Here is a 112,929-nt window from a genome sequence, read left to right as displayed (position 1 = left end):
TCGGTTTCGACCGCCTTTACCCACTCGGCGCTACGGCCCACCAACCCACCAAGCACCGCCCGAGTCTTCCCCGACCGCTCCCGGTAGACCTTCAAACGCTGCCCGAACGTCAACTCCGGCAAGGAATCCACCCGGAACCTCCTCGCGTAGCGCCGGAAGCACCATCGGCCCATCGGGCCGCATTCACGCCCAACGCTACCGATCCGCAGGCTGCCTCATAACCCTCACACGCCGGCCACCTCCGCATCCCGGCAGGCACCCCGACCTCTCGCTTGTAAGTTCTAGGCGCTTCGTCCGGGGGAGTTGGTCGGCAATCCGCAGCCTCGGGCAACTGTCGACGCTCAGCCGTCGACCAACGTCCTTGTCTCTGCTCGTTGCTGTCAGCTACCCGCGCCACGGAGTGCACGTCAGCCAGGGAGCGCCGCCGATCGTGACAGCCACTCCCGGGCCAACATCGCGAACACGAACCGGTCGGCCCACTGACCGCGAAACAAGTAGCTCTCGACATGCCGCGCCTCGCACCGCATACCCAGCCTGGTCATCAACCGGGCCGACGCCTCGTTGCCGGCGTGGCACCGACCGTAGACGCGGTGCAGGCCGAACTCCTCAAAACCCCATCCCAGCAGCGTCCCCACCGCCTCGGTGGCCAGCCCTCGACCTGAAAACTCCGGATTGAAGACGTACCCAATCTCAGCGGTCCGGTCGGCCCGGCTCCGCCAGACCAGCTCAACAGTGCCAGTCACTCGTCCGTTCGCCTCGGCAGCCAAGGTCAGTACGTCACCCTCGACACGCAGCCCGTCCTCACCGGTCATCGCCGCCACCGACTTCTGCGACTGCTCACGGCTGCGCGGCTCGCTGCCGAGCATCCAGCGGCACACGTCGGGCCGGCGCTGGTACGCATACACGTCCTCCAGGTCAGCCATCGTGACCGGCCGGAGGGTAAGCCGGCGGGCGCGAATTGGGGTGAACACGGCCGCAGCGTACGGGATCCGGCCCGCGGCAACTGAATAGCTGGTCAGACGTTGAAGCGGACTCAAGAGCCCCGGCGCACCCTGTTCGTGACCGCCGCGGTGGTGCAGCCTACTGGTACGTCAGCGGCAGATACCGCTCCCGGCCGCTCTGCTCAGTCGTCTGCGTGAACCCGGCCGCCTCCAAGATCGCAGCGAACTTAGCCCGTCTGCGTCGACGAATGGAGACCAAAAATAGGGTGACAGACATCAGCGCCGCCCAGGTGACGGCAGCGACGCCCGCAGCGGTGGTGGGGGACGTCCCTCCTAGCCCGAGCCACACACCGAGGATCGCGCACAGCACGGTGAGGACGACATAGAGGAACCACGTTCGCTGCTTGTCGTCGTTCCAGCCCTCGAGGTCGTAGCTGATACGGGCCTTGAACAGATCCAGCACGTCGGCAGGCACGGGGGGCAGCGCGCCCCCGGTGGAAGCATCCGGGTACTGCACTCGGTTCCGCGCGGCCCTTTCGCGGGCCTGCGGACGGGGATCGGGTACGAAGAACAGCTGCGGTCCGTTGCGGTGTCGCTGCCGTGTGTCCGTGTACGCGTAACCAAATTGCTCGGCAACAGCGGCCATATGGGCGAGTGAGCGCAACGTGGCCACCCGCTCCACCTCCACCGGCTGCCCGCCGGCCATCTTCCGCAACATTTTCCGCACGTGCCGCTGTCCCACCAGCGATCCCCCATCACATCGTTGATCAGACTTGCACAGCCTCTCGCCCGGGAAAGGCCGGAGGTCCATCCACCAGTGCCACGGTCCCGGTTGGGCTAAGCCACCGTAGCGGGTTCGAGAGGTGCGGAAGTTCCTGGAGTCCGCACGTGCCGACGAGGATCCCCTCTAGGCCGCGTACGCCCTGGTCCTCGTCACCGGCCTGCGTAAAGGTGAAGCGCTCGGCCTCACCTGGGCCGACATCGACCTCGACGCCGGGGAGCTGACCATCGGCCGGCAACTGCAACGCGTACGCGGGCAGCGCCTGCACCGCGACACCAAGACCCAGGCGTCCGACGCCACCCTGCCCCTGCCCGACGTCTGCCTGGCCGCACTGCGACTGCGCAAACACCAGCGCGACGAAGCACGAGCAGTCGCCGGCAAGGCATGGCACGAGACCGGACTCGTCTTCACCACCCGCTACGGCACGCCCATCGAGCCGCGCAACTTCCAACGCTCCTGGCAGACCCGCTGCGACAAGGCGGCAGTCACACCGATCACCGTCCACGACGCCCGCCGGACCTGCGCCACCCTCCTGGCCGACCTCGACGTCCACCCGCGAGTCGCCATGCAGATCCTCCGGCACGCCCGCTTCTCGGTAACGATGGAGATCTACACCCAGGTGTCATCGAAGGCAACGAGAGACGCGCTCAAGCGCCTCGGCGAATCGCTCGGCCAATGAGCGGGCTGCTGTACTTCGCTGCTGTACGGGCAGCAGAAAGGCCACCTCCCGAACCCCGGGAAGTGGCCTGAGCTGCGTGGGCGATACTGGGATCGAACCAGTGACCTCTTCGGTGTGAAGCGGGACGCTGCACCCACTCTGACCTGCAGAAAAAGAAGCCGCAGGTCGTGGTGGGTGCAGTTGAGTGCCATTCGACGCCGCTGGGCGCGGTTCAGAGCCGTTCAGCGCGCCCGACTGCTCCCACGTTGCTCCCCGATCCCCGGTGGTCGACCGCGTCGTCGGCCGGCCCGTCTTTACGCGTCGCTTCGGCGCGTCTCCCAAGGAACAACGCCGAGACTGACGGGTACTCAACGTGACCGGCGCGCTGAGGTACCACGCGCACCGTCGGTGGCAGAGGTGCTCACCATGGGGCGGTCGTTCGGTCACGGTTCTCGGGCGGGTAGTGCTTGCGGAGGTCGGAGGTCGTCATCCGGTCGAGCATCCGGTCGGGAAGGATGCGGGAGGCCCGGATGAGGAAGGCAGCCGTCGCGCCGATGGTGTAACGGGTGCGGGGCCTGGCGTCGGTCACCGCTTTGGCGATCCTCTTCGCGGCGACGTTGGAGGTCACGCCGGCCTTGGTGAACGCCGCCACGTGGGAGGGTATTGCCTGCATCAGAGTGCCGTAGCGCGCCTTCTGCTCGGGCGTCATCCCGTCGTCGAGGCGGCTGAGGGCGGCCAGGCCGACGCGGGACATCTCGGTTTTGACGCCGCCCGGTTCGACCACCACCACCTGCACACCGTGGGGGGCCAGTTCGTTGCGCAGCGCGTCGCTCATCGCCTCCATCGCGAACTTGCTGGCGGCGTACGGCCCGTAGCCGGCCATCGAGATCTTGCCGTTGAGGGAACTGATGTTGACGACGCGTCCCTTGCCACGTAGGAGCGCGGGAAGCAGGGCCTGGGTGACGGCGACGTGGCCGAAGAGGTTCACCTCGAAGATGCGCCGCCATTGGCTGAGCGGCATCACTTCGACCGGGCCGGCGCCAGGGACGCCGGCGTTGTTGACCAGCGCCCGCAGCGGCTGCGGACCCCGCTCGACACGTGCGGCGAGCGCGGCGACGTGGTCGGGGTCGGTGATGTCGAGGGTCACCGGCTCGATGCGGTCGGCCCGCAGGGGTGTCCGGTCGCTGTCGCGCCGTACGCCGGCGAGGACATGGAAGCCGTGCCGAGCCAGTTCCTGCGCGGTGGCCGCGCCAATGCCGGTCGACGCCCCGGTCACGACCACGAGTTCCCGAGTTTCAGTTGACGATGTCATCTCTTGAGTGTGCAGTAATGAGATGACAGTGTCAACTGGTTCAAGTGACTTAGTCATCACAGGTGGGCTAGAATCCTCCGCGTGATCAGCCGGGCCGAATCAGCTGCTGCCACCCGCCGCGCCCTCCTCGACGCGGCCGCTGAGCTGCTCGATTCCGGTGGCCTCGACGCCGTGACGTTGCGCGCGGTGGGGGCGCGCGCCGGAGTGACCCGCGGAGCGCCCTACCGGCACTTCCTCGACAAGGAGAGCCTGCTGATCGCCGTCGGGACCCGGGCATGGGACACGCTCGGAGACCGCATGCAAGCCCTTCGCGCGGAACCGGGCCTGTCGGCCGCCGAAAAGATCCGCGGCGGCCTCCTTGCGTTCATCGACGTCGGCCGCTTTCAGCCACACCTCTACAAGCTCATGTTCAGCAACCCGCCCGGCGATCCCACCGCACTCGCCCGGGCCGCCCAGCGAAGCCAGACCGAGTTCCTGGCCGTCGTCGCCGACCTGGTGGGCGAGCAGGACGCCCGACGGTACGCGGCCCTGCTCATCAGCAGCGCGAACGGGATCGCCGGCCTGCAGGCCAGCGGCCAGCTCGCCGACCCGAAGTGGGGAGGCGTCTCCGCCGAAGACCTAACCGACACCCTCGTCGACATGATCGCCGGCAAGGGCCGGCACGCATGACCGGCGACCAGCGGGCTCATGACCATTGCCAGAAAGTGGTAGAAACCGCCCGGACGTCATCGGCTCGCCATCGCCGAGTTCATCCCTCAACCGAACTTAACGACCTGCCGCACGGCATGCGCTGATCCGCCAGCGGCATCCACACGCCACGGCCTCCTGCAAGCCGAGTGCAGCAAGTGATTACACCTGCTCATCGGAACGATCCAGGGCACTGACATCGGGCTACTTGTTTCATTGACCTACGACCGTTGCCCGGCGTGAGCTGCGAACCACTGCCCCAACCAGGCGATGAATTCAGCGGAGGCCCGCAGCCTCGTCCGTGATCGGGCACCGTTGCAGGACCTGACGCCGTCGCGACAGCCGGCACGGACTGCCGCCAACGTCACTTCCCTGCGCAAGGCGGCGGGCCTGGGCAAGTCTCCGCTAGATCCAGGCAGGTGACGGGGTCGGAATCGTGGTACAGCCGCCGTGGGTGACCGCCTCACCGTCGAGGAATCGCGATGCCGGCAGCGCGCAGCCGCGCTTCGATGAGTGCGGTCAACCGAGCTGTGGTCGGCGCCTCGTCAGCCCGGTGTTCGTTGACCACGTCGTAGCGGGTGGCGGCGTCGGGGCTGGAGAAGAAACCGTCCATGTGTGTCTGCATCACCGCCCGTTCAGTCAGCAGGTTGTCGGCCATCTCAGCTGCGAGCTCGTCGAGGCGCGGGTCGTCGGGCTCCCAGGACAACGCGTCCCAGGTTCGCTTCCACAGCCTCACATACTCGGGATCGTCGAGCCGGCGCTCGAGCTGGGTCACGAAACCGTCGAAGAACGCTGGGGCCAGCGCGCGAGCCAGGACCAGGGCCTCCCGTTGCGAGGCCACGATGTCGGGACCGAAACCCAGCGCGGTCAACCGGTCCAAAAGGGTGCAGGCGCGGTCGGGAAGCAGCGCCCGGTCGCTGTCAGCGAGTCGACGCAGTGTGTCGCGGCGGGCGATAAGCTCCGAGATCCGGTCGGTGAGCCGTCGCTCGACGTCAACCACGGCGGCGGCGAAGCGCTTCGGATCAGCGTCGAGCAGTTCACCGATCTCGGCGAGCGGCACGCCCGCCTCGGCCAAAGTACGGACCTGGACCAACCGGAGCAGGTCGGTGGAGGTGTAGCGGCGGTAACCTGAGGAGTCGCGGCGGGGCTCGTCGAGCAGGCCGAGACGGTGGTAATGCCGCACCGTCTTGACCGTGACACCGGCGAACGCGGCCGCCTTCCCGATCGTGAGCCCTCCGCCCATGGGCTCAGTCCGTCGTGCGGGTGCCGGTAGGCGCGAGTTCACGCACCGCCCTGGCGACGGCAGGAAAGTCCTTGCGCAGGATCGTGCTGTGGTTGCTCGCGACCTTCGCGCTGATCGCGAGATTCGGGTTGCGGGCGAGAATCGGATCGAGTGCGGCGCGTCCCTGTTCCATCTCGTCGCCCTCGTTGCCAAGGCTGGCTCCGGTCGCCAGGACGAACCGCAGCGGGCAAGCGATGCGTTCCAGGACCGGCACGCTGGCGGCGGCGATCTCGTTGAGTTCGATGTTGACCTCGGCGTGCTGGTCCGCGCTCATCCGAGCGCCCATGCCGAACCGACTGGTGATCGGCAACAGCAACCGCACCCGGCGAAACTCCTTGCGGATGCGTTCCCGGCCGGCGACGCCGGTGAGGCCAACAGGGAAGGCGTCCACGGTAACGACGCCGAGAACACGATCCGGGTTCCGGTCGGCCCAGTGCCACGACAGGATTCCGCCGTAGGACCAACCCACCAGCAGCGGCCGGTCGACTCCCCGGGATGCAAGGACGGCGTCCAGATCTCGCAGGCAAGCCTCGAAGGAGTAGTCGGCGGAACGCTTCGACCGGCCGCGGGCGCGCTCGTCGTAGGTGATGTGGCGGTATTCACCACCGAGCTCGGCGATGACCCGCCGCCAATGCGACTGGTCGGCGTAGGCGCCGTTCAGGTACACGATGGGCGTGCCCGAGCCGCCGGTGTCGGTGACCGCGAGGGCTGTGTCGTCAACGGGAAGCATGCCCGTCCAGGGCGAACTGGCCATGCGTTGAGCCTATGGATTGACCTTAGGTCAAGGTCAACCGTTGTACGAGGGAGCCGATGCCACATCGACTCTGGCCGCTGGAACGTCGATGAACGTGAGGTGCCGCGACTCACCTCGGTAGTTGCGTCGACGGTTCCCAAGCCTGCGTCGTCGACTGATAGCGGTCGGAAGGACCCCCCTCCTCCTGGTCGCCGCAGCCGAACAGCCGAACCCCCATGATCAACGGTGTTCGTAGACGTCCCCGGCGGAGACGTCTACCACCGTGCAGGGCTGCGGGGCGCCACCAGTGCAGAGCTGAATCAGCCGCTCCACGAGCGGCACCTACATCTTCTGACCGAGAAGAACGCCGGGATGTCGCCTACCACCTGCCAAGCCGACTCGGAGACCTGCTGTTCAACCAATTCGACTGAGCTGCCCTCCGCGCTCACCGTGCGGCAGAAAAGGGCGGCGAAATCCGGTAGCCACGGCGCGGGAAGGCTGTCGGCGGCCAGTGAATACTCCCCGTAGGCGGCCAAATGTCGCCCCGCTGGTGGCCAGGGATCTCCCGTGGATGGCCAGATACCTCCCCGCTGACCAGGTCAGAGTGCCGGTCGGCGAGGGTCGACGGCGTGAAGAGCGGCAGGGAGATCGTGGAAATCTTGGAGGCATACGACCTCACGGGTAGTTACCGTGCGGCGGCTGAGTTGGCTGGGTGTGACCATCACACGGTTGCCCGGTATGTGAAGTTGCGGGAGTCCGGGCAAAGTCCCGAGGCGCGGGCGCACCGGGCCCGGCCGATCGATGAGTACGTGGCGAAGATCGAGGAGTTGGTGGCCCGTTCGGGTGGCCGGGTCCGCGCGGATGTGGTGCACCGGCGGATCACCGCGATGGGCTTCGGCGGAGGTGAGCGCACCACCCGGCGGGCGGTCGCGGAGGTCAAGGCCCGCTTCGCCGCCGGGCAGCGGCGGGTGTTCCGGCCGTGGATCCCGGAGCCGGGCCTGTGGTTGCAGTTCGACTGGGGCGAGGGCCCGCGCATCGGTGGGCGGCGTACCTCGTTGTGGTGCGCGTGGCTGGCCTGGTCGAGGTTCCGGTTGGTGATCCCGACCTTCGACAAGACCCTGCCGACGATCGTGTCCTGTCTGGACACGACGCTGCGAGCACTCGGCGGTGCGTCCCGACCTCCAATGTGGGACAAGGGCGACAGTGCCTGCAGGTCAGTGGCGGGCAGAAGAATCTCCGCGACGCCCACCGGCCCAAGAACCAACCCGTCCGGGCTTCGGGATTCCCGATCCTGCTCTGACGATCTCGACAGCGATCGCGCGGTCGTCGGCCGCCGGAACCGCGGGCGGGGTGGCCCGCTGGTGCCATCGCCAGCCTGCTCCCAAACTGCTCCCAATTCAAAGGGCCACAGCGGAGAAGCTCGTTACCGACCGTTCCGGCAACGAGCTTCTGACCTGCACATATTAATGGTGGGCGATACTGGGATCGAACCAGTGACCTCTTCGGTGTGAACGAAGCGCTCTCCCGCTGAGCTAATCGCCCTCAGCGCGGATGACTCTACCCGATCCGGCGCGCGGACCGCGAACCCGGGGTCAGTGGGTCGCGAGGTAGTGCAGCACCTGGGCGATCACGTCGATGCCGAGGCTGTACTTGATCGACAGCAGGGCGACGGCGCCGACGAAGACGAGGCCGACCGAGCCGATCACCAGGCGTACGGGCAGTGATTGTCTCTTCACCCAGGCGGTCCAGCCGTGGACGTGGCGGCGGGTGAAGGCGAGCAGGCGCTTAGCCCAGTGGAACTCTACGGCCCAGATGCCGAGGCCGGCGATCACCAACAGCCAGCCGGGGCCGGGCAGCGGGATGAGTGCGATGCCGATGGTGACCACGAGGGCGCCGAGCACCCCGAAGATGATCTTCAGTGCGATTCGGCCGGTGGGGTTGGCTCGGACCAGGGCGAGGGTGGTGGTTATCCGTTGCCGCCACGCTGGCGGGTCGCGTCGCTCGGACACGGCGACACCACCCCCCTTGCGCTGCGCACCACCGGCCATCTCCCCACGATGCCCCTTCCCGGTCGATCTATCCCGACTTCCCCCCGGGTAGCCACGTCCGTTGCGCACTCGGACGGCCGCCGGGCCGCGTTCACCTAACCGACCGCGGTCGATCACTGACCGACCGTGCCGGCTTCTCCGCTTCTTCGGCACCCCGTACCCCCGCTGTTCGGCTGTGCGGACCGCGACGTTCGACGGGTCTCGCCGGCTCGGCGCATCCACTGAGGATGGCGTCCGCGACCATTTCACGCCCCAGTGTGGCGCGGGCCCGTCACTGCAACCGCCGACTGGACGTTACCGGAGTAAGTCGACGACTCAACAAACCCGATGCCGGGCAGGATGAACCCACTGGGCAGAATCGGAAATCCTACATGAATTTTCACATTCACGAGGCCCTTCCGACCCCCTTCCCACCACTGGGTGAAGTCAGCGCATGGCGGAGCGTAGCCAGGAGTAGCGGCTGAGTATGGGAAAAGCGGGACACGCGCGTTCCGCAGCGGTGCCGGGGGGAGAACGTTCATGAGTGTCATCCGACCGACGACCGTAGAGGTCGAGACGTCGCTAAGGCTCGTCGCACCTGACGCCACCGCCTTGCCGGTGCGCGCCAGTCTGCGCTACGACCCTGCGGACCCGTATGCGGTCCATGTCCTGTTCCATGCCGAATCGGCTGGCGGCGAGGCGGTGAGTTGGTCCTTCGCCCGCGAACTGCTGGTCACCGGCCTGGACGAGCCGGCGGGCATCGGGGACGTACGGGTCTGGCCCTGGGCCACCCCGCGCGGCGACTTCGTCGCGCTGGCGCTGTCGTCGCCGGACGGCAACGCCCTGTTCGAGGTACCCCGCAGCGTGCTGGTGCGATTCCTGCGGCGGACCTACGTCGTCGTTCCGCGTGGCCGGGAGGCCGAGCACCTGGACGTCGACACCGCGGTGAACCGGCTGCTCGCCGGTCGCTGACAGACCGACAACCGGGGCCGCGCGAATCTGCCGAGTTCGCGCGGCCCCCGCCTACCCAGCCCCACCCCCACACCGCTTCCTCCGCGATCTTGCACTTCTGGTCGATGCATATGCCGCACAAGCCGCATAACAGCGACCGAAAGTGCAAGATCGCGGAACGAAGGGGCGGGAGGGCGAGGAGGCGGGAGCGGTCAGCCGTGGGTGGTCAGGCCGCCGTCTACCGGGATCACCGCGCCGGTGAGGTAGGCGCCGGCTCGGGAGGCGAGGTAGATCGCCGTGCCGGCCATGTCCTCGGGGCGGCCGATGCGACCGAGCGGGACCTGGGCCTCAATGGCGGACCGGGAGCCGGGGTCGTCGAGCGCGAACGCCATCATCTTGCTCTCGAACGGTCCGGGGGCGATCGCGTTGACGGTGATCTGTTCGCCGGCCAGCTGGTGGGCCAGGCTGCGGGTCAGCATGTGCACCGCCGCCTTGGTCGCCGAGTACGCGTACACCTCCATGAGCGGCACCCGGATGCCGTCGATGGAGCCGATGTTGATCACCCGTGCCGGGTCTTCGGGGCCCGCCGCCACGCGCAGGGCCGGCAGCAGCGCGGTGGTCAGCCGGAAGACGGACTTGACGTTCACCGCCCACAGCTTGTCGAACGCGCTCTCCGGGTAGTTCTCCAGCGGTGCGCCCCAGGTGGCGCCGGCGTTGTTGACAAGCACGTCCAGCTTGTCGAACCGGTCCTGGACGGCGGCGGCAAGATGCTGCACGCCCTCGTCGCGGCCCAGGTCGGCGGGGATCGCCTCGCAGCGACCGTGCGTGGACAGCTCCGTGGCCACCGCCTCGCAGACATCGGCCTTGCGGGAGGAGATGATGACGTGCGCCCCCGCGGCGACAAAGCCCCGGGCGATCATCAGGCCGATGCCGCGGGAGCCGCCGGTGACCAGGACGGTCTTGCCCTCGACGGAGAACAGATCCTTCATGCCATCCCCTTGCGTTTCCGGCCTGGGACAGCCGGTGTCGGGGCCGCCGTCACGAACCGCGCGGGCGCCACGACGACCAGGTCACTACCGATCAGTAACCTAACCGTCCCGCCTTGTCGGGACAACCCTGTGCGCCCGGCGGCACCGCGACCCGCGATACCGGGGTGGCGAGGGATGCGTACGAGCCGGGCTCGGGCTAACGTCGCAGGTGATGGTCCCTTCCGGTCACCCAGTCACGGCGCTGTCCGATGCTGCCGCCAGCCCGGCCGAGATCGACACGATCACCCTCGGTGATCTCGCCCCCGACTCCGGGTGGCGACGGCCGGTGCTGCTGGACCGCGAGCTGATCGTGCTGACCACCAGTGGTCACGGGCTCGCCGAGGTGGATTTCCGTGCCCTGCCGTGCCGGCCCGGCACGTTGCTGCGGATCCGTCCCGGCCAGGTACTGCGCTGCGCCCTGCCCCGGCTGGACGCCACGGTGGTCCGCTGGCATCCGGAGGCGCTGCACGGGCTCGACGTCGATGCCGACGAGGTGCCGATCTGGTTTCAGCTCGCCGGTGAGGACGAGGACGCGATCATCAACGAGGTCAGCCAGTTGACCGTGGACGCCAGCCGGCACCGGGACACCCGGTCCGCCCGCAGCCTGTTGCGTCATCAACTGAGCGTGCTGTTGCTGCGGTTGAGCATGTTGCCCTCCGGAGCGGGGCGGACGGCGCGCCCGGAGGAGGAGACCTTCCGGCGGCTGTGCCGCGAGGTGGAGCGGGGTTACCAGGCCAGTCGCCGGGTCGAGGACTACGCCGACCGGCTGGGCTGCTCGGTGCGTACCCTCACCCGGGCCTGCCTGGCGATTACCGGGCGCAGCGCGAAACAGGTGGTGGACGAGCGGGTCGCGCTCCAGGCCAGCCGGCTGCTGGCGGCCACCGACGAGCCGATCGCCCGGATCGGTCGGCAGCTCGGCTTCACCGAGCCGACTAACTTCGGCCGGTTCTTCACCCGCGAGGTCGGCATGAGCCCGGGCGCGTTCCGGGCCGCCCGGGAACGGCCCGCGCCGGCACCGATGGTGCGTCCCCGCCCACCCGTCGACGGCCGAATCGACGTCCACGGGGCAGGACAGCGCACCTGACGCGCCATTGGGCGATCCGGCCGGCTAGGCGCGGCACCGGCCGCCGCGCATTCGGCATGATGGCGGAGTGCAGATCTCCGCGCGTGGCGACTACGCGGTACGGGCGACACTGAGCCTCGCCGCCACGTACCCGGCGTTGCTGTCCACCCAGGTCATCGCCGCGGAGCAGGACATGCCCCGCAAGTTCCTGGAGGCGGTCCTGGCCGACCTGCGCCGGGCCGGCATCGTCCGGGCCCAGCGCGGCGCGGAAGGCGGCTACACCCTGGCCCGGCCGCCCGGCGAGGTCACCGTCGGCGCGGTGTTGCGCGCCGCGGAGGGCCCGTTGGCCGGCGTACGCGGCCGGCGTCCAGAGGAGACACGGTACGAAGGGGTGGCAGCGCACCTGCCCGAGTTCTGGGTCGCGGTCCGGGCGGCACTGCGCCGCGTCGTCGACGAGGTGAGCCTGGCCGACCTGCTCGACGGTCGGCTACCGCCCCACGTCCGCCGCCTGACCACGCAGCCGGACGCCTGGGAACCCCGCTGATGCCCCCCACCCGGGTTGTTCGTCAATCAGTCGAGCGACTGAACTCCACTGCGGATTCGGCCTGGTTTGGCGAATCGACGCAATGGGCATCTTCGAGCCCGTACGGGAAGTCTCGAAGGGAGCCCCACAATGGGTGTGATGTTGCGTAAGCGCAAGAAGTTCGGGCCGCTCATCCTGCACTTCACGCAGAACGGCTTCTCGTCCTGGAGCATCAAGCTCGGTCGCTGGTCCTGGAACTCGCGGGCCAAGGCGCACCGCGTCGACCTGCCGGGGCCGCTGCACTGGAAGCAGGACAAGTCCTGAAGCGCCGACGTTCAGCGGGGCGCCGGCACCCCCGGCGCCCCGACATTGTTTCTGGCCGCACCAACCGTTTCCGCTGACCCGGGCGGGTCGCACCGATGATGCACCGCCGGGCCGGACAATTTCGACATGAAACAGAAAGCGGACCACCGGTTGACGCGTCGGCGAACCTCGCTGGCCTGCGGGCTGCTCTTCGTGACCTACTTCGTCGTGCCGGTGGAGTCCGATCCCGACCCCACCCGGCTCGGCCTGCGTATCGGTCTCACCGTGCTGATTCTCGGCGTGGTGGCCCGGCTGGTCACCGGCCAGGTACGCCGTCAGATCGTCGCCGCCACGCACGAACGCGCGGCACCACCGGTGACGCACCTGGTCCTCGCGCTGATTGCCGGTCTGCTCGCCTTCGCCCTCGCCGACTACGTCATCGCCAGGCTCGCGCCGGCCCAGTTCGTCAATCTGGAGACCCGCGTCGACGCGTTGTACTTCGCGCTGGCCACCCTGACCACCATCGGCTACGGCGACGTGCACGCCAACGGGCAGTTCGCCCGGGTGCTGGTCTGCGCGCAGATGGTGTTCAGCATCGGGGTGATCGCCACCGGCTTCTCACTTGTGGTCAGGCGCCTGACCGCACGGGTGTGACAAGCACGTCGCCGCCGAGCCGGCCGTCCGGCGGGGTCCGGGCCACCTGGCCGGTGTCGAGCAGGTCGTCCAGGGCCCGGACCGCGTCCACCGCCCGGTAGGCGGTCTCCGTCACCGCGTACCGGCGCAGCTCGGTGACCGTGCGCGGGCCGTGCCGGGTCAGCTCGGCCAGCAGGGCACGGCCCAGTGGCGCCGGGTCCACCGGGAGTGCCGGCGACAGCGGCTCGCCGTCCGGGTCGCGGAATCGCAACCCGCTCGCCCACAGGGCTTCCTTCAGCTCCTCCAGGCTGCGATCCGAGCCGGTGCCGAAGCCGAGCCGCCGGTCGGCGTCGACCAGCTCGACCTCGGTGGCCAGCGCGAATCCGGCGTCCATCAGCCCCGCTCGCAGGGCGGCCGTCACCTCCGCGATCACGAACGCCTCGGTGCCCCGCCCGGTCGCGGCGGCGGTGAGCGTCACCGGATCATCCGCCTCCAGGTAGGACAGCACCGGCGCGCCCGCCGCGCCGGCCGCCCGCAGGGCCACCGGCAGCCGGGCCGGCGGGCCGGGCATCAGGTGTACGGCGACCTCGGCCGGCAGTCCGGCCTCGGCGGCACCGAGTCGGGCCGGTAGTTCCTCGGTGCCCTCGGCGAGCACGAGGACGGTCAGCCGGCAGCCGCGCAGCCGCGCGGCGTGCTCGCCGGTCAGGCGTACGGTCTGCTCGGCCAGGCTCGGGTCGCTGCCGTCGTACCCGAGGGCGACGGTGGCCCGCCGGGCGCGGCGCAGCGCGGCCGGCAGCCACCTGTCGAGGTGTCGGAGGAACGGCGCGTGCCCTACGGCTTCGATCGGCATCCTGCCGTTCTACCGCAACCCGTCACGCCGGCCCGCCTGGACGGCGTGTCACACGGGGACCGAGATGCCGACGCCGCCCCGGGTGTCTCCGCCGTAACGCTGGATCTCGGCGGTCAGGTTGAGGCGACCGATCCTGGTCCGGGCGGCGAGGGCGGCCTCGTCGAGCTGGTCGGCGGGGACCAGCCAGACCACCTCGAACTCCAGCCCGTCCGGGTCCTGACCGTAGAGGCTCTTGGTGGTGCCGTGGTCGGAGGTGCCGACCAGCGCGCCCGCCTCGGTCAGCCGCCGAGCGGTGGTGGCCAGCTCGTCGAGGGTGTCCACCTCCCAGGCCAGGTGGTAGAGGCCGACGGTGGCCCGGCCGGCGGTCGACCGACCGGCACCCGCGCCGATCTCGAACAGGCCGAGGTCGTGGTCGTTGGTGGAGCCCGGCGCCTGGAGGAAGGCGGCGCCCCGGAAACCCTCGGGGGTCATCGGTACCCGGCGGAAGCCCAGCACGTCGCGGTAGAAGGCGACGCTGCGGTCGAGGTCGCTGACGTAGAGGACGGCGTGGTTGAGGCGATGGATTCCCATGCGCCAAGGCTAGCCCGCTTTAGTTGAGTGTTCAACTATCACGCTATGATGCTGGTCATGACCCGCTGGCTGGACCCGGACGAACAGCGCACCTGGCGGGCGTTCCTGACCGCCTCCCGGGCGCTCATGGACACGCTCGACCGCGAGTTGCAACGCGACGCCGGGATGCCGCACGCCTACTACGAGATCCTGGTACGGCTCTCCGAGGCACCCGACCGTCGGTTGCGGATGAGCGAGTTGGCCAAGTCCAGCGGCTCCTCGCGCAGTCGTCTGTCGCATGCGGTGGCTCGCCTGGAGGCGGCCGGCTGGGTGCGTCGCGAGGACTGCCCCACCGACCGGCGCGGCCAGATCGCCCACCTCACCGACGAGGGTTTCGCGAAGCTGGCCGCCGCCGCGCCCGGCCACGTCGAGGGGGTACGCCGGCACCTGTTCGACCCCCTCAGCCCGACGCAGGTGGAGCAGTTGCGCCGGATCAGCGAGGTGCTGGCCGAACGTCTGAGGTGAGCGTGACCGGATCCTGACCGAACCACTCCGGCGCGGGTCTTGTACTAAACGTCGCTGAATGAGCACGATGGGGCGTGCCCTCCGGCTTCGGTGAACTGACTGATCAGGCGCACGACCTGGTCTCCGCCGGCGATCTCGCCGGCGCCCAACGGCTGCTCGCCGACGCGCTGACCGGCGCCGACCCGCGCCCGGCCAACGCCACGTCCGAGTTGGCCGAGGCGGCCAGCCTGCACGCGCGGGTGCTGATCGCGCTCGGCGAGCCGCACTCGGCACGGGGTTGGGCCGCCTACGCGTACGCCGCCAGCACCCGGCTCTACGGCCGCTCCGACCCGCGTACGGTGGCCGCCGCGGCCACCCTGGCGGCGGTGCTGCACCGGGTGGGCAGCTGGTCGCGGGCGGCGCGGCTGTACCAGGAAGTGATCATCGAGCTGACCGCGTCGGACGGACCGGAGTCGCTGCGGGTGCTCGCCGCCCACGCCGATCTGGCCACCGTGGAGTACGCCCGGGGTCAGTGCCAGGTCGCCCGCGACCGGCTCCAGGACGCATGGGAGCTGCACCGCGAGGTCTACGGCGACGGGCACCCGAGCGGGATCAAGATGCTGGCCCGGCTCGGCTCGATGCAGCGCGACTGTGGCCAGTTCGCCGACGCGCAGGACAATCTGGCCCTGGCCCGGGAACTGGCCCGCCAGCATCTCCCCGCCGACGATCCGCTGGCCGCCCAGGTGGCCACGCTGGCCCGAGCGGCGGCCAATCCGGACCACGTCTGCGCCGACAACCCACCGGTAAGCGTGGAGGAACCGGTCGTGCCGTCCGCCCGTACCCCGGCGGCCGACGACCTCCCACCCACGCCGACCGACACCTGGCCGCCGACGTGGGCGGCGGCCCCGGAGGAACCGCCGTCGGGCCAGCCGGCCGGGACAGCTGCCGCGACGTCCTGGGCGACGGAGGAGGACGAGCAGCCGTGGCCGGCGGCCCACCACACCGCCCGGGAGGAACACCCGGCGGAGGGTTACCACCCGAGCCACGGGTACCCGTCGACTGATCCTTCGGCGAGCGGCGCCGCCTCCGCCGTACCCACGCCCCGGCAGCCGGTCGACGGCCCGGCCGGGCCACCCGAGGACTGGTGGGTCGGGCCGGCGGTCGAGCAGCCCGGTCCGAACCCGTATCCCGAACCGCCGCCACCCCCGGCGGGCGGTGCGGTACCGCCGAACGTGGTCGGGCTGACCGGTACGCCGCAGGCGCCCGGGGTGTACCGGCTGCGCCGGGTCGAGCCGGAACGCCCCGGGCCTCCGTCGCGCCTGCTGCCGGTGCCGGTACGCCGTACCGCCGTACCGGCGTCGGACGCCCGGCCGAACCGGCTGGTGCTGATCGTCGCGGCCGGGGTCGTGGTGGTGCTGCTCGGTGCCGCGGCGGTCATCGCCGGGGTGTCCCGGGTCGGCGGCGGCGATCCGACGCCACCGGCGGCCAGCGGCGACCCGAGCGGCGCGGCGACCCCGGCGGCCACCGCCACGGCCGGCGATGCTCCCCCCGCCTCCCCCGGTGCCCCGCCGACCGGGCTGTCGCTGCGTGACAACCGGGACAGTGTGACGTTGCGGTGGACCTACCCGGCCGGAGCGGAGGGGCCGGTGATCGTTTCGGGCGGCCGGAACGGCCAGCCGCAGAACCCCTTCGCGGATCTGCCCGCCGGCAGCGACAGCTTCGTGGTCTACGGACTCAACCGCAGTCTCGACTACTGCTTCACGGTCGCGGTCGCCTGGTCCACCGACACCGTGGCCCGCTCCGACGAGGTCTGCACCGAGCGCCGCTGACCGTCGACAGCGCGCTATCTTTGGCAGTTCAGGCATAAAAAATGAACGGCTGCGAAAGCCGTTCTGAATGCGAATTCTAGCTAATCGGGAGACGGATTGTCAAGGCACTCCGGCGGTTCGCCGTCCGACGACGAGATCGGCCGCGAGCAGGAGTACGTCTCGATGCTCTACCAGCGCCTCGACGACCTACGTGACCAGGCGGCGACGCGGTTGACTGAGCAACTGCGGTCCACCGGCGGCACGTTGCAGGCCCGCTCACAGCGCGACAGCTCGGTACGCATGTACGCCGACCAGGTCGAGCAGTTCTCGGCGGTGGAGAATGGCCTCTGTTTCGGCCGGCTGGACACCGACAGCGACCAGCGCCACTACATCGGCCGAATCGGCATCTTTGACACCGAAGGTGACTACGAGCCCCTGCTGATGGACTGGCGCGCCCCGGCCGCCCGCGCGTTCTACCTCGCCACCGCCGCCAACCCGCAGGGCATCCGGCGACGTCGGCACCTGCGTACCCGGCAACGGAAGGTGGTCGGCCTCAACGACGAGGTGCTCGACCTGGCCACCGCCTCTCCCACCGCTCACGAGGAGGTGACCGGTGAGGCGTCGCTGCTGGCGGCGCTGAACGCCGGCCGGACCGGCCGGATGCGGGACATCGTGCAGACCATCCAGGCCGAGCAGGACCGGATCATCCGGGCCGACCTGCCGGGCGTGCTGGTGGTGCAGGGCGGGCCGGGCACCGGCAAGACCGCGGTGGCGCTGCACCGGGCCGCGTACCTGCTCTACACCCACCGGCGGGAACTGTCGACCAGGGGCGTGCTGCTGGTCGGCCCGAACGTGACGTTCCTGCGGTACATCTCGCAGGTGCTGCCGGCGCTGGCCGAGACGGGCGTGCTGCTGCGTACCCAGGGCGATCTTTTTCCGGGCGTGAGCGCCCACCGGGCCGAGCCGGCCACCACCGCCGCCCTGAAGGGCCGCCTGACGATGGTCGAGGTGCTGGCCAACGCCGTACGCGATCGGCAGCGGGTGCCCGACGAGCCGGTGGAGATCGAACTGCCGCAGCGGGAGGTCCTGGTCCTGGACCCGGCCACCGTGCACGCGGCGCGTGACCGGGCCCGGCGCAGCGGCCGACCGCACAACCTGGCCCGCGCGGTCTTCGACATCGAGGTCATCCACGCGCTCGCCGACCAGGTGGCCGAACGCATCGGCGCCGACCCGTTGGGCGGGGAGAACCTGCTCGAAGAGGCCGACCGCGCCGAGATCCGCCGGGAGCTGCGCGAGGAGCCGGAGGTCCGGGCGACCCTGGACGAGCTGTGGCCGGTGCTCACGCCGCAACGCCTGCTCGCCGACCTGTACGCCGCGCCCGAGCGCATCGACACCGCCGCGCCCATGCTCACCGCTGCGGAGCGGGCCGCGTTGCACCGCGAGCCGGGCGGCTGGACACCGGCGGACGTACCCCTGCTGGACGAGGCAGCGGAGCTGCTCGGCGAGGACGACCGGGCCGCCGCCGCCCGCCGGGACCGGATCCGGGCCCTGCAACGCGAGTACGCCGAGGGTGTGCTGGAGATCGCCCGAGGTTCCCGCTCGATCGACGTGGAGGACGAGGCCGAGGGCGGCGAGATCCTCGGCGTGACCGACCTGCTGGACGCCGACCGGCTGCTGGAACGGCAGGAGGAGGCGGACCGGCTCACCACCGCCCAGCGGGCGGCGGCCGACCGGGGCTGGGCGTTCGGCCACGTCATCGTCGACGAGGCGCAGGAGTTGTCCCCGATGGCGTGGCGGCTGCTGATGCGCCGCTGCCCGAGCCGTTCGATGACCATCGTGGGTGACGTGGCGCAGACCGGTGCGCTGGCCGGCACACCGTCGTGGGCGGAGGCGCTGGCCCCGTACGTGGCGGACCGGTGGCGGCTGACCGAGCTGACCGTCAGCTACCGCACCCCGGCCGAGATCATGGAGGTGGCGGCGGGGGTACTGCACGAGATCGATCCGACGCTGCGCCCGCCCCGCGCCGTACGCTCCAGCGGCTTCGCGCCGCAGCAGCGGGCGGTGCCGACGGAGTCGCTCGGCGCGGAGCTGGTGGCGGTCGCCACCGCCGAGGCAGCCGGGCTGACCGACGGGCGGCTCGGGGTGATCGTCCCGGCCGGCCGGCTCGACGACCTCGGTACCGCCCTGACGGCGGCCCTGCCCGAGGCGGCCGTCGGTGAGCAACCGGAGCTGGAGAGCCGGGTGGTGGTGCTGACCGTCGCCGCGGCCAAGGGCCTGGAATTCGACTCGGTCATCGTGGCCGACCCCGACCGCATCATCGCCGAGTCCCCCCGAGGCCCCAGCGACCTCTACGTAGCCCTAACCCGAGCCACCCAACGCCTAACCACCCTCAGCCCCACCCACCCCTAACCCCCACCCCACCCCCACCCGCCCTCCCGCCCTCCCGTGCCCACCCGCCCTCCCGCGCCCACCCGCGTTGATCAAGAAGTTTTGGTCGATGTTGATCTCAAGATCCGACCAAAACTTCTTGATCAACCGGGGCTGGGGTGGGTGGGGCTGGGGTGGGTGGGTGGGTGGGTGGGTGGGTGGTTATTCGAAGTTGCCCTGGTGGGTGGTGGGGGTGGAGTTGTCGCTTGTTGGGCCGGCGGGTGGGGTGGTCAGGCCGCCGGTGGTGGCGTCGCCGGTGGTGGTCGGGGCGACCTTGCCGCGATGGCGCTCCGGTTGGCGGGCCATCCGACGGGCACTGGCCGGGCCGGCGGTGCCGCCGGTCGTGGTGATCGCGCCCTGGCCGCGTGTCGGGCCGCCGTCGCGCAGCACGTTCGGGTCGATCGGCACGTCCGCCGGGTCGTCCGGGTCGTCGCGCTGCAACTGGCTCTCCACATCGGTCGGCGGCACGGTCACCTCGTCCAGGGCACCTTCGCCGTACACGCCGCCGGCGATCCGCTCCTCGGCCCGGCGGGCGGCGTCCTGTCGCATCTCGTCCTCACGCACGATCCATCACCTCGCAGAAGGGTCGGTCTCGGTGCGTGCCCGGTGACCGGCGCGGCAAACCCGCACCGCCGGTTCACCGGGTCGTCGCACGGCGCTTGCCTGCCCGCCGCGCCGGCTGCCGATGCTGTGCATCGGATTCGGCGGGAGATCCCCGCAGGAGGGAGAGGACAGCGTGCGCATCGTACGCCGTACCGCCGTCGTGGCCCTGGCCGCGACGATCGTGACGACCATGCTGGCGGCGCCTGCCGCGGCACATCCGCGACCAGACCGGGACTTCGACCTACAGGCCCACCGGGGCGGACTCGGGCTGCGGGTGGAGAGCAGCCTCGCGTCGTTCGGCAACGCCCTTCAGCTCGGGGTGGGCACCCTCGAACTGGACGTGCAGATCACCGAGGACGGACGGGCCGTGGTCACCCACGACCGGCGGGTCAGCGCCGCGAAGTGCACCGACACCGCCCCGGTCGTACCCGGTGACCCCGAGTTCCCGTACGTCGGGAAGTACGTCAACACGTTGACCCTGGCACAGGTGCGCACCCTCGACTGCGGCTCACGTACGCTGCCCGACCGACCCGGTCAACTCGCCGTGCCGGGCGCTCGGATGCCGCTGCTGAGCGAGGTCTTCGACCTGGTCAAGCGGTACCGGGCGGACGATGTGACGCTCAACATCGAGACCAAGGTGGAGGCGGGAGCGCCGAACGAGACCGCGCCACGGGAACAGTTCGTCCAGGTCACCGCGAAGGAGATCCGGGCCGCGGGGCTGCTGCGGCAGGTGACCATCCAGAGCTTCGACTGGGGCGCGCTCAAGCGGATGCGTCAGGTCGAGCCGCGACTGCCGTTGGTGGCGCTGACCAACTACGACTTCCTCCAGGTCGGGCAGCCGGGCGCCTCGCCGTGGCTGGGTGGGCTGGACATCGACGACTTCGGCGGCGACCCGATACGGGCGATCCGCAGCCTGGGCGTCACCGCGTTCTCACCGGTGCACGGCTTCCCGCAGAACGGCACCGTCACCGACCCCGGCTACCGGCCGTACGTGACCCGGGAACTGGTGACCCACGCGCACCGTAACGGCATCACGGTGATCCCGTGGACGGTGAACGACGTGCCGACCATGGCCAAGCTGATCGACGACGGGGTGGACGGCATCATCACCGACTACCCGGACCGGCTGCGTACGCTGCTCGCCCAGCGCGGCTACCGGCTGCCCCGGGCGTACGCGTCGCCGTTCGACATCCAGGCGCACCGCGGCGGTCGGGCGACCCGGCCCGAGAACACCCTGCCCGCTTTCGCCAACGCGCTGGCCAACCCGGCGATCTCCACCCTGGAACTGGACACCGGCGTGACCTCCGACGGCCGGCTGGTCGTGCTGCACGACCGCACCGTCAACGGCTCGCACTGTCTCGACACCGCACCGGTACGGCCGCGCGACCCGCAGTTCCCGTACGTGGGCAAGCTGGTGCACTCGCTCAGTCTCGCGCAGCTCAAGACCCTCGACTGTGGTACGAAGACCGCTGCCGAACTGCCCGACCAGGTACCCGTCCCGGGTGCCCGGATCCCCACCCTGGAGGAGGTCTTCGCGCTGGTGAAGGCCAGCGGCCGGACGGACATCCGGTTCAACATCGAGACGAAGATCAGCCCGTTGGTGGACGACACCGAGCCGTACCGTAGCTTCACCCGCAAGCTGGTCACCGCCGTGCAGCGCGCCGGCCTCACCAGCCGGGTCACCGTCCAGTCCTTCGACTGGCGCACCATCACCTACGCCCGGCGCCTGGACCGGCGGATCGAGACGGTCGCCCTGGTCTGGCAGTACGGGCCGGCGGAGTGTGCCGGGCTGGCGGATGAGTGCTCGCTGCGGGCGGTGTACGGCGACCCGTCGGTCAAGAGCCCGTGGACCGCCGGGCTGGACTGGTGGAAGTACCGGGACCTGGGCAAGCTCACCCGGGCTGCCGGCGCTGCCACGGTGTCGGCGAACTGGCAGGTGCACGACCCGGCACAGGGTTCCGTCAGCCACCCGGACTGGTACCTGCGGCAGGACCCGACGTACTTCCACGGACCGGACGTACGCACCCTCCAGGCCCGGTACGGCCTCAAGGTGATCCCGTACACCGTGAACGACGCCGCGGTGATGCAGCGGGTGATCGACCTCGGAGTCGACGGCATCATCACCGACGACCCGGACCTGCTGGTCGGCGTGGCCATCCGCAACGGCCTGCGGTGAGCCTGAGCGCGGGCGACGCGGCAGCCCGGCGTCGCCCGCGCGAACGGCGGGAATCGCGGAACCTGCGGGCGTTACTGCCCCCGTCGGCGGGGGTAGACGCGGGGTGCCCCCGCCAAGTGCGCGAACCGTGCCGTGGCCGACACGCGGTAGCGGGGCGAGGGTCGCAGGTTACGACTCATCAATCCTGAGGAGGACAGATGAGCACGCAGGCTGCATCTACCAGGCCGATGAACCGCCCGGCGCAGGACGTGCAGAACCGCGCGGCCATGCAGGAGGCACCGACCCGTCAGATGCCGATGATGCACGACGGGCACCGGGAGCCGATGCCGGCACCGGGTACGGAGACGAAGCAGGCGTTCCTGACCACCGAGTTCTGGATCTACGCCGCTGCCGTAACCACCGTGGTCATCGCCGCCTTCTGGCGTGGCACCAGCGCGTACGGGCTGAACCTGAACAACCCCGGCCAGGCGTGGTTCTTCATCACCCTGCTGACCCTCGGCTACCTGGGCAGCCGTGGTCTGGCCAAGGCCGGTAGCGCGAAGCGTTCCGGTGAGGAGCGCAAGCGGGGGCGGTGACCCCCGCACCGGCGAGGCCGCGACCGGCCCGCGTACGCACGGTGGCCCTTTGGGAGAGATCCCGAAGGGCCACCGTCTCGTCGTGCCTAGAACTCCTCGAAGCCGCCGAAGTCACCGCCACCGAAGTCGCCGCCGAAGTCCCCGGCGGCTTCGGACACCTCGTCCTCGGCGCCCTCGAACGCGTTACCGATCATGTGGCCGGCGAGCATGCCACCGGCGGCACCCAGCGCAGCGCCGGCCACCACCCCGCCCATGCCGACGCCGCCCCGCTGATGCGGGTGGCCGAACTTCTGCGCGCCGCCATAGCCCTGTGGGCCGAACGCCTGGGCGCGCATGGCACCGAAGCGGCCGATGGTCTCCTGCAACCAGCCGTCGACCACCTGCGCCCAGTCGGAGCGGTCCGCGTCGGTGTGGGCCACCTGGTAGCGGCCGAAGACGTCGTGGCCGGGTGCCAGGAAGCCGCCGCGCTTGTCGCACTCCAGCACCACGTCGACGCCGTGCGGGTTGGTCACGAAGGTCAGTTCGAGTTCGTTGATGGTCTGCGCGTACTGCGGCCCGGCGAAGAACTCGATCTCCTGGTAGAACGGCAGGGTCTGCTGCACCCCGTGGATCAGGCCGCGCTCCAGGTCGGCCTTCTTGAACCGGAAGCCGAGCTGGAGGAACGCCTCCAGGATGCGCTCCTGCACCGGCAGCGGGTGCACGTTGATCTCGTCCAGGTCGCCCTTGTCGACCGCGCGGGCGATCGCCAGTTCGGTACGCAGCCCCAGCGACATGCCGTGCAGCCGCTGACCGTAGACCGCGGTGATCGGCGTCTCCCAGGGCAGCGGAAGCTGGAACGGGATGGACAGCGTCTGCTTCGGCGCGAGTTGCAGCGGCCCACTGACCACCTGGCGGTGGAACTCCATCACGCCGGCCTGCTCACCGATCTCGACCCGGGTGACCAGACCGATGGCGATGTGTTCGATGTCCGCCGCGGCGTCCCCACCAAGCAGGTTGACCTGACCGTCGAGTGCCAGTCCGGGCCGGGTGTTCGGGTTGGCCAGGACGGTGTCCACACTGGGACCGCCCACGCCCAACGCGCTCAGCATCTTTTTGAAGACCATCGGTACTCCTGCGGGGTCTGGTGCCCGAACTCCACACTGGGAGCGGACGCGGACCAGCGCACCCTATCGAGCGGGCCTGTGAGGTCGCTGAAAACAAGCCGATGCGGTACGGATTCGTGCCGTCTCGCCGGGGTCGTACGACGCCGGAACCCTGGGGCACCGGCGCACCGTTGACGAGACGGCCCGACAAGCAGAGATGGCCGGGCCCGTGCGGGCCCGGCCATCGACGGTGCGATGTCAGCTTGCGGTGCAGGCCACCGCAGGGGCCGAGTTGGTGCCGTTCCAGCTGCCGAGGAAGCCGAAGGTGGTGCTGGCCCCGGCGCCGAGGCGGCCGTTGTAGGAGACGTTGCGGGCGGTCACGGTGGAACCGCTGCTGGTGACAGTGGCGTTCCAGGACTGGGTCACCGTCTGGCCGTTGGCGTATGTCCAGCGCACCGTCCAGCCGTTGATGGCACTGGTGCCGGCGGTCACCCGCACCTCACCCTGGAAGCCGCCCTGCCACTGTCCGCTGATCGAGTAGGTCGCCGTGCAACCGGCGCTCGGCGGCGGAGTCGACGGGGGCGGCGTCGAGGGCGGCGGAGTCGAGGGCGGTGGGGTGGACGGCGGCGGAGTCGAGGGCGGCGGCGTGGTCGGCGGAGTCGAGTCGTAGACGCTGGCCTGCCGCGCGGTCTGCCGGATGCCGTTGGTGCCGTTGAACAACCGCTCACCCCAGCTGGTCAGCTGGTTCGGGTTGAAGTTGGTGGCCATGTCGAGGTACTCGACGCCACCGCTGTTGCCGCTCCAGGACCAGCCCAGCCAGCCGATGCCGTTGGCCTGGGTGTAGGAGAGGATGGCGTCCTCGTCGGGGTTGCCGTCGGAGTGGTTGTGCCCGAACTCGCCCACCACGATGGGCAGGCCACGGCTGCGGAACCGACCCAGGTAGTCGCTGATCTCCGCGGCGGTGTCGAAGACGCCGTACATGTGGACCGAGAAGACCGTGTTGCCGGCCGGGTCGGCGCTGAAGACCGTGGGGGCGTTGTCCCGCATGGTGAAGGACCAGTCCTGCCCCCAGTTCGGGGCGTCCACCATGATGGTGTGCGTGAGGCCGCCGTCGCGCAGCCGACGGATCGCGTTGGCGGTGTCGGTGGCGTACGACGAGTAGTTCTGGTTGCCGTACGGCTCGTTGCCGATGTTGACGATCACGTACGCTTCCTGGCCGTTCAGCGCGCTGGCGATGCTGAGCCAGTAGTCGACCGCGCGGTCCAGGGTGATCGCGCCGCTCTGCTCGCCGTACCCGGTGGTGTCGTGCACCTCCAGTACGCAGATCAGCCGGTTGGCCTTGCAGAGCTGGATCACGTTGGACACGTCGCTGGCGCTGTTCCGGGTCCACCGGTCGCCGCTGGAGAGCACGACCCGAACCGAGTTGGCGCCGAGAGCCTTGACGTCGGCGAAGGAGCTGGTCTGGTTCGGGTACCAGGTGTGCGCGTGGTTGACCCCACGCATGATGAACTCGTTGCCGTTGGCGTCGTAGAGCCGCCCGTTGCTGACCGTGAAGCCGGCGGCGGCGTGCGCCGAAGGTCCGAAGGCGAAGACTGCGGCGACGGTCGCCAGCAGGACGGCGCCGACGGCCGCGAACAGTTTTCTCATGCATTCCTCGCAGGAGGTGTCTCCCCCGTGCCCAGGGGGTGCGGTGAGTGACAGGTGAGCGGCTGCAGCCCGACAGCCGCGTTCAGACCCGGCGAGGCATCAGCGTATGCCGATGGGTTAGCGAAAGCAACCGGTTCAGTACGCCGGCTGCCCGTGACGACCCAGGAGACACCGAGTCGTCACGGGGGCGGACATCCCCACCACAGGATGCACACCACGCCGGCATCTGAACCGGTTCAGACAACGGTAGGCACGGGCCGGTGCACCGTCAAGCGTCGAGCAGGGTTGACCGATCCGGCCCGGGGTATCCGGAATGACCCGCCCCCGGCTCGAAGGAGACGTCAATGGTCAGCATCGGCTACACCCTGATGTGCGAGCAGGCAGGTCCGAAGGAACTCGTCGACCACGCCGTGCGGGCCGAGGCGGTCGGCTTCGACCACCTCGTCATATCCGACCACTACTACCCCTGGCTGGAGTCGCAGGGTCACTCGCCGTACGCCTGGTCCGTGCTGGGCGCTGTCGCGCACGCCACCTCCCGGGCGGCGCTGATGTCCTTCGTGACCTGCCCGATCCGCCGTTACCACCCGGCCGTGGTGGCACAGAAGGCCTCGACGCTGGGCGTGCTCTCCGACGGCCGGTTCACCCTCGGCCTTGGTGCCGGGGAGAACCTCAACGAGCACGTGGTGGGCGGTTGGCCGCACGTACAGCAGCGGCACGAGATGTTCGAGGAGGCGTTGCAGATCATCCGCCCGCTGCTCAACGGGGAGACGTTGACCTTCTCCGGTAACCACTTCGACGTGCCGGACGCCTACCTCTGGGACCGACCCGACACCCCCGTGCCGATGGCGGTGGCCGCCTCCGGCCGGCAGTCGGCGACCCTGGCCGCCGAGTACGCCGACGGCATGATCGCCACCGATCCGGAGCCACGCCTGGTCGAGATGTACGAGCAGGCCGGCGGGGCCGGACGTCCGCGGTACGGGCAGGTGGCCATCTGCTACGGCCCCGACGAGGCCGAGTGCCGCAAGATCGCCCACGACCAGTTCCGCTGGTTCGGCCTGGGCTGGAAGGTCAACAGCGACCTGCCCGACACCGACTCCTTCGAGGCGGCCACCCGCAGCGTGCGTGAGGAGGACGTGGCGGCCGGGCTCTCCTGCGGCCCCGACGTGGACAAGCACGTGGCGGCGTTCAAGAAGTTCGTCGACGCCGGCTTCACCCACGTGGCACTGGTTCAGGTCGGCGGCGACAGCCAGCCGATGTTCCTGGACTGGGCGCAGGAACAACTGCTGCCCCGACTGCGTGACCTCTGAGCAGGAAGGTGTGACAGTCGATGCGTATCGGCAACACGGAGATCCGCCCCGCCGGCGGCGGCGTCGGCTGCCTCCTGATGATCCTGTTCTCCATCGTCGCCTCGATCGTCCTGACCGTCCTGCTCAACCTGCTCCTGTGACTTCGGACGGGTGTTGACCAAGAGGTTTTGGTCCCGACACGCCGACGTCGGAGACCAGAACCTCTTGATCAACCCGGCAGAGGCGGGGTGAGGGCGAAGTCGGCTAGTAGGGGGTAGTGGTCGGAGGCGTGGTCGGTGTGGGGGGTGCGGAGCACTCCTACGTGGGTGAGGTGGGTGGCCAGGGTGGGAGTCGCGAGCAGGTAGTCCAGACGCATGTCGGCGAACTCGGCACCACCGTGGGCGGTCGGCACAGTCGGTCCAGCGTCCGCTCCGAGATCCACCAGCCCGGCGGCGAGCAGCCGGGCCACCGCTCGGGTCTCCACCGTCCGCCCGTCCCGACGCAGATGCCGGCGACGGTACGCGGGCGGTAGCCGACCAACCTGGTCGGCGTGCCCGGCGTACGGATCGAGGGTGTTCAGATCACCGGCGAGCAGCGCCAGGCCGTCGTGGCGGGGGCGCAGCGCGGCGACCGCCCACCCCGCCTCGACCAGCCGGCGCGTGCCCGAGTACGGGTCGAGGTGGGTGCCGAGCACCGTCAACGGACCGGCGTCGGTGCTCACCACCACGCGTTGGGCCGCGTGGTGGAACGGCCGGCGTACCGGCGCGGCGGCCAGCACCGGCCACCGCGGGGCCACCAGCAGTGCGACCGGCTGCCCCAGCCAGGAACGGGCCACGAACGGGCGGAGCCCGACGCCGCTGGCCAGGCCCGCCACGTCGAGACCACCCAGCTCCTGCAACGCGAGTACGTCCGGCCGCTGCTCGGTGATGACCCGGGCCACCAGCTCGCGCCGGTCCGGACCGTCACGGTCCCGACCGCCGGTGCGGATGTTCCAGGTCATCACCCTCAGCACGGCAGGCTCAGCCCGGCTGGCCGGCCCGAGCAAGCTCGTCATCGAGAGTGTCCACGTCCTCCGACTCGATGGCCGGCTGGTTGCCCTGCCGGACGTCCTCGTTGGGGCGCACCACCCAGTACAACAGCCCGATCCACAGCGAGGTGAGCAGGATCGCGCCCATGAAGTCCGTCGGGTGGTGCATGCCCCGGTACATCCGGGAGATCGCCACCCCGACCGGCATCACCACGGCGAGCGCCACGAAGACCCACCGCCACCACCTGTCGGTCCGGGGGAAGACGATCACGGCGATCGCGACCCAGATGCAGAGGCTCGCCGCGATGTGCCCGGACGGGAACGACGAGGTCGGCATCGGGCCGTCCAGGTTCTCCACCGGCGGGCGCGGCCGGTCCACCGCCGCCGCGCTGGCCAGGAAGAGGGTCAGCTCGCCGAACATGGTCAACGCCACGAACAGCACCGGCCGCCAACGCCGCCAGATCGCCAGCACCAGCGGGCAGAACACCAGCGAGATCGCCAGGATGGCGTGAGTGTCGCCGACCTTGCTCCACCACCAGCTGAAATCGTCGAGCGAGGCGGTACGTTGCTCGGCGAACCAGTTGGGCACCGTCTCATCGAGGCTGGCCAGGAAGGTGTTGTCGGCGTGGTAGCTGACGAACATGCCGAAGCCGTAGAGGGCGCCGAACACCAGCACCCAGCCGACGATGATCTCGGCGATGCCGGCTCGGGCGTGCGGCAGCAGCTTCTCCTCGTCCGGCGCCGGCGCCACCTCGTGCCCGGCCTCCGGCTCCAACCCCTCGGTCAGCGGTGCCGCGGGCCGTCCCCGCTCCAACCGCCACAACCGGAAGGCGTACGCGGTGACGCCCAGCCAGGCCGCGCCGAGCAGCCAGGCACCGATCACGTCGGAGAGGAAGTGCACGCCGAGCGCGACCCGGGTGAACCCGATCAGGAAGACGACGGTGGCGACCAGGGCCATCGCCGGCCGACGCCAGCGGGGTGCCATCGCCGGCAGGAACACCAGCAGCAGCGCGCCATAGGCCACCATCGACCCGAGCGCGTGGCCGCTGGGGAAGCTCTGCCCCGCGTACGCGCCGATCGGCACGTCCACCTCGGGGCGCAACCGGTCGACGAGCGTCTTGAGCGAGGGGTCGAGGACCAGCGCGCCCACGCCCGTGGCGATCAGGAACACCGCGAGGCGACCCTGCCTGCGGATCAGCAACCCGACCACGGCCACGGTCACCAACCAGATGATGACCGTCCGCCCACCGAGGTCGGTGATGGCGTTGAGCACCGTCACCAGCGGCCCGATCGGCGCCACCTGGTCGTTGAGCCACTCGGCGACACCGTGGTCCACGTCGTACAGCGGCGACCACCGCACCCGGACCAGCACCAGCAGCAACCCGAAGCCCACCCCGGCACCGAGCACGAGCGCCAAGCCGGCGAGCGTACGTTCGGTGAAGTGTCCGAGGGGTCGTCGCAGTACGTCCCTGACCGCGCCCACGGCAGCCTCCTTCGCCTCTGGCGTGCCGCAGTACCCGGTACGCCGTCGCGGTACACCCGGCGACACCGTGGGTCAGAGCGCGGTCATCTCACCGGTGTCGTGCACGGGAACCCGCTGCGCCTTCGGCTCCCACAGGTCCGGCCTTGCCGGCTCCTGCACGCCGATGCGTACCGCCTCGAGTTGCGCCGCGAACGAGAGCCCCCCGAACAGCGCCATGCCGGTGAGGTTCGCCCAGAGCAGCAACGCCATGATGCCGGCCAGCGCGCCGTAGGTCTGTCCGAAGTCCTCGCTGAACCGCACGTAGCCGGCGAGCCCCAGGCTGGCCAGCCACCACAGCGCGGTGGCGATGCCGGCACCGAACAGCAACCAGGACAGGCCGGGCTGGTGGCGTCGGGGCGCGTGGCGGAACAGCACCGCGACGGCGAGCACCGTCAGGCCGAGACTGAGCGGCCAACGCACCAGATCCCACACCGTGCTGGCGACGTCACCCCAGGCATAGTGGCGTTCCACCGAGTCGCCCATCGGACCACCGCCGACCAGGATGAGGAACCCGGCGAGGGCCGGGAGACCGGCGCTCACGGCGAGCACGGCCGCCCGCAGGTACTTCCACAGCGCGGGCCGGTCCCGTTCGACGCCGTAGATGCGGTTGGCGCCCCGCTCGATCTGGGCCATCGTGCTGGTCAGCGCGACCAGACCGGTGATCAGACCGAGAGCGAGCGCCACCTCACCGGTCTCCTCGGCCCGCTCGGCGCCCGCGTCGTCGCCCCCGCCGAGCAGCTCGGCGACCATCTGATCACTGGTGCCGGGGGTCAACGCCAGCACCGTGTCGGCGACCACCTCACCCCCCTCGGCCACGCCCAGCTCGGAGATCAGCCCGGTGAGGGCGATCAGGAACGGCACCACCGCGAGACAGAGCTGGAACGCGAAGGCTCGGGAGTGACTGAACCCGTCTCCGTAGCGGAACCGGGTGAAGGCGTCACGCAGCAGGTGCCAGCCGCCCTCCCGGCGCAGCGTCTGCCAGGCATGGTCGGCGCAGAGCTGCTCGTCGGACATCAGCCGGGTCTCCGGCACGATCTTGGTGCTGCTCACCGTGCGGCCCCTTCGTTCGCGACTGCGGGGCTCGCAAGCTCACTCCTCGCGCTCACCGAGCCCACCCTTCGTTCGCAACTGCGGGGCTCGCAAGCTCACTCCTCGCGCTCACCTCGGCCCTCCTCGACGAGGCGTTCGCCCCGCTCGGCGGCGGCCGACGCGTCCTCGGCCAGATCCGGAGCCTGCTCCGGTCGCGGTACGCACAGCCACAACGCCCGCCGCCGAATCTGCACCCGCAGCTCGCGGCCCGGTTCGATCAGGTCGCCGTCCAGCTCCCGGGGCTGGCTCCGGTTGCTGGTTATCTCCACTCGACGGGCGCGGTACACCTCCAACCGCGGCACCCGGTCGCGGCGGAGCAGCACCGCCCAGCCGAGGGAGAGCCAGTGCCGCAGCGTGCGCGGAGTCAGCACGGCGACGTCGAGGTACCCGTCGTCGGGCTCCGCCTCGGTGAGCAGGGTGACCCCGCCCTGGAGCCGGCCGACGTTGGCGACCAGCACCGAACGGGCGCGACGGCGCAGCGGTGCCTGGTCGTCCAACCGGATCCACACCCGCATCGGTCGGTCCCGCAGGTGTCGCGCGGCTCCCACCACGTACGCGGGCCAGCCGATCCGGCGCTTGGTCGTCTCGCTTGTGGCATCGAGCATCTGGGCGTCGAAGCCCATGCCGGCCATCACCGCGAAGTGGTGCCCGTCCACCTCGCCGACGTCGAGCAGGCGCCGACCACGCTCGATGGCCACCGCCAGCCCGGCGGGCAGTTCGTCGGAGAGTCCCAGGTTGGCCGCGAGCAGGTTGCCGGTGCCCTGTGGCAGCACGGCGAGCGCCACCTCGGTGCCGACCAGGGCGTCGACGCAGGCCATCACCGTACCGTCGCCGCCGCAGGCGAAGACCACGTCGACCCCGGCGGCGAGGGCCTTCTCGGTCTGGCCGCGACCGGGATCGTCGGGGGTGGTCTCGAACCACAGCGGTTCCGGCCAGCCGGCCGCGTCGAGCGTGTCGCCGACGGTACGGCGCAACGCGTCGAGATCGGTCACCTTTACCGGATTGACCACCACCGCGCTGCGCAGCGGCCCTTCGTCCCGTCCAGCTTCCACGGCGTCAGTGTGCAGCACCGTGCCGCGTTCAGCGACCCGACACCGATGTGCCTCGCCCCACCCGCCCCCACCACCACCTCCCACCGGCGATCTTGCAGTTTTCATCGGTGCATATGCTGACAAAAACCTCACAACGGCGACCGAAAGTGCAAGATCGCGGAGGTGGGCGCGGGAGGGGGTGGCGACGGTTATGCGCTGGCGCGCAGGGCGAGCTCGACGCGGTGGCGGACGTCGGCCAGGTCGACGCCGGCCTCGGTGAGCGCCAGCGCGGCAAGCCCGTTGCCCTCCCGCAGCAGGCCGAGCAGGAGGTGCTCGGTGCCGATGTGGCGGTGCCGCAGCCGGATCGCCTCGCGCAGCGACAGCTCCAGCACCTTCTTGGCGCGGGCCGAGAACGGACCACCGCTCGGCCGACGTCGGCCCCATCGGCGGCGTGGTGCCGGCACCGCCTCGCGTAGGGCGTCCGGGCCGAACGACTCCTCGATCCGGGCGACGATGGCCGACAGGTCGATGCCGATCTCACGCAGCGCCGCCGCGTCGGCCTCACCCAGGCCACTGCCCCCGGTCTCGGTGTGGTGACGGATCCGCTCGCGCAGGTCGTCGGCGGTGACCCCCGCGTCCCGGAGCACCCGCACGGCCAGGCCGTCACCGTCGGCGAGGATGGCGAGCAGGAGGTGCTCGGTGCCGACGGGCCGCTGCCCCTCGGCGCGGGCCTCCTCGCGCGCCCGCCGCACGGCCGCGCGGGAACGGTCGGTGAATCGTTCGAACATCACGCCTCCCAGGAGGAATCGACCGCCGGTCGCCCGGCGTGCTTCTTGTGCACCGCCTGCCGGCTGACCTCGAGCGCGTCGGCGATCTCCTGCCACGACCAGCCCTGTCGCCGGGCGTTGTCGACCTGGACCACCTCAAGCCGTTCGAGCAGCCGGCGCAGGGCGCGGACGGCACGCAGACCGACCCGGGGGTCGGTGCTGCCGGCCGCCGCCGCGAGTTCCGTCGCCTGACTCATGCTGTCAACCTACATTGACACCAGCCGGGCGTCAACCCCAGTTGACACCCGCCTGGTGCCGCTAGGGTCGTGCCGCGTGGGGTGCCGCGCCAGCCGTCGGTCGGGGGTCCAGTGAACCGAAACGAGAGTCACGAGCCACGCCGCTTCACGCTCACCGACCTGACACTTGAGGTGGCCGGCGGCAGCGTGGTCGGCAACCGGTACCGCGACAACTACGACGTACTGCACGTCGATGCCACGCTTCCCTTCGCCGTGGTGGCCGACGGAATGGGCGATGGTGAGGGCAGCCGTCGCGCCGGTGCCGCCGCCGTACCGACGTTCGCCGCGCTGGTCCGCGAGGCGTGGCCCGAGATCGGGGCAGACCGGCTACGCACCGTTGTCGACGCGGTCCGGAATCTGCTGCGCGCCTCACTGGACGCCGGTGGGATCGACAATGCCAGCGCGATCGTGCTCCGGGCCTCGCCGGCACGGTGACCACCCACCGGGTCGGGCTGCCGTCCGGCGATCACGCCCCGGGACGGCACCGGCGCGACTAGCCTCAGACGCAGGCCAGGTGCCACAGCTGCGGGGGTGATGCGGATGGCCGCCGCCAGCGACGCGCCGGTTCTCGTCGGCGTCGGCCCGGAGGATGCCCTGCCGGTGGCCCGCCTCGCCGCCCGGGTCGCCGCCGCCCACGGACGCGGACTGCACCTGCTGCACGCCTTCAACTGGGCCGCCTTCGACGCGCCGGCGGTTTCCAGCTCCCGGGCAACCGCAGAGCAGTTGCTCGCCGAGGCGACCGCGGCGGCCAACGAGAACGAGCCGGGCGTACCGGTCACCGCCGAGATCGCCGAGGGCTCGGCGGTGGCGAACCTCGTCCGCAGGTCGGAGACCGCCTTCCTGGTGGTGGTCGGCGACGGCGGGATGGCCCACTGCGACCGTTGCATCCCGGCGGACAGCCCCGCCGTGCAGGTGGCCGCCCGCGCCGAGTGCCCGGTGCTGGTCGCCCGGCGGGAACCGCCACCCTCCGGCCCGGTACTGGTCGGCATCGACGGCTCGGCCTCCAGCGAGATCGCCCTGGACTGGGCGCTCACCTGCGCCACCCGGCACGAGGCACGGCTGCTGGCGGTCTGGGTGGTGGACTCCGACGGCATCGTCGAAGAGGCCGCCGAACGGCTCAGCGAGACGGTGTCCCGCCACCGGGTCGACCATCCCGACGCCGCCGTCGAGTGCCACGTCATCCAGGGCGAGCCCGGTGACGTGCTCGTCGACCAGTCCCGCTCGGCACAACTGGTGGTGGTCGCCGCCCGGGGCGAGGAACCGGCGCGCGGGATGCTCGGCGCGGTCAGCCAGTCGCTGCTCTACCACGCCCCGTCCCCGGTGCTGGTGATCCGTGGGGTGACCGGCACACCCGACCCGGACGGGTCGTGAAACCCGGACCGGCGGGACCAACGGCCCTGATCCAGGATCGCCGATTCGGCCAAGCTGACAGAGGAAACCGCGTTGCGGATGCAGGATTCACCGACCCGCGAGAGGCTCAAGCAGTATGGACACCGCCGTAGACCTGCGAAGCCCCCTGACCGATGACGAACTGCGCCGGCTGGACGCCTACTGGCGAGCGGCGAACTACCTCACCGTCGGGCAGATCTACCTGCTGGACAATCCCCTGTTGCGCGAACCGCTGACCCCCGAGCACGTCAAGCCCCGCCTGCTCGGGCACTGGGGCACCTCCCCCGGGCTGAACCTGATCTACGCCCACCTGAACCGGGCCATCGTGGCGCGCGACCTCAGCGCCATCTACATCACCGGGCCCGGGCACGGCGGACCGGCGCTGGTGGCCAACACCTGGCTCGAAGGCACCTACAGCGAGCTGTACCACGACATCGGCCGCGACGAGGCCGGCATGGCCCGACTGTTCCGGCAGTTCTCCTTCCCCGGCGGCATTCCGAGCCACGTCGCGGCGGAGGTGCCGGGTTCGATCCACGAGGGCGGCGAGCTGGGGTACGCGCTCAGTCACGCCTACGGCGCCGCCTTCGACAACCCCGACCTGCTGGTCGCCTGCGTGGTCGGAGACGGCGAGGCGGAGACCGGTCCGCTGGCCGGCAGTTGGCTGTCCAACGTGTTCCTCAACCCTGCCCGCGACGGGGCGGTGCTGCCCATCCTGCACCTCAACGGATACAAGATCGCTAACCCGACGGTGCTGGACCGCATCCCCGAGTCCGACCTGCTCGACCTGATGCGCGGCCAGGGTTACCAGCCGTACGTGGTGGCCGGCGACGATCCGGCCAAGGTGCACCAGAGCCTGGCCGCCACCCTTGACCGGGCGCTGGACGAGATCGCGGAGATCCAGCGCCGTGCCCGTTCCGGCGCAACCGTCGAACGCCCGCGCTGGCCGATGATCGTCCTGCGTACCCCGAAGGGCTGGACCGGGCCACGCGACGTCGACGGCAAGCATGTGGAGGGCACCTACCGCGCCCACCAGGTGCCGCTCTCCGCGGTCCGTTCCAACCCGGAACACCTGGCCGAACTGGAGCGGTGGCTGCGCAGCTACCGACCGCAGGAGCTGTTCGACGCGACCGGCGCGCCGGTGGCCGAGGTGGCCGATCTGCCGCCCCGGGGGCCACGGCGGATGAGCGCCAATCCGGTCGCCAACGGCGGCTCCCTGCTGCGCGATCTGGTCCTGCCCGACTTCCGCGACTACGCCGTCGAGGTACCCCGCCCCGGTGCGACGATCACCAGCGCCACCGGTGAACTCGGCAAGTGGATCCGCGACGTGATCACCGCCAACCCGCAGACGTTCCGCCTGTTCGGCCCGGACGAGGTCGCCTCCAACCGGCTACAGGCGGCCTTCGAGGTCACCGGCCGGGCCTGGATGGCCGGCACGGTCGACGGCGACGATCACCTCTCCCCCGACGGGCGGGTGATGGAGGTCCTCTCCGAGCACCTGTGCCAGGGTTGGCTGGAGGGCTACCTGCTCACCGGCCGGCACGGCATCTTCACCAGCTACGAGGCGTTCATCCACATCGTCGACTCGATGGTCAACCAGCACGCCAAGTGGCTCAAGGTCACCCGTGGCATTCCGTGGCGGCAGCCGGTGGCGTCGCTGAACTACCTGCTCTCCAGCCATGTCTGGCGGCAGGACCACAACGGTTTCTCCCACCAGGACCCGGGCTTCATCGACCATGTGATGAACAAGAAGGCCGAGGTCGTGCGGGTCTACCTGCCGCCGGACGCCAACACGCTGCTCTCCACCATGGATCACTGCCTGCGCAGCCGTCATTACATAAACGTGGTGGTGGCCGGCAAGCAGCCCGCGCCCAGCTGGCTCACCATGGACGAGGCCATCGCGCACTGCCGGCGCGGCGTGGGCATCTGGGACTGGGCCAGCACCGACGACGGCAGCGAGCCGGACGTCGTGCTCGCCTGCGCCGGTGACGTGCCGACGCTGGAGACCCTGGCCGCAGCCGATCTGCTGCGCCAGCACCTGCCCGAACTCAAGGTCCGGGTGATCAACGTCGTCGACCTGATGCGGCTCCAGCCGGCCGCCGAGCACCCGCACGGCCTGCCGGATTCCGAGTTCGACACGTTGTTCACCCGCGACAAGCCGATCATCTTCGCGTACCACGGCTACCCGTGGCTGATCCACCGGCTCACCTACCGCCGGGCCAACCACGACAACCTCCACGTACGCGGGTACAAGGAGGAGGGCACCACCACCACGCCGTTCGACATGGTGATGCTCAACGACCTGGACCGCTTCCACCTCGTGATCGACGTTATCGACCGGGTACCGGGGCTGGCCGCCCGCGCCGCGCATCTGCGGCAGGAGATGACCGACGCCCGCCAGTCCGCCCGCGACTACACCCGCCGGTTCGGCGAGGACGACCCGAAGGTGGCCGAGTGGCGCTGGGTCCGCGAGACCGACCCGACCAACCCGTGAGGAGATGCCCATCATGAGCGAGCACGGCGCAGGCGCGGAAATCCTGGTGGGCTACGACGGCTCACCGGACGCCGCGGCGGCCCTGGAGTGGGCGCTGGATCAGGCCCGCCGCGACGGCCGGCCGGTCCGGTTGGCGTACGTCTTCGAATGGCTGACCGTGGCCGGCTGGGTGGGTCCGGGCGTGACGCCGGGGATGTGGCCCGACGAGCAAGCCCGCCGGCAGGTCGAGGAACTGGTCGGCAAGGCCGCAGCGGACGCCGCCGCCACCCATCCGGGCCTGGACGTACGCGGCGAGGTGCTGGACGGTCCGCCCGCCCTGATCCTGGAGGAGGCTTCGACGCAGGCCGGCCTGTTGGTGCTGGGCAGCCGTGGGCACGGCGGTTTCGCCGGTCTGCTCGCCGGCTCGACCGCGGTCAACGTCACCGCGCACGCGCACTGCCCGGTGGTGGTGGTCCGTCGCCGGCCGGCCGAGAGTGACCGGGCCGGGCACGTCGCCGTCGGGGTGGACGGCTCGGAGCATTCGCTGCTGGCCCTCGGCTTCGCCTTCGAACAGGCGGCCCTGCGTCGGGTGCCGCTGCACGTGGTGCGGGCCTGGCAGCCGCGACGCGAACAGTGGAGCCTGCGCGGCGAGCAGGCCCGCGACGCGGCGCTGGCCGACCAACGGGCCGAGGTGGACGAGGCGTTGCGTCGCGGGCAGGAGAGTTTCCCCGACGTCGAGGTGACCGTCGAGACGGCCGCCGCCGCGCCGGCCGGTCTGCTGATCGACGCCAGCCGCAACGCGCAACTGGTCGTCGTCGGCAGCCGGGGACGCGGTGGGCTGCGGGGGATGCTGCTCGGCTCGGTCAGCCAGCAACTCCTCCAGCACGCCCACTGTCCGGTCGCGGTGGTCCGGGAACGGTGAGGCGCGCCGTGGGCCGGGAACGCTGAGGCACGCCGGGGGCCGGCCGCTGTCAGGCCGGCCCACGGCGCCCACCTCGGAGCGCGCGCAGCGCGTTGAGGATCACCAGCACGTCGATGCCCTCCTGAAGGAACGCGCCCGCCACCGGTGGCAGCCGACCGGCCGCCGCGAATCCCATCGCGAGCAGCGCCAGCCCCATCCCGACCGTGGCGCTCTGCACCGCGATCCGGCGGGCGTACCGGGCCACCTCGACCGCGTCGGCCAACGGATCAAGGCGGTCGAGACTCAGCACGGCGTCGGCGACATCGGCCGAGGCGGTCGCCCCGGTGGCCCCCATTGCCACGCCGACATGCGCCTCCGCCAGCGCCGGAGCGTCGTTCACCCCGTCACCGACCATCACGGTCACCGCCCGGTCGGCCTCGGCTCGAACCCGGCTCACCTTCTCCTGCGGGGTGCACCGGGCCAGCACGGCGTCGACACCCACCACGTCGGCGACCCGGCGGGCATCCTCCGGCCGGTCCCCGGTGACCATCACGATCCGGGTGAGCCCGGCGGCACGCAGCCGAGCCACGGTCCGGCGGGCGTCGGGGCGTACCGGATCCTCCAGCAGGACCGCGCCGAGCGGCCCGGCCTCGTCGGCCACCCAGACCAGCGAGTGTCCCGTCCCGCCGGCCCGCCGGCTGGCCAGCTCGGCCCACTGCGGCAACGTCCCGGGGAACTGGCCGACCCGGATCCGCCGCCCGTCGACCCACCCGCTCACCCCCCGGCCCGGCTCCTCGGTCACCTCAGCCGGGGTGACCAGCCGTAGGCCGCGCTCACCGGCGGCGCGCACCAGTGCCGCCGCCAGCACGTGCGAGGACAACTGCTCCACCGAGGCGGCCACCCGCAGCACCTCGTCGGGGTCACCGCCGGGAGCCACGACGGTATCGGCGACCCGGGGACGGCCGGCGGTGAGCGTTCCGGTCTTGTCGACCAGCAGGGTGCGCGCCCGACCAAGGACCTCCAGCGAGCCGCCGTCGCGAACCAGCACCCCGTGCCGGGCCACCCGGGACAGTCCCGAGACGATGGCGATCGGGGTGGCCAGCAGCAACGGACACGGTGTCGCCACCACCAGCACCGCCACCGCCCGGAGGAACTCGCCGGAGAGCACCCAGCCCAGCCCGGCCAGCACCAGTGTGAACGGCACGAAGGCGGCGGCGTACCGGTCGGCGAGCCGCACCGTCGGTGCCTTGCGAGCGGTCGCCTCCTCGGCCAGCCGGACGATCCCGGCGTACGTGCTGCGCTCGGCGCTCTCCGTGGCCCGCAGGCCGAACGCGGCCCCGGCGTTGACCACACCGCTGGACACCCGGGCCCCGGCCGCCCGCTCGACGAGCCGGGACTCCCCGGTCACCACCGACTCGTCCAACGTCGCAGCGGTCTCGGCGACACCGTCGACGGCGACCACGTCACCCGGGCCGACAAGTAACCGGTCACCGACCGCCACCCGGTCCGCCGGCACCACCTCGACGCCGCCTTCGGCGGTACGACGGCGCGCGGTACGCGGTGCCCGCTCCAGCAGCGCCCGCAGGTCCCGGGTCGCCCGGCGCTGCGCGTACGCCTCCAGGGTCCGCCCGGTGGCCAGCATCACCGCGACCACCGCACCGGCCAGGTACTCGCCGACGACGAGTGCTCCGCCCAGCGCCAGCACGGCGATCACGTCCACACCGAACCGCCGCCGCAGCAGTTCCCGCAGCACCGACGCGGCAGCCGGCAGCAGCGCGACCAGGGTGGCCGCCGCCCACCACACGTCGGCGGCGCCCGGCTGCCCGGCCAGCCGCACCGCCGCACCGGCCAGCACCAGCAGCGTGAGTCCGGCCAGCGGGACCCACAGCCACCAGTTCCGGCGACCCGAGCCGGAACGCTCCGGTCCGGGTCGCGCCGGCCGGTCCGGCAGGCACTCGCCCCGGTCATCCGCCGACCGTCGCTTCCCCACCTGCGGATCGTCTCAACCGGGTCGGGCGGAGCGGAGCGGAACACGGGTCACAGGTCCCGCCCGGTCGGGCCGTGCGGATCCTGCGCGCCGCCGACCGATGTCGCACGATGAACCGGACCGCACCCACAGCCGTACGGAGGTGCGGCACGATGGGCAGAGACGGAAAGGTCGTGAGGATGAGCCACCAGACGCCGGCTACCCACCGCCCGCTGACCACCGCCCTCGCGGAGGCCGCCGCGATGGCCGGTCACGCGCCGTCGGTGCACAACAGCCAGCCGTGGCGCTGGCGGGTGCTACCCGACGCGTTGGAGCTGCGGATGGTGCGCGACAGCAGGTTGGCCGCCACCGATCCGCAGGGCGAGCTGGTCACCCTCAGCTGCGGTGCGGCGCTGCACCATGCCCGGCTGGCCCTGGCCGCCGAGGGGTGGGCGACAAGCGTGCAGCGGATGCCCGAGCCGGGCGACCCCGACCTGCTCGCCCGCCTCACCGAGCCCCGGGCCACCGGCGCCGACCCGGACGCGATGCGGTCGGTGCAGTGCATGCAGGTGCGGCACACCGACCGGCGTCCGGTCAGCGACGAGCCGGTCTCCGACGACTCGTTGAGCGCCATCGCGTCGGCCGCCGGCCGGGAGGGTGCCCGGTTGGAGATCCTCGATCGCGACCAGGTGCTGCAACTGGCCGCGTCCGCCTCACACGCTGCCACGGTCGAGGCGGAGGATTCCCGGCTGCGGGAGGAACTGGAGTACTGGACTAGCCGCGCGGGCGGCACCGGGCTCACCCCGGAGGTGCTGCCGGAGCAGCCCGCGCAGACCACCGTGCCGGGCCGGGACTTCGGTCGCCCGGGCACCCTGCCGGTCGGGCCGGGGCACGATCGGGCAGCGTCCTACGCGGTGCTCTACGGCGACCAGGACGAGCCGGTCGACTGGCTCCGTGCGGGCGAGGCGCTGTCGGCCGCCTGGCTGGCCGCCACCCGACTGGGTGTTTCGATGGTGCCGCTCAGCGGCGTGGTCGAGGTGCCGGCCACCCGGCAGACCCTGCGCCAGCTGCTCTCCGGGCTCGGCCACCCGTACCTCGGCCTGCGCCTGGGGGTGGCCGACCCGGCCCACGCCGGCCCACCGCACACCCCGCGACTGCCCCGCGAGCAGGTGGTGGACACCTCGGCGGTGTCCGGCGACGCCGCCTAGCGCGGCATCCGGGCACCACGCCCGGCCGGCCGCGGGCGTTTCCGCGCCGCCGGTCGCCGGATAGCATCGCCGGGTGACTGTCGGCGCACCCAATCCCCGTCACGAGCCACCGTCGCTCGGCCTGAGCCCGCTCTCCCGGGTCCGCCTGGACGAGCTGCTCCAGGAGATGCTCGATCGTGTCGGCGAGGTGGTGACCAGCCGGGAACGCCTACGGGCGCTGCTCGACGCGGTCGTCGGCATCGGCACCGACCTGGATCTGCGCAGCACCCTGCGGCGCATCGTGCAGGCGGCCTGTGACCTGGCCGGGGCCCGCTACGGCGCGCTCGGGGTGATCGGCCCCGACCGGATGCTGCACGACTTCATCACCCACGGCATCTCCCCCGAGCTGCACGCGAAGATCGGTGACCTGCCGCACGGCCGGGGGGTGCTCGGCCTGCTCATCGACGAACCGAAACCGGTGCGGATGCCGGACATCACCCAGCATCCGAACTCGTACGGCTTTCCGCCGCACCATCCGCCGATGCACACCTTCCTCGGCGTGCCGGTCCGCATCCGCGATCAGGTGTTCGGCAACCTCTACCTCGCCGAGAAGCAGGGCGGCGCCGAGTTCACCGAGGACGACGAGGAGATCGTCGTCGCGCTCGCCGGAGCGGCCGGCGTGGCGATCGAGAACGCCCGGCTGTACGCGCTGGCCAACCGCCGGGAACGCTGGCTCGCCGCCACCGCCGAGATCACCTCGCTGCTGCTCGGCGAGGTGCGCCGCACCGACGCACTGACCCTGGTGGCGCGGCGCGCCCGCGAGGTCGCCGAGGCCGAGCTGGCCCTGGTGCTGCTCTACGACGAGGAGGCGGACCACTTCACCGTCGAGGTCGTCGACGGCGTCGGCGCCCAGGCCCGCGCGCTTGTCGGCACGGTGCTGCCGGCCGCCGACACCAGCTTCGCCGGTCCGGTGACCCAGGGTCGGCACGACTCGGTGGAGGATCTGGCCCACGCCGCGCCGTGGCCGGCGGTGCTGCACACCGGGCCGGCGGTGATCTCTCCGCTGGCCACCGCCGACACCCTGCACGGTGTGCTGGTGATCGCGCACAGCGCCGACCACGGCGGCGCCACCGACGACGACGTGGCCCTGCTGGGCAGCTTCGCCGGTCAGGCGGCGCTGGCCATGGAACGCGCCCGTGGCCAGGAGGAACGCGAGCAGCTGGTGGTGCTGGAGGACCGCGAGCGGATCGCCCGGGACCTGCACGACGTGGTGATCCAGCGGTTGTTCGCCACCGGCCTGCAACTACAGAGCGCGGTGCCGTTGACCGCGCGGCCGGAGGTCGCCAGGCGGATCAACGCCGCGGTCGACGACCTGGACACCACCATCAAGGACATCCGCCGCACCATCTTCGAGCTGCGTACCCCGATGAGCGCGGCGCTGCGCACCGAGATCCGCGAGGCGGTGGAAGCCGCCGCCGAGTCGCTCGGTTTCCGGCCGAGGCTGGAGCTGACCGGGCCGATCGACAGCGCCGTGCCGGACGAGGTCCGCCCCGAGCTCGCCGCCGTGCTCCGCGAGGCGCTGTCCAACGCCGTACGCCACGCCGAGGCCACGGCGGTGTCGGTTGCGGTACGCGTCGACGCCGCCCAGGTGGCCGTCACCGTGACCGACAACGGGGTAGGTTGCGACCCGGCCGCCGCCCGGGGCGGGCTGGTGAACCTGCGCGAACGCGCCGAACGGCACGGCGGCACCTTCGAGGTACGCGGCGCCCAACCGCGCGGCACCGAGCTGCACTGGTCGGTGCCGCTGGTGGCCTGAGCCGCTGCGACCCGCCCGTGACGGGACTGCGCGGGGGGCCGGGCCCGGCGGGTGCGGTCAGTGGGTCTTGCCGAGCAGGCGGGTGGCCAGCACCGCGGCCTGGGTACGGCGTTCCAGGCCGAGCTTGGCCAGCACGCTGGAGACGTAGTTCTTCACCGTCTTCTCGGCCAGGAACATCTTGCTGGCGATCTCCCGGTTGGTCAGCCCCTCGGCGACGTACTCCAGGATGCGCCGCTCCTGCTCGGTGAGGGACTGCAACTCGCGGGGCTGCTCCACGCCGCTGCGGATGCGATCCAGCACCCGGGTGGTGATCGCCGGGTCGAGCAGCGACTGGCCGGCCGCCACCCGGCGTACCGCGTCGACGAGGTCGGTGCCCCGGATCTGCTTGAGCACGTACCCGGAGGCACCGGCCATGATCGCCGCGAACAGTGCCTCGTCGTCCTCGTACGAGGTGAGGATCAGGCCCTTGATCGAGGAGTCCACGGCCCGGATGTCCCGGCACACGTCGATGCCGTTGCCGTCGGGTAGCCGGGCGTCGAGGATCGCCACGTCGGGCCGCAGCGCCGGAATCCGGCGGGCCGCCTCCTGGGCGGAGCCGGACTCACCGACCACCTCTATGTCACCACTCGCGTGCAGCAGGTCGGCCAGACCACGACGGACCACCTCGTGGTCGTCAAGCAGAAACACCCGGATCATCCCCCCTTTCTACCCCCTCCCGCCCACCCCCACCCGGGCCAAAAGTCCCAACCTCCCACCCGACCTCCCCACCCACCCCCACCCCCGCTCGGTTGATCAAGAAGTTTGCGTCTCCCTCGGGCCGGATCCCGACCAGAACCTCTTGATCAACCGGACGAGGTCGGGCGGGGGGTCCTGGGGGTTCGGGACGTGTGGCCCTGCTGGGTGGGGGTGTGCGGGGCGCACCGTGGGGAGGTACCAGGCGAATGTGAGGGAGCCCGACCATGGAAACCGGCTACACCGTCGAACAATTGCGGGCCGCCGCGACCGACGCGGTCCGGGCACCGTCCCTGCACAACGTCCAGCCGTGGCGGTTCCGGCTGCGCGACGGCGGGATCGAGGTGCTCCTCGACCCGACCCGGCGGCTGCCCGCCACCGACCCGAGCGGCTGGGGCGCCCGCGTCGCCGGCGGAGCGGCGCTGTTCAACCTGCGCCTCGCCCTGGCGATGGCCGGCGCCCCGGCGACGGTACGACTGCGTCCGTACCCGTCGGAACCGGACGTGCTGGCCCGGCTGGTGCCGGACCTGCCGCGCCGACCCAGCCCCACCGAGCAGAGCCTCTACGCGGCCATTCCACGCCGGTTCAGCAACCGTGCCCCGTTCTGGCCCGACCCGGTCCCGGCCGACTCTCGCTGGCGGCTGGGTGAGGCGGCTCGGACCGAGCACTGCTGGCTGGAGCTGCTCATCGGGGTGAGCGCCGTCAACGCCTTCGCCGAGATCGCTCGCGGCGCACACCGGGTGCTCGAACGCGACCCCGCCTACCGGGCGGAGCGCGAGGCGTGGGTACGCGCCGGAGACGAGCCGGACGGCGTCCCGGTCACCGCCAGCGGTCCCCGGGCCGAGCCGCAGGACCTGCTTCCCTCGCGTGGCTTCGGCGGCACCCAGCGGGCGCCCGGACGGGACTTCGAGCCGGAGCCCCTCGTGGCGGTGCTCGGCTCCGCCGGCAACACCGCCGTCGATCAGGTGGTCGCGGGCCAGGCGTTGCAACGGGTCCTGCTGACCGCCACCGACGCCGGGCTGTCCGTGTCGATGCTGTCGCAACCGATCGAGGTGCCGTCGGCCCGGGAGCAGCTCCGGCTGTCGCTGGGGCGGTTCGGTACGCCGCAGATGGTGATGCGGATCGGGTACGGCCAGCCGGGCTGGCCCACCCCCCGCCGCTCGGTGGACGAGGTGCTGGACCTGCCGGTGCACCTCGCCTGAGGCGACCGGACGTCAGCGAGACGGCACCGGCGGCGGACGGTCGGTGGTCAGGGCGGCGAGCAGGGCGGCCTCCCGGTCCGGGTCCAGGCCGACCGGCTGCCGGGCCGGTCGGCCGGCGCGGGCCGGCACCGAACCCACCCGGCGCAGCCAGGCCCAGGTGTCGACGACGGTCTCGGTCACCGGCCGGCAGCTGAGCCCGTCAGCGTACGCACGGGTGACGTCGATCTGCTGCATCCACCGGTACTCGTGCCCAAGTGGGATCCAGATCGGCAGATCGTTCCACGCTTCCACACCGGCGGCGAGCAGTTGCTCCGGCTCGGCCCAGCGCAGTCGGGCGTCAGCGCCGGTGGCCGTCACGCCGACGGTGAGCAGTTCGCCCATGGTGGTGTGCCCGGGTCGGCTCACCACGTTCACCGCTCCAGCCCGACCGGCGGCCCCGGCGTCCAGCAGGAAGGCCGCCAGGTCGCGGACGTCGACGTACTGCACGGGCAGGTCGGCAGGGCCGGGTGCGAGCACGTCACCGCCCCGGGCGAGACGGTTGAGCCACCACGGCAGCCGGCCGATGTCCTCACCGGGACCGAGGATCAGCCCGGCGCGGGCGAGCAGCACCCGGTCGCCGAGCACCGCGCGGAGGGCCCGCTCGGCACCGGCCTTGAGCGTCGGGTAGTCATCGTCGATGTCGTCCGGGCCGGCGGTCACCAGCGGCGCCTGTTCCGTCACGCCGGCCGGCACCGGCCGGGCGTACACCGAGCCGCTGGAGACGTAGACGTAGTGCCCGGCCCGTTCGGCCAGCATCCGCGCCGTCGCCTGGGCGGCGCGGGGTGCGCCGTCCCAGGTGTCGACGACGAGATCCCACTCCCCCTCGGCCAGCGCGGCCAACCCGTCGGCGGCGGTGCGGTCACCCAACAGGTGCCGTACGCCAGCCGGGGGCGCCCCGTGCCGCCCCCGGTTGAACGCCGTCACCGCCCAGCCCCGGTGGATCGCCTCGGCGACCACCGCCCCGCCCACGAATCCCGAGCCGCCCAGTACGAGGAGTTTCATGTGAGCCACCCTGCCCGTTGTCGGCGGCGTCGGGGTGGCTCGTTCACCGTCAGCGGATCTGCCAACGGCAGAAACCGGCGACGACCTGTGCAGGGCCGGGTGGAAGGTGGGTGCCGTGTCCGGCGGGCGGCGTGGGCGTCCGCCGGACACGGCCGGGCGGTGCCGCGGGCACGGCGGGCACCACCAGCCAGTTCCTTGGTGAAAAGGACGGCGAGTCCCATCGTCGGCCCCACCGGATGCGGCGTCAACAACTTCCGGAAAAATATCGATAGCTAGTGCGGTGCCGCGCTGTCCCGGATGACGAGTTCGGTGGCGAGTTCCACCCGGGGGCTCTCCACCTGCTCGCCTCGGGCCAGCCGCAACACCGTCCGCGCCGCCAGCATGCCCATCTCGGCCAGCGGCTGACGCACCGTGGTCAACGGCGGCGAGCACCACCGCACCTCCGGCAGGTCGTCGAAACCCACCACGCTGACGTCGTCCGGTACACGCAGCCCGCGCTGCCGGACCGCCTCGTACACGCCCAGCGCCATCTGGTCGCTCGACGCGAAGATCGCCGTCGGCGGCTCGGTCAGCCCCAGCAACCGCACCCCGCCGTTGAAACCGGCCTCGTGGTAGAAGTCGCCCGGGCAGACCAGGTCCTCGTCGAAGGACAGCCCGGCGGCTTCCAGGGCCGCCCGGTAGCCGTCCATCCGGGCCCGGCTGCACATCAACTGCGGTGGCCCGGCGATGAACCCGATCCGCCGATGCCCCAACCCGATCAGATACTCGGTCGCCCGCAGGCCCCCAGCCCAGTTGGTGGCACCGATCGTCGTCGCTTCCCGGGCCGGCAGGCCGTCCGCGTCGACGATCACCACCGGGATGCTCAGCCGGCGCAGCTCGGCCTGCAAGGGTGGCTCGACCATCGAGGTCACGAAGATCACGCCCTCGGTGCCCCGGCGGCGCATGCCGTCGAGCCACTGCTCCGCGGAGGAGGTCTGCCGGTGGATGGCCGACACGACGGTGCCCACCCCGGCGGCGTGCGCCACATCCTCCACACCCCGGATGATCTCCACCGCCCACGGACTGTCCAGGTCGTTGAAAACCAGATCCACCAACCCCGAACTCGCCCGCATACTCGGCGGCCGACGCCGGTAACCATGCCGCGTCAGCAACTCCTCCACCCGCTCACGGGTCTGCGGAGCCACATCCGAACGACCATTGATCACCCGGGACACCGTCGGCACCGACACCCCCGCCAGGTCCGCTATCGCGGAAATTGTGATCTTCCGGGTGTCTCTGGCAACCACGGCACTCCCCACCCAACCGGTACGGCGACAGCCCGCACCATCGCCCCGGGGCGGCCAGGACGGGCAACCGGCCGCCCGCCCACACCCTAGTGCCGGAAATTTCACTCGACTATCGGTAGTTGGCGCAGTTCACTCCGAGGACCCCCGATCGGCACGCGGCGCGGCCGCGCTGTCCCGGATGACGAGCTCGGTGGCGAGTTCCACCCGGGGGCTCTCCACCTTCTCACCACGGGCCAGCCGCAACACCGTCCGCGCCGCCAGCATGCCCATCTCGGCCAGCGGCTGACGCACCGTGGTCAACGGCGGCGAGCACCACCGCACCTCCGGCAGGTCGTCGAAACCCACCACGCTGACGTCATCCGGCATCCGCAGCCCGCGCTGCCGGACCGCCTCGTACACGCCCAGCGCCATCTGGTCGCTCGACGCGAAGATCGCCGTCGGCGGCTCGGTCAGCCCCAGCAACCGCACCCCGCCGGAGAAACCGGCCTCGTGGTAGAAGTTGCCCGCCTGGATCAACCGGTCGTCTATCGGGATCCCGGCGGTTTCCAGGGCGGCCCGGTAGCCGTCCATCCGGGCCCGGCTGCACATCAACTGCGGCGGCCCGGCGATGAACCCGATCCGCCGATGCCCCAACCCGATCAGATACTCGGTCGCCCGCAGGCTTCCCGCCCAGTTGGTGGCACCGATCGTCGGCGCGTCCTGGGCGGGGACACCCGCCGGGTCGACGATCACGGCCGGGATGTTCAGCCGGCGCAACTCGGCCTGCTGCGGCGGCTCGAGGGTGGAGGTCACGAAGATGACCCCCTCGGTGGACCGGGTCCGGATGTTGTCCAGCCACTGCTTCGCCGAGGACGAGCGTCGGTGGATGGCCGACACGACGGTGCCCACCCCGGCGGCGTGCGCCACATCCTCCACACCCCGGATGATCTCCACCGCCCACGGACTGTCCAGGTCGTTGAAAACCAGATCCACCAACCCCGAACTCGCCCGCATACTCGGCGGCCGACGCCGGTAACCATGCCGCGTCAGCAACTCCTCCACCCGCTCACGGGTCTGCGGAGCCACATCCGAACGACCATTGATCACCCGGGACACCGTCGGCACCGACACCCCCGCCAGGCGGGCGATGGCCGCGATGGTCACTGTCCGGTTGTCGTTGGCAGCCATGCGCCCTCCCTACTTCGCTCAACCCTCAACGCCGCCGGCAGGAGCGCCGACAGGCTGACGTACGGCGACGGCGCGGTGCCCGAGCGCCGACGACGCCCGCTACTGCTTCTTCGCGACCCTGGTGATGTCCTTGACGATCTGGTCCGGCCGCTTCGTGCCGGCGATCAGCTGTGCCACACTCTCGTTCACCTGCTGACCCACCGCTGGCGGGTACGCCTGGTCGAGGTAGAGCTGGAAGCCGGTCGCGATGCCCAGGTTCGCCGCCACGACCTGGTTGTTCAGGTCCTTGATCCCGCCGACCGCGGCCTGGTTGGTGGGCAGCACCGCGCCGGTCTGTGCGGCCCGGCGCTGGTTCCTCGCCTGCAGCAGCGTCCGCAGGAACTCCACGGTTGCGGGCGGTGCGTCGCGGCCGACCACGAAGCCGTTGCCGCCACCGAACGCGTCGGTGGCCGAGCCCTTGCCGTCCTCGACGGCCGGGAAGGGGAAGAAGGCGAGGCGGTCACCGAGGCCGCGCTTGCTGGTCGAGGAGGACGCCTGCACCGACGGTGCCCACTGGCCCATCAGCTCCATGGCGGCCTCCTCGTTGCCCATCGTCGCGGCCTGTCCGGTCTCGGACCCGTACTCCGCGCGCAGGTAGCCCTTCTGGAACGGCTGCATGTCGACAAGTTCCCGGAGGCGTTCGCCAGCGGCGATGAAGACCGGCGTGTCGAAGTTGCGGTCCTCGGCCGCGCGCTGCAGCGCCTCGAGACCGCCGATCCGCATCGCCAGGTACGCCCAGTAGTAGTGCCCGGGCCACTTGTCCTTGCCGCCGAGCGCGATCGGAGCGATGTTGACGGCCTTGAGCTTGTTGACCACTTCCAGCAACTCGCCCCAGGTCTTCGGCGGCGTCTCGATGTTGGCCTTGGCGAAGTGGTCCCGGTTGTACCAGAAGCCGACCATGCCGATGTCGAACGGAATTCCGTAGATCTTGTCGTTCACCGTGTACGGCTGCAACGAGGCGGGCAGCAGCTGACCGATCCAACCCTGGACCTCGCTGGTGATGTCCTTGACCAGGCCGGCCTCGACCTGCTGTTGCAGTGCTCCGCCGCCCCACGACTGGAACAGGTCCGGTGGCATCGCCGCCTCGACCGCCCCGTTCAGCTTGGTCTTGAACGCCTCGACCTCCAACGGCTGTACCTCGACGGTGACGTGGGTGTGCTCGTTCTCGTACTGCCGAGCCAGGTCTGCCCAGACGCTGAGCATCGGCTCGGCGTCCTGGACGTGCCACCATCTGATCTTCTGCGGGTTCGCGGAAGCGCCGCTGTCCCCATCCCCGCAGGCGCCGAGCAGGAGTGCGCCGGCGCCCGCGCCGGCCAACCCCAGCAGCGACCGGCGGGAGAGGTGCGATGTCATGGTTCATCCCTTCGGGGAGGCGTAGTTACGCGGAGGGAACACCACCGCACTCAGCGGCGGCCATGAAAACGGGATCGCAAGTTTCGCTTCGATACCGGTATTTTCGACGTGATGGCCGGCACGTTACGACGGGCTTGCGTCGCCGGTCAAGGGGGTGTCGCGAGGGGACGCCAGCCGATACCGTGAGCGCAATCTTGGCACTTCCGGAGTATTTCCGGGAATTAACCGGGATCGTGACCTGAAGGAGTCGAACATGTCGACCGAGATCGCAGACGTGGCTATCGCCCGGTCGATCCGCAACCCCGTCCTCACCGGCTTCCATCCGGATCCGTCCATCCTGCGGGTCGATGACGACTACTATCTGGCGACCTCGACGTTCGAGTGGTACCCCGGCGTACGGGTGCACCACTCGAAGGATCTCGTCCACTGGCGGGAGCTCGGCGGGATCATCACCGAACGACGCCTGCTCGACCTGCGCGGGTGCGGCGACTCCAACGGGATCTGGGCACCCGACCTCACATACCACGACGGACTGTTCTACCTGGTCTACAGCGACGTCGCCAGCTTCGCCAGCGGTTACTGGGACGCACAGAACTTCCTCACCACCGCGCCGACCATCACGGGACCATGGTCGGACCCGGTACGGCTGCACTCGCACGGCTTCGACGCCGCGCTGTTCCACGACGACGACGGCACCTCCTGGCTGCTGGCGATGAGTGCTGACTGGCGGCCGGGGCGTGACCGCTTCGGTGGCATCGAGATTCAGCAGTATGACCCGGCCCGACGGCAACTGGTCGGCCGACCCCGGATCATCTTCACCGGCACCGAGGTGGGGCTGACCGAGGGACCGCACCTCTACCGGCACGACGGCTGGTACTGGCTGGTCACCGCCGAGGGCGGCACCAGCTGGGAGCACCAGGTCACCGTGGCCCGGTCGCGAGAGCTGTTCGGGCCGTACGAGGTGGACCCGGCCGGGCCCCTGCTCACCTCTGTCGGCCGGCCGGAGCTGACGCTGCAGAAGGCCGGCCACGGCAGTCTGGTCCGCACCCAGCGTGGTGAGTGGTATTTGGCCCACCTGGTGGCCCGTCCCTACACGCCCCTCGGCAACTGCGTGCTCGGGCGGGAAACCGCGCTCCAGAAGGTCGACTGGTCACCGGGGGGCTGGCCGTGCGTGTCCGGCCGGGTGCCGGCCGACGAGATCCCCGCCCCGGACCTGCCGGCCCATCCGTGGCCCGACGAGCCGGCCACCGACCACTTCGACGCTTCGCAGCTGGGCGCCGGCTGGTCGACCCTGCGCCGACCGGCGACGGACGACTGGATCGACCTGCGCTCCCGCCCGTCGCACCTGCGGGTGCACGGTGGCCAGTCCCCCGTCGGTAAGCAGACGCCTAGCCTGGTGGCACGACCTGTGGGTGCGGTCCATTGCTCGCTGGAGACCGTCGTCGAGTTCGACCCGGGCGACCATCGGCACCTGGCGGGCATCACCGGCTACTACAACACCGAGAACTGGCACCACCTCTACCTGACCCGGGCCGACGACGGACGGTCGGTGCTGGAGCTGCTCAGCTGCGACGGTGGCCACCGCACCGCGTACCCGCACCTGACCGTCGACACCGGCGGCCGGCTGCGGGTGGGCCTGCGGGTCACCTTCGACGGCCCGGTACTGCACTTCGCGTACGACCTCGGTGACGGTTGGCGGCGACTGCCGGTGGAACTGGACGCCACCATCCTGTCGGACGAACACGCGGCCCGGATCGTCGACGGCGAACCGGCGGCCTGGGGCTTCACCGGTGCCCTGCTCGGCCTCTGGGTGCAGGACATCGGCGGCGACGGGCGCTACGCCGACTTCGATCACGCCACCTATCTCGAACACTGATCCTCATCGACCGGCGACGTACGCCGTCCGACCGACCTGCCCCCGGCGGGCCCTAGCCCCGGGCCGGCTCGACCCCGTCCACGGAACCCGCGGGAGCGAGCCGGCCCGGCCACTTCGTACGGGGCAGGGCGCCGATCCGAGGGCACGGAGCCGAGGTTGGATCCGGAAGTTTCCGGTTGTAAACCGGACGTTCCAGCAGTGCACACGGGCTGCTTCCGGAAGTTTTCGTGGTTGACTGCGGCCATCGATGGCCCTAACGTTTCGACCAAGTTACCGATCGACATCCGGAAAAATATCGGCGCCCTCCGCGACCACGTGACACCTCCGGCCATGGCGCCGCGCACCGCTGCCAACCTGCTCAGCACCGGCCCGAACCGGCGCTTCATGATCGACCTATGTCGATTGAGGATCGAGAGGAATGCAGATGAAGTTGAGACGGTGGATGGCCGTCGGAGCGGTCGCCGTCGCGACCGCTGCGACTTTGAACATGGTGCCGGCCACGGCCGGCCGGCCGTACGACCCGACCGCGAAGACCCTGGGCGCCCTCGGCCTGCGCCACGGCCTGCAGATCGGCACCGCGGTCAGCGCGGACGCCCTCAACGACAGCGCCGACCCGGAGTACCGCAAGATCGCCGGATCCGAGTTCGTCTCGGTCACCGCCGAGAACGCCATGAAGTGGGAGAGCCTCGAACCCACCCGCGGCACCTACAACTGGGAGCCGGCCGACCAGCTCATCAACTTCGCCAAGCGCAACCGCCAGAGCGTACGAGGTCACGTGCTCGTCTGGCACAACCAGCTGCCGCAGTGGCTGACCGAAGGGGTCGCCGACGGCTCCATCAGCAAGCAGGAGCTGCGCGAGCTGTTGCGCAAGCACATCACCACGGTGGTCAAGCGCTACAAGGGCAAGATCTGGCAGTGGGACGTCGTCAACGAGGCGGTCAGCGACCCCTGGGACACTCCGCCCACCCTGCACTACAAGGGTTTCTGGGCCGAGAACCTCGGGCCCGACTACATCGCTGACGCGTTCCGGTGGGCCCGCGCCGCCGACCCCAAGGCGCTGCTGTTCTACAACGACTACAACATCGAGGCGTTCGGCTCCGGCAACCCGGCCGACGACAAGACCCAGTTCGTCTACGACATGGTCAAGCGGCTGCGTTCCCAGGGCGTACCGATCGACGGTGTCGGCGCGCAGGGCCACCTCGGCACCCAGTACGGCAACTTCAACACCTTCCAGGTGACCGAGGCGCTGAAGAAGTTCACCTCGCTCGGGGTGGCGACCGCGTTCACCGAGGTGGACGTCCGCAGCCAGATGACCGAGGCGGTCCAGGCCGGCAACTCCGAGGAGATCAACCCCCGGTTGCAGGCGTCGGCCGCCAACCACAGCGTGCTGATGAAGGCCTGCCTGGCCGTGCGCAGCTGCCTCTCGTACACCGTCTGGGGCTTCAGCGACAAGCACTCCTGGGTGCCGGGCTGGTTCGACGACCCGCCGGAGGGCCTGGCCACCATCATGGACGAGAACTACCAGCCCAAGCTGGCCTACCACGAGATCAAGTCCGACCTGATCCTCGCCGGCCCGCCGTACGTCCTGCCCCGCATCGCACCCAAGCCCCGCCGCTGACCCTCGTCCCGGCGGGCGGACCAGCCATCCACCACCAGCGGGCCGTGTGGGGCGCCAAGCGCCCCACACGGCCCACCAGCGGAAGGTCCGATCGATGTCGTCCACCACGCAGCCCCTGCGTCCCCCGCCTGCCGCGTCCAGGCTGGGCGTCGGACCGCCACCGGTACGGCCCACCGAGGTGATCGGCACCGAACGGGTCGTCTGCCTCACCTTCGATGACGGACCGCACCCGGAGCACACCCCGCACCTGCTCGACATCTTGGCCGCCCACGACGTCCGGGCGGTCTTCTTCCTTCAGGGCGACCGGGTCATCGAGCACCCCGAGCTGGTGCGCCGGATCGTCGCGGCCGGGCATGCGCTGGGCAACCACAGCATGCACCACGACGACATGGGCGCCTGGGCCGCCGGGCGGATCGCCTCGGACCTGCTGGAGACCAACGCCGTCATCCGGCACGCCGTCCCGCACGTCCGGGTCCCCTACTTCCGGGCACCGTACGGGGCCTGGGGCCAGACGCCCGGCGTGGCCACGGCGCTGGGGATGCGACCGATGGGCTGGCGGCTCGCCGTGACCGACTGGGAACCGCCCGGCACCGACGAGTTGCTGCGACGCCTCATTGAGGGCGTCGCCCCGGGCGCGGTGGTGCTGCTGCATGACGGCGGCGGCGACCGCAGCCAGACCGTCGACGCCGTCGACCGGGCCATCCCCGCCCTGCACGCGGACGGCTGGCGCTTCGCCCTGCCCACCAGCGCCGACGGCCGCTGAGGCCGCCGACCGGTAATCGGCCCGTCGGGACCGCTGCGGTGGCTCCGTCCGGAGCAGGTCCACGCTCGACGGTGACCGACCATTTGGCCGCCGATCATCGCGGGCGGGACGACCCCGGACCGAGGCCCACCGGCGCGGGTTCGGACGGAACATGCAGCGACAGGCACGGGGACAGGGCGGCGAGGAAATCTGGCGCGTCGAACATCGCGCCCGCCGAGGCGACGCCGACGGCCCTGGTCCGGCCGGTGAGGATGCGGTCGACGGCCTCCACCGCGAGGGGCGCGCTGATCGCGTAGATGTCCTGACCCGTCGCCGCCAGGCGCCGGTGCGTACCGCCGGCTCGGACGAGAACGTCGACGACGAAGGTCTGCGCGGATCGGCCGCGCTCATCGACCGGGGTAGGCCTCGACGCGTCCGCAGCGGACAGGTCCGCCGCCGCAGTGGCCGCCATGTAGGTGCGCACCCTGGGGACGGTCAGGTGGCTGGGCACGGTGACGACGTCGGCCATCGTGAAGTCCCCGATGACCCGTTGCCGGCCCAGCGGAGCCGGGAAGGGCCACTCCAGGCTCGGCAGCGCGTCGTCGTGGTACTCCAGTTGCCCGCCCGTGTAGCGGACCCGGCGGTCACCTCGCCGCCGTGCCGACACCGCGCCCGACGCGCGAGTTCCGGGGGTGGGTCGCCAACTGCTCAGGCCGTAGGCGATGTGCACCTCGTCCGCCGCCGCCGCGTCGTCCAGAACGGTGGTGACCAACAGGTCGCCGAGACCGCCGAAGAAGGCCATCGCCGGGACCACCGCGATGCCCGCGGCGCGGGCCGGTGCCGCGAAGTGCCGGAACGTGTCCAGGTTCGCCTCGATCTCCGCAGCCACGTCGACGTACGGGATGCCGGCGCGCAGCGCCGCCGCCACCAGCGCGGCGGCGGTGGAGGCGAACGGCCCGGCACAGTTGATCACAGCGGTCGCTCCGTGCAGCGCGCGCTCGAGGGAGGCCGGATCGTCGACCGCCGCCTGTCGCGTTTCCAGCCCCGGTCGGGTCCGCGCCAACGCCAGCAGCTTGTCCTGGTCGCGGCCGAGCAGCAGCGGCACGTACCCGCGCTCGCACAACTCCGCCACCACGAACCGGCCGGTGTGCCCGTACGCGCCGAACACCGCCACCTCTCGCCCCGCTCCCATGCCTGCCCCCTGCTCGCCGTTCCACGTGATCTTCTGGGCATGACTCTGCCGGGGCCGACGAGGCGGGACGAGTGTCCGGAACGACACGGCCCGTACAATTTCCGACATGAGCGTCGCCCCGCACTCCGTCGCGATCGCCGCCACCGACGGGATGCTGCACTTCGAACTGGCGCTGGCCTGCGAAGTCTTCGGCTCCGCGCCGGACGCCGTGCCCGGCCCCTGGTACAACGCCCAGGTGTGTGGCACGCGCCCCGTCCACGTCGGCCGGTTCCTGCTGAAGCCCGACCATGGGCTCGACCGGTTGGCAGCCGCCGACACCGTGATCGTTCCCGCCCTGGCGGACGTCGAACAGGAGCCTCCCGGCGAGCTGGTCGAGGCGGTGCGTACGGCGTACGAATCGGGTGCGCGGGTGGTCTCCCTCTGCACGGGCGTGTTCGTGCTGGCCGCCGCCGGCCTGCTGGACGGGCGGCGGGCGACGACGCACTGGGCCCACACCCGGGAGCTGGCCGCGCGCTATCCGAGGGTGACTGTCGACCCGGACGTGCTCTACGTCGACAACGGCCGCGTGCTCACCTCCGCCGGCAAGGCCGCGGCCATGGACCTGTGCCTGCACCTGGTCCGCCGCGATCACGGCCCGGCGATCGCCAACGTGGTCGCCCGCCGCCTGGTCGTGCCACCGCACCGGGCCGGTGGTCAGGCCCAGTTCGTCAGCACACCGGTACCCGCCCGGGACGGCCGTCCCCTGACCGAGCTGCTTCCCTGGGTGATGCGCCGCCTGGACCAGCCGCTCACCGTCGAGGATCTGGCCCGCCAGGCGAGTCTCAGCTCCCGCCAGCTGACCCGCCAGTTCCGCTCGGTGACCGGCACGACCCCGCTCCAGTGGCTGCTGACGCAGCGGATCCGTCGCGCACAGGAGCTGCTGGAGAGCACTGACGACAGCATCGACACCATCGCCTCGGCCGCCGGCATGGGGACGGCCACCACGTTGCGCCGGCACTTCCACCGCGTGATCGGCGTGCCACCGGACACCTATCGGCGGACCTTCCGAGCCTGAGCGCCAGCGCGGCTGTGCGCTGCCGGCGATATACAACACTGCTGGTGGACGGCCCGGATCGAAGATCCAGGGCGCGACTCGAATCGGCTGGACCGAATGCGGCACAACCCGAAACCGCATTCCCGTACCAGCCGGCATTCGGTTTGTCGATCCTGCTGAAGCGAGTTCGTCCGGGTAGCTGGCGGGATCGACCCCCATGGACCCGACGGCAAGACTCAGTGCATCCATTCGCGACTGAGGGAGTTCCTCGTGCGTAGACCATCGTTGTTACGGCGCGCTGCCATCGCGGCCGCGCTGTCCCTGGCTGTGTCCGGCGGAGTCGTCGCCACGGCGGCCGCACCCGCACAGGCGGTGAGCATTACCAGCTGCAAGCAGGCAGCGAAGAAGATTCTCAAGTGGCTGCGTCTCGTGGACACGGCCGCGCACAGCAACAACCCCGACGACCGGGTGTCGCGCAACGACCTGTCGGCCGTCGGCTACTGGTATCCCCACGTTGTCATGCCCAGCGATCCGGTCGAGCGGCAGGAGTTGCAGGATTCCTCGATGGCGATGCTCACCAGAGGTTGGTTTGAGGTAGTTGACGGGATCCGCGCCAACGGCAGGCTCGACGGCATAGCGAACAGGCAGGACTGGCAGTGGGCCGCCAACGATGACACATATGCCTGCGCAGCTTGAGGTGCTGGCGGGTGGTGCGCTCGGAGGCCAGCGAGTGCTGGTGGGCGATACTGGGTTTGAACCAGTGACCTCTTCCGTGTCAAGGAAGCGCGCTCCCACTGCGCCAATCGCCCGTGGAGACCGGCGGCACCCCAGGGTGCGGCCGGACCGCGAGCGGACGACGGGATTCGAACCCGCGACCCTCACCTTGGCAAGGTGATGCGCTACCAGCTGCGCTACGTCCGCACTGCCTCCGGCTGCGCCGGCGACGGGGCAACTCTACCCGATGACAAGATCGCCGGAGGCGCCGCCCCCGACCGCCGGTGATTGCGCCGCTCCCGACCCGGGTACAGAGCCCTCCCGACAGCACACCGCACCCCCCGGACAAAGGAGGCTGTCATGGGTATCGGCACCAGCATTTTCCTGTTGGCGCTCGGCGCCATCCTCACCTTCGCGGTCAACGCCAGCATCGGCGGGCTCGATTTGGACGTGGTCGGCTGGATCCTGATGGCCGCCGGCGTGCTCGGCCTGATCCTGACCACGCTCGTCTGGGGCCGCCGTCGCCAGACGGTCGCCACCACCACGGAGGAGCCGGTGGAGTACCGCCGGGTCGAGGAGCGGCGGGACGTCGCGCCGCCGATGTGACCGGCTGCGGGCGGTGGCGGTCACCGGACGGTGCCGCCACCGCCACGCGTCGGCGACCCGGCGCGGCGCGCGGCTCATCGACTCAGGAGCGGCCGGCGGCGAGTTCCGTGGCGACCGGCGCGTCCCAGTCGATCCGGTAGCGCTGCTCCGGGCCGAGCGTCCGCTCCGGGTCGAGGAAGGTACGCAACGCCAACGGCATCATGAGCCGCATCATCCGCTTCGCGACCGGGCCGACCGTCTTGGTGGACGTCGTCTGCCGTCCCCGCCGGAGCACCTTCTCGACCCGCCCACGGCGCAGCCGCTCGTACGCGTCGAACGCGGCCGGCACGTCGGGGTGGTCCCGCAGGCAGCGGGCCAACTGCACGGCGCTCTCCACGGCCAGTGACGCGCCCTGGCCGGAACTCGGTGACGGCGCGTGCACCGCGTCGCCCACAAGCGCCATCCGACCGTCGTGCCAACGCGGCACCGACGGCATGCTCTCGATCGATCCGATGGCCACCAGGTCGTCCGGCTCGGTGTGGGCGAGCACCTGCCGGGCCGGCACGTCGTCGGCAAACACCTCGCGGAGCCGGTGCAACCACTGCGATCGCGGTATCTGGCTCGCCTCGGCGTAGCTGGTGGGTCGGTGATCCGGCACGTTGGCGAACCAGGCCGTGCGACCGTCGGGCTGCACCCAGTAGCCGAAGAAGGCACGGGAACCGAAGACGAAGTACATCGCCTCCGGATCGGCGTCTGGCACCGCGTACCGGGCCGCGCCACCGAGGTTCAGCAGTGGCAGCACCTGCGGCCCGGGTGCCTGCGGGTCGATGAGCGTACGCACCCGGGAGCGGATGCCGTCCGCGCCGATCAGCACGTCGGCGCTGGCAGTGGAGCCGTCCGCGAACCGGGCGAACACGCCGTCGGCGCGCTGTTCGGCGTCGACCAGTCGCTTGTCGTACACGATGCGCACGCCCTGCGCCTCGGCCCGTTCGCGCAGCACCCGGGCCAGGTCGTCACGCCACAGCCCCAGCGTGACCGGTTCCACCGCCACGTGCGGGAAGGCGCCGATGCGGCCTCCGCGACCGTCGGTGACCACGGTCCGTCGCATGGGCAGCCCCACTTCCTCGACGGACCGCTCGGCATCGACCCAGCGCAACGCGGCCAGGCCGTTGGGTGCCATGGTCAGGGTGACTCCGCTCCCCTCGGCCGCCGACGGGTACGCCTCGTGGACCGTGGCCTCGATCCCGGCTCGGCCCAGCGCCATCGCGGTCACCGGCCCGGCAATCCCGCCACCGATCACCAGCGCGGTTCGGACGGATGTCATGCGCGACCCCCCATGGTCTCCTGCCAGGACTTCGCATAGTCCGGCTGCTTGAGTGACTCGATCAGCTCGGTGACGAACCGGCGCTCGGCCTCCAGCAGCGCGAGCGCGTACTGCTCCTCGACCAGGAAGATCCAGGTGACGCCGTCGGCGCGGGCCTCCTCCATGGTCGTGCGGGTCTCCTCGATCCGGCCGGCCAGCGCCGCCGACCGGCGGCGCAGCACCTCGACCGCCTCGTCGGGCGGGAGCAGGCTGAGCAGCGACAGGGCGACGGCGAAGTGCGGATATTCGTCGCGGGGCTGGGCGAGCAGGGAGCGCAGCCAGTCGTGCATCTCGTGCCGGCCCTCTTCGGTGATCGCGTACACCGTGCGCTCGGGGCGGGCGCTGTCCCGGACCGTCTCCTGCGCTTTGACGAACCCGGCCCGGGCGAGCTGTTCGATGACCATGTAGAGGGAGCTGCGGGTGTACCGGATGAGCTTGTCCTGACCGGTCTGCTTGAGCCGTCGACCCAGCTCGTAGGGGTGCATCGGCTCCCACATCAGCCAGGCCAGCACGGCCAGGGCCAGCGGGTTGGGCACTCTCCGACGTCGATCCACCACCACTCCCTTAGTCAATGCTGACTATGCAGGACTGACCAATGGAGCGTCAACCCGCTCACGCGGGGGCACGACTGAGACATGCGAAAGGCCCGCTACCGGATCTCCGGTAACGGGCCTTCATTTACTGGTGGGCGATACTGGGTTTGAACCAGTGACCTCTTCCGTGTCAAGGAAGCGCGCTCCCACTGCGCCAATCGCCCTTGCTGTTCTTACCGAGGTGGGGACGGGATTTGAACCCGCGTACACGGCTTTGCAGGCCGTTGCCTCGCCTCTCGGCCACCCCACCGAGGTTGCCCCCGTCACGCGTGGCGGCAGCTCCGAGCGGACGACGGGACTCGAACCCGCGACCCTCACCTTGGCAAGGTGATGCGCTACCAACTGCGCTACGTCCGCACGCCCCGGGAATACCCGGTGACGGATGAGAACTCTAGCCGAGCGGTGGAACGGATGCCAAATCGGGCTCCCGTCCCGGCGAGTCCGGAACTGTCCGGCTTCCGACTGTCGTAAGCAGGATCAACGGGGGTTTGGTGACCGGCCGTATCCGTTTCGATCGGATACGGTGACGGGCGTGACGAGACGTGCGGCGGAAATCCGCCTGGATGCCCTGCTGCGCACCGCATGTGACGTGATCGGGCAGCGCGGGCTGGCGAACACCCGCACGGCCGATGTGGCGCAGGCCGCCGGGGTGAGCCAGGCACTTGTCTTCTACCACTTTGCCACGAAGGAACGACTGCTCGCCCAGGCCTTCGCGTACGCCGTCGAGCAGGATCTGGCCCGACTCGACGCGGTCACCCGCTCCAGCGCCCCGCCGCTGAGCAAGCTCCGCCGCATCCTGCGCCTCTACACCCCGGCCGGGCGCGCCACCTCCTGGTCCATGTGGATCGACGGCTGGGCGGAGTCCCTGCGTACCCCCGAGTTGGAGAAGGTCTCCCGCAAGCTTGACCTGCGGTGGCGGCAGGACCTCGCCACGGTGATCGCCGACGGGGTCCGGGAGGGCAGCTTCGTCTGCACCGACCCGGCCGGCGCGGCCTGGCGGATCAGCGCCGTGATGGACGGCCTGGCGGTGCAGCTCGCCGTGCACGACCGGGTGATTTCCCGCCGGCAGTTCGCCGAGTGGGTGCGCCTGGTGACCGCCCGGGAACTGGGACTGGATCCCGAGCAGCTGGAATAGGCAGGCGCGGTCGGCGGCCGGGGCAGCCGACGGTTACCCGCGCCACCGAATCCGGCGGGTTACCCGCGCCGCCGACGGGAACAAAGGCGGCATGGAGCTGCTGAAGACGTACCGGCGCAGCCTGGCCGAGTTCACCGACCGGGTGGAACAGGTGCACCCCGGACAATGGTCGGCTACCACCCCCTGCCCCGGCTGGGACGTCCGCACACTTGTCAATCACGTGGTCAACGAGGAACGCTGGAGCGTGCCGCTGCTCGCCGGACGCACCATCGACGAGGTCGGTGACCGCTACGACGGCGACCAGCTGGGTGCCGACCCGATCCAGACCGCCCGCGAGGCCGCGGCGCAGGCCGAGGTCGCCGCGACCAGCCCGGGCACCCTGGACCGGACGGTGCACCTGTCGGCCGGCGCCACCTCCGCCGAGGAGTACCTGCATCAACTGCTGGCCGAACACCTCGTACACGGCTGGGACCTGGCGGTGGCGATCGGCGCGGATCCGACGATGGACGCCGACGCGGTCGCCGAGGCGGCCCGCTGGTACTCCCGCCACGTCGAGGACTACCGGAGCAACGGGCTCGTCCAGCCCGAGGTCGAACTGCCCGCCGGCGCCGGCGAACAGGACCGGCTACTGGCCGCCTTCGGTCGCGACCCCGACTGGGCCCCGTGACGTGACCGGACGCCACGGTGGGACGGACGGCAGCCCGCCCGCCCCACCGTGGCTTGAATCAGCTCAGGTAACCGCCGTCACGGGGTACCGTCCGCCACCGGCTCCGCGGGTCCGACCGCCGTTCCCAACGGTCGGGCATCGGACCGCCGGCGTCGACCGCGGCCTCGGGCTCACGAGTCAGCTGCCGCAACCGCAGCAGCAGGCCCACCCCGAGGAAGAGCAGCAGACCGCCGAGGAGGAAGGCCACCTCGGTCAGACCCAGCCCGCTGCCGGTCTGGTTACCGGCCGCGTCGGCGTCCGGCGGTTCGGCCGCCCCACCCGCGTACCCCGCGTCGTCGGCGGGTTCGCTCTCCTCCTCGGTCGGATCCACCGTCGGCACCTCGACCGGCTCCTCCGTCGGATCCACAGTCGGCGCCTCGGACGGGGTGGGTGACGCGGTCGTCGGGCGGGCTTCCACGCCCCGACCCACCACCTCGCGGGTCGCCGTCTGACGGGACAGCAACCGCAGGTTCCGGTCGTACGCCTCAGCGGCGAGGCTCACCCGTCCCCCGTCGGCGTCCCGGTCGAACGCGATCCGGTACTGCGCGGTGACTGTACGCCCCGGGCAGAGCGTGCCCGGGTCGAGCTGACGGTCGGTCAGCCGTGCCGCGTCACCCTCGGCGCGCACCTCCACCGGAAACGAGCCGGTCTCCTCGATCCGATCCACCCGCACCTGGTCCAGTCGCAGCCCCTGCACACCCAGCACCAGGGACCAGCGCACCTTGATGCAGTCGCCCTGGTCGTCGCGGGACACCACAGCGGAGATCGTCGCCACCCGCCCACCGGCGGTGAACTGGTCCGGCAGGCCGCCGAGTTCGGTGGCGAACGCCGCGTGCGCCGGCGCGGCCATGGCGAAGTCCACTCCGGTGAGACATGCCAGCGCCACCCCGATCCGTAGCGTGTAACGCCACAGCCTCTTCACGATCCGTCCTCCCGTTGGTCGCCTCCATTGGCAACGCTAGGAGCGCGGGAGGCCAGCCGGTAGACGGGCGTGTTCGCACGTACCGTGAAGCAAGATGCCCGATTTCACGTACGGTATTGAACCGCTTACGGATCACCCGCGACACGCCGGGCACGGTGACGGTGGACAATCACCGGATGTCCGCGCTCTCCGCCGCCTTCGTCCGGCTGCACGCCCGGCTCGCCCCCGTCGCCTTCGTACCCGAGGTGCGGCTGCACCAGGCGGACGAGCCGATCGGGTTGTGGGAGCTGACCGAGGGCGAGTTCCGCAGCGACCGGCCGCCACCGTTCTGGGCCTTTGCCTGGGCCGGCGGCCAGGGCCTGGCACGCTACGTCACCGACCACCCGGAGGCCGTCGCCGGCCGCCGGGTACTCGACCTGGCCTCCGGCTCCGGCCTGGTGGCCATCGCCGCCGCCCGGGCCGGCGCGACCGCCGTCCGCGCCGTGGAGGTCGACGAACTTGCCGTCGCGGCCGTCGCGCTCAACGCCGAGGCCAACGAGGTACGCGTGGACGCCGAACTCGGCGACATCCTCGACGGCGACGCGGGCGACGCCGAGGTGATCCTGGCCGGCGACGTCTTCTACAGCGAGGCGATGGCCAACCGGGTGCTGCGGTTCCTGCTGCGCGCCACCCGGGCCGGGGCGTCGGTGCTGGTCGGCGACCCGGGACGGGCCTTCCTGCCCCGGGAACGCTTCGACGAACTCGCCGCCTACGACGTGCCGGTCAGCGAGGCGCTGGAGAGCGTACGGGTGAAGCGCACCACGGTGTGGCGGCTGCGCGCCGGGCGGCCGGAGGCGGCCGACTAGCGTGACGCCGTGCTGTTCCGCAGCTGGGAGCAGGTCCCGGCAGACTCCGGGGCCGGCGTCGCCCACTGGCCCGACGTGGCCCGGGTCGCCGATCACGTGGGCGTCGAGCACCTGCTGGTGACCCGGCACGCCCTGGTCCGCCAAGTGCTCACCGACCCCACGACGTTCCGACCCGACAACGCGCTGGACGCGGTCACCCCGATGCCGGTGGCGGCGCTGCGGGTGCTCGCCGCCCACCGGTTCCGGCTACCGCCGACGCTGGCCAACAACGCTGGCGCCAGCCACCCGGAGATCCGTGCCCTGGTCGCCGACGCCCTGCACCCGACCCGGGTGGCCGCCCAACGGGAGTGGCTGTCCGCGCTGGTCCGGCAACGGGTCGCCGAACTGACCGCCACCCTGGACACCGGCGCACCTGTCGACCTGCACGCGAGCCTCGCCGCCGACCTACCGCTGCTGGTCCTGGCCCGGCTGGTCGACCTGCCCGACGCACCCGTCGCGGCGGTGAAGGAGTTCGCCCGCGCAGCGCTGGAACTCTTCTGGGCGCCGCTGGACGCCGACCGGCAACACCTGCTCGCCGTCGAGGTGGGTCGTTTCCACCGGTTGCTGCGGGAGTTCGCGGCCACCGGCGACGGCCTGGCCGCATCCCTGCGCGCCGCCGGGCACCCGCCCGACGTGGTCGTCGGCGCACTGTTCTTCCTGCTGGTCGCCGGCCAGGAGACCACCTCGCAGTTCCTCACCCTGCTGCTGCACCGGCTCACCGCCGAGCCGGCGGTGCTCGCCGGGCTACGCGACGGCTCGGTGCCGGTCGCCGACGTGGTCGAGGAGGGGCTGCGGCTGGAACCACCGATCGTCACCTGGCGGCGGGTCGCCGCCGTGGACACCACGCTGGGCGGGACGGGGGTGCGGGCGGGTACCAGCGTGGTGCTGTGGCTGGCCCGCGCCGGACGGGACCCGGAGGTCGTGCAGTCGCCGGACGAGTTCCGCCCGGGGCAGCGCGGGTCACGCCGGCATCTGGCCTTCGGGGCGGGCGTGCACCGCTGCGTCGGCGACCAACTCGCCCGGATGGAAGCCACCACGCTGGTGCGCGAGGCCGCACCGCTGCTGACCGGGGTACGCGTGCTGCGCCCGCCCCACTATCCCGACAATCTCACCTTCCGGATGCCCGACACCTTCGTCGTCCGCCGCTGAACCGGGCGGGAGTTGACGAAAGTCAGGGCCGGGTGCTGCCTTTCGGGCACGGCGGGCCCCATCGTCACCGACCTACCGTCCCGGCATGATTACGTTACGTGCGTTGACCAAGCGGTTCGGGGATACCACGGCTGTCGACGAGTTGACCGTCGACATCGGTCCCGGCCGGGTCACCGGCTTCCTCGGGCCGAACGGCGCCGGCAAGTCGACCACCATGCGGCTGATCCTGGGACTGGACCGCCCCACCGCCGGCCAGGCGCTGATCGGCGGGCGGCCGTACCGCGAGCTGCGCCGGCCACTGCACGAGATCGGTGCGCTGCTTGACGCGCGGGCCCTGCATCCCGCCCGCTCCGGGCGGGCCCACCTGTCCGCGATGGCCGCCAGCAACGGCATACCCGAACGCCGGGTGGACGAGGTGCTCGCCACCGTCGGGCTTGACGACCGGGCGGCGGCGAAGCCGGCTCGCGCGCTCTCCCTCGGGATGGGTCAGCGGCTCGGCATCGCCGGTGCCCTGCTCGGAGACCCGCCGGTGCTGATGTTCGACGAACCGGTGAACGGCCTCGACCCGGACGGGGTGCGCTGGATCCGGCAGCTCAGCCGGTCCCTGGCCGCCGAGGGCCGCACCGTGCTGATCTCCAGCCACCTGATGAGCGAGATGCAGCAGACCGCTGACTGGTTGGTGGTGCTCGGTCAGGGCCGGCTGATCGCCGACGCGCCCACTGCCGAGGTGATCACCGGCAGCGGACTGGCCGTACGGGTCCGCAGCCCGCGACCGGCCGGGCTGGCGGCCCTCGCCGATCGGCTGACCGCCGCCGGTGCGGTGGTCGAGTCCGGCGGAACGGACGAGCTGACCGTCACCGGCGCCACCGTCGAGCGCGTCGGCGAGCTGGCGTACGAACTCGGGGTGCCGCTGCACGAGCTGGCCGCGGAGGAGGCCTCCCTGGAGCGGGCCTTCATGGCCCTGACCGCCGACCACGTCGAGTACGCGGCCGGCGCGGGAGGTGCGGCATGACGACGATCCGCGCAGAGTGGACCAAACTCCGGACGGTACGCAGCACCTGGTGGACGGTGCTCGCCTCGGTGGTGCTGATGACCGCCACCGCCGGGCAGCTGGCGATCTACGTCGCCAACGGCAACACCAACGACGATCCGAGCGACGACGCCGGGGTGGTCCCGGTGGGGACCGTACTCGTCGACTCGCTGGAGCTGGTCCAGTACGCCGTGCTGGCCCTCGGCCTGCTCATGATCACCAGCGAGTTCACCACCGGAACGATCCGGACCACCTTGCAGTGCACACCGTCGCGGGGTCGCGTACTGCTGGCCAAGGCGGCCGTCACGGCGGCCGTGACCTTCGGGCTCGGGTTGCTGCTCGGCGGGGTCGGCGCACTCGTCGCTTCGCCGGTGCTCGGTGAATGGGGAGCCGCCCCGGCGGCCGGCACCCTCCGCGACGTCGTCGCCCTGGCCGCCTACCTGGCGTTGATCGGTGTCCTCGCGCTCGGCCTCGGCGCCGTGCTGCGCAGCGCGGTGCTGACGTTGACGGTGCTGCTCGCGGTACTGATGATCGTGCCGTTGTCGTTGCGCGAGCCGGACATCACCGCGCTGCACCGGATCGCCGACGCCCTTCCGGGCGAGGCCGGGAGACACCTCCTGGCCGGCGACGGGCAACCGTACCCACCGGTGGTCGGACTGTTGCTGCTCGCCGGCTGGGCCGCCGTGGCACTGCTGGCCGGCCGAGCGGCGCTGCGCAGACGCGACGCGTGAAAGGTCGGACGGGGCTGGTCCTATTCGACCGATTCGACCAGCCCCGCCTCGTACGCGAGGATCGCCGCCTGCACCCGGTTACGCACCTCAAGCCGGGTGAAGATGCTCGTCAGGTAGGTCTTCACGGTGCCCTCGACCAGATACAAGCGGCTGGCGATCTCGGCGTTGGAAAGTCCCGCCCCGACCAGCGCCAGCACCTCCCGTTCCCGGGTGGTCAGCCCGGCCAGCCGATCCTGGGCCAACGGTCGGCGGGCGACCCGGTCGCCGCCCAACTCGATCACCCGGCGAGCCACGGTCGGGGACAGGTACGCGCCGCCACCGGCTACCGCGTGCACCCCGGCGATGAGTTCCCGCGGGTCGCCGGACTTGAGCAGGAAGCCGCTCGCCCCGTGCCCCAGCGCCCGCGCCACATGGTCGTCCTCGCCGAACGTGGTCAGCATGATGGTGGCCGTCTGCGGCACCGACCGACGGATCTCGGCGGCGGCGGCAAGCCCGTCCAGCTTCGGCATCCGGATGTCCAGCAGGGCCAGCCGAGGTCGGTGGGCCCGGACCAGTTCCACAGCGGTCCGGCCGTCGCCAGCCTCGGCGACGAGCTCGATGCCGGGGTCGGTGGCCAGGATCGCCCGGACACCGGCCCGGATCATCGCCTCGTCGTCGGCCAACAGCACCCGTACCGGCTCCACCGGAACACTTGTCATTCGTTCACCCGCTCCTTGCTGACCAGCCGACCGTTGAGGAAGCACAACCGCCACGTCGGCTGGGCGAATGGGAAGTTGCCGTCGGTGTAGTACTCGCAGTCCGGCCGGGCGTCGGCGGGCCGGTCCACCTGCCGGGGCGGCAGGCCGACCAGGTCGTCCCGGGCCACACCCACAGGCAACTCCTCGAAGGTGCTCCGGTCCAGCACCGCGCCGACGGTGGCGACCGGGTAGTAGATCAGCGACAGTGCCATCGCGATACCGACGGGTGCGCCGAGCGCCACCAGCAGGCTGCGCCGAACCTGCCGGCGGGCTGCCGCGCCATCCGGGTTGCCGCCGGCAGCAGCCGAGCCGCCCGGAGCCGCGTCGGGCATGCCGATCACGTCGGGCCGGGCCGCGAAGGCGACGTCAGCGTTGGTGGCGGGGGTAGGCACAGGTAGCCGGGCTCGGACGGCGAAGCCGCCCTGCGGGCATGCCCCGGCGCTGAGCGAGCCACCGGCGAGCCGGACCCGTTCGGCCAGGGCGAGCAGGCCGGAACCGGTGGCCGGCGGCCCGGGCAGCGGACCGGCCGGCGGCGACTCGTTCACCACCTCCACCACCACACCGTCCCCCCGCCGGACCAGACTGACCGTCACCTCGGCTCCGGGCGCGTACCGGGCGGCGTTCGTCAGCGCCTCGCGAACCAACCCGTACGCGGCGTGCGACGTCAACTCGGGCAGGGCCGGCGGCACGTCCAGCAGACCCGACGGCACCTCATGCGGATCCGGCGACATGCTCCGTAGGTCCAGCCGCACCGCCATGCCGGCCTCCCGCGCGCCGTCGACCAGGTCGGCGATGTCCTCCCCGGCGGGACGGGTGGTGACCGGCGCGGTCTCCTCACGAAGCACCCCGATTATTCCGTGCAGCCGCTCGGTCGCCTCGGCCACACTGGCCCGCAGCTCACCGGCGGCAGCGCGATGCCGGGAGTTGAGGTCGTCGGCGAGTTCCAATGCGGCGGCACGCAGCGCGATCAGGCTCAGCGCGTGCCCGAGCGAGTCGTGCATTTCCCGCGCGATGCGGGCCCGCTCACGCAACCGGATCCGTTCCGCCTCTCCCTGTCGCTCTTGTGCGCGAGCCTGGTCGTAGCGGCGACCGGCGTCGAGAAGCGCTGCCTGTTGCCGCCGGTACCTGCCGATCAGCCAGGGAAAGACGCCCGCGAACAGCAGCACCGTGGCCAGCAGAAACCAGGTGGCCATGCCGGTGCCGAGCAGCCCGAGATTGAGCACCGTGCCACCGGCCGCGATCACCGCGAACACCACGGCCACCGGCATCGTACGCGGACTGCGTCGTCCGGCCAGGTAGCTGAATACCGGGATGGCGAAGACGAAGTTTCCGTTGAGCAGGGTACCGAGCACCACCACGAGCAGGGCGACAAGCGGCAGCCGCCGGCTGACCGCGACCGCGACACCGGCCCCGCCCAGGCCGATGAGCAGCGACACCACGGCGTCGCGGGAGTGCGGCGGGGTGGCACCGACGTACCCGAACGGCGCGGCCAGCACCGCCCAGAGCAGCAGGTCACGCCACCTCTTGTACACGACGGTCACGCTACCCACGCCCGGCCGGTGTCGGCACTGACGAAAGTCAGCAGGTCGACGGGTTCGGCTCAGGTGGTCTCGTCGGCCCAGGCGCGCCAGTCGTCGAGCACGCCGTACAGGGCCGGGGTGAGCCAGCCCGGCGCGGAACGCCGGAACACTCCCGGGTCCATCGCCCCGGCCCCGGCCGGCAACGCGCCGAGCAGATTCGGCAGCAGGTCGCTGAGGTTCGCCCAGTGCACCAGCTCAGGCTCAGCCGGCCAGGCGCCGATGATCACGCCCGCCGGCACGGCCCGCCGGTCCAGGGCCTCCAGGGTGAGCGCGGTGTGGTTGAGGGTGCCCAGGCCGGCCCGAGCCACCACCACCGCCGGAGCGCCCAGTGACACGGCCAGGTCGGCGACGGTCCACGGCTCCCCGGACGGCCGCAGGCCCATCGGTACGAGCAGTCCGCCGGCCCCCTCGACCAACACCAGATCGTGCTTGTCGGCCTCCTCCCGCACCGCGTCGACCGCGTTGTACAGCTCCAGCGGCGGCAGTTCGGCCACCCGGGCAGCGGCCAACGGCGCGAGCGGGTCCGGAAAGCTGGCCAGCGTACGACAGGTCATCGGGGCAGCCAGCCGGGCGACCGTCTCGACATCACCGGGATCGCCGGTGGCCGTACCGGTCTGACCGGGTTTGACCACCGCCACCCGCAGCCCGGCCGCCTGCGCCGCGGCCGTGATCGCCGCGGTCACCACCGTCTTGCCGACCTCGGTGTCGGTGCCGGTGACCAGCACCGGTCCACGCCACTGATCCGTCATGGCGCACATTCCACGATGACCTCCAGGGCGTGTTCGAAGTCCGCCCGCGGCACCCCGGCGCTGACGGTCAGGCGCAGCCTCGACCGGCTGTCGGGGGTGGAGGGCGGGCGGAAACAGCCGACCGCCACCCCCCGGTCCCGGCAGGCGGTGGCCCACGCCGTCGCCGCCTCCGGGCTGGGCGCGGTGATCGAGACGACGGCGGCGTCGGCAGCGGAGACGTCCAGGCCGGCGGCGCGCAGCCGGCCGACCGCGTGGGCGGCCCGCTCGGCCAGCTCGGCGCGCAGGCCGGCGCCGGAGCGCGCCAGCCCGACGGCGGCCTGCACCCCGGCCGCCACCACGGGCGGCAGGGCGGTGTCGTAGATGAAGGTCCGCGCGGTCTCCACCAGGTGCCGGACGAACTCGGCCGGACCGGCCACCACGCCACCGGCCCCACCGAGCGCCTTGGACAGGGTCGCGGTGACCACCACGTCGGGTTCGCCGGTCAGTCCGGCCTCGGCCACCGCGCCGGCGCCGTCCGCGCCGACCACGCCCAGCGCGTGCGCGTCGTCGACCAGCAGCAACGCGCCATGTTCGCGGGCGGTGGCGTGCAGCCGCGCCAACGGGGCGAGATCACCGTCGACGGAGAAGACCGACTCGGTGACCACCACGGCCGGTCGGCCCGGGGCGGCGGCAAGGGCGGCGGCGACCGCCGCCACGTCGGCGTGCGGGGTCACCACCGTCTCCGCGCCGGAGATCCGGCAGCCATCGATAAGTGAGGCGTGGTTGTGCGCGTCGGAGATCAGCAGCGTACGGGGACGCACCAGCGCGCGGACCGCACCGAGGTTGGCCAGGTACCCGGAGGAGAAGACCAGCGACCGGTCGGTGCCGAGCCATTCGGCGAGCGTTTCCTCAAGCGTGTGGTGGGCTTCGGTGGAGCCGCGGATCAGCCGTGAACCGGTCGCACCCAGCCCGTACGCGGCAAGGGCCTGCGCGGCGGCGGCAACCACCTCAGGGTGCGCGGCCAGGCCCAGGTAGTCGTTGCCGGCCAGGTCGACCACACCGTCGGCGGCGGCGCGCGGATGCAGCCGGCGGGTCAGTCCCGCCTTGGCCCGCAGCTCGGCGCGGCGGTCCAGCGCCGCCAGCCAGTCCGCCACCGCCACGTCCCTTCCCCGCCGGTTCCGCCCGTCAGGCGCTTCCGCCGGGCGAAGTTACCACCCGGGATGCCCGCACCGGCGTGGCGGCGTACGGCTCGCCGCGCTGAGCCACCGGGCGGCCGGGTCGGACCGGGCGGCGCGGCGGCCTTGTAGGGTACGTGCCATGCCAGAGATCCTCGACCAGGCCCGGGACCAGGTGCTGCACAACGGCGTCGGTCTCGACGAGGCCGGTGTCCTCGCCGTGCTGAACCTGCCCGACGAGCACCTGTCCGCCACCCTTCAGCTCGCCCACGAGGTGCGGATGCGCTGGTGCGGCCCGGAGGTCGAGGTCGAGGGCATCGTGTCGCTGAAGACCGGCGGCTGCCCGGAGGACTGCCACTTCTGTTCCCAGTCCGGCCTGTTCACCTCGCCGGTGCGGTCGGTGTGGTTGGACATTCCCTCGCTGGTGCAGGCGGCGAAGCAGACCGCCGCGACCGGGGCGACCGAGTTCTGCATCGTGGCCGCCGTCCGGGGCCCGGACGACCGGCTGATGAAGCAGATGCGTGAAGGGGTCGCCGCGATCAAGGCGGAGGTCGACATCCAGGTCGCCGCCTCGCTCGGCATGCTCACTCAGGAGCAGGTCGACGAGCTGGTCGACATGGGTGTGCACCGCTACAACCACAACCTGGAAACCTGCCGGTCGTACTTTCCGAACGTGGTCACCACGCACTCGTGGGAGGAGCGGTGGGAGACCCTGCGGATGGTCCGCGAATCCGGCATGGAGGTCTGCTGCGGCGGCATCCTCGGCCTCGGTGAGACCGTCGAGCAGCGGGCCGAGTTCGCCGCGCAGCTCGCCGAGCTCGACCCGCACGAGGTGCCACTGAACTTCCTCAACCCTCGGCCCGGCACCCCGCTGGGTGACCGCCCGGTGGTGGAGGGCAGGGACGCGCTGCGGGCCATCGCCGCGTTCCGGCTGGCCATGCCGCGCACCATCCTGCGGTACGCGGGCGGCCGCGAGATAACCCTGGGTGATCTCGGTACCCGCGACGGGCTGCTCGGCGGCATCAACGCCGTGATCGTCGGCAACTACCTGACCACCCTCGGCCGACCGGCCACCGACGACCTCAAGCTGCTCGACGAGCTGAAGATGCCGGTCAAGGCGCTGTCGGCGACCCTGTGATGCCAGCCGTGGCAGCTCAGACCTGGTGCGACAGGTGCGGGGAGGCGGCAGCGTCCGGCGCCCACGAACAGTGTGCGGCGGCCCGCGTCCTGGAGCCGCCCCGGTACTGCGCGCGGTGCCGACGCCGGATGAAGGTGCAGGTGCTGCCGGTCGGCTGGTCAGCGATCTGCGTGGAACACGGCGAGATTCGGAGCTGAGCGGATGCTGCGCGGCAAGGCGGTGACCCTACGACCGGCGACGGCCGCCGACGTGCCCGCGCTGGCGAGGATCCGCGCCGAGCCCGAGGTACGCCGCTGGTGGCGCGGCGGCGACGACCTGGTCGCCGCCGTCGAGGCGGATCTCGCCGAAGAGGGCACCTCGGTGTACGCCATCGAGCACGGCGACCGGGTGGTCGGCGCGATTCAGTGGCACGCCGAGGACGACCCGGATTACCGGCACGCCGGGCTCGACATCTTCCTCGACCCCTCGGTACGCGGCGCCGGTCTGGCCGGGGACGCCATCCGCGTGCTGATCCGCCACCTGATCGACGTGCACGGCCACCACCGCTTCACTATCGACCCGGCGGCGGCGAACACCGCCGCCATCCGGGCGTACGCGAAGGTGGGTTTCCGGACCGTCGGGGTGATGCGCCGCTACGAGCGTGGCGAGGACGGCCGCTGGCACGACGGCCTGCTGATGGACCTCCTCGCCGACGACCTGCGCTGACGCCACGCCCCGGCCGGACTCGTCCGGGCGGAGCCTGCCCTCCTCCCCGACGCACTGCTCCTGACAGACGGTGACATTCCGCCCCCTCCAGCCACTCCACTCCGCTCCCTTTGCTCTGCTTCAACCAACGCAACGCTCACCGAAAGTGACGGCGATCGTCGCCTGCTTGACCACCGGCCAATGCGGAATACCTGCTCAGGCGCTATTGCGTGGGTTGAAGCAGAGCAAAGGGAGCGAGGTGGGGCAACGGTCTGACGCCGCCTATGCCACGCAGAGCGAGCATTGCTCGCTGTGTTCGGCCGGTCGGGAAGCGCCGCCAGCCACAGGTCGCCGACCAGCACAGGTCGGCCTCCGCCGCGCAGCACGCCCGGCCACAGCAGCGGTCCCGAGCGGACGCCGCTGTGCTGGCATGTCACACAGGCGTGATCGTTCCTGTGTGACATGCCAGCAGCGGAGCGTTGCACCGGCCGGCCCGGCTGCGACCCGGGGAACCGGTATTCGCGTCAGCCGATGGTGCAGGTGGCGCCGTTGAGCGTGAACGTGGTGGGCTTCGGGTTGCTGCCGGTGTGGGTGCCGTTGAAGCCGATGCCTACCGACGCGCCCGGTGCCAGGTTGCCGTTGTACGACATGTTCGTGGCGGTCACCGCCGCACCGGTCTGGGCGTACGTGGCCGACCACCCCTGGCCGACCCGCTGTCCGGCGTTCGGGAAGCTGAACGCCAGCGTCCAGCCGTTGATCGCGGTCGTACCGGTGTTGGTGATGGTGATGTTCGCGGTGAAACCGCTGCTCCAGTCGTTGCTGCCGTAGGTGACCCGGCAGGGCGACGTGGGCAGTGGCGCCGAGGTGGTCACCATCACCGTCTGCGAGGGCGGCGAGGCGTTGCCGGCGGCGTCGATCGCGACCACGTAGAACGGGGTCGCGCTGTCAGGAGTCAAGCCGGTCAGCCGATAGGTCGGCTCGGTGACCGTGTCGATCAGGGTGTCGACCAGGTACGAACGGTAGATCCGGTACCCGACGACGCCCACGTTGTCGGTCGACGGAGCCCAGGTCAGCGTCGCACCGGTCGAGGTGACGGCGGAGACCGTGGGCGTGCCGGGCGTGGTCGGTGGGACGGTGTCCCCCGTGTCCACGGCGGGAGTCGTCACGCTCAGCGACGGTGACGAGAAGGACGTGTTGCCGGCCCTGTCCCGGGCCACCACGCTGAACTCGTACGTCCGGGCCGGCAGCACGTCGATCGTCAGCGAGTTGGTGCTGGCGTTGCTCAACGTGATCGCGTCGCTGCCGATCTGGCGGGTGCTGACAAGGTAGACGTCGACCCCGCTGCCGGAGTCGGTGGACGGCTCCCAGGTAAGACTCACCGCTCGGGAGCTGACCGAGGTGGCCACCGGGGTGCCGGGGGTGGTCGGCCGGGTGGTGTCGGGGGCGTCCGGCGCGGGCTCCGAGCCCCACACCACCTCGCCTCCGGAATAGAGCGGCACGTTGCGGTTCGGCCCGGCGGTGGCCTGGTACGACGGATCGTTCGCCGGGTCCCAGGTGCCGCCCTCGGGCACACCGACCTTGAACTGCACCTCCATCCGGTGCTGCGACTGGCCGGCCGGCGCGATGGTGTGCCCGGTGCAGTCGACCTCGACATACCAGAGGTCGCCGCTGGCCTGGCGGGCGGTGGTCGGGGCCGGGCAGCCCTGGGTGTAGCTGGAGGTCACCTGCACCGGGCCGGTGCCGTCGGGCCGGAAGTAGTAGCGGAACTTCGCGTCGGTCAGTGCCCGGGCCGGGAAGGCCGACTTGTTGTAGATGATCGCCTTGATGCCGGTGGCTCGCGTCTCGTTCTGCATGACCGTGGTCTCCACGGTCAGTTCGTCGATGTCGGGCTGCTCGGGGACCGGGAAGTTGGCCAGCGGGGTGCCGCCGTACTCCTGGGAGAGCCGGGCCAGCGCGGAGGTGAAGCCGGCGTTGTAGTCGGTGGCGACCTCGTTCATCACGTAGTCGGACCGGTTGTCGGTGTACGCGTCGTTCGGCGAGGACGGCCCGCCGACAAGCGCGCCGTAGAGGGTGTGCCGGGTCTCGGTGGGCACCGTCTGGCTGTCCCACCAGGAGCCGTGCGCGGTGCGGTGGTGGGGGTTCTTCGGCGGGTTGGCGCCGAAGCCGATCACGTAGCTGGAGTTGCGCGGGTTGTCGCCGAGCGCGTAGTTGATCTGCCGGACGGCGAAGTCGTGGTAGCGCGCCTTGCGGGTCGCATCGGTGGTCTTGTCGCTGTAGACCAGCGCGGCGAACGCGGTGTTGGCGGCGTAGCGCAGCGCGCCCCACGAGTCGAGCACCGCCATCCCGCCGGGCGAGTACCGGACCCGCTCGCCGTTGACGCCGACGGTCCAGAAGTCCAGCCACCGGTTGGCGTCGTCGATGTACTTCTGCTTGCCGGTCAGGTTGGCCAGCAGCACGTACGCCCCGAACTGCTTGTTGTCCCAGGCCACGGTCCATTTGTACGAGCGGGTGGTGGTCTGCGGCTCGGTGCCGAGCTTGTCGTACTCGCTCTCGGCCTTGGCCAGGTACGCGGCGTCGCCGGTGGCCCGGTACAGCCAGATCGCACCCCAGACGAGTTCGTCCTGGTAGCCGCTCCAGGACCGGTAGAAGCTTGTCGCGTCGGTGATGCACTCGTGGTAGTTCTTCCGCACCGTGTCGGCGAAGGTGTAGAGCTGCCGGGCGTGGGTCAGCAGCTTGTCGGCGTACGCGGCGTCGGTGGGTCGGAACACCATGGACGAGGCGGCCATCGCGGCGGCGGTCTCCCCCGCCAGGTCCGCGCCGCCACAGCTCGCGTCGATCTTGTACGCGGGCCGCGCCATCGGCATCACCTCGGCCGGCCCCCACCACTTGTGGTCGTCGTCGCCGTTGCCCACCTGTCCGTACAGCACGTTCGGCGACGGGTGCGCCTTGACGAAGTAGTCGTTGACGTAGCGCAGGTTGTTCAGCAGGTGGGTGAGCTGGCCGGACGCCGCGTACCCGGCCCGGTACTCAACCGCGCCCCAGGCCAGCATGGTGGTGCTGAATGCCATCGGAAAGCCGAACTTCACATGGTCACCGGCGTCGTACCAGCCGCCGGTGAGGTCGAGTCCGACGTCCGAGCCGTCGCGGAGCGCCGAGTCGCCGCGCCACGAGACGCGGTTCCAGTCGGGCAGTTCCCCGGACTGCTGCGCCTCGTAGAACAGCAGGGACTTCTGTAGCGCCTCGGCGTAGTTGAAGGCGGGGGCTGCGGCGGCGGCACCGGCACCGTCGGTCGGCGCGGCGGCGGCACCGGTCGCGGGTACGCCGAGCGCGAGCGCGAGGCCGGCGGCGAGTGCGGTGACGGCGGCCAGCATCCGGCGGGGCCAGGGCTGGTCGGTGCGGTGACGCGGCCAGAGCTGGTTCGGCAGAGGTCGGTCGGCGTGGACGTGGCCCGACCGTGGGGGTAGATGCATGCGACTACTCCTGTCGATGCGTGCCCGACGGCATCGACCGGACGCGTGCCCGCGTCGGGGTGGACGGCTGCCGGCGGTGGTGGTGGCGGCGAGGTGGCTCCAACAGGACCGGGAGCGCTCCCATGGATAGTTGACAATGTAATCCGGGCACCGTCGGTTGGGAAGCCCGCCCGGCGATGCCGCTGGGCGTCGGAGGGCCGTCTGGCGTTACACCGACACGCGCGCCGACAGCCCCGGAGACACCCTCGCGGGCACATCGCGACTTCAGGTCTGCCCAGGTCAGACCGTTCGCCCGAGATCAGAACCGGCCATCCGGATGCGAGCATGTGCCGTCATCCCGCTGAGATCCGGAGGAATTCTCATGCCACAGCGTCGGCACGTGGCGCGTGCGGCCGTTTCCGGCGTCGCCGCCACGGCCCTCCTCGCCCTCGCCGCCCCGGCCTGGGCGAGCAGCACAGTTCCGCTTCACTCGGCCCACCAGGGTTCCACTGCGGCCGACTTCCAGCAGCAGTGCGCGGACACCAGGTTCGCCGATCGCCCCGCCGACCACGACGGCTGGCACTTCGTCCTGCCCGGCGGTCCGTCCGCAGGCGGTTTCGAGAGCCTGACACTCACCTTCGACAAAGGCTCCGGCACGGTCGACGTCACCGTGCCCGACGCCGCCGACGCCTACCCGGACGCGCTCTACCCCGCTGGGCAGAACGAGTCCCGACTTATCCACGCCTATCTGTTCACCCCGGCCGGGTGGACGCTGGTGGACGGTAGCGCCACGATCAGCGGCCAGGGTGACCGCTTCAACCTCAGCCACACCTGCGCCGGCCAGCCGACCCCGGAGTCACCGACGCCCACGCCCACCACTTCGGAGTCGCCCACCCCGACGCCGACCGTCCCCGAGTCGCCGGTCCCGTCGGACACGCCGTCGGCCAGCCCGTCGAACGGCACCGGCGGTGGCGGCGGTGACGACGACGGCAGCCTGCCGGTCACCGGCGCGGCGGCGACGACCATGGCTCTGGTCGGCGTCGGCCTGATCGGTGGCGGTGTCGCCCTGGTCGCGCTGCGACGTCGGCGTGACGGGATCACCTTCACCAGCTGACAGCACCATCCCAGAACGGCCGCCGGCACCCCTCCGGCGGCCGTTCTCGTCGTTGGGTACGAGTGGACGCCTCCCAGGCCGATGCCACCGCCGGGTAGCCGCGATCGTACTCGCCAGTAACAAAGGGGGAATGTTCACATCATCGATGTGTGACGATATGCGTGCGGAAAATCGGCAGGTGAGAGGCGTCGACCACGGGACAGGACGCACCATCCACTCAGGAGCGCCAAGCCTCGGGTGTCCTGCAATACGGACCGTACTGTTGCCGTCGCGCTGGGCGGCACGCGACAGTACGCGGCACCTGGCGGCACCCCTCGACGGCCGCTCCCCGCCCACCTGAGGAGATCGCGATGGCTCTACGACTCGCCGACGGAACCTCCTGGCCAGACACCCTCGCCCAGGCGGTGGCCGCCACCGGTGAGGCGTTCGACCGCCTGGTCGACGGCACCACCACCTTGCGGAACCTGGTCGGCGGCGGCTGGCGCACCGGCGGCACGCCCACGCCGACGCGTACCCCGGTCGACAACAGTGTGCTGGTCAACCTGCCGCGACTGGACGCGGCGACCGCCCACGACGCGGTCGCGCACGCCGCCGCGGCCCACGCCAGCTGGGCGGAGACCCCGCTGGCCGAACGCCGGTCGCGGGTCACCGACGCCCTGGACGCCCTCACCGCCCACCGCGACCTGCTGGCCCTGCTGCTGGTCTGGGAGATCGGCAAGCCGTGGCGCCTGGCCTGCGCCGACGTGGACCGCGCACTCGACGGGGTGCGCTGGTACGTCGACGAGATCGATCGGATGCTCGCCGGCGGTCGCGCCCCGCTGCCCGGCCCGGTCAGCAACATCGCCTCCTGGAACTACCCGATGAGCGTGCTGGTGCACGCCGAACTGGTGCAGCTGCTCGCCGGCAACGCGGTCATCGCCAAGACACCGTCCCAGGGCGGCGCGGTCTGTCTCACCGTGGCGCACGCACTGATGCACCGCGCCGGACTGCCCGCCACCCTGCTCTCCGGCAGCGGCGAGGCGCTGTCCGAGGTGCTGGTACGGGCACCGGAGATCGGCGCGGTGGCGTTCGTTGGTGGCCGCTCCAACGGGGGCAAGGTGGCCGCTGCGCTGCTCGACTCGAACAAACGGCACTTCATCGAGCAGGAGGGCCTCAACGCCTGGGGCATCTGGAACTTCTCCCAGTGGGATCTGCTCGCGGCTCACCTCAAGAAGGGCTTCGAGTACGGCAAACAGCGCTGCACCGCGTACCCCCGGTTCGTGGTCCAGCGGGACCTGGTCGACGAGTTCCTCGACATGTACCTGCCGGTGGTCCGCTCGGTCCGGTTCGGGCACCCGCTCGCGGTCGGCGAGACCTGGCAGGCCGGAGACCCGTTGCCGGAGCTGGACTTCGGCCCGCTGATCAGCGCCGCCAAGGCCGACGAGCTGCACCGCAAGGTCGACGAGGCGGTACGGGACGGCGCCGTCCCGTTGTACCGGGGCAAACTCGACGGCGCGCCGTTCCTGCCCGGGCAGGACACCTCGGCGTACGTCGCGCCGTCGGTGCTGCTCGCCCCACCCGGCCGGTCCCGGCTCATGCACGCCGAGCCGTTCGGCCCGGTCGACACCATCGTCGTGGTCGACACCACCGACGAGTTGCTGGCCCAGATGAACGCCTCAAACGGCGCGCTGGTGGCCTCCCTCGCCTGCGACGACACCGACGAGGCGGCGAAGCTGGCAGTCGACCTGCAAGCCTTCAAGGTGGGCATCAACCGGCCCCGCTCCCGGGGTGACCGGCAGGAGCCGTTCGGCGGCCGGGGCGCTTCCTGGAAGGGTGCCTTCGTCGGTGGGGATCTGCTGGTCCAGGCCGTGACCGTGGGCGACGACGATCGCCTCTACGGCAACTTCCAGGACCGCACCGCCCTACCTCCGAGCATCTGACCGCACCCGGTCAGGAGGCACGCGGTGGGCAGGACCCCCGCACCGGGAATCCTGCCCACCTCACCGGCCTCCGCACCGGAGGTCGGTCGTCTGGGCCGTCAGCCGGCGCTCTTCGCTGCCGCCGGTACCTCGGCGGCCAACGGCACGGTCATGGTCAGCAGTGCGCCGTCCCGCTGGACGGTGGTCGGCCGGGACAACCGGCGCAGCGTACGCAGCATCGGCGCGTTGTCCGCCTGGACGTGCAGCACCATCGCCGCGTAGCCGGCCGACTCGGCTTGCCGGGTCAACCGACGCAGCAACGTCGAGCCCAGCCCACGGCGCTGCCAGTCGTCGCGTACCAACAGCGCCACCTCGGCCTCGTCGCCCTCGGCGAGCAGGTTCGCCATCGCGACGACCGACTCCGCCGCCCCGCCGGAGCCGGTCGTCGCGGCGACCAGGGTCAGCCCACGGGCCGGCTCCAGGAGCCGACGCAGTCGGGCCGGGGAGGGAATTACCGCACCGCCGAGGTAACGGCGCTGCCGGCTGCGCACCGAGCAGGCCTGGTGCAACTCGACCACGGCCGTCAGGTCCTCCGCGACGGCGGGGCGTACGGTCAGCTCGGCGCCGTCGGGCAGGACCACGGTGACCTGTTCGGTGCTGCGCCGGGCGGCGGTGGCCCCCAGTTCGAGCAGCGCCTGGGCCCGGGCGTACTCGGCCGGGGTGAAACTCGGCGCGACCCGGCGCAGGGTGTACGACCCGCCGTTCGGGTCGGCCAGCAGCATCGTCATCCCGTCGATCCCGGGCCGGGCCAGGGCCGGCGCGGCCCGCCAGGTCACCTCGTCGGCGCCGAGCAGGGCCCGTAGCACCTCACCTGTCGCGTCCGGGTCGTGCACCAGCCGGGTCGCCAGCCCGAGCACCCGGGTCGGCTGATCGGCCAGGCCACGCGCCTCGCTGCGCGCCACCCAGCAGTCCCGCCCCCGGCCCCGCTCGACCGCGGCGAGCAGTCCCGCCTCGTCGAGGGTGTCCGGCGCGTCGACGAGGAAATCATCGACGGCACCCTGCTCGGTGGTGTGCACCTGCACGGTGAGGATGTTGACTCCACGCAACGCGAGGCTCGCCGTGAGCACCGACAGGTAACCCGGTCGGTCGTCCACGGTGGCTCGGATCCGCCACAGCGTCATCGTTGCCTCCCTTCGCCTGCCACCCTCGTCCGCGGCTGTTGCCGGTCGGTTGCCTCACCGTGTCCAGCCGCGATCGGCCCTGCGGTCTGCGTCACAACGGCTCAAGGTTTGGCGCTGACCGGCGGAGCGCCGACCAGGTCGAGCCGGTCACCGAGGATCACGGCGCAGGCCCGGACCAGCTGGGCGAGCCGATCCACCTCGGTGGAGTGGAAGGCGGCCGGCGTTAGGGTCTCGCTGTGCTCGCGGGACACCACCAGCACCAGCCCGGCCCGACCGAACGGTGCGACCGCGAAATGGCCGCCGTCGGGCGCGGTCATCGACCGGGCGCGCAGCGGGGTCACCTCCGGCAGCATGGGCGGCACCGGGGTACGCCAACTGGCGTGCCCGACCGTCGCACCGCCCCCTCCGGTACGCGATGCCCAGTCCACCGGCACCATCGCGGCGACGGACCAGTCGGCGGCGAGCAGCCCTGGCACCGCGTCGACAAGGGTCGCCAGCCCGTCGGCCGGGTTGGCGGCGACCTGGGCCAGCAGCTCGGCATCCTGGCCGGTGGTGGTGGGCGCGCCGATCGCCCGCCAGACCCCGTCCACCCGTACGCCGGGGATCGCCGCCAGGCCGGCCAGCAGACGTTCCACCCGCGCGACGCCCGGCCACACCACCGTGAAGTCGTCGACCGCCCGCCCGCCGAGGCGTTCCAGCACGACCACCTGGACGATGTCCGCCCCGGACACGCCGAGGGTGCGCGCGACCTGACCGAGCGTGCCAGGACGGTCCGGCAGGGTGACCCGAACGCGCAGCAACATCTCAAACCCCTCCGCTCGGCGGGCCGGCACAGTGGCCGGCAGGCTGGTGCCAGCCTGGCAGTTGACCATTTCGTCCCTGTTGCGGCGGCATGTCCCGAGGGTCAAACCTGACCTTGACAACCCGCCGGAGCTGCCATGGACTGTCCGGATGACCGAACCGACCGCCGGCTCGCCCGCCGGTCTGGATCTGGACCGGCTCGGCGACCACCTGGCGGCGCACCGCCCCGATCTGGCCGCCGGCCCGTTACGGGCCGAGCTGATCGCCGGTGGCCGGTCGAACCTGACCTACCTGGTGCACGCCGGCGATCGGGAGATGGTGCTGCGTCGACCCCCGCTCGGGCACGTGCTGGCCACCGCGCACGACATGACCCGGGAGTTCCGGGTCATCTCGGCGCTCGCCCCGACCGACGTCCCGGTGCCCGGCGCCCTGCTGCTCTGTCCCGAGCCGGAGGTGCTGGGGGCGCCGTTCTACCTGATGGAGCGGGTGCCGGGCGAGGTGTTCCGGAGCCGTTCCCGCACCGACCGGCTCACCGGCGAGCAGCGACACGGGCTGGCCATGACGATGATGGACACCCTGGCAGCGCTGCACACGGTGGAGCCGGCGGCGGTCGGGCTGGCTGACTTCGGCCGCCCGGAAGGGTTCCTAGCCCGGCAGGTCCGCCGCTGGTCGGGGCAGCTCGACCGCTCCCGCAGCCGGCCGCTGCCCGGCATCGACGAGCTACGCGATCGGCTCGCCGCCACCGCGCCGGACGGGGCCAACGCCGGCCGGATCGTGCACGGGGACTTCCGGCTGGACAACCTGCTCGCCACCGTCGACCCGGTGACGGTGACGGCGGTGCTGGACTGGGAGATGGCCACCCTGGGCGACCCGCTGACCGACCTGGGGCTGTTGCTGACGTACTGGGAGGTGCTCGGCGGCAGTGCGGCCTCCGCCGGAAACCCCGTCGCCGACGGTCTGGGCCCGCGTGCCGGCTTCCCCAGCGGCGCCGAGCTGATCGACCGGTACGCCGGCCGCAGCGACGTCGACGTCGGCCCGCTGCACTGGCACATCGCGCTGGGCTGCTTCAAACTCGCCGTCATCTGCGAGGGCATCCACTACCGGCACACCCTCGGCCAGACCCTCGGTGAGGGCTTCGACACCATCGGGGGCCTCGTTGCCCCGCTTGTCGCACACGGACTGACCGCGGTGAGGGAGACCTGATGGACTTCGCGTACGACGCCCGGACCGAGCAGCTGCGCACGGAGCTGACCGATTTCCTGGAGCGGCACGTGTACCCGGCCGAGCCGGTGCACGCCGCCCAGGTGGCCGCGGCCGGTGACCCGTGGGCCCGCCCGCCGGTGCTGGCCGAGCTGAAGGCCGAGGCGCGCCGACGCGGCCTGTGGAACCTCTTCCTGCCCGATCCGCGCCACGGTGCCGGGCTGACCAACCTCCAGTACGCCCCGCTGGCCGAACTGACCGGCCGCAGCCCGCACCTCGCTGCGGAGGCGCTCAACTGCGCCGCACCGGACACCGGCAACATGGAACTGCTCGCCGAGTTCGGCTCCCCCGCCCAGCAGGAACGCTGGCTCACGCCCTTGCTGGCGGGCGAGATCCGCTCCGCGTTCTGCATGACCGAGCCCGACGTGGCCTCCTCCGACGCGACGAACATCGCCACGTCGATCCGCCGCGACGGTGACCACTACGTGGTCGACGGCCGCAAGTGGTGGTCCTCCGGCGCGATGGACCCGGCCTGCGAGATCCTCATCGTGATGGGCAAGACCGACCCGGACGCCGACCGGCACCGCCAGCAGAGCATGATCCTGGTCCCCCGCGACACTCCCGGGGTCACCGTCCGTCGGGGGATGCGGGTCTTCGGCTACAGCGACGCCTCACACGGCGGGCACGCCGAGATCGACTTCGACAGCGTACGGGTGCCAGCGGAGAACCTGGTCGGTGCCGAGGGCACCGGCTTCGCCATCGCCCAGGCCCGGCTCGGCCCCGGCCGGATCCACCACTGCATGCGCCTGATCGGGATGGCCGAGCGGGCGTTGGAACTGCTCTGCCGTCGGGCCGTCGAGCGGGTCGCCTTCGGCCGCCCGCTCGCCGAGCAGGGCGTGGTACGCGAGTGGATCGCCGAGGCCCGGGTCCGCATCGAACAGGCCCGGCTGCTGGTGCTCAAGACGGCCTGGCTGATGGACACCGTCGGCAACAAGGGCGCACACACCGAGATCCAGGCCATCAAGATCGCCACACCGGCGATGGCCGAGTGGGTCATCGACAAGGCCATCCAGGCGTACGGCGCGGCCGGGGTCAGCCAGGACACTCCCCTCGCCGCGCTCTGGGCCCAGGCCCGCACGCTGCGCCTCGCCGACGGTCCCGACGAGGTGCACCGCAACAGCCTCGCCAAACGCGAGCTTCGCCGCTGGACCGCCCCGGCCTGAACACCACCGCCCACCCGGCTGATCAGATCCGCATCCGACAAGCCCTCCGGCGTGACTTTCCGTGGTCTTCGCCGCTCCCCCAGACCCGGTGTGCCCCACCTTTGCTCTGCTTCAACCGACGCAACAGTTACTTTCAGCAACCGCGCCGAGCCGGTGACTCGATCCCACCTTCGCATTACCGCAGTTCAGGCGCTAGTGCGTGGGTTGAAGCAGAGCAAAGCGTGCGAGGTGGCACTGAGTGCCGTCGGGGAGAAGTGACACAGCGTCAGAACTGCGGAGAGTTATCGCGGGGCGGGTAAGCACCGGCCCGCGTACGACCCGCCGCCAGTACCCGCCCGGGGTGGCGCGTGGTTCAGGCGGAGGCGCGCTCGACGAACTGGGTGTCCAGGACGACGTGTGGAGTGGCAAGCTCGTCGCCGCGGATCCGGTCGACCAGCAGCCGCGCCATCTGCCGGCCCATCTCCTCCACCGGCTGGAACACCGACGTCAGTGGCGGGTTGGCCTGCCGGGCGATCGGTTCGTCGCCGAAACCGACCACGGCCACGTCCTGCGGCACCCGACGGCCGGCCTCCCGCAGCGTCCGCATGGCACCGAAGGCCATCAGGTCGGCGGCCACGAAGACGGCGTCCAGGTCGGGGCAGCGCTCCAGCAACCCCCGCATGGCCGTCGCGCCGCTCTCCTCGCTGAAGTCGCCGTACGCGATCAGGTCGGGGTTGACGCCGAACCCGGCGGTGCGGACCGCATCCCGATAGCCGGACAACCGGGCCAGGCCGGCGCCCATGTCCTGCGGGCCGGCGATGGTGGCGATGCGCCGCCGTCCCCGACCGGCGAGGTACTCGACCGCCTGGCGTGCCCCACCGGCGTTGTTGACGTCGACGAACGAGGCGGGCTGCGCCTCGGGGTGCAGCATCCGCGCGGGCCGTCCGCCGAGCACGGTGGGCAGGCCACGCTCCTCCAGCAGGGTGGGCAGCGGATCGTCGTCGTGCAGCGACAGCAGCAGTACGCCGTCGATGTGCTGGTTGGTCAGGTGGTGCTCGACCCGCTCCCGCTCCAGCGGCGACTGGGCCATGGCCAGCCAGAGCTGCAACGGCGTCTCCAGCAGGGCGGAGCTGATCCCCCGGACGATGCCGGCGAAGAACGGCTCGGCGAAGATCCGCTCACCGGACTCGCTGACCACCAGGGCCACCGAGTCGGTCCGCTGGGTGACCAGCGCCCGAGCCGCGCGGTTGGGTACGTACCCCAGTTCGGCAATGGCCTGTTGCACGGCGGCCCGGGCCTCCGGACTCACCTGCGGGGAGCCGTTGACCACCCGGGAGACCGTGCCGCGGCCCACCCCGGCGCGGGCGGCAACCGCGTCGAGCGTCGGCCGCCCGAGCGACCGGGTGCGCTGCGTTGTCATCGTCTGCTCCTCCGACGTCAGGCGGCCCCGGCACCTTCACCAGCGCTGGTGCCGGGCCGCCCGTTACTGGCTGGCCATCGCCCTATTGTGCGGCCAGACCGTTGCGTCGGATCACCTCCGCGTACCACCTGGCACTGGACTTGGGGATGCGGGTCTGCTTGTCGTAGTCGACGTAGATCATGCCGAACCGCTTCGTGTAGCCCCAGGCCCACTCGAAATTATCCATCAGCGACCAGGCGAAGTATCCCCGCAGGGGGACGCCCGCGCTGATCGCCTCGTGGGAGGCGCGCAGGTGGGCGTCGAAATAGGCCAGCCGGTCGACGTCGTCGACCTGACCCTCGACAACCTCGTCGACGAAGGCCGAGCCGTTCTCGGTCACGTAGAGCGGAAGGTCCGTGTACTCTTCGTGAACCCGACGCAGCGTCTCCACCAGCCCGGGAGCGTCGATCTCCCAGTTCATGTCGGTCACCGGGACCCCCCGGGTGACGAACCGGACGTCCTCGCTGCCCGGCCAGCAGGCCTGGTCCCGCCAGTAGGCCTCCGGCTGCTCGCCGGGGATCGGCGCGGCCACCACGTGCCGGCTGTAGTAGTTGACGCCCACCACGTCCAACGGAGTGGAGATGGTAGCCAGGTCACCGTCGTGAACGTGGCCGAAGTCGGTCACCTTCGCCAGGTCGGCCACCAGGTCGTCCGGGTAGGCGCCGCGCAGGATCGGGTCGAGGAAGAACCGGTTGGCCAGCGCGTCGATCCGCCGGGCCGCGTCGACGTCGCCCGGCGAGTCGCTGGCCGGGGTGACCGGGTACAGGTTGACGGTCACCCCGAGCTGCGCCTGTGGCACCGCCGTACGCAGCGCCTGCACGGCGAGCCCGTGGCCGAGCATCAGGTGATGTCCGGCACGGACCGCGTCGGCCCCGTCGGAGCGGCCCGGGGCGTGCACCCCGGAGCCGTACCCGAGGAAGGCCGAGCACCAGGGCTCGTTGAGCGTGGTCCAGTACTTCACCCGGTCGCCCAACGCGTCCGCCACCAACAGCGAGTAGTCGGCGAACCGGGCGGCGGTGTCCCGGGCCGGCCAGCCACCGGCGTCCTCCAACTCCTGCGGCAGATCCCAGTGGTAGAGGGTGAGCCAGGGCTCGATTCCGTTGGCCAGCAGCTCGTCGACCAGCCGCTGGTAGAAGTCGAGCCCTTCGGCGTTCGCCGGACCCGATCCGCCCGGCTGCACCCGGGGCCAGGACACCGAGAACCGGTACGACTTCAGCCCGAGCTCGGCCATCAGCCGGACGTCGTCGCTGAGCCGGTGGTAGTGGTCGCAGGCGACGTCGCCGGTGTGCCCGGCGACCGTCCGACCCTCGGTGTGGCTGAAGGTGTCCCAGATCGACGCGGTCCGACCGCCTTCGTTCGCCGCGCCCTCGATCTGGTACGCGGCGGTCGCCGCGCCCCAGAGGAAGCCGGGCGGGAAGGTAAGTGGCGGACGCTCGTCGAGGACGCCGACGGCGGGCGGGGTGGCGGGGTTGCTCACGACTTGACTGCACCTTCCATGATCCCGCCGATGATCTGGCGGCCGAAGAGAAGAAAGACGAGCACCAGCGGGATGGTGCCGACCGCCGTGGCGGCGAAGACCTGGGAATAGTCCGTGTAGTAGGCGTACGAGAGGAAGGAGAGCGAGACCTGCAGGGTCGGGTTCTCCGGGGTGAGGATCGCGTACGGCCAGAGGAAGGAGTTCCAGGTCTCCATGAAGGTGAGCAGACCGAGCACGCCGGCCGCTGGGCGCAGCGCGGGCAGCACGATGTTCCAGTAGATCCGGAAGGTGCTGGCACCGTCGACGCGGCCGGCCTCGATCAGCTCGTCGGAGATCGCCTGGCTGGCGTACTGCCGCATCATGAAGACGCCGAAGGCGCTGACCAGGAACGGCACGGTCACCGCGTAGAGGGTGTCGTACCACCCCAGCGACTGCATCATGCTCCAGAGCGGGATGAGACCCATCTGGGTCGGGATCATCATGGTGACGATGATCGCCAGCAGCAGCACGTTGCGACCGCGGAAGCGCAGCTTCGCGAAGGCGAAGCCGGCCAGGGAGCCGGTGAGCACCACCGACACGGTGACCACCGACGAGACGATGATCGAGTTCATCAGGCCCTTGAGGAAGTTGGCCGCGTCGTTGTCGAGCACCCGCCCGAAGTTGTCACCGAACGCGCCGGCCGGGGTCATCGGCGGCGGCACGTCGTTGATGGACTCCAGGCTCCGGGTGCCGATCACGATCATGTAGTAGAAGGGGTAGATCGACAGCAACGCCGCCAGGACGAGCGCCATGTAGGTCAGTGGACTGGTGCGCCACAGGCGCTTTGAAGCCGAGATCATCGATCTCTCCTCACTTGGCCGCGCGGCGGACGAGTATGAAGTTGATCAGCGACACGAGGACGATGATCATGAAGATCGCCCAGGCGACCGCGGCTCCGTAACCTGCGGTACTCAGGTTGTAGATGCCCTTCTCGTACATGTACATCGCCAGCGTCTGGAACTCCCGCTGGTTGCCGCCGATGATGCTGCCGTTGGCGAAGAGCAGCGGCTCGGTGAACAGCTGCATGCCGCCGATCGTGGAGAGGATGACCACGAAGATGAAGGTGGGCTTGAGCATCGGCAGGGTGATCTGCCAGAACTGCCGCCACGGGCTGGCCCCGTCGATCGCAGCCGCCTCGTACAGATCCTTCGGGATGGCCTGCATGCCGGCGAGCAGGATCAGGGTGTTGTAGCCGGTCCACCGCCAGTTGACCATCGTGGCGATCGCGGTCCAGGAACTCCACTCCTGCGCACGCCAGTCGATCTGGTCCACCCCGACGAGACCGAGCAGCCAGTTGAACAGGCCGAAGTCGCGCTGGAACAGCATGCCGAAGACGATCGCGACGGCGGCCACCGAAACCACGTTCGGCACGAAGATGGCCATCCGGAAGAAGGTCTTGGCGCGCAGCAGGGTCTGGTTGAGCAGGTTTGCCAGGAACAGCGCCATCAGCAGCTGCGGGATGGTCGACAGGGCGAAGATGCCGAACGTGTTGACCAGCGCGTTCCAGAAGTATTCGTCGGAGAACAACTCGGTGTAGTTGTCGAGCCCGATGAACGTGTGCTCGCCGACCATGTCCCAGTCGTGCAGCGACATCCACGCGGTGCGCAGCATCGGGTACAGCCCGAAGGCTCCGAAGATCAGGAAGAACGGCGCGATGTAGAGGTACGGGGAGTACTTGAGATCCAGGCGGTTGAAGAGATAGCCCCGGCGGCGCCGGGCGGGGACATCGGGGGGTGGTGCTGCTGGCGACGGCGGTGCCGTCGTGGCCGACAGGCTCATGACGACACTCCGCTGCGCTCCGTGCCGCCACGAGGCACCACGGCACTGAGGTGATGATTCGCTCGCTTACGCTCGCTCATTCGAGTTTCCTTTTCCAGCGAGGCCCGGGGGCCCTCACGCAGGATGCTGCGCGGTGGGGACCGACCGGTGGCGTCCGGGTAGTCCCGAACGCCACCGGAAGGGAATCACTCAGAAGACGCCCTGGGTCTGCGCGTCCTTAGTGAACTGCTCCCAGGCCGCATCCTTGCTGGCCTGCCCGTTCTCGAACGCCCGCATCGCCGGCTCGAACGCGTTCTCCTTGACCGCCTGGTGCTTCGGGCCCAGGTGGATCGGCTGGATCTGGGCGACGCTCTCGCCGAAGATCTTGCCGGTCGGCGCGTTGCTGAAGTACTCGTTGGTGTAGCTGAGGAAGGCCTCGTTCTTCAGCGCCTCCAGGTTGGTGGGCAGCGGGCCCTTGGCCTTGAAGGCCTCCACCTGGCTGGTGGCGTTGGTCAGGAACTCGGCGAGCTTCGCCGCCTCCTCCGGGTACTTGCTCTGCTCCGGCACAGCCAGCCACGAGCCGCCCCAGTTACCGCCGCCGCCCGGCACGGCCGCCACGTCCCACTTGCCCTTGTTCTCCTCACCGGAGTTGTCCGCGACGATGCCGAGCATCCAGGACGGGCAGAAGGTGGCCGCGAAGGTGCCCTGCTTGAAGCCGCCGGACCACTCGGGCGACCAGGTGGACGCCTTGGCGGAGATGTCCACCATCGAGGTGGCGGTGTCCCAGGCAGACTTCACCGCGGGGCTGGAGTCCGCGATGATGTTGTTCTCCTTGTCGTAGAACAGGTCGCTGCCCTGCTGGAACAGCACGCCGTTGGAGACGGCGGTGATCGAGTCGACGAACGCCTTGCCGGTGGCCTGCTTGTACTTCTGGCCAGCCTGGTGGAAGCCGTTCCAGTCCGGCCAGAGCGCCGAGACCGCCTCCCGATCGGTGGGCAGGCCGGCGGCCTCGAAGAGGTCCTTGCGGTAGCAGACCGCGAGGCTGCCGACGTCGGTCGGCAGGCCGATCAGCCGACCGTCCGGTGCCTTGCCCAGCTCCCACTTCCAGGGCAGGTAGTCGTCGGTGATCTCGGACGACACCAGCGGAGTCAGGTCGGCCCAGTTGCGCGGGTTGGCCTTGAACTCGTTGAGGATGCCCTCTTCCAGGGCGGTCACGTCGGCCGCGCCCTTGCCGGTGGCGAGGTAACGGACCAGCTTCGGCCGGTACTCGCCGAGCTGTGCGGTCTTGCGCAGCTCGATCTTGATGCCGGTCTGCTGCTCGTACTGCTTGACGAGCTCGTCGTAGCCGAACTCGCCGAAGGTGTCGACGACCAGCTTCGCGGGCTTCTCGCCCTCGGCCGGCGTGTCGTCGTCATTGCCGCAAGCCGCGAGACCGCCGACAGCGGTGATCGCGGCCAGGGCGGCTGCCGCCATGCGGGAACGCCGCGTGGTGAGGCTCATCCTGACCCCTCTTTCGATGGTGAGGCTGCATTTGTCTGTGGTGGGGGGTGCCGCAGCGCCTGCCGACACCGGCTGCGTCAGCCGGGGTCGGCGCCCAAGCGCGCGCCATGTGATCCACGCCTCTTGGGAACGCTCCCATGAGATTGCCGGCAGGTGTCGGGAGTGTCAATAGTCCAGTGGGAGCGATCCCAGATCGTTACCACGCAGCTCGTTTGACCCGGCAAACAATCGGGAAACGCAGCTGGGTTGCGATCCGGAAGCGGTGTCAGCAGAGACGACGCAGCAGGGTGTCCACCCGGCCGGCGTCGAAGGCCGCCGGGTCGAAGCCGGCACCCACCCAGTCCCGCATCGTCAGATGCTCCGGATGGCCCGGCTCGGCCAACGCGGCGAGCAGCACCAGGTAGCCCTGCGGTCCGCCGACGTCCTCCGGTGGGCAGGCCCGCTCCCCGTCGAGGCAGCGCGGATAGCGCTCGTCCGCCTCGGCCGTCAGGGCGTCCTCCACCAGCAGGTCGTGCTCCCACCAGTCGCCGAAGTCGTACGTGTAGTGGAACCGGCTGCCCTTGCCGACCACCGCGTCCAACCGGACGTCCAACTCGTCGTGCAGGGCCAGCTCGCCGTCGGGGTCGGGTTCGCCGTACTGCACGCCGTCGATCTCGAACGAGTGCAGGTGACAGTCGTGCCAGCCCATCGCGTGCTGCACCACCCGGTGCAGCCGGTCCAGGGTGTAACCGCCGGGTACCAGCACCCGGCGCCAGATCGCCGGACGAACCCCGGACAGGGACATCCTCAGCTGGAAGATCTGACGCGGCATGGGTGTCCCATCCTCCCTCGGCATAGGCTGCGAGCATGATCTGCCGAGCGTGCCGGGCGCGGCGGCACGACGACTGCCCGGGCCGGAACTGGTGCGACTGCCAGCACCGTACCCCCCGACCGACCCCTCCCGTCACCGGTCCGGCCGGCGAATGAGCAACGGAGCACCGATTTCCGTCCTCTGGCCGGACCCGTCACCCGAGCCGGTGGACGACGACACGCTCATCGCCCGGTACGGCCGCGCCGAGCAGCCGCACCTGCGGATGAACTTCGTGACCAGCGTCGACGGCGCGGTCAGCCTCGACGGCTACTCGGCCGGGCTGTCCGGCGCACCCGACAAGCGGGTCTTCGGACTGCTCCGGATGCTCTGCGACGCGCTGCTGGTGGCCGCCGGCACACTGCGTCACGAGGGTTACCGGGCGATCCGGCTCGATGAGCGACGCCGGGCCTGGCGGCGTGCGCACGGGCTGACCGAGTATCCGACCCTGGTCGTGGTCTCCGGCTCGCTCGACCTCGATCCGGCCCAGGCTGCCTTCGCCGACGCGCCCGTGCGCCCCGTGGTGCTGACCCGCCGGGACGCGACAGCGCCGCCCGGCCTGACCAGGGTGGCCGATCTGGTACGCCACGGCGAGGACCGGGTCGATCTGGTCGCCGGGCTGGCCGACCTGCGCCGTCGCGGGCTCGGTCAACTACTCTGCGAGGGCGGTCCGCACTTGTTCGGCGCCCTCACCGCCGCCGACCTGGTCGACGAGGTGTGCCTCTCGGTCGCACCGCTGCTCGCCGGGGCCGGGCCCGGCCGGATCACCGCCGGTGACCCGAGTCCCGCCCGGCACCTGCCGCTACGGCACGTCCTTCGCGCCGACGACGGCACCCTGCTGCTCCGCCACGCCCGGCACTGACCAGCTGCTCCGCCAGCACCGCTGCGGCCGCCGCCACGAGTTGTCGGAAAGACCGCGAAAGCGCAGGTCAGCTCACTACCGTGAACCGGTATCGGCGGCTGCCGGAGGGCGGAGACGTGGCGTACGAGGTGGTCGAGCTACGGGTCCACGGGGTCTCCGGAGCCGCCGCCGAAACACTGCTGGACCATCCGGTCGTGACCAGGGTCGCCGGCGACGACAACGCCGGCTTCTACCGTCCCCGGCCCGGCTTCGGCGTCAGCGACCGGCCGCAGGCGCTGCGGGTTGAGGCGTACCGCTGGGGGGCGCTGACCGCCGGCGGCGCCGTGCGTACGGCGTCGCTGTTGTTCCTGCTGCCGTTCATGCTTGTCAACCTCGCGGTCTGGACGCGGCCGGCGACCGGTGGGGCCGGCGGTGTGATCGGTCCGCTGTGCCGGCTGCTCGCCGCCACCCTGACCGCCGCCTTCATGCTCTCCATGGTGGGTGTGACCGTCGACATCATCGGTTGGCAGTGCGTTCCCTACGAGCCCTGCCTGCGCGGACGCGGGTACCTGTCCTGGCTGGCCAACCTGCCCCTCGGTCCCCGCCTGGCGCTGCTCGCCCTGCTGCCGATCACCGCCCTGCGGCTGCTCTGGTGGCTCGGCGAACGGTCGGCCCGGGTGTTCGAGGCGTTTCCGGCGGCCCGGGGCCAGGATCGCACCAGGGGCGGGGAGGACCGGCTCGACAGCCCGGGCTTCTGGAACGACGCGCTCGTGGTGCACCGGCTGCGCGCCATCCACGTCGCGGTCGGACTGGGCGTAGTCGACGTCAGCCTGCTCGGCGCCCTGATCTACATCTATCCCACACCCGCCGCCCGCCTGCTCTTCGGCGCGGCCTGGGTGCTGCTGGCGGCCTGCACCGTGCTGCTTCTCCGGCCGGCGCGCGTCGCACCACAGAGCCCGGGCCGGGGCCCGGTCGACCTGCGCGGTATCCGACCGCTGCGGATCGGCGCCATCGTGCTTACCGTGCTGGTCCTCGCCTACAGCGCGGTGCCGTTGGAGCCGGAGCCGCCACGCGGGCCGTTGCCCGGTCACGAGGAAGCGGTGGCCGCTCTGGTGGCGGCCCAGGCCGCCCTGCTCGGCGCGCTCGTCGTAGCGACCGTGCACCAGCGCCGACGCAGCCCGACGGCCAGTTCGTCGTGGCTGGGCGGGCACGCGTCCCCGGTCTTCGCCGCCATGGCGGTCGCCGCCTCGTACGGGTTCGCCGCCGTCCTCGTCTACCGGGTCGCCGATCTGCTGGATCGGGGAGAGATCCCGAACCCGGCCCGGCCGGACCGGCCCGGCGCGCCGCCACTGGAGCCGCCGGTCGCCTACCGTTGGGCGGCCCTGGTCGGGCTGGTGACGGTCCTGGTCGTCGCCGCGACGGTGCTCTGGCGGATCGCGGTGACCCGGAGACAACGACGCCGGATGGCCGAGGAGATCGTCCGGCGGGACTTCCCCGACCCACCGGCGGAGGCCCTGCCCCTACGCGACAACGTCCGGGAGATCGTCGCCCGGTCCGCGATCGCCGATCACCTGGGGCCGGTCTTCACCGTGTTCCTGATGCTGTCGCTGGTGGGCGTCACCGTCGTCGCGCTGGACCTGATCGGCATCGGGCCCTCGGAGCTGAGTCGGCGGCTGGCGGGCACCGAAGGCATGGCGGCCACGAACCTGGCCCTTGCCACCGATGCGGGGATCTACGTCATCGGCCTGGTCGGGCTCGGCATCGTGGTGCTCGGGCTGTTCTCCTACCGCTCCGAGGAGACCCGGCGCACGGTGGCGGCGATCTGGGACCTCGGCACCTTCTGGCCACGCACGGTGCACCCGTTCGCGCCACCCTGCTACGCGGAGCGGGCGGTGCCGGAACTGGCCAAGCGGGTCGCCGCGCTGACCGACCACGGTGGCGTGATCCTCTCCGGGCACAGCCACGGCTCGGTGCTGGCCGCCGCGACCCTGCTCCAGTTGCCGTCCCGGGCGCTGCCCCGGGTGGCGCTGCTGACCCACGGCAGCCCCCTGCACCGGGTGTACGCGCGCCTGTGCCCGGCCTTCTTCGGCGACCCGATCCTGACGGAACTCGGCGACCGGATCGGGTGGCGGTGGGTGAACCTGTGGCGGGACACCGACTCGGTCGGCGGGCCCATCTTCTCGGCCCACCGCCCGGGGCAACAGCCACACGTCACCGGGCCTGCCGGCACGGTCGACCGCCGGCTCCGCGACCCACGCGGCATCACCGTGCCACCCGACGACACCGTCCCGCCCCCGGTCAACCGGCACTGGCCGTACCACACCGACGAGGCGTACGAGACGGCCGTGCGGGACCTGGCCGGTCGGTTACGGCCCGCCACCGGTACCAGCCCGCCCCCGACGCCCTGACGGCCCGACGGCCCCGGTATTTGGCGGGCCGGCAGTTCGGCGGGCCTTGTCGGACGGCGCCCGGACACCCGCCGTCAGGTTCCGATCGCCGTGCGCGTTCGGCGTGATGTCGTTACGTGGCCTGCGCCGCGTCGCGTGGCGGCCTGTCGTACTCCTCCGGCAGGATGCAGGGCGTGTGTGCCGACCGCGACGACCAACCGAGCGGAGTTGCCCGATGACCGACCAGGGGTTCGACGGCCCGGGCGAGGGGGTGGGCCGGGTGCTGGGCACCGCCGACGCCACTCCCCTGCAGTTCTGGACGGCGGTCGCCCCGGGCAGCTATCTCCAGCTCGACGACGTGGTGGTCACCCGGCGGGAGCTGCCCGACCGGGAGCCGGTGACCATCGCCGGGGTGGTCACCCAGGTCCGGGCGCGGCACGAGGGCGCGCAGTTCGATTCCGACGTCTTCGCCATCGCCGACGGCACACTGCCGGCGATGGTGCAGGAGGCCGCCGAGATCACCACCACCCGGGTCGACCCCGAGTTCTACGTGCCGCCGCAGCCGGGCGCCGTGGTGCACCGGGCCGAGGGCGATGCCCGCGCCCGGGCGCTGCACTTCGACCGGATGGAGCGGCGCATCCCGATGGGCACCGGCCGGGACGGCGTCCCGGTCTACCTGAACGCCGACTTCCTCGACGGCAGCCGGGGCGCGCATGTGTCGATCTCCGGCATCTCCGGGGTGGCCACCAAGACCAGCTTCGCCACCTTTTTGCTCTACTCGGTGTTCCGCTCCGGGCAGCTCGGCGGCGACGCGGTAAACGCCAAGGCGCTGATCTTCAACGTGAAGGGCGAGGACCTGCTCTTCCTCGACCATCCGAATGCCCGGCTCGACGACCCGACCCGGGCCGCGTACGCGCGGCTCGGCCTGGCCGCGGACGCCTTCCCCGACGTACGGGTCTACGCGCCGCCCCGGGTCGGTGACTCGTCCGGCACGCCGGACGTGAGCAGTCGGCTCACCGGCGTGGACAGCTTCTACTGGACGCTCACCGAGTTCTGCGCCGACCGCCTGCTGCCGTACGTCTTCGCCGACGCCGACGACGAACGCCAGCAGTACACGATGGTGGTCCACTCCGTCGCCGCCCACCTGGCCCGGTACGCCCAGCCCGCCGACGGCGGCGTCAGCATCGACGGGGTCCGGCTGGGCAGCTACGGCGATCTGGTCGACCACGTCGTCGAGCAGCTCAGCGACGACGAGACCCGCGGCGACTGGGCAGGCAGCGCGGTGGGGCTGGGCACTGTGAACGCGTTCGCCCGCCGGTTGATCGGCAGCAAGAAGGACCTGTCCCGGCTGATCCGGGGCGACCTGGCCACCCGCCGCCCGCACAGCATCAACACCGCCGAGAGTGCCCAGGTCACCGTCGTGGACCTGCACAACCTGCCGGACCGGGCGCAACGTTTCGTGGTCGGTGTGACGCTCAAGAGCGAGTTCGAGCGCAAGGAGAAGGCCGGCACCGCCAAGCCGCTGCTGTTCGTGGTGCTCGACGAGCTGAACAAGTACGCCCCGCGGGAGGGTTCCTCCCCGATCAAGGAGGTGCTGCTCGACATCGCCGAGCGGGGCCGTTCGCTCGGGGTGATCCTGATCGGCGCGCAGCAGACCGCAAGTGAGGTGGAACGACGCATCGTCACCAACTCGGCCATCCGGGTGGTGGGCCGGCTCGATCCGGCCGAGGCGTCCCGCCCGGAGTACGGTTTCCTCCCGCCCGCCCAGCGGCAACGCGCGCTGCTGGCCAAGCCGGGCACGATGTTCGTCAACCAGCCGGACATCCCGGTGCCGCTCTGTCTGGAGTTCCCGTTCCCCGCCTGGGCGACCCGGGTCTCCGAGGCGGGGGCCGCGCCGTCACAGACCCTGCGGTCGATCACCCAGTCCGCCGATCCGTTCGCGGTCGTCGGCTCCGGCGGCGGCGCCGACGACGACATCCCGTTCTGAGAGGCAAGTCCAGTGAAGATCCTGCACACCTCCGACTGGCACGTGGGCAAGGTCCTCAAGGGGCAGTCGCGGGCCGAGGAGCACAAGCAGGTGCTGGCCGGGGTCGTCGAGATCGCCCGCCGGGAGCGACCCGACCTGGTCGTCATCGCCGGTGACCTCTACGACACGGCGGCACCGACCCCGGAGGCGACCCGCCTGGTCACCCGGGCGTTGACCGCGCTGCGCCGCACCGGCGCGGACGTGGTGGCGATCGGCGGCAACCACGACAACGGTCCGGCCCTGGACGCGCTGCGCCCGTGGGCCGAGGCCGCCGGCATCACCCTGCGCGGCGGCGTACGGGAGGATCCGGCCGAACACGTCATCGACGGCACCACCGCCGGCGGGGAACGCTGGCGGCTGGCCGCCCTGCCGTTCCTGTCCCAGCGGTACGCGGTCCGCGCGGTGGAGATGTACGAGCTGACCGCCGCCGAGACCACCCAGACGTACGCCGACCATCTGGGCCGCATCCTGGCCCGGCTGACCGAGGGTTTCGACGAGCCGGACCGGGTGCACCTGGTCACCGCCCACCTCACGGTGGTCGGCGCGGCCACCGGCGGCGGCGAGCGGGACGCGCACACCATCATGGGTTACGCGGTGCCCGCCTCGGTCTTTCCCGGCACCGCGCACTACGTGGCGCTCGGGCACCTGCACCGCGCCCAGCGGGTGCAGGGGCCGTGTCCGATCCGCTACAGCGGTGCCCCGCTCGCGGTCGACTTCGGCGAGCAGGAGAACGTCCCGGCGGTGACCCTGGTCGAGGTCACCGCGACCACGGCGGCGCGGATCCGGGAGGAACCGGTGACCGCGGCCACCGCGTTGCGCACCGTACGCGGCACCCTCGCCCAACTCGCCGAGATCACCGCGCCGGAGGGTTGGCTGCGGGTGTACGTGCGCGAGCAGCCCCGCGCCGGCCTGCGCGAGGAGGTGCAGCAGTTGCTTCCCCGGGCCCTGGAGATCCGGATCGACCCGGAGCTGGTGCCGGCGCCCGGCACCGGCACCCGGGTGGCTCAACGGTCCGGTCGGTCGCCCCGGCAGTTGTTCGCCGACTACCTGGACAGCCGGGGGCATGCCGACGAGGGCGTCCGGGAACTCTTCGACGAGCTGCTCGAGGAGGTCGATCACTGATGCGGCCGATGCGGCTGGACCTGGCCGGTTTCACCGTCTTCCGCGACGACACCACAATCGACTTCACCGACGCGGACTTCTTCGCCCTGGTCGGGCCGACCGGTTCGGGCAAGTCGACGGTGCTCGACGCGATCTGCTTCGCCCTGTACGGCACGGTGCCCCGGTGGGGAGGCACCCGCGGGCTGGGCAACGCGCTCGCGCCGTCGGCCACCGAGGCGCGGGTCCGGCTGGTCTTCGAGTCCGGCGGTGCCCGCTACGTCGCCACCCGGGTGGTGCGTCGGGACAGCCGGGGCAACGTCAAGACCGCCGGTGCCGGCTTGCAGCTGATGCCGGAGGGGTTCGACGTCACCAAGCTGGACACCGGGCTCAGTCCGGAGGATCTCGGCGAGGTGGTCGCCGGCACCCCGGCGGAGATGGACGCCGCCGTGCTGGCGGCGGTCGGTCTGCCGTACGAGCAGTTCACCAGCTGCGTGGTGCTGCCGCAGGGCCAGTTCGCCGACTTCCTGCACGCCCGCCCGGCCACCCGGCAGCAGATCCTGGTCAACCTGCTCGGTCTCGGCGTGTACGAGCAGGTGCAGCAGCGGGCCACCACCCGGGCCGGGCAGGCGGAGGCGAAGCTGGAGGCGGTCGATCAGCTGCTCGCCGGGCTGGCCGACGTCGACGACGACGCGCTGGAACTGGCCACCGGTCAGGTCGACCGGATGCGGGAGCTGGCCGGTTCGGTGACCGCCGCCGTACCGGAACTGGAAGCGGCACGCACGACGGTGCAGGAGGCCAACGCGGCGCTGGCCACGCTCGACGCCGAACTTGCCGCGTTGGACGAGGTTCGAGCGCCGGACGGGGTGGCCGAGGTGGCCCGGGCGGTGACCGCCGCCCGGGCCGAATCCGACGCGGCGGCGACCGCGGTGTCGCTGGCCGAGGAGCGCGAGGAGAAGCTGCGCGGCGAGTTGACCGCCGCCGGCGACGAGAGCGCCCTGCGGATGCTGCTGCGGGCGTACGCCGACCGGGAGCAGCTGTCCGCTCAGGCGGAGCAGGTGCGGGCCGGGCTGGAGGCGGCCGACGGCGAGCACGACGCGGCGGTGCGGGCACTCACCGGGGCGCAGGCGGCGGCGGAGCGTGCCGAGGCGGAACTGGCGGCGGCGTTCCAGGCCCACGAGGAGGCGAAGACCGCCGATCAGGCGACGGCGTTGCGGGCCCACCTGACCGACGGGGACGCCTGCCCGGTCTGCGAGCAGACCGTGGCCCGGGTGCCGGCGATTCCGACCGGCTCGGCGGTGGCGCGGGCGGTGGCGGCCGGCAAGGCGGCCCGGGCGGCGAGCGAGGCGGCCAGGAAGGTCGTCGCCGAGCGGGACGCTGCCGCGCGTGACCTGGAGCGGGTGCTGCTGCGCGCCCGTACCGAACATGACGGGCTGCGGGCCCGACTCGCCGAGCTGGATGAACGGCTGGCCGGGGCGGCGACCGCCGAGGCGCTGCGGGCGCGGTTGACGGAGCTGGCCCGGCTGCGGCAGGGGCTGGACGAGGCGACCACGGCGGTCCGTGCCGGCCGGGACGCCGCCCGGCAGGCTCGGGCGGCGGTGGAGGCGGCGCAGGATCGGCTGCGGACGGCGTGGCGCAGCTTCGACGGCGCCCGCGACGCGGTGGCCCGGTTCGGGCCGCCGGCCACCGACCGCGACGATGTCGCCGGTGCCTGGGCGACGTTGGCCGAGTGGGCGCGGGACCAGGCGCAGCACCGCCGGTCGGAGCGGGACGGGCTGGCCACGGCCGTGGTCGAGGCGGAAACGGCGGCCGGCGCGGCGGCGGACCGCATCGCCGGCATCTTCGCCGACGCCGGGCTGCCCGCCCCGGACGACCCGGTGCGCGCCGCCACCGTCGCGGTGGAGCGGGCCGAGGCCGAGCTGCGCCGGCTGACCGAGCGGCGCGAGCAGGCCGGGGCGCTACGGGAGCAGCGGGCCGGGCACGAACGCGAGGCGCAGGTGGCTCGGGCGTTGGCGGGGCACCTGCGGGCCAACAACTTCGAGCGGTGGTTGCTGGCCGAGGCGCTGGATCTGCTTGTCGACGGTGCGTCGGGCATCCTGCGGGAACTCTCCGGCGGTCAGTACGACCTGGTCCACGACAAAGGCGAGTTCTTCGTGGTCGACCACCACGACGCAGGGCTGCGTCGCGGGGTGCGGACACTCTCCGGCGGTGAGACGTTCCAGGCGTCGCTGGCGCTGGCGCTGGCGTTGTCCGAGCAGCTGGCCGGGATGTCCACCACCGCGGCCAGCCTGGAGTCGATCGTGTTGGATGAGGGTTTCGGCACCCTCGACGCGGCCACCCTCGACACGGTCGCCGCCACCTTGGAGAACCTCGCCGCCCGGGGCGACCGGATGGTCGGCGTGGTCACCCACGTGCCGGCGCTGGCCGAGCGCATCCCGGTCCGCTTCGAGGTGCACAAGGACGCCCGCTCGGCCCGGGTGGAACGGACCGGCCGGTGATGCGGACGTGAACCGCTTCTTCGTCGATGCCTGGGATCCGGGCTACGGGGCGTCGTTCGAGGCCGCGCCGGCCGGTCCGGCCGCGCCGAGCAGCGCCCAGGTCGAGGCGGAGCACGAGCTGCCGGTGGTGGACTGGCGGGCGATCGGCCCCCGTCCGGAGGTCCGGGTACCGGACGTGGTGCTGCTGGTCGACGGGGTACGCCGGATCGACGCCAGCATCTGGACGGCCGAGGAGGACGGCGGTTCGTTTCCCGGGCTGGCCGCCTCGTACGCGGCCGGGGTGGTGCGGTGCGACCTGGATCGCGGTGCCGCGCAACTGGCCGGCGCCACGGTGGAGCGTGGCCTGTTCACCGCCAGCCCGTCGGCGACCGACGTGGTGGCCGGCAACGTCCGCTACCCGGTGCACCGGGTCAGCGGCAGCGGTGAGCTGGCCAAGCTGCCGGCGGCGGTGCAGGGGCCGTTGACCGCCCTTGAGGTGCAGGTCTCGGCCGCCGCGCGGACCGACGACGACCTGCTGGTGGTGGACGGGCCGTTGCGTAACCGGCGGCAGCTGCCGCGCACCCTCGGCTACATCAAGACCCAGCACAGCCAGTATCTCGACGCCCGGCTCACCGCCGTGGTCACCGGTCTGCCACCGGGCCACCGCTCGCCGGTGTTCCGGCTCGGCACCGCCTGGGGCGGCTGGTCGTGGTATCTGCGGCTGCCGGTGGCAGCGGGCGCGCCGTGGGCGGGAATCGTCCGGCTGGAATGCTCCGCCGACCTGGAGACCGCCGAGGCGGTGCGGTTGGCCGACCTGTCGGCGGTCACCCTGCCCCGGTTCGCGTCCAGCCCGTACAAGGATCCCCGGGCCCCGCAGAACCTGGTCCCGATCGCCGGATTGGAGCGGCTGCTGCGCTCCCGGCTGGGCGACGCGCGCCTGCTGCACCGCGCGCTGACCGTCGCCGCCCGAGCCGCCACCCGGACCGGCCGCTGATGGGTCGGCGTCGCGCCGCCGACCGGATCACCGAGCCGGTCGACACGGGGCTCGCCGAGCTGGTGCCGGACCGGGACCGGTCCGGCTCGTGGACGCTGCTGCTCGACGGCGCGCCGCAGTCTCATGTGGACCTTACCGATCCCACGCACCTGGAGTTCGAGTACGTCCGTCGACTGGCCGCCGCGATCGACCTGGTGGCACCGGCGGGTGCTCCGCTGCGGGTGCTGCATCTGGGCGGCGGTGCGCTGACCCTGCCCCGGTACGTCGCGGCCACCCGCCCGGGCTCGACGCAGCGGGTGGTCGAGGTGGACGGGGCGCTCGTCGACCTGGTGCGGCGGGCGTTGCCGTGGCGGGCCGATCCGCGCCTGAAGGTACGCGTGGGTGACGCGCGGGCGGTACTCGCCTCGTCCCGGGAGGCCAGTTACGACGTGGTGGTCGCCGACGTCTTCGCGGGTGCCCGGACACCGGCCCGGCTGACCTCGGTGGAGTACGCGGCCGAGGCGGCCCGGGTGCTGCACCCGGCGGGCTGGTATCTGGCAAACGTCGCCGACGGGCCGCCGCTGCGCCACGCCCGGGGGCAGGTGGCCACCGTACGGGCGGTGCTGCCCCGGGCGTGTCTGGTCGCCGACGCCGCCGTGCTGCGAGGGCGGCGCTACGGCAATCTGGTGCTGCTCGCCGGCCGTCAGGACCCGCCGGTGGCCGCGCTGACGCGCCGGGCCGCCGGTGACTGGTTTCCCGGCCGGGTGCTGGTCGAGGCGGAACTCGATCGCTTCACCGGGGGCGCCACGGTGGTGCACGACGCCGACGCCGTCGACTCGACGCCACCTCCGCCGGGGATTTTTTCCGTCGAACGTTGATCCGTTCGGTGCTGCCTCCCGTACCAGTCAGCAGCCATGCCCGTGGGGGGACGGCTTTCTGTCCATGGACGTCGGAGGTCTGCATGCACGCACTGGCGGTCGGTTGGCAGGGCGACCGGGTGCGGGTGGACTGGATGTCCGCCCGGTCCCAGTCGCGGCCGACCACGTCCACCCGTGGGGTCGACTCTCGTGCGGCGGCTCGCCAGAATAGCCCGGTGACGCCGCGACCCACCCCTGGCCGCCACCAGGCTTCCACCACCGAAGCCGCCCATTCCGACCAGTTGGTCCGCACGCTCTACGCGGAACACGCCGGGCCGCTGCTGATGTTCGTGATGCGGTTGACCGGCGGTGACCGGCAGCGGGCCGAGGACATCGTCCAGGAGACCCTGCTGCGGGCCTGGCGCAACGCGCATCGGCTGGGCACGCAGGGACAGGGGTCGCTACGGCCGTGGCTGGTGACGGTGGCGCGACGGATCGCCATCGACGAGCACCGCAGCGAGCAGGCCCGCCCGGCCGAGACGTACGACCGGGACCTGACCGCGTTCGCCGAGGCCGACAGCACCGACCGGGTGCTCCGGTCGATGACTGTGGCGGACGCGCTGCGAACGTTGAGTCAGTCGCACCGGGAGATCCTGGTGGCGACGTACTTCCGGGGCCGGACGGTGCCGGAGGCGGCCGAGGAGCTCGGTCTGCCACTGGGCACCGCGAAGTCGCGGGTCTACTACGCGCTGCGCGCGCTGCGCACAGCTCTGCAGGAGAGGGGGGTGACGGAATGAGCCGGGTTGACCACATGGACGTCGCCGCGTACGCGCTCGGCGTGCTTGACGAACAGGACATGGAGCGGTTCGAGGAACACCTCGCGACCTGCTGGGCCTGTGCCGCCGAGCTGGAGACGATGGTGCCGGTGGTCGGGCTGCTCTCCGACATCGACGAGGAGTCGATCACGGCGCTGGAGCAGACCCACTCGGATCCGGTCCTGCTGGACCGGACGCTCGTGGCGCTGCGTACGCATCGTCGGCGAGCCCGGTTCCGGCAGGTCCTCGCGACCGCGGCGGCCGTGGTGGTCTTCGGTGGGCTGACCGGTGTGGTGTTCAGCAATCTCACCGACAGCAGCACGGCGCCGCCGTTCGCCGGACCGACCACGGCTCCGGTGGGCCCACCGAGCGACCGCCCGGGAAACCCGAGCGGCCCGAGCGTGGGTGGCAACGAGCAGGAGGGTGAACAGGTCGACGTCACCGACCCGACCACCGGCGTCGACGCGACGTTCTGGCTGATCTCGAAGGACTTCGGCACCAAGATGGACTTCAGCCTGAGCAAGCTGCCGGGGCCGCGCACCTGCCGCCTGGTGGTGGTCCGCGAGGACGGCTCCACCGAGGTCGTCTCCACCTGGTCGGTACCGGACGGCGGCTACGGCACCAACGCCAACCCGCAGCTGCTGGCGCTGTCGGCGGCCACGTCGACGAAGCTGGACGACATCAAGCACTTCGAGGTGCAGGAGATCGACTCGCGGGGTGCCACGGACACTCTGGTGACCGTCCCGGCGGTCTGATCCACCTGTTCGAAAGGCCCGCCTCGATCGAGGCGGGCCTTCGTCGTTGCGGGCCCACCCGGTCGGGCGCGGCGCGGCGACCTGGGGATACGGACTCACACGGACAGAGAACCCAGACGGTTCAATGGATGCTTGTGAACTTGCCCACCCTTTCGGATTCAACCTTGACAGCGCTGGTCCCGTATCTCCCGGTGAACTTGCCAAGTATGAGGAGGGCACGTGGCACAGATGAAGCGAACCGTCATCGCCGTGGGCGCCATGTTCGCACTTACGGCCTGCGCTCCCGCAGGCTACAACGGGGCGGACGCGGGCGCGGCCGAGCCGGTCGCCGTCGCCGCGGCCGAGCCCAGCGTGACCGCCGACCCCGAGGCCAGCGCGGAGCCGGGCGCCTCGGCGTCACCGGGCGCGGAGGCCGAGACCGACGCTCCCCTGCCCGACGGTGTCGAACTGACCGACAGCCTGACCGGCAAGAAGTTCCCCCGGATGGGCAGCGCCGTGGTCAACCAGGACGGATTCATCCTGTACCGCTTCGACCGCGACACCAACGACCCGCCGTCGTCCAACTGCGACGGTCAGTGCGCCGAGGTGTGGCCGCCCGCGCTTACCGACGGCGCCCCGGAGCTGAAGGGCGTCTCCGACGACGCCGTCGGCACCATCACCCGCGAGGACGGCACCCGCCAGATCACCCTCGACGGATGGCCGCTCTACACCTACATCGGCGACAAGAAGCCGGGCGCCTGGAAGGGCCAGGGCGTCGGCGGCACCTGGTTCGTGGTCAACCCGGACGGCAGCAAGAACCTGGAGTGCCTGCCCAAGGGCACCCCGAAGGCGGTCGCCCCGCCGTCGAAGACCGAGTCGAACGATTCGGACTCCGACTACGACTACTGATCCATCAGCACGTCGGTGGCCGGCCGCAGCCAGCAATGGCGCGGCCGGCCACCGGCGTTCCTGACGCGGACCAGCGGGTGCGCCTCGTTGACCCGGGCGGCTCGCGTGGCAGAGTGAGCCGGTGAACTGGACGGCACCAACCACGAAGCGGGTCCTGCGAACACCAGCCGGCTACCGTTTCGCCGCCTCGGTGCGTCCGCTCACCTTCAGTCCGTACGACCCGTGCGCGCGGATGATCGCGGGCGTCTTCTGGTGGGCGGCGCGCACACCCGACGGACCGGGCACCCTCGCCCTGCGACCCGAGGGCGGCGACCTGATCGCCGAGGGTCACGGGCCGGGCGCCGGCTGGATGGGCGAGCATGCCGACGCGGTGGCCGGGCTCCGCGACGACCTGACCGGGTTCGCGGAGCTGGCCGCGAGCCACCCCGTGGTGGCGCGGCTGGCCAGCCAGCAGGCGGGGCTACGGATGCCGGCCAGCGGGCTGATATTTCCCCGGGTGCTGCGGGCCGTGTTGGAGCAGAAGGTCACCGGCAAGGAGGCCTACCGGGGGTACGCGGCGACCGTGCGCCATTTCGCCGAGCCGGCCCCGGGTCCGGTACGGCTGCTGCTGCCACCCGACCCGGCGGTGATCGCCGCCACCCCGTACTGGGTATTCCATCCGTTCGGCGTGGAGCAGCGACGCGCCGAGACACTGATCCGGGCCGCGCGGGTGGCCGACCGCCTGCAACGATGCGCCGACTCGACCGAGGCCACCCGGCTGTTGCGGTCGATCCCGGGCATCGGGCCGTGGACCGCCGCCGAGGTGGTCCGGGTCGCGTACGGCGACGCGGACGCGGTGAGCGTCGGCGACTACCACGTACCCAACACGGTCGCCTGGGCCCTGGCCGGCGAACCCCGCGGCGACGACGCCCGGATGCTGGAGCTGCTGGAGCCGTTCCGGGGTCACCGGGGCCGGGTCTGCTGGCTGCTGGAGGCCGCCGCCGTGCAGGCGCCGAAGTTTGGCCCGCGCGCCCCGATCCGATCCTTCGCCCACTACTGAACGCGGGCCTCAGGCGGCCTCGCGCAGGTCGGCCAGGTCGACCGGGGTACGCCGACGCAGCAGCTCGGCCAGCTCGTCGACCGACCCCACCTCGCCGAGCACGTTCTTGCCGCCGCCGAAGCGCCGGGGATAGGTGTGCACCAACCGGTACACGTACCGGCCGTGGATCAGCTCGACGCTGACCCGCCACCGCCCGCAGCACCCGCACACCCACTCCGCCACCTCGCGAAAGTAGCTCTGACCTGCGGTTTTGCGATTCGCCCGGGTAGTACGTGACGGGTCAGAGGCGGACAGGCCGCCCACCAGGCGACCGTGATCCGGCTCACCACTGTCGGTGCCGTCTGATTGACTGATCGCCGTGGACCTGCCGATCAATTCGCCGGTGGAGCCGATGCTCGCCCGCAGCGTCAATTCGATCCCCACCGCCCCGGGGATGACCTACGAGCCCAAGTGGGACGGCTTCCGCTGCATCGTCCTCCGGGACGGCGACGAGGTGGAGCTGGCCAGCCGGGGCGGCAAGATGATGACCCGCTACTTTCCCGAAGTGGTCGAGCAGGCCCGCCGGCAACTGCCGCCGCGCTGCGCGGTCGACGGCGAGCTGATCGTGATCCGCCGCGACGGCCCGGACGGGAAGCCCCGGCTCGACTTCGAGCTGCTGGCCCAGCGCATCCACCCGGCGGCCTCCCGGGTGAAGCTGCTCGCCGAGACGACCCCCGCCGACTTCGTCGCCTTCGACCTGCTCGCGCTCGACGACGAGAGCCTGCTCGACGCCCCCTACCCGACCCGCCGGGCCCGACTGGAGCAGGCGCTGGCCGGGGTGCGACCCCCGGTGCACGTCACCCAGATCACCACCGACGCCGAGGTGGCGCGCCGCTGGTTCGACGTCTTCGAGGGCGCCGGCCTGGACGGGCTGATCGCCAAGCCCGCCGACCTGCCGTACGAGCCGGGCAAGCGGCTCATGTCCAAGGTCAAGCACGCCCGCACCGCCGACGCGGTGGTCGCCGGATTCCGCTGGCACAAGTCCGGTCCGGTGGTCGGGTCGCTGCTGCTCGGCCTCTACGACGACGCCGGGGTGCTGCACCACGTCGGGGTGAGCGCCTCGTTCACCATGGCCCGCCGCGCCGAGCTGCTGGACGAGCTGGCCCCCTACCGCGACGCCGGGCCCGAGCACCCGTGGGTGCACGGCGACCACGAACGCGGGCAACGCATCCCCGGCGGGGTCAGCCGCTGGACCGGCACGAAGAACCTGGAATGGGAGCCGCTGCGCCCGCAACTGGTGGTCGAGGTGGCGTACGACGCGATGGAGGGTGACCGGTTCCGGCACACCGCGCGCTTCGTTCGCTGGCGACCCGACCGCGACCCGCTCTCCTGCCGATACGATCAACTCGACCGGCCGGTCCGGTTCGACGTGGACCAGGTGCTGCGGGGTGACCCGGCGGTGCCGGCCGGGCCCGCATAGCTTGGCCGTCGACGATCACGGAGGCTCGTTCGTGACCCGTACGCCCGACCGGACCCGCCGTTTCCGGCTCACCGTGGCCGGCCTGACCGCCGCCGTGGTGGTCACCGCCGGCTGCACGCTGCCGGCGTTCGCGCCGCGCACCGACGTCGACGGCGAGGCCGCGGCACCGGGGGCCGCGCCGACCTGGCGATTCTGCCCGGAGGTGGCCGACGAGGTGGTCGGGCGACGCGCTCCGGACATCAGGTACGAATGCACCCGCATCCAGGTGCCGCGCGACTGGGCGGGCGGCAGCGCCGCCACGACCGGTCCCGGTGCCGGCGAGACCTTCGAGATCGCGCTGCTCCGGGCCCGCTCCACCAACCAGCGCGACCGGATCGGCTCGCTGCTGGTCAACCCGGGCGGCCCCGGCGGCTCGGGCGTCGACACCGCCGTCTACCTCACCTTCGGTGAACAGTACGGCGGCCTGCCCGACGCGATCCTCGAACGCTTCGACATCGTCGGCTTCGACCCGCGCGGAGTGGCCCGGTCCAGCCCGGTCGAGTGCATCCCGGACGCCGACCTCGACGCCGTCTTCGGTTACAACCCCGACCCGGAGAGCCAGGCGTCGTTCGACGACTTTGTCGCGCTCAACGAGCAGATCGGTCAAGGCTGCGGCGCCAAGTACGGCGACCAGCTACCGCTGTACGGCACCGAGCAGGCGGCCCGCGACATGGACGCGATCCGGGCCGCTGTCGGCGACGAGAAGCTGACCTACCTCGGCTACTCCTACGGCACCCTGCTGGGGGCCACGTACGCCCAACTGTTCCCGCAGCGGGTGCGGGCGCTGGTGCTCGACGGCGCGGTCGACCCCCGGCAAGACCTGATCGAAGGCTCGGAGGGCCAGGCGAAAGGCTTCGAACGCGCCTTCGACAACTTCACCAGGTGGTGCGCGGCGAACGCGGCCCGCTGCCCCATCGCCCCCGACGCCCGGGCGGCGGTCACCTCGGCGATCGACAAGGCCGTGGTCTCCCCCGTCCGCTCCGCCGACGGGCGGGAGGCCACCGCCGGCTGGATCTTCTACGCCATCGTCTCGTCGCTGTACTCCGAGCCCGGCTGGGAGCAACTGGCCCGGGCCATCGACCGGCTGAACCAGGGCAACCCGACGGACGTGTTCCGGCTCGCCGACAACTACACCGACCGCGACTCCGACGGCCGCTACAGCAACCTCTTCGATGCGAACCTGGCCATCAACTGCGCCGACGAGGAGCAACGCCCCGACCTGGAGCGGATCCGCCAGCTCCAGTCCGAGTGGCGCAGCCGGTATCCGCTCTTCGGCGCACCGCTGGCCGCCGGCCTGGTCTCCTGCACCGAATGGCCGGGCGGCAGCGACCCCTACCCGACCGGCCGCGCCGAGGGCGCCCCACCGATCCTTGTCGTCGGCACCACCGGCGACCCCGCCACGCCGTACGAGCAGACCCCGGCGTTGGCCGAGATGCTCGGCGTCGGCCGGGTGCTCACCTGGGAGGGCGAGGGCCACACCGCCTACCCGCAGACGGCCTGCATCACCCAGGCCGTCAACGCATACCTCATCGACCTGACCGTCCCACCCGACGGCAAGCGCTGCCCGGCGCGCTAGCCTGCCCGCTCCCGGGACCGGCGGCCATCGCATCCGTCGGCGTACTCCCTCTCGCTAGCCACCAGGGGCCGCGAGGTAGAGGCGTACAACGCGGGTGACGGTGTCGCGGTCGCCTTCGACGCGTACGGTGCCGGCGCGTTCGGCGTCGGTGAGCGGCAGGCCGTCGAAGAGCACCCCGCTCCAGGCCGTCGAGTCGGCGGTCACGGTCGCCACCGGGTCGACGGCGGCACCGGGCCGGACGTCCAGCAGCCCGTTGACGGTGGTCAGCCGATAGTCGCGGACCGGTGGGTCGGGTTGGCGGGCGTCGTAGAGGCGCAGGGCGGTCAGTGGCACGCCCTCGGGGACGGGGGGCGCCATGGTGCGCATGGCGAGGACCATGGCGTCGGGGGTCATGCCACCGCTGGTGCGGGGGTCCGTTCCGGATGAGTACCAGCGCCCCAGGGACGCCAGGACCGACTCCAGGCCACGGCCCCACTCGGTGACGGCGTACGCGCGGGTGCGGGCCAGGTCGGTAAGCGTCACCTGGTCGATGATGCCGGCCTGGCGGAGGGATCTGAGCCGTTCGCTGAGGACCGCCGGGGTGATGCCACGAACGGCGTCCTGAAGGTCGGCGAAACGCTTGGGGCCGAGGAGCAGTTCGCGGACGACGATGAGCGTCCACCTGTCGCCCACCAGGTCGAGGGCGTTGGCAGCCCGGCAGGCGTCGCCGTGGTGCGCGTATGTCAACTTGACAGGCAATCCCGATCAACTTCCTTCACGCGAGTGGACGCTATGTTTATAGTAGCGGCATGCAGAGTACGGACACATCGCCAGCGCCTCCGGTGGTCGACCGCGACACCTGGCTTCGGGAACGGAACGCACTGCTCGTACGGGAGAAGGAGCACACCCGGGCGGGTGATGCCATCGCAGCCGCCCGCCGTCGCCTCCCGATGACCGAGGTCAACCCGGTCAAACTGGTCGGCGAGCAGGGTCCGGTCTCGTTGCTCGACCTCTTCGACGGGCGAGACCAACTCGTGGTCTACAAGCACATGTGGCACCTCGGCAAGCCGTTCGAGGAGCAGTGCGAAGGCTGCACCATCAGCATCTGGAACTTCCACGAGGCTAGCTACCTGGAGGCACGGGGCATCAGGTTCGCGGTCTTCGCCGAGGGACCGTACGAGGAGATCGCACCGTTCCGCGAGTTCATGGGTTACCTCCACCCGTGGTACTCGACGTACGGCATCGAGGATCCCGCCGTCGCCGGCGGCGGCGTCATCGCCTGCTACCTACGCCGGGGTGACCGGGTGTTCCTCACCTACGAGACGACCGGACGCGGCGTCGAGGCGATCATGGGCTCGCTCCAGCTGCTCGACATGACAGCCTACGGACGGCAGGAAGCCTGGGAGGACTCCCCCGACGGCTGGCCGCAGGCCGACCCAACGTACAGCTGGTGGCGCAAGGACGGCCGCCCGGTAGCCCAGTGGACCCGCCCCGGCGCCACGCCCGTCCAGTCGGACCAGCACCACTGCCACTGAAAGACCTGAGCCGAACGGTTGCCACCTACCTCAGGCCAACTGGCCCAACGACGTCCCTGGGCCGCCTACGGCACGCCCAGGGACGTCGACATGGTCCGGCTGCCTGACCCTGTGGGACGAAGCAGGGGCCGCAGTGGTGGTCTGGCCGCCTGGCACCACGTTGCTTCCGCACGGCCGGGTGGGCGTACGCGTGCCTGGAGGCGGGGAAATCGTCGTGGGTGATCGGGTCGACGGCGGCGGCGGCTTCTTCGAGGCTCCGCTCACCGAGGCCGGCCCGCCGGAACATCTGCCACCCATCCCGGCCGCATGCGCCTCCGTCGGCGCAGCCTTGGCGGTGCTCGAACGCGTCAGCCGGTACAGCGACAGTTGACGGTGCTCTGCCGCACATCGGGTCGCACCGTTGTGGGACGCTCGCGGGATGAGTGAGGTGATCTTCCGTGAGGCGGTCCGGGCCGACCTGCCGGCCATCCTCGACCTGCTCGCCGACGACATGCTGGGGCGTACCCGTGACGTCGGCGAGGTCGACGCCACGTACGAGAAGGCGTTCGCGGACATCACCGCCGATCCGCGCAACCAGCTCATGGTCGGTGAGGCCGACGGCGAGGTGGTGGGGTGCATGCAACTCACCTACATCCCCGGGCTCGGCCGGCACGGCACCGAGCGGCTGCTTGTCGAGGCGGTCCGGGTCCGCTCGGATCAGCGCGGACGGGGCCTGGGCCGGCAGATGATGACCTGGGCGATCGACCAGGCGCGGCAGCACGGCTGCGGCCTGGTGCAGCTCACCACCGACAAGACCCGCCACGACGCGCACCGCTTCTATCTCGGCCTCGGCTTCGTCGCCAGCCACGAGGGCATGAAGCTCAGTCTCTGACACCGGCGGACGGGGGCCCGGCCAGCCGGGGTCGCCCCACGTCGCAACCGAGGATTGTGGCCCAGAAGGTCGTCAGCGTCGCCAGACTCGACCCGTGGGCCAAGGACCGGGCGGACTTCCGGATCAGCCAGAAGTCCCCCTCGGGCAGGACGACCGCCCAGCCGATCGGGATGTCGTTCTCCGCCACGAGCACCAGCAGTTCCGGCTTGCTGTCGACCTCGATCTCGGGCAGGTCCGCCACCTCGACGGACCACATCCCCTGCTCCGCGCTCACCGGATGCTCCGCCGGTGGCATCGCCGCACGACGTGGCGGGACCGCCACAGCCGGGCCAGCCGCAACGGCCGCTGCTGCGGCTGGCCCGCCGTCGGGGCGTTCCGCCCGGGTTGATCGGCCCGGTACGCACCGGCCCGCTCGTGGTACGCGGACCGTTGCACCACGTCGATCGGTTCGTCCTGCCGTTGAAACCATTTCCACCAAACCACCGCGAGCCTCCCGCGAACACGCACCGATATTGCCGATGCCTGCCACCATCGGTCCGCGCTTCGCCAATCTGCGATGTCTCATACGGAGATTTCGGGAAAGATATGGACGGTGTGTCATCTGGGCCTCGATGCTGTTCCAAACGAGACACTGGCAGCACCGATGTGAGACGGGGTGAAATGAGCGACGTTGGGTCTTCGGTGCCGCGGCGGCAACTGGGCAGGTTGCTGCGCCAGGCCAGGGAGGAAGCCGGCATCAACCTGGAGGCTGCCGCCGAGGCCCTCGAATGGTCGCGCGCCAAGATGTATCGCCTGGAGAGCGGACAGACATCTCTGCGTACCCACGATGTGACGCTGATGTGCCAGCACTACGGCACCTCCGGCGAGCTGACCGAGGTCATGGTCAGTCTGGCCCGGGAAAGCAAGAGTCGGGGTTGGTGGCACGCCTACGGTGAGGCCATCCCGGCGTGGTTCGAGTTGTACGTCGGGCTGGAGGCGGCGGCCCGCCGCGTGCGTCAGTACGAGCCGACGCTGATCCCTGGGTTGCTCCAGACCGCCGAATACGCTGCGGTCATCTTCAGCGCCAAGGCTGGCCGGAGCCAGGATGAGGTTGCGCAGAAGGTCGCACTACGCATGGAGCGTCAGAAGCTGCTCGCTCGCCGCAGCCCAAAGGCTCCCAGCTTCGAAGCCATCATCGACGAGGCCGTGATCCGCCGCCCCATTACCGACCTGGACGCCTGGCGCAGCCAACTCGCACACCTGGTGAACGCCGCACAGCGACCGAACGTCTCGGTCCGGGTGCTGCCGCTGGGCAGCGGCCCCCACGCGGCATCCGTTGCCGGATCGTTCATCATGCTGGACTTTCCAGCGGTCGGCACGCGGCCCGCAGAGCCGTCGACCGTCTACAGCGAGTCGCTCACCGGCAGCCTTTACCTGGACAAGCCGACAGAAGTGGCGGCGTACGGTGACGCCTGGTCCACCCTTCTGGACCTTTCACTGGGCGTGCGCGAGTCTGAAGATCTGATCGGGACGGTTATCAAGGAGACCTTCGATGAATGACTTGACCAACGCCCGGTGGCGCAAGAGCAGCCGGAGCGGGGAGGGCGAGTGCGTCGAGGTGGCCGACAATCTGGCCGACGCCGTCGGGGTGCGGGACAGCAAGGACGTTGCCGGGCCGGTGCTGCGGTTCGCCCCTGCCCAGTGGTGCTCCTTCGTGAACGGTGTGAAGGGTGGCACCCCGAGCTGACGCTCGATCGGCGCGGGCGCGTTGCCCGCCGTAGCGCGGGGCTGGTTCGATCACCTGCATGGAGATCTTTCTGGCCACACTCCTCGCTCTGGTCGTCGGCCTTCTGCTCGCTCAGGCGCCGAGCCGTCGCGAGGTGGCCCGCACCGCATACCGGCTGACCGAGCTGGAGCGGCGGCTGACCCTGGTGATGGATCACCTCGGCGTCGCCGACACCGACCCGCTGCCCCCGGTCGTCCGGGAGCACCTCGCCCGAGGTGACAAGATCAAGGCGATCGCGGAGTACCGGAAGATCACCGGCGCGGACCTGCTGACCGCCAAGACCGCGGTGGAGGCGGGCGACACTCGCCGGTGACGGTCAGCGGGGGCGGTCGCGGTCCTTGGACGGCTGCACGCGTTTCGGCTCGCCGGGCATCTTCGGGTGGTCGGGCGGGTAGGGCAGATCGCCCTCGCCGGCGGCGGCGTCCCGCTCGGCCCATTCGAGCAGCGGCGTGATGTCCCACGCGGCGTCGTCGATGCCGGCGTGCGGGTCGCCGCGCTGGGCCAACCGTTCCGGCACGGTACGCAGGTCGAAATCGTCCGGGTCGACGTCGGGCAGCTCGTCCCAGCTGACCGGAGTGGAGACGGTCGCCCGGGCGTTGGCTCGCAGCGAGTACGCGCAGGCGATGGTGCGATCCCGCGCCATCTGGTTGTAGTCCACGAAGACCCGCTCGCCGCGTTCCTCCTTCCACCAGGCGGTGGTGACCAGGTCGGGCCGGCGGCGGGCCAGCTCCCGGGCCAGCGCGATGGTGGCCCGGCGTACCTCGACGAACGTCCAGCGCGGCTGGATGCGCAGGTAGACGTGCACGCCCCGGCCGCCGGAGGTCTTCGGCCAGCCCGGCACGCCCAACTCGTCGAGGATCGCCCGCAGCTCGGCGGCGGCCGTCGCGGCGTGGGCGAAGTCGGTGCCGGGCTGCGGATCGAGGTCGACCCGCAACTCGTCGGGCTGGTCGACGTCGGCGGACCGGACCGGCCACGGGTGGAACACCACAGTGCCCATCTGCGCCGCCCAGGCCACATGGGCAAGGTCCGCCGGGCACAGCTCCGCGGCCTTGCGACCGCTGGGGAAGCTGATTTCGGCGGTACGCACCCAGGGCGGCACGCCCCGGGCCGGCACCCGCTTCTGGAAGAACATCTCCCCCTCGATGCCGTCGGGGAAGCGCTGCAACGTGGTGGGTCGGTCGCCGAGCGCCCGCATGATGCCGTCGCCGACGCTGACGTAGTAGTGGAAGACGTCGGCCTTGGTGAAGCCCCGCTCCGGGAAGATCACCCGGTCGGGACTCGACAGTCGTACGCTCTGCCCGGCCACCTCGATCTGCTCGGCCGCAGCCTTCGTGCCACCCATTGCGCGACCATATGCGATGGGTCCGACCTTCGGCGTACCGTTGACCTGTGACTCTTCCCGACAGCGAACTGCCCCGCACCGAGGACGAGTGGCGGGTTCGGCTCAGCCCCGCCGAGTTCCGGGTGTTGCGCGAGCATGGCACCGAGCCGGCCTGGACCGGCGAGTACGTCGACACCAAGACGCCCGGCATGTACCGGTGCCGGGCCTGCGGCGCCGAGCTGTACCCGAGCGACACCAAGTTCGACTCGCACTGCGGCTGGCCGAGCTTCGACGACGCGATCCCGGGCGCGATCAAGGAGATCGAGGACAGTTCCCTCGGCATGAGTCGCACCGAGATCCGCTGCGCCCGCTGCGACAGCCACCTCGGTCACGTCTTCCGGGGTGAGGGCTTCACCCCGAAGGACACCCGGCACTGCGTGAACTCGCTCTCCATCCGCCTGGACCCGACCGACGTCTGACCCCGGTCACCCCGGCCGGGCGGCCATCAGCGCGACCTGAGCGGTACGCGACTGCTCGACGCGGCGGGCCATGTCGAGTACCCGTGCGTCGGTGCCCGCCGCCTGATGTGCCCGGGCCAGGTCGGCCGCGGCCTGCTGGTGCGCGCTGAGCACCTCGATCAGCACCTTGTCGACCTCGGTGTCCGGGGCGTCGCGCAGCCGCGCCAGCTGCTCGGGTCCGGTGCCGTGCCCGGCGTGGTCGTCGGCGCGGGCACTGCGCCCGGCCGCTGCCAGCCAGCCGCGTGCGGTGGCCAGTTCGTCGGACTCGGTGGCCTCGACGGCTGCGACAAGGGTGCGCAGTTCGCTGTCGGTCAGTCGGTCCCGCACGAGCCCGACGATCTGGAGGGTCTGCTCGGTGTGCCCGGCCATCATCGACAGGAACAACAGGTCGATACCGGTCATCTCGCCGGTGACGCCAGGCGTCGCGGCGGGGGTCGCGGCCACCGGCGGCGTGGCGTCGCCGGGCGCGGGCTGCCCGGACGGCGCGGGCGAGCCGCCGCACCCGGCAACCAGCAGCACCGCGATCAGGTGCAGCGGCAGCACACGCAGCGCGGCACGCCGTACCCCCGCCACCGCGCGCCCTTCGGACGGCCGGGCCGACGACACGGCGACTCGGGTCCCCAGCACGCCGGCTCCGGCCCGCGACACGGCAGCTCCGGCCGACAGCACGGCGGCTCCGGCCGACAGCACACCAGCTTCCGCCCACAGCACGGCGGGCGGGTGCGACGGTACGGCGGGCGGGAGGTGCGGCCAGCTCCAG

General features: G+C 71.2%; 105 protein-coding genes, 6 tRNA genes and 2 pseudogenes (1 of these 113 running past the window's edge). 60 read left to right on the top strand and 53 right to left on the bottom strand.

The window, feature by feature from the left end:
* The 3 genes from ACN26Z_RS10325 to ACN26Z_RS10315 form a co-directional block, all read right to left on the bottom strand.
* A protein-coding gene (locus ACN26Z_RS10325; protein ID WP_421460825.1) for a helix-turn-helix domain-containing protein crosses the window boundary here: on the bottom strand, positions 1-131 show its 5' end (the start). 1,081 nt of this gene lie to the left of the window's left edge; 131 of the gene's 1,212 nt are visible here — the first part of the coding sequence; the start codon lies at positions 129-131; the stop codon falls past the left edge of the window.
* A 276-nt stretch (positions 132-407) separates the two neighbouring features.
* Positions 408-971, bottom strand: coding sequence for a GNAT family N-acetyltransferase (locus ACN26Z_RS10320; RefSeq protein ID WP_282239447.1), 564 nt, complete (start codon positions 969-971; stop codon positions 408-410).
* A 109-nt stretch (positions 972-1,080) separates the two neighbouring features.
* Positions 1,081-1,683, bottom strand: a complete 603-nt coding sequence (locus tag ACN26Z_RS10315) for a hypothetical protein (protein WP_421460822.1) — start codon at positions 1,681-1,683, stop codon at positions 1,081-1,083.
* Positions 1,684-1,801: 118 nt separating this feature from the next.
* Between ACN26Z_RS10315 and ACN26Z_RS10310 the strand changes: the two are divergent.
* Positions 1,802-2,401 (top strand): annotated as a pseudogene (locus tag ACN26Z_RS10310) (site-specific integrase); the annotation flags it as partial.
* Positions 2,402-2,801: 400 nt separating this feature from the next.
* Here ACN26Z_RS10310 and ACN26Z_RS10305 read toward each other — a convergent pair.
* Entirely contained in the window at positions 2,802-3,692 is an 891-nt protein-coding gene (locus ACN26Z_RS10305) for an SDR family oxidoreductase (protein ID WP_421460821.1), read from the bottom strand.
* Between the two features lie 81 nt (positions 3,693-3,773).
* Here ACN26Z_RS10305 and ACN26Z_RS10300 point away from each other — a divergent pair, with 81 nt between their 5' ends.
* Entirely contained in the window at positions 3,774-4,361 is a 588-nt protein-coding gene (locus ACN26Z_RS10300; protein WP_421460820.1) for a TetR/AcrR family transcriptional regulator, read from the top strand.
* 481 nt (positions 4,362-4,842) lie between these two features.
* Here the strand turns inward: ACN26Z_RS10300 and ACN26Z_RS10295 are convergent, their stop codons facing one another.
* Together ACN26Z_RS10295 and ACN26Z_RS10290 are read right to left on the bottom strand one after the other, a co-directional pair.
* Positions 4,843-5,622: a MerR family transcriptional regulator gene (locus ACN26Z_RS10295; protein ID WP_421460818.1), complete on the bottom strand. Its 780-nt coding sequence runs from the start codon at positions 5,620-5,622 to the stop codon at positions 4,843-4,845.
* A gap of 4 nt (positions 5,623-5,626) precedes the next feature.
* On the bottom strand, positions 5,627-6,415 hold the full coding sequence (locus ACN26Z_RS10290) for an alpha/beta fold hydrolase (RefSeq protein ID WP_198413151.1): 789 nt from the start codon (positions 6,413-6,415) through the stop codon (positions 5,627-5,629).
* A gap of 608 nt (positions 6,416-7,023) precedes the next feature.
* Between ACN26Z_RS10290 and ACN26Z_RS10285 the strand changes: the two are divergent.
* Positions 7,024-7,563 (top strand): annotated as a pseudogene (locus tag ACN26Z_RS10285) (IS21 family transposase); the annotation flags it as partial.
* Positions 7,564-7,861: 298 nt separating this feature from the next.
* On the opposite strand, the gene ACN26Z_RS10280 reads toward ACN26Z_RS10285, so the two are convergent.
* Positions 7,862-7,936 (bottom strand) — tRNA-Val (locus ACN26Z_RS10280).
* 50 nt (positions 7,937-7,986) lie between these two features.
* Entirely contained in the window at positions 7,987-8,664 is a 678-nt protein-coding gene (locus ACN26Z_RS10275; protein WP_421460815.1) for a TIGR02611 family protein, read from the bottom strand.
* Positions 8,665-8,961: 297 nt separating this feature from the next.
* On the opposite strand from ACN26Z_RS10275, the gene ACN26Z_RS10270 reads away from it, so the two are divergent.
* On the top strand, positions 8,962-9,393 hold the full coding sequence (locus ACN26Z_RS10270; protein WP_007457244.1) for an SsgA family sporulation/cell division regulator: 432 nt from the start codon (positions 8,962-8,964) through the stop codon (positions 9,391-9,393).
* Between the two features lie 191 nt (positions 9,394-9,584).
* On the opposite strand, the gene ACN26Z_RS10265 is transcribed toward ACN26Z_RS10270, so the two are convergent.
* Positions 9,585-10,361 carry a glucose 1-dehydrogenase gene (locus tag ACN26Z_RS10265; protein WP_282239453.1) on the bottom strand — a complete coding sequence of 259 codons (777 nt, stop codon included), beginning with the start codon at positions 10,359-10,361 and terminating at the stop codon, positions 9,585-9,587.
* A 211-nt stretch (positions 10,362-10,572) separates the two neighbouring features.
* Here ACN26Z_RS10265 and ACN26Z_RS10260 point away from each other — a divergent pair, with 211 nt between their 5' ends.
* The 4 genes from ACN26Z_RS10260 (at position 10,573) to ACN26Z_RS10245 (ending at position 12,943) form a co-directional block, all read left to right on the top strand.
* A complete protein-coding gene (locus tag ACN26Z_RS10260; RefSeq protein ID WP_282239454.1) occupies positions 10,573-11,484 on the top strand; it encodes a helix-turn-helix transcriptional regulator in 912 nt (303 codons plus the stop codon).
* Positions 11,485-11,551: 67 nt separating this feature from the next.
* A complete protein-coding gene (locus ACN26Z_RS10255; protein ID WP_210938844.1) occupies positions 11,552-12,007 on the top strand; it encodes an RrF2 family transcriptional regulator in 456 nt (151 codons plus the stop codon).
* A gap of 129 nt (positions 12,008-12,136) precedes the next feature.
* On the top strand, positions 12,137-12,310 hold the full coding sequence (locus ACN26Z_RS10250) for a DUF4236 domain-containing protein (RefSeq protein ID WP_093402924.1): 174 nt from the start codon (positions 12,137-12,139) through the stop codon (positions 12,308-12,310).
* A 126-nt stretch (positions 12,311-12,436) separates the two neighbouring features.
* On the top strand, positions 12,437-12,943 hold the full coding sequence (locus ACN26Z_RS10245) for a potassium channel family protein (RefSeq protein WP_282239455.1): 507 nt from the start codon (positions 12,437-12,439) through the stop codon (positions 12,941-12,943).
* On the opposite strand, the gene ACN26Z_RS10240 is transcribed toward ACN26Z_RS10245, so the two are convergent.
* The gene (locus tag ACN26Z_RS10240) at positions 12,918-13,772 is read right to left on the bottom strand and encodes a hypothetical protein (RefSeq protein ID WP_421460812.1); all 855 of its coding nucleotides are present in this window, start codon (positions 13,770-13,772) and stop codon (positions 12,918-12,920) included. The two genes, ACN26Z_RS10245 and ACN26Z_RS10240, sit on opposite strands and share 26 nt — an antisense overlap.
* Positions 13,773-13,820: 48 nt before the next feature.
* Positions 13,821-14,342 (bottom strand): VOC family protein, encoded by a 522-nt coding sequence (locus tag ACN26Z_RS10235; protein ID WP_282239457.1) that lies wholly within the window; start codon positions 14,340-14,342, stop codon positions 13,821-13,823.
* A gap of 48 nt (positions 14,343-14,390) precedes the next feature.
* Here ACN26Z_RS10235 and ACN26Z_RS10230 point away from each other — a divergent pair, with 48 nt between their 5' ends.
* The 3 genes from ACN26Z_RS10230 to ACN26Z_RS10220 all read left to right on the top strand — a co-directional run bounded on the left by ACN26Z_RS10230 (position 14,391) and on the right by ACN26Z_RS10220 (position 19,042).
* Positions 14,391-14,846: a MarR family winged helix-turn-helix transcriptional regulator gene (locus ACN26Z_RS10230; RefSeq protein ID WP_421464602.1), complete on the top strand. Its 456-nt coding sequence runs from the start codon at positions 14,391-14,393 to the stop codon at positions 14,844-14,846.
* Between the two features lie 74 nt (positions 14,847-14,920).
* The gene (locus ACN26Z_RS10225) at positions 14,921-16,654 is read left to right on the top strand and encodes a tetratricopeptide repeat protein (RefSeq protein WP_421460810.1); all 1,734 of its coding nucleotides are present in this window, start codon (positions 14,921-14,923) and stop codon (positions 16,652-16,654) included.
* A 162-nt stretch (positions 16,655-16,816) separates the two neighbouring features.
* Positions 16,817-19,042 carry a HelD family protein gene (locus tag ACN26Z_RS10220; protein ID WP_421464600.1) on the top strand — a complete coding sequence of 742 codons (2,226 nt, stop codon included), beginning with the start codon at positions 16,817-16,819 and terminating at the stop codon, positions 19,040-19,042.
* Between the two features lie 180 nt (positions 19,043-19,222).
* Here ACN26Z_RS10220 and ACN26Z_RS10215 read toward each other — a convergent pair whose 3' ends face one another.
* Positions 19,223-19,624 carry a hypothetical protein gene (locus ACN26Z_RS10215; protein WP_421460809.1) on the bottom strand — a complete coding sequence of 134 codons (402 nt, stop codon included), beginning with the start codon at positions 19,622-19,624 and terminating at the stop codon, positions 19,223-19,225.
* A gap of 172 nt (positions 19,625-19,796) precedes the next feature.
* Between ACN26Z_RS10215 and ACN26Z_RS10210 the strand changes: the two genes are divergently transcribed.
* A complete protein-coding gene (locus ACN26Z_RS10210) occupies positions 19,797-21,839 on the top strand; it encodes a glycerophosphodiester phosphodiesterase family protein (RefSeq protein ID WP_421460807.1) in 2,043 nt (680 codons plus the stop codon).
* 197 nt (positions 21,840-22,036) lie between these two features.
* Complete coding sequence (locus ACN26Z_RS10205; RefSeq protein ID WP_093402914.1) at positions 22,037-22,414, top strand: hypothetical protein; 378 nt, start codon at positions 22,037-22,039, stop codon at positions 22,412-22,414.
* Between the two features lie 86 nt (positions 22,415-22,500).
* Here the strand turns inward: ACN26Z_RS10205 and ACN26Z_RS10200 are convergent, their stop codons facing one another.
* Positions 22,501-23,517: a sporulation protein gene (locus ACN26Z_RS10200; RefSeq protein WP_421460805.1), complete on the bottom strand. Its 1,017-nt coding sequence runs from the start codon at positions 23,515-23,517 to the stop codon at positions 22,501-22,503.
* A 237-nt stretch (positions 23,518-23,754) separates the two neighbouring features.
* Positions 23,755-25,143 (bottom strand): cellulase family glycosylhydrolase, encoded by a 1,389-nt coding sequence (locus tag ACN26Z_RS10195; protein WP_421460802.1) that lies wholly within the window; start codon positions 25,141-25,143, stop codon positions 23,755-23,757.
* A 344-nt stretch (positions 25,144-25,487) separates the two neighbouring features.
* Here ACN26Z_RS10195 and ACN26Z_RS10190 point away from each other — a divergent pair, with 344 nt between their 5' ends.
* Positions 25,488-26,450 (top strand): TIGR03557 family F420-dependent LLM class oxidoreductase, encoded by a 963-nt coding sequence (locus ACN26Z_RS10190; protein ID WP_282239463.1) that lies wholly within the window; start codon positions 25,488-25,490, stop codon positions 26,448-26,450.
* Positions 26,451-26,658: 208 nt separating this feature from the next.
* Here the strand turns inward: ACN26Z_RS10190 and ACN26Z_RS10185 are convergent, their stop codons facing one another.
* The 6 genes from ACN26Z_RS10185 to ACN26Z_RS10160 form a co-directional block, all read right to left on the bottom strand.
* Positions 26,659-27,483, bottom strand: coding sequence for an endonuclease/exonuclease/phosphatase family protein (locus ACN26Z_RS10185; RefSeq protein WP_421460801.1), 825 nt, complete (start codon positions 27,481-27,483; stop codon positions 26,659-26,661).
* A complete protein-coding gene (locus tag ACN26Z_RS10180) occupies positions 27,449-28,939 on the bottom strand; it encodes a phosphatase PAP2 family protein (protein ID WP_093402910.1) in 1,491 nt (496 codons plus the stop codon). Before ACN26Z_RS10180 ends, ACN26Z_RS10185 begins: the two co-directional genes overlap by 35 nt.
* A 72-nt stretch (positions 28,940-29,011) precedes the next feature.
* A complete protein-coding gene (locus ACN26Z_RS10175; RefSeq protein WP_421460800.1) occupies positions 29,012-30,028 on the bottom strand; it encodes a YihY/virulence factor BrkB family protein in 1,017 nt (338 codons plus the stop codon).
* A 95-nt stretch (positions 30,029-30,123) separates the two neighbouring features.
* Positions 30,124-31,119: a diacylglycerol/lipid kinase family protein gene (locus ACN26Z_RS10170; RefSeq protein ID WP_421460798.1), complete on the bottom strand. Its 996-nt coding sequence runs from the start codon at positions 31,117-31,119 to the stop codon at positions 30,124-30,126.
* Positions 31,120-31,307: 188 nt separating this feature from the next.
* Positions 31,308-31,886 (bottom strand): Clp protease N-terminal domain-containing protein, encoded by a 579-nt coding sequence (locus ACN26Z_RS10165; RefSeq protein WP_421460797.1) that lies wholly within the window; start codon positions 31,884-31,886, stop codon positions 31,308-31,310.
* Positions 31,886-32,122 carry an HTH domain-containing protein gene (locus tag ACN26Z_RS10160; RefSeq protein WP_093402906.1) on the bottom strand — a complete coding sequence of 79 codons (237 nt, stop codon included), beginning with the start codon at positions 32,120-32,122 and terminating at the stop codon, positions 31,886-31,888. Before ACN26Z_RS10160 ends, ACN26Z_RS10165 begins: the two co-directional genes overlap by 1 nt.
* Before the next feature lie 111 nt (positions 32,123-32,233).
* Between ACN26Z_RS10160 and ACN26Z_RS10155 the strand changes: the two genes are divergently transcribed.
* From ACN26Z_RS10155 to ACN26Z_RS10140, 4 genes are all read left to right on the top strand, one after another.
* Entirely contained in the window at positions 32,234-32,596 is a 363-nt protein-coding gene (locus ACN26Z_RS10155; RefSeq protein ID WP_421460795.1) for a hypothetical protein, read from the top strand.
* 105 nt (positions 32,597-32,701) lie between these two features.
* On the top strand, positions 32,702-33,532 hold the full coding sequence (locus ACN26Z_RS10150) for a universal stress protein (protein WP_093402904.1): 831 nt from the start codon (positions 32,702-32,704) through the stop codon (positions 33,530-33,532).
* Between the two features lie 115 nt (positions 33,533-33,647).
* Positions 33,648-36,041: a phosphoketolase family protein gene (locus ACN26Z_RS10145; RefSeq protein WP_421460793.1), complete on the top strand. Its 2,394-nt coding sequence runs from the start codon at positions 33,648-33,650 to the stop codon at positions 36,039-36,041.
* Positions 36,042-36,054: 13 nt separating this feature from the next.
* Entirely contained in the window at positions 36,055-36,942 is an 888-nt protein-coding gene (locus ACN26Z_RS10140) for a universal stress protein (RefSeq protein ID WP_093403196.1), read from the top strand.
* 49 nt (positions 36,943-36,991) lie between these two features.
* On the opposite strand, the gene ACN26Z_RS10135 is transcribed toward ACN26Z_RS10140, so the two are convergent.
* Entirely contained in the window at positions 36,992-38,911 is a 1,920-nt protein-coding gene (locus tag ACN26Z_RS10135; RefSeq protein ID WP_421460792.1) for a heavy metal translocating P-type ATPase, read from the bottom strand.
* Between the two features lie 176 nt (positions 38,912-39,087).
* On the opposite strand from ACN26Z_RS10135, the gene ACN26Z_RS10130 reads away from it, so the two are divergent.
* Both ACN26Z_RS10130 and ACN26Z_RS10125 read left to right on the top strand, forming a co-directional pair.
* Positions 39,088-40,095, top strand: coding sequence for an Acg family FMN-binding oxidoreductase (locus ACN26Z_RS10130; protein ID WP_421460791.1), 1,008 nt, complete (start codon positions 39,088-39,090; stop codon positions 40,093-40,095).
* 121 nt (positions 40,096-40,216) lie between these two features.
* Positions 40,217-41,890 carry a GAF domain-containing sensor histidine kinase gene (locus tag ACN26Z_RS10125; RefSeq protein ID WP_093403195.1) on the top strand — a complete coding sequence of 558 codons (1,674 nt, stop codon included), beginning with the start codon at positions 40,217-40,219 and terminating at the stop codon, positions 41,888-41,890.
* A 57-nt stretch (positions 41,891-41,947) separates the two neighbouring features.
* Here ACN26Z_RS10125 and ACN26Z_RS10120 read toward each other — a convergent pair whose 3' ends face one another.
* Entirely contained in the window at positions 41,948-42,586 is a 639-nt protein-coding gene (locus tag ACN26Z_RS10120) for a response regulator (protein WP_093402900.1), read from the bottom strand.
* A 263-nt stretch (positions 42,587-42,849) separates the two neighbouring features.
* On the opposite strand from ACN26Z_RS10120, the gene ACN26Z_RS10115 reads away from it, so the two are divergent.
* The gene (locus ACN26Z_RS10115; protein WP_282239473.1) at positions 42,850-43,824 is read left to right on the top strand and encodes an Acg family FMN-binding oxidoreductase; all 975 of its coding nucleotides are present in this window, start codon (positions 42,850-42,852) and stop codon (positions 43,822-43,824) included.
* A gap of 12 nt (positions 43,825-43,836) precedes the next feature.
* On the opposite strand, the gene ACN26Z_RS10110 is transcribed toward ACN26Z_RS10115, so the two are convergent.
* From ACN26Z_RS10110 to ACN26Z_RS10095, 4 genes are all read right to left on the bottom strand, one after another.
* Entirely contained in the window at positions 43,837-44,865 is a 1,029-nt protein-coding gene (locus ACN26Z_RS10110; protein WP_421460789.1) for an NAD-dependent epimerase/dehydratase family protein, read from the bottom strand.
* Positions 44,866-45,137: 272 nt separating this feature from the next.
* Entirely contained in the window at positions 45,138-46,151 is a 1,014-nt protein-coding gene (locus ACN26Z_RS10105; RefSeq protein ID WP_282239475.1) for a LacI family DNA-binding transcriptional regulator, read from the bottom strand.
* 129 nt (positions 46,152-46,280) lie between these two features.
* Positions 46,281-47,318, bottom strand: a complete 1,038-nt coding sequence (locus tag ACN26Z_RS10100; RefSeq protein WP_282239476.1) for a LacI family DNA-binding transcriptional regulator — start codon at positions 47,316-47,318, stop codon at positions 46,281-46,283.
* 99 nt (positions 47,319-47,417) lie between these two features.
* A complete protein-coding gene (locus ACN26Z_RS10095; protein WP_093402897.1) occupies positions 47,418-48,710 on the bottom strand; it encodes an extracellular solute-binding protein in 1,293 nt (430 codons plus the stop codon).
* A 253-nt stretch (positions 48,711-48,963) separates the two neighbouring features.
* Between ACN26Z_RS10095 and ACN26Z_RS10090 the strand changes: the two genes are divergently transcribed.
* From ACN26Z_RS10090 to ACN26Z_RS10080, 3 genes are all read left to right on the top strand, one after another.
* Positions 48,964-50,586 carry a glycoside hydrolase family 43 protein gene (locus ACN26Z_RS10090; protein WP_421460786.1) on the top strand — a complete coding sequence of 541 codons (1,623 nt, stop codon included), beginning with the start codon at positions 48,964-48,966 and terminating at the stop codon, positions 50,584-50,586.
* A 424-nt stretch (positions 50,587-51,010) separates the two neighbouring features.
* Positions 51,011-52,204, top strand: coding sequence for an endo-1,4-beta-xylanase (locus tag ACN26Z_RS10085; protein WP_093403193.1), 1,194 nt, complete (start codon positions 51,011-51,013; stop codon positions 52,202-52,204).
* Between the two features lie 94 nt (positions 52,205-52,298).
* The gene (locus tag ACN26Z_RS10080) at positions 52,299-52,967 is read left to right on the top strand and encodes a polysaccharide deacetylase family protein (protein ID WP_093402895.1); all 669 of its coding nucleotides are present in this window, start codon (positions 52,299-52,301) and stop codon (positions 52,965-52,967) included.
* Positions 52,968-53,061: 94 nt separating this feature from the next.
* Here the strand turns inward: ACN26Z_RS10080 and ACN26Z_RS10075 are convergent, their stop codons facing one another.
* On the bottom strand, positions 53,062-54,138 hold the full coding sequence (locus ACN26Z_RS10075) for a saccharopine dehydrogenase NADP-binding domain-containing protein (RefSeq protein ID WP_421460785.1): 1,077 nt from the start codon (positions 54,136-54,138) through the stop codon (positions 53,062-53,064).
* 106 nt (positions 54,139-54,244) lie between these two features.
* Here ACN26Z_RS10075 and ACN26Z_RS10070 point away from each other — a divergent pair, with 106 nt between their 5' ends.
* Together ACN26Z_RS10070 and ACN26Z_RS10065 are read left to right on the top strand one after the other, a co-directional pair.
* Positions 54,245-55,192, top strand: a complete 948-nt coding sequence (locus ACN26Z_RS10070; RefSeq protein WP_421460784.1) for a helix-turn-helix domain-containing protein — start codon at positions 54,245-54,247, stop codon at positions 55,190-55,192.
* Between the two features lie 249 nt (positions 55,193-55,441).
* Positions 55,442-55,867: a hypothetical protein gene (locus tag ACN26Z_RS10065; RefSeq protein WP_139233116.1), complete on the top strand. Its 426-nt coding sequence runs from the start codon at positions 55,442-55,444 to the stop codon at positions 55,865-55,867.
* Between the two features lie 38 nt (positions 55,868-55,905).
* Here ACN26Z_RS10065 and ACN26Z_RS10060 read toward each other — a convergent pair.
* Both ACN26Z_RS10060 and ACN26Z_RS10055 read right to left on the bottom strand, forming a co-directional pair.
* A tRNA-Val gene (locus ACN26Z_RS10060) sits at positions 55,906-55,980 on the bottom strand.
* A gap of 39 nt (positions 55,981-56,019) precedes the next feature.
* Positions 56,020-56,092 (bottom strand) — tRNA-Gly (locus tag ACN26Z_RS10055).
* A 153-nt stretch (positions 56,093-56,245) separates the two neighbouring features.
* Between ACN26Z_RS10055 and ACN26Z_RS10050 the strand changes: the two genes are divergently transcribed.
* Positions 56,246-56,491, top strand: a complete 246-nt coding sequence (locus ACN26Z_RS10050) for a DUF6458 family protein (RefSeq protein ID WP_093402891.1) — start codon at positions 56,246-56,248, stop codon at positions 56,489-56,491.
* Between the two features lie 82 nt (positions 56,492-56,573).
* On the opposite strand, the gene ACN26Z_RS10045 is transcribed toward ACN26Z_RS10050, so the two are convergent.
* The 5 genes from ACN26Z_RS10045 to ACN26Z_RS10025 all read right to left on the bottom strand — a co-directional run bounded on the left by ACN26Z_RS10045 (position 56,574) and on the right by ACN26Z_RS10025 (position 58,783).
* The gene (locus ACN26Z_RS10045; protein WP_421460783.1) at positions 56,574-57,794 is read right to left on the bottom strand and encodes an FAD-dependent monooxygenase; all 1,221 of its coding nucleotides are present in this window, start codon (positions 57,792-57,794) and stop codon (positions 56,574-56,576) included.
* Positions 57,791-58,387 carry a PadR family transcriptional regulator gene (locus ACN26Z_RS10040; protein WP_421460781.1) on the bottom strand — a complete coding sequence of 199 codons (597 nt, stop codon included), beginning with the start codon at positions 58,385-58,387 and terminating at the stop codon, positions 57,791-57,793. The genes ACN26Z_RS10045 and ACN26Z_RS10040 overlap by 4 nt, the downstream gene beginning before the upstream one ends.
* A gap of 128 nt (positions 58,388-58,515) precedes the next feature.
* A tRNA-Val gene (locus ACN26Z_RS10035) sits at positions 58,516-58,590 on the bottom strand.
* Between the two features lie 15 nt (positions 58,591-58,605).
* Positions 58,606-58,676 (bottom strand) — tRNA-Cys (locus ACN26Z_RS10030).
* A gap of 34 nt (positions 58,677-58,710) precedes the next feature.
* A tRNA-Gly gene (locus tag ACN26Z_RS10025) sits at positions 58,711-58,783 on the bottom strand.
* Between the two features lie 175 nt (positions 58,784-58,958).
* Here ACN26Z_RS10025 and ACN26Z_RS10020 point away from each other — a divergent pair.
* Together ACN26Z_RS10020 and ACN26Z_RS10015 are read left to right on the top strand one after the other, a co-directional pair.
* Positions 58,959-59,561 carry a TetR/AcrR family transcriptional regulator gene (locus ACN26Z_RS10020; RefSeq protein WP_093402889.1) on the top strand — a complete coding sequence of 201 codons (603 nt, stop codon included), beginning with the start codon at positions 58,959-58,961 and terminating at the stop codon, positions 59,559-59,561.
* 91 nt (positions 59,562-59,652) lie between these two features.
* Positions 59,653-60,228, top strand: a complete 576-nt coding sequence (locus tag ACN26Z_RS10015; RefSeq protein WP_093402888.1) for a TIGR03086 family metal-binding protein — start codon at positions 59,653-59,655, stop codon at positions 60,226-60,228.
* Between the two features lie 58 nt (positions 60,229-60,286).
* On the opposite strand, the gene ACN26Z_RS10010 is transcribed toward ACN26Z_RS10015, so the two are convergent.
* A complete protein-coding gene (locus ACN26Z_RS10010) occupies positions 60,287-61,189 on the bottom strand; it encodes a hypothetical protein (RefSeq protein WP_421460780.1) in 903 nt (300 codons plus the stop codon).
* A 176-nt stretch (positions 61,190-61,365) separates the two neighbouring features.
* Here ACN26Z_RS10010 and ACN26Z_RS10005 point away from each other — a divergent pair, with 176 nt between their 5' ends.
* The 4 genes from ACN26Z_RS10005 (at position 61,366) to ACN26Z_RS09990 (ending at position 64,983) form a co-directional block, all read left to right on the top strand.
* Positions 61,366-62,034 (top strand): class I SAM-dependent methyltransferase, encoded by a 669-nt coding sequence (locus ACN26Z_RS10005; protein WP_093403190.1) that lies wholly within the window; start codon positions 61,366-61,368, stop codon positions 62,032-62,034.
* A gap of 9 nt (positions 62,035-62,043) precedes the next feature.
* Entirely contained in the window at positions 62,044-63,222 is a 1,179-nt protein-coding gene (locus tag ACN26Z_RS10000) for a cytochrome P450 (RefSeq protein ID WP_421460778.1), read from the top strand.
* Between the two features lie 85 nt (positions 63,223-63,307).
* Positions 63,308-64,234, top strand: a complete 927-nt coding sequence (locus tag ACN26Z_RS09995; RefSeq protein ID WP_421460777.1) for an ATP-binding cassette domain-containing protein — start codon at positions 63,308-63,310, stop codon at positions 64,232-64,234.
* On the top strand, positions 64,231-64,983 hold the full coding sequence (locus ACN26Z_RS09990) for an ABC transporter permease (RefSeq protein ID WP_282239485.1): 753 nt from the start codon (positions 64,231-64,233) through the stop codon (positions 64,981-64,983). The genes ACN26Z_RS09995 and ACN26Z_RS09990 overlap by 4 nt, the downstream gene beginning before the upstream one ends.
* Before the next feature lie 20 nt (positions 64,984-65,003).
* Here the strand turns inward: ACN26Z_RS09990 and ACN26Z_RS09985 are convergent, their stop codons facing one another.
* From ACN26Z_RS09985 to ACN26Z_RS09970, 4 genes are all read right to left on the bottom strand, one after another.
* On the bottom strand, positions 65,004-65,681 hold the full coding sequence (locus tag ACN26Z_RS09985) for a response regulator (RefSeq protein WP_282239486.1): 678 nt from the start codon (positions 65,679-65,681) through the stop codon (positions 65,004-65,006).
* Entirely contained in the window at positions 65,678-67,252 is a 1,575-nt protein-coding gene (locus tag ACN26Z_RS09980; RefSeq protein ID WP_421460776.1) for a sensor histidine kinase, read from the bottom strand. The genes ACN26Z_RS09985 and ACN26Z_RS09980 overlap by 4 nt, the downstream gene beginning before the upstream one ends.
* Positions 67,253-67,320: 68 nt before the next feature.
* Positions 67,321-68,058, bottom strand: coding sequence for a dethiobiotin synthase (gene bioD / locus ACN26Z_RS09975; RefSeq protein ID WP_093402885.1), 738 nt, complete (start codon positions 68,056-68,058; stop codon positions 67,321-67,323).
* Entirely contained in the window at positions 68,046-69,182 is a 1,137-nt protein-coding gene (locus ACN26Z_RS09970; protein WP_421460774.1) for an 8-amino-7-oxononanoate synthase, read from the bottom strand. The genes bioD and ACN26Z_RS09970 overlap by 13 nt, the downstream gene beginning before the upstream one ends.
* Before the next feature lie 163 nt (positions 69,183-69,345).
* Here ACN26Z_RS09970 and bioB point away from each other — a divergent pair, with 163 nt between their 5' ends.
* Genes bioB through ACN26Z_RS09955 form a run of 3 tightly spaced genes read left to right on the top strand, consistent with a single transcriptional unit; the run spans position 69,346 to position 71,046 of the window.
* Positions 69,346-70,341 (top strand): biotin synthase BioB, encoded by a 996-nt coding sequence (gene bioB, locus ACN26Z_RS09965; RefSeq protein WP_093402884.1) that lies wholly within the window; start codon positions 69,346-69,348, stop codon positions 70,339-70,341.
* Complete coding sequence (locus ACN26Z_RS09960; RefSeq protein WP_282239490.1) at positions 70,341-70,538, top strand: hypothetical protein; 198 nt, start codon at positions 70,341-70,343, stop codon at positions 70,536-70,538. Before bioB ends, ACN26Z_RS09960 begins: the two co-directional genes overlap by 1 nt.
* Positions 70,539-70,542: 4 nt before the next feature.
* Positions 70,543-71,046 (top strand): GNAT family N-acetyltransferase, encoded by a 504-nt coding sequence (locus ACN26Z_RS09955; RefSeq protein ID WP_421460773.1) that lies wholly within the window; start codon positions 70,543-70,545, stop codon positions 71,044-71,046.
* A 503-nt stretch (positions 71,047-71,549) separates the two neighbouring features.
* Here the strand turns inward: ACN26Z_RS09955 and ACN26Z_RS09950 are convergent.
* Positions 71,550-74,396, bottom strand: a complete 2,847-nt coding sequence (locus ACN26Z_RS09950; RefSeq protein WP_282240570.1) for a glycoside hydrolase family 9 protein — start codon at positions 74,394-74,396, stop codon at positions 71,550-71,552.
* A gap of 460 nt (positions 74,397-74,856) precedes the next feature.
* Between ACN26Z_RS09950 and ACN26Z_RS09945 the strand changes: the two genes are divergently transcribed.
* Entirely contained in the window at positions 74,857-75,588 is a 732-nt protein-coding gene (locus tag ACN26Z_RS09945; RefSeq protein WP_421460772.1) for an LPXTG cell wall anchor domain-containing protein, read from the top strand.
* Between the two features lie 350 nt (positions 75,589-75,938).
* A complete protein-coding gene (locus ACN26Z_RS09940) occupies positions 75,939-77,507 on the top strand; it encodes an aldehyde dehydrogenase family protein (protein WP_421460771.1) in 1,569 nt (522 codons plus the stop codon).
* A gap of 98 nt (positions 77,508-77,605) precedes the next feature.
* On the opposite strand, the gene ACN26Z_RS09935 is transcribed toward ACN26Z_RS09940, so the two are convergent.
* Both ACN26Z_RS09935 and ACN26Z_RS09930 read right to left on the bottom strand, forming a co-directional pair.
* Complete coding sequence (locus ACN26Z_RS09935; RefSeq protein ID WP_282239494.1) at positions 77,606-78,667, bottom strand: GNAT family N-acetyltransferase; 1,062 nt, start codon at positions 78,665-78,667, stop codon at positions 77,606-77,608.
* 101 nt (positions 78,668-78,768) lie between these two features.
* Positions 78,769-79,470, bottom strand: coding sequence for an amino acid-binding protein (locus tag ACN26Z_RS09930; RefSeq protein WP_093403185.1), 702 nt, complete (start codon positions 79,468-79,470; stop codon positions 78,769-78,771).
* 148 nt (positions 79,471-79,618) lie between these two features.
* Between ACN26Z_RS09930 and ACN26Z_RS09925 the strand changes: the two genes are divergently transcribed.
* On the top strand, positions 79,619-80,671 hold the full coding sequence (locus tag ACN26Z_RS09925) for a phosphotransferase family protein (protein ID WP_421460770.1): 1,053 nt from the start codon (positions 79,619-79,621) through the stop codon (positions 80,669-80,671).
* The gene (locus ACN26Z_RS09920) at positions 80,671-81,891 is read left to right on the top strand and encodes an acyl-CoA dehydrogenase family protein (protein ID WP_093402875.1); all 1,221 of its coding nucleotides are present in this window, start codon (positions 80,671-80,673) and stop codon (positions 81,889-81,891) included. Before ACN26Z_RS09925 ends, ACN26Z_RS09920 begins: the two co-directional genes overlap by 1 nt.
* 352 nt (positions 81,892-82,243) lie before the next feature.
* Here ACN26Z_RS09920 and ACN26Z_RS09915 read toward each other — a convergent pair whose 3' ends face one another.
* The 6 genes from ACN26Z_RS09915 to ACN26Z_RS09890 all read right to left on the bottom strand — a co-directional run bounded on the left by ACN26Z_RS09915 (position 82,244) and on the right by ACN26Z_RS09890 (position 88,914).
* A complete protein-coding gene (locus ACN26Z_RS09915; RefSeq protein ID WP_093402874.1) occupies positions 82,244-83,290 on the bottom strand; it encodes a LacI family DNA-binding transcriptional regulator in 1,047 nt (348 codons plus the stop codon).
* A gap of 82 nt (positions 83,291-83,372) precedes the next feature.
* Entirely contained in the window at positions 83,373-84,806 is a 1,434-nt protein-coding gene (locus tag ACN26Z_RS09910) for a GH1 family beta-glucosidase (protein WP_282239497.1), read from the bottom strand.
* Entirely contained in the window at positions 84,803-85,645 is an 843-nt protein-coding gene (locus ACN26Z_RS09905; RefSeq protein ID WP_093402872.1) for a carbohydrate ABC transporter permease, read from the bottom strand. The genes ACN26Z_RS09910 and ACN26Z_RS09905 overlap by 4 nt, the downstream gene beginning before the upstream one ends.
* A 10-nt stretch (positions 85,646-85,655) precedes the next feature.
* A complete protein-coding gene (locus ACN26Z_RS09900; protein WP_282239498.1) occupies positions 85,656-86,624 on the bottom strand; it encodes a carbohydrate ABC transporter permease in 969 nt (322 codons plus the stop codon).
* A 189-nt stretch (positions 86,625-86,813) separates the two neighbouring features.
* Complete coding sequence (locus ACN26Z_RS09895; protein WP_421460768.1) at positions 86,814-88,103, bottom strand: ABC transporter substrate-binding protein; 1,290 nt, start codon at positions 88,101-88,103, stop codon at positions 86,814-86,816.
* Between the two features lie 265 nt (positions 88,104-88,368).
* Positions 88,369-88,914 (bottom strand): plasmid pRiA4b ORF-3 family protein, encoded by a 546-nt coding sequence (locus ACN26Z_RS09890; RefSeq protein ID WP_282239500.1) that lies wholly within the window; start codon positions 88,912-88,914, stop codon positions 88,369-88,371.
* Between the two features lie 151 nt (positions 88,915-89,065).
* On the opposite strand from ACN26Z_RS09890, the gene ACN26Z_RS09885 reads away from it, so the two are divergent.
* From ACN26Z_RS09885 to ACN26Z_RS09835, 11 genes are all read left to right on the top strand, one after another.
* Positions 89,066-89,812, top strand: a complete 747-nt coding sequence (locus tag ACN26Z_RS09885) for a pyrimidine reductase family protein (protein WP_421460767.1) — start codon at positions 89,066-89,068, stop codon at positions 89,810-89,812.
* Positions 89,813-89,892: 80 nt separating this feature from the next.
* The gene (locus tag ACN26Z_RS09880) at positions 89,893-92,199 is read left to right on the top strand and encodes a hypothetical protein (RefSeq protein WP_421460765.1); all 2,307 of its coding nucleotides are present in this window, start codon (positions 89,893-89,895) and stop codon (positions 92,197-92,199) included.
* A 214-nt stretch (positions 92,200-92,413) separates the two neighbouring features.
* Complete coding sequence (locus tag ACN26Z_RS09875) at positions 92,414-94,165, top strand: ATP-binding protein (RefSeq protein ID WP_210939668.1); 1,752 nt, start codon at positions 92,414-92,416, stop codon at positions 94,163-94,165.
* 12 nt (positions 94,166-94,177) lie between these two features.
* Positions 94,178-95,326 (top strand): exonuclease SbcCD subunit D, encoded by a 1,149-nt coding sequence (locus tag ACN26Z_RS09870; RefSeq protein WP_210939669.1) that lies wholly within the window; start codon positions 94,178-94,180, stop codon positions 95,324-95,326.
* On the top strand, positions 95,326-97,800 hold the full coding sequence (locus ACN26Z_RS09865) for an AAA family ATPase (protein ID WP_421460764.1): 2,475 nt from the start codon (positions 95,326-95,328) through the stop codon (positions 97,798-97,800). Before ACN26Z_RS09870 ends, ACN26Z_RS09865 begins: the two co-directional genes overlap by 1 nt.
* A gap of 7 nt (positions 97,801-97,807) precedes the next feature.
* Positions 97,808-98,773, top strand: a complete 966-nt coding sequence (locus ACN26Z_RS09860) for a hypothetical protein (RefSeq protein WP_282239505.1) — start codon at positions 97,808-97,810, stop codon at positions 98,771-98,773.
* Positions 98,773-99,630 carry a spermidine synthase gene (locus ACN26Z_RS09855; RefSeq protein ID WP_421460761.1) on the top strand — a complete coding sequence of 286 codons (858 nt, stop codon included), beginning with the start codon at positions 98,773-98,775 and terminating at the stop codon, positions 99,628-99,630. Before ACN26Z_RS09860 ends, ACN26Z_RS09855 begins: the two co-directional genes overlap by 1 nt.
* An 83-nt stretch (positions 99,631-99,713) precedes the next feature.
* Complete coding sequence (locus tag ACN26Z_RS09850; protein WP_093402862.1) at positions 99,714-100,406, top strand: sigma-70 family RNA polymerase sigma factor; 693 nt, start codon at positions 99,714-99,716, stop codon at positions 100,404-100,406.
* Entirely contained in the window at positions 100,403-101,179 is a 777-nt protein-coding gene (locus ACN26Z_RS09845; RefSeq protein ID WP_421460760.1) for an anti-sigma factor family protein, read from the top strand. The genes ACN26Z_RS09850 and ACN26Z_RS09845 overlap by 4 nt, the downstream gene beginning before the upstream one ends.
* A 228-nt stretch (positions 101,180-101,407) precedes the next feature.
* Entirely contained in the window at positions 101,408-102,067 is a 660-nt protein-coding gene (locus ACN26Z_RS09840) for a hypothetical protein (protein ID WP_282240571.1), read from the top strand.
* A gap of 121 nt (positions 102,068-102,188) precedes the next feature.
* Entirely contained in the window at positions 102,189-103,106 is a 918-nt protein-coding gene (locus ACN26Z_RS09835; RefSeq protein WP_421460758.1) for a DNA-3-methyladenine glycosylase family protein, read from the top strand.
* A gap of 9 nt (positions 103,107-103,115) precedes the next feature.
* Here the strand turns inward: ACN26Z_RS09835 and ACN26Z_RS09830 are convergent, their stop codons facing one another.
* Positions 103,116-103,328, bottom strand: a complete 213-nt coding sequence (locus tag ACN26Z_RS09830; protein WP_093402858.1) for a hypothetical protein — start codon at positions 103,326-103,328, stop codon at positions 103,116-103,118.
* 136 nt (positions 103,329-103,464) lie between these two features.
* Here ACN26Z_RS09830 and ACN26Z_RS09825 point away from each other — a divergent pair, with 136 nt between their 5' ends.
* Together ACN26Z_RS09825 and ACN26Z_RS09820 are read left to right on the top strand one after the other, a co-directional pair.
* Positions 103,465-104,565, top strand: coding sequence for an ATP-dependent DNA ligase (locus ACN26Z_RS09825; protein ID WP_093402857.1), 1,101 nt, complete (start codon positions 103,465-103,467; stop codon positions 104,563-104,565).
* Positions 104,566-104,596: 31 nt separating this feature from the next.
* Positions 104,597-106,180 carry an alpha/beta hydrolase gene (locus ACN26Z_RS09820; protein WP_421460756.1) on the top strand — a complete coding sequence of 528 codons (1,584 nt, stop codon included), beginning with the start codon at positions 104,597-104,599 and terminating at the stop codon, positions 106,178-106,180.
* Between the two features lie 54 nt (positions 106,181-106,234).
* On the opposite strand, the gene ACN26Z_RS09815 is transcribed toward ACN26Z_RS09820, so the two are convergent.
* On the bottom strand, positions 106,235-106,906 hold the full coding sequence (locus ACN26Z_RS09815; RefSeq protein WP_421460754.1) for a winged helix-turn-helix transcriptional regulator: 672 nt from the start codon (positions 106,904-106,906) through the stop codon (positions 106,235-106,237).
* A 62-nt stretch (positions 106,907-106,968) separates the two neighbouring features.
* Between ACN26Z_RS09815 and ACN26Z_RS09810 the strand changes: the two genes are divergently transcribed.
* The 3 genes from ACN26Z_RS09810 to ACN26Z_RS09800 all read left to right on the top strand — a co-directional run bounded on the left by ACN26Z_RS09810 (position 106,969) and on the right by ACN26Z_RS09800 (position 108,565).
* Positions 106,969-107,694, top strand: a complete 726-nt coding sequence (locus ACN26Z_RS09810; protein ID WP_396888348.1) for a DUF899 family protein — start codon at positions 106,969-106,971, stop codon at positions 107,692-107,694.
* Between the two features lie 214 nt (positions 107,695-107,908).
* Positions 107,909-108,064, top strand: a complete 156-nt coding sequence (locus ACN26Z_RS09805; RefSeq protein WP_421460753.1) for a hypothetical protein — start codon at positions 107,909-107,911, stop codon at positions 108,062-108,064.
* Between the two features lie 48 nt (positions 108,065-108,112).
* Complete coding sequence (locus ACN26Z_RS09800) at positions 108,113-108,565, top strand: GNAT family N-acetyltransferase (RefSeq protein WP_421460751.1); 453 nt, start codon at positions 108,113-108,115, stop codon at positions 108,563-108,565.
* Here the strand turns inward: ACN26Z_RS09800 and ACN26Z_RS09795 are convergent.
* A complete protein-coding gene (locus ACN26Z_RS09795; protein ID WP_421460750.1) occupies positions 108,555-108,839 on the bottom strand; it encodes a hypothetical protein in 285 nt (94 codons plus the stop codon). The two genes, ACN26Z_RS09800 and ACN26Z_RS09795, sit on opposite strands and share 11 nt — an antisense overlap.
* Positions 108,840-109,225: 386 nt before the next feature.
* On the opposite strand from ACN26Z_RS09795, the gene ACN26Z_RS09790 reads away from it, so the two are divergent.
* From ACN26Z_RS09790 to ACN26Z_RS09780, 3 genes are read left to right on the top strand one after another with little or no spacing between them, the layout of a single operon-like run.
* Entirely contained in the window at positions 109,226-110,104 is an 879-nt protein-coding gene (locus tag ACN26Z_RS09790; RefSeq protein WP_421460748.1) for a helix-turn-helix domain-containing protein, read from the top strand.
* A complete protein-coding gene (locus ACN26Z_RS09785; RefSeq protein ID WP_421460746.1) occupies positions 110,097-110,291 on the top strand; it encodes a DUF397 domain-containing protein in 195 nt (64 codons plus the stop codon). The genes ACN26Z_RS09790 and ACN26Z_RS09785 overlap by 8 nt, the downstream gene beginning before the upstream one ends.
* A 58-nt stretch (positions 110,292-110,349) precedes the next feature.
* Positions 110,350-110,643 carry a hypothetical protein gene (locus tag ACN26Z_RS09780; RefSeq protein ID WP_421460745.1) on the top strand — a complete coding sequence of 98 codons (294 nt, stop codon included), beginning with the start codon at positions 110,350-110,352 and terminating at the stop codon, positions 110,641-110,643.
* Between the two features lie 3 nt (positions 110,644-110,646).
* Here ACN26Z_RS09780 and ligD read toward each other — a convergent pair whose 3' ends face one another.
* Positions 110,647-111,672, bottom strand: coding sequence for a non-homologous end-joining DNA ligase (gene ligD, locus ACN26Z_RS09775; protein WP_421460744.1), 1,026 nt, complete (start codon positions 111,670-111,672; stop codon positions 110,647-110,649).
* A 47-nt stretch (positions 111,673-111,719) separates the two neighbouring features.
* Between ligD and msrB the strand changes: the two genes are divergently transcribed.
* Positions 111,720-112,130 (top strand): peptide-methionine (R)-S-oxide reductase MsrB, encoded by a 411-nt coding sequence (gene msrB, locus ACN26Z_RS09770; RefSeq protein WP_421460742.1) that lies wholly within the window; start codon positions 111,720-111,722, stop codon positions 112,128-112,130.
* Between the two features lie 6 nt (positions 112,131-112,136).
* Here msrB and ACN26Z_RS09765 read toward each other — a convergent pair whose 3' ends face one another.
* Positions 112,137-112,796: a DUF305 domain-containing protein gene (locus tag ACN26Z_RS09765; protein ID WP_421460740.1), complete on the bottom strand. Its 660-nt coding sequence runs from the start codon at positions 112,794-112,796 to the stop codon at positions 112,137-112,139.
* Between the last annotated feature and the right edge of the window lie 133 nt (positions 112,797-112,929).

It is taken from the genome of Verrucosispora sp. WMMD703, from assembly GCF_049178935.1.
In the GTDB taxonomy this organism is placed as follows: Bacteria; Actinomycetota; Actinomycetes; order Mycobacteriales; family Micromonosporaceae; genus Micromonospora; species Micromonospora sediminimaris.
This window is presented reverse-complemented; position numbering and strand designations above follow the sequence as displayed.

What these genes read in the sequence shown, in the direction of transcription:
- ACN26Z_RS10305 (WP_421460821.1), bottom strand. Translation starts at nt 3,692, where the DNA reads ATGACATCGTCAACTGAAACTCGGGAACTCGTGGTCGTGACCGGGGCG.
- ACN26Z_RS10295 (WP_421460818.1), bottom strand. Translation starts at nt 5,622, where the DNA reads ATGGGCGGAGGGCTCACGATCGGGAAGGCGGCCGCGTTCGCCGGTGTC.
- ACN26Z_RS10290 (WP_198413151.1), bottom strand. Translation starts at nt 6,415, where the DNA reads ATGGCCAGTTCGCCCTGGACGGGCATGCTTCCCGTTGACGACACAGCC.
- ACN26Z_RS10270 (WP_007457244.1), top strand. Translation starts at nt 8,962, where the DNA reads ATGAGTGTCATCCGACCGACGACCGTAGAGGTCGAGACGTCGCTAAGG.
- ACN26Z_RS10265 (WP_282239453.1), bottom strand. Translation starts at nt 10,361, where the DNA reads ATGAAGGATCTGTTCTCCGTCGAGGGCAAGACCGTCCTGGTCACCGGC.
- ACN26Z_RS10260 (WP_282239454.1), top strand. Translation starts at nt 10,573, where the DNA reads ATGGTCCCTTCCGGTCACCCAGTCACGGCGCTGTCCGATGCTGCCGCC.
- ACN26Z_RS10250 (WP_093402924.1), top strand. Translation starts at nt 12,137, where the DNA reads ATGGGTGTGATGTTGCGTAAGCGCAAGAAGTTCGGGCCGCTCATCCTG.
- ACN26Z_RS10245 (WP_282239455.1), top strand. Translation starts at nt 12,437, where the DNA reads ATGAAACAGAAAGCGGACCACCGGTTGACGCGTCGGCGAACCTCGCTG.
- ACN26Z_RS10240 (WP_421460812.1), bottom strand. Translation starts at nt 13,772, where the DNA reads ATGCCGATCGAAGCCGTAGGGCACGCGCCGTTCCTCCGACACCTCGAC.
- ACN26Z_RS10235 (WP_282239457.1), bottom strand. Translation starts at nt 14,342, where the DNA reads ATGGGAATCCATCGCCTCAACCACGCCGTCCTCTACGTCAGCGACCTC.
- ACN26Z_RS10230 (WP_421464602.1), top strand. Translation starts at nt 14,391, where the DNA reads ATGCTGGTCATGACCCGCTGGCTGGACCCGGACGAACAGCGCACCTGG.
- ACN26Z_RS10220 (WP_421464600.1), top strand. Translation starts at nt 16,817, where the DNA reads ATGCTCTACCAGCGCCTCGACGACCTACGTGACCAGGCGGCGACGCGG.
- ACN26Z_RS10205 (WP_093402914.1), top strand. Translation starts at nt 22,037, where the DNA reads ATGAGCACGCAGGCTGCATCTACCAGGCCGATGAACCGCCCGGCGCAG.
- ACN26Z_RS10200 (WP_421460805.1), bottom strand. Translation starts at nt 23,517, where the DNA reads ATGGTCTTCAAAAAGATGCTGAGCGCGTTGGGCGTGGGCGGTCCCAGT.
- ACN26Z_RS10195 (WP_421460802.1), bottom strand. Translation starts at nt 25,143, where the DNA reads ATGAGAAAACTGTTCGCGGCCGTCGGCGCCGTCCTGCTGGCGACCGTC.
- ACN26Z_RS10190 (WP_282239463.1), top strand. Translation starts at nt 25,488, where the DNA reads ATGGTCAGCATCGGCTACACCCTGATGTGCGAGCAGGCAGGTCCGAAG.
- ACN26Z_RS10185 (WP_421460801.1), bottom strand. Translation starts at nt 27,483, where the DNA reads ATGACGAGCTTGCTCGGGCCGGCCAGCCGGGCTGAGCCTGCCGTGCTG.
- ACN26Z_RS10165 (WP_421460797.1), bottom strand. Translation starts at nt 31,886, where the DNA reads ATGTTCGAACGATTCACCGACCGTTCCCGCGCGGCCGTGCGGCGGGCG.
- ACN26Z_RS10160 (WP_093402906.1), bottom strand. Translation starts at nt 32,122, where the DNA reads ATGAGTCAGGCGACGGAACTCGCGGCGGCGGCCGGCAGCACCGACCCC.
- ACN26Z_RS10150 (WP_093402904.1), top strand. Translation starts at nt 32,702, where the DNA reads ATGGCCGCCGCCAGCGACGCGCCGGTTCTCGTCGGCGTCGGCCCGGAG.
- ACN26Z_RS10145 (WP_421460793.1), top strand. Translation starts at nt 33,648, where the DNA reads ATGGACACCGCCGTAGACCTGCGAAGCCCCCTGACCGATGACGAACTG.
- ACN26Z_RS10140 (WP_093403196.1), top strand. Translation starts at nt 36,055, where the DNA reads ATGAGCGAGCACGGCGCAGGCGCGGAAATCCTGGTGGGCTACGACGGC.
- ACN26Z_RS10130 (WP_421460791.1), top strand. Translation starts at nt 39,088, where the DNA reads ATGAGCCACCAGACGCCGGCTACCCACCGCCCGCTGACCACCGCCCTC.
- ACN26Z_RS10120 (WP_093402900.1), bottom strand. Translation starts at nt 42,586, where the DNA reads ATGATCCGGGTGTTTCTGCTTGACGACCACGAGGTGGTCCGTCGTGGT.
- ACN26Z_RS10115 (WP_282239473.1), top strand. Translation starts at nt 42,850, where the DNA reads ATGGAAACCGGCTACACCGTCGAACAATTGCGGGCCGCCGCGACCGAC.
- ACN26Z_RS10110 (WP_421460789.1), bottom strand. Translation starts at nt 44,865, where the DNA reads ATGAAACTCCTCGTACTGGGCGGCTCGGGATTCGTGGGCGGGGCGGTG.
- ACN26Z_RS10100 (WP_282239476.1), bottom strand. Translation starts at nt 47,318, where the DNA reads ATGGCTGCCAACGACAACCGGACAGTGACCATCGCGGCCATCGCCCGC.
- ACN26Z_RS10095 (WP_093402897.1), bottom strand. Translation starts at nt 48,710, where the DNA reads ATGACATCGCACCTCTCCCGCCGGTCGCTGCTGGGGTTGGCCGGCGCG.
- ACN26Z_RS10090 (WP_421460786.1), top strand. Translation starts at nt 48,964, where the DNA reads ATGTCGACCGAGATCGCAGACGTGGCTATCGCCCGGTCGATCCGCAAC.
- ACN26Z_RS10085 (WP_093403193.1), top strand. Translation starts at nt 51,011, where the DNA reads ATGAAGTTGAGACGGTGGATGGCCGTCGGAGCGGTCGCCGTCGCGACC.
- ACN26Z_RS10080 (WP_093402895.1), top strand. Translation starts at nt 52,299, where the DNA reads ATGTCGTCCACCACGCAGCCCCTGCGTCCCCCGCCTGCCGCGTCCAGG.
- ACN26Z_RS10075 (WP_421460785.1), bottom strand. Translation starts at nt 54,138, where the DNA reads ATGGGAGCGGGGCGAGAGGTGGCGGTGTTCGGCGCGTACGGGCACACC.
- ACN26Z_RS10070 (WP_421460784.1), top strand. Translation starts at nt 54,245, where the DNA reads ATGAGCGTCGCCCCGCACTCCGTCGCGATCGCCGCCACCGACGGGATG.
- ACN26Z_RS10050 (WP_093402891.1), top strand. Translation starts at nt 56,246, where the DNA reads ATGGGTATCGGCACCAGCATTTTCCTGTTGGCGCTCGGCGCCATCCTC.
- ACN26Z_RS10045 (WP_421460783.1), bottom strand. Translation starts at nt 57,794, where the DNA reads ATGACATCCGTCCGAACCGCGCTGGTGATCGGTGGCGGGATTGCCGGG.
- ACN26Z_RS10015 (WP_093402888.1), top strand. Translation starts at nt 59,653, where the DNA reads ATGGAGCTGCTGAAGACGTACCGGCGCAGCCTGGCCGAGTTCACCGAC.
- ACN26Z_RS10005 (WP_093403190.1), top strand. Translation starts at nt 61,366, where the DNA reads ATGTCCGCGCTCTCCGCCGCCTTCGTCCGGCTGCACGCCCGGCTCGCC.
- ACN26Z_RS09995 (WP_421460777.1), top strand. Translation starts at nt 63,308, where the DNA reads ATGATTACGTTACGTGCGTTGACCAAGCGGTTCGGGGATACCACGGCT.
- ACN26Z_RS09990 (WP_282239485.1), top strand. Translation starts at nt 64,231, where the DNA reads ATGACGACGATCCGCGCAGAGTGGACCAAACTCCGGACGGTACGCAGC.
- ACN26Z_RS09985 (WP_282239486.1), bottom strand. Translation starts at nt 65,681, where the DNA reads ATGACAAGTGTTCCGGTGGAGCCGGTACGGGTGCTGTTGGCCGACGAC.
- bioD (WP_093402885.1), bottom strand. Translation starts at nt 68,058, where the DNA reads ATGTGCGCCATGACGGATCAGTGGCGTGGACCGGTGCTGGTCACCGGC.
- bioB (WP_093402884.1), top strand. Translation starts at nt 69,346, where the DNA reads ATGCCAGAGATCCTCGACCAGGCCCGGGACCAGGTGCTGCACAACGGC.
- ACN26Z_RS09960 (WP_282239490.1), top strand. Translation starts at nt 70,341, where the DNA reads ATGCCAGCCGTGGCAGCTCAGACCTGGTGCGACAGGTGCGGGGAGGCG.
- ACN26Z_RS09955 (WP_421460773.1), top strand. Translation starts at nt 70,543, where the DNA reads ATGCTGCGCGGCAAGGCGGTGACCCTACGACCGGCGACGGCCGCCGAC.
- ACN26Z_RS09950 (WP_282240570.1), bottom strand. Translation starts at nt 74,396, where the DNA reads ATGCTGGCCGCCGTCACCGCACTCGCCGCCGGCCTCGCGCTCGCGCTC.
- ACN26Z_RS09945 (WP_421460772.1), top strand. Translation starts at nt 74,857, where the DNA reads ATGCCACAGCGTCGGCACGTGGCGCGTGCGGCCGTTTCCGGCGTCGCC.
- ACN26Z_RS09940 (WP_421460771.1), top strand. Translation starts at nt 75,939, where the DNA reads ATGGCTCTACGACTCGCCGACGGAACCTCCTGGCCAGACACCCTCGCC.
- ACN26Z_RS09935 (WP_282239494.1), bottom strand. Translation starts at nt 78,667, where the DNA reads ATGACGCTGTGGCGGATCCGAGCCACCGTGGACGACCGACCGGGTTAC.
- ACN26Z_RS09930 (WP_093403185.1), bottom strand. Translation starts at nt 79,470, where the DNA reads ATGTTGCTGCGCGTTCGGGTCACCCTGCCGGACCGTCCTGGCACGCTC.
- ACN26Z_RS09925 (WP_421460770.1), top strand. Translation starts at nt 79,619, where the DNA reads ATGACCGAACCGACCGCCGGCTCGCCCGCCGGTCTGGATCTGGACCGG.
- ACN26Z_RS09920 (WP_093402875.1), top strand. Translation starts at nt 80,671, where the DNA reads ATGGACTTCGCGTACGACGCCCGGACCGAGCAGCTGCGCACGGAGCTG.
- ACN26Z_RS09915 (WP_093402874.1), bottom strand. Translation starts at nt 83,290, where the DNA reads ATGACAACGCAGCGCACCCGGTCGCTCGGGCGGCCGACGCTCGACGCG.
- ACN26Z_RS09905 (WP_093402872.1), bottom strand. Translation starts at nt 85,645, where the DNA reads ATGATCTCGGCTTCAAAGCGCCTGTGGCGCACCAGTCCACTGACCTAC.
- ACN26Z_RS09900 (WP_282239498.1), bottom strand. Translation starts at nt 86,624, where the DNA reads ATGAGCCTGTCGGCCACGACGGCACCGCCGTCGCCAGCAGCACCACCC.
- ACN26Z_RS09895 (WP_421460768.1), bottom strand. Translation starts at nt 88,103, where the DNA reads ATGAGCCTCACCACGCGGCGTTCCCGCATGGCGGCAGCCGCCCTGGCC.
- ACN26Z_RS09890 (WP_282239500.1), bottom strand. Translation starts at nt 88,914, where the DNA reads ATGCCGCGTCAGATCTTCCAGCTGAGGATGTCCCTGTCCGGGGTTCGT.
- ACN26Z_RS09885 (WP_421460767.1), top strand. Translation starts at nt 89,066, where the DNA reads ATGAGCAACGGAGCACCGATTTCCGTCCTCTGGCCGGACCCGTCACCC.
- ACN26Z_RS09875 (WP_210939668.1), top strand. Translation starts at nt 92,414, where the DNA reads ATGACCGACCAGGGGTTCGACGGCCCGGGCGAGGGGGTGGGCCGGGTG.
- ACN26Z_RS09865 (WP_421460764.1), top strand. Translation starts at nt 95,326, where the DNA reads ATGCGGCCGATGCGGCTGGACCTGGCCGGTTTCACCGTCTTCCGCGAC.
- ACN26Z_RS09855 (WP_421460761.1), top strand. Translation starts at nt 98,773, where the DNA reads ATGGGTCGGCGTCGCGCCGCCGACCGGATCACCGAGCCGGTCGACACG.
- ACN26Z_RS09850 (WP_093402862.1), top strand. Translation starts at nt 99,714, where the DNA reads ATGCACGCACTGGCGGTCGGTTGGCAGGGCGACCGGGTGCGGGTGGAC.
- ACN26Z_RS09845 (WP_421460760.1), top strand. Translation starts at nt 100,403, where the DNA reads ATGAGCCGGGTTGACCACATGGACGTCGCCGCGTACGCGCTCGGCGTG.
- ACN26Z_RS09840 (WP_282240571.1), top strand. Translation starts at nt 101,408, where the DNA reads ATGAAGCGAACCGTCATCGCCGTGGGCGCCATGTTCGCACTTACGGCC.
- ACN26Z_RS09810 (WP_396888348.1), top strand. Translation starts at nt 106,969, where the DNA reads ATGCAGAGTACGGACACATCGCCAGCGCCTCCGGTGGTCGACCGCGAC.
- ACN26Z_RS09800 (WP_421460751.1), top strand. Translation starts at nt 108,113, where the DNA reads ATGAGTGAGGTGATCTTCCGTGAGGCGGTCCGGGCCGACCTGCCGGCC.
- ACN26Z_RS09790 (WP_421460748.1), top strand. Translation starts at nt 109,226, where the DNA reads ATGAGCGACGTTGGGTCTTCGGTGCCGCGGCGGCAACTGGGCAGGTTG.
- ACN26Z_RS09785 (WP_421460746.1), top strand. Translation starts at nt 110,097, where the DNA reads ATGAATGACTTGACCAACGCCCGGTGGCGCAAGAGCAGCCGGAGCGGG.
- ACN26Z_RS09780 (WP_421460745.1), top strand. Translation starts at nt 110,350, where the DNA reads ATGGAGATCTTTCTGGCCACACTCCTCGCTCTGGTCGTCGGCCTTCTG.
- ligD (WP_421460744.1), bottom strand. Translation starts at nt 111,672, where the DNA reads ATGGGTGGCACGAAGGCTGCGGCCGAGCAGATCGAGGTGGCCGGGCAG.